The organism is Pseudomonas sp. FR229a, assembly GCF_030209115.1.
Taxonomy (GTDB): Bacteria; Pseudomonadota; Gammaproteobacteria; order Pseudomonadales; family Pseudomonadaceae; genus Aquipseudomonas; species Aquipseudomonas moraviensis_A.
In genome coordinates this window covers 1-112,775 of the sequence record NZ_JARVSP010000013.1, presented here as the reverse complement: position 1 = coordinate 112,775, position 112,775 = coordinate 1, and the positions used below count along the sequence as shown (strand labels likewise).

Annotated in this window: 103 protein-coding genes, 1 pseudogene and 1 riboswitch; of the genes and pseudogenes, 46 read left to right on the top strand and 58 right to left on the bottom strand. The window is 60.8% G+C overall.

All coding sequences use genetic code 11. The features are described 5' to 3' along the window. Positions 1 to 302 precede the first annotated feature (302 nt). From QRN33_RS12245 to QRN33_RS12230, 4 genes are all read left to right on the top strand, one after another. Positions 303 to 773 (top strand): hypothetical protein, encoded by a 471-nt coding sequence (locus tag QRN33_RS12245; RefSeq protein ID WP_039763128.1) that lies wholly within the window; start codon positions 303 to 305, stop codon positions 771 to 773. After that, a complete protein-coding gene (locus QRN33_RS12240) occupies positions 770 to 967 on the top strand; it encodes a hypothetical protein (protein ID WP_083352548.1) in 198 nt (65 codons plus the stop codon). Before QRN33_RS12245 ends, QRN33_RS12240 begins: the two co-directional genes overlap by 4 nt. A gap of 125 nt (positions 968 to 1,092) precedes the next feature. Then, positions 1,093 to 2,109 carry an ABC transporter substrate-binding protein gene (locus QRN33_RS12235; protein ID WP_064363489.1) on the top strand — a complete coding sequence of 339 codons (1,017 nt, stop codon included), beginning with the start codon at positions 1,093 to 1,095 and terminating at the stop codon, positions 2,107 to 2,109. A gap of 92 nt (positions 2,110 to 2,201) precedes the next feature. Beyond that, positions 2,202 to 2,642, top strand: coding sequence for a DUF3995 domain-containing protein (locus QRN33_RS12230; RefSeq protein WP_064363488.1), 441 nt, complete (start codon positions 2,202 to 2,204; stop codon positions 2,640 to 2,642). Positions 2,643 to 2,771: 129 nt separating this feature from the next. On the opposite strand, the gene QRN33_RS12225 is transcribed toward QRN33_RS12230, so the two are convergent. From QRN33_RS12225 to QRN33_RS12195, 7 genes are all read right to left on the bottom strand, one after another. Continuing rightward, positions 2,772 to 3,134 carry a Na+/H+ antiporter subunit G gene (locus QRN33_RS12225; RefSeq protein WP_064363487.1) on the bottom strand — a complete coding sequence of 121 codons (363 nt, stop codon included), beginning with the start codon at positions 3,132 to 3,134 and terminating at the stop codon, positions 2,772 to 2,774. After that, positions 3,131 to 3,409: a K+/H+ antiporter subunit F gene (locus QRN33_RS12220; protein WP_042606712.1), complete on the bottom strand. Its 279-nt coding sequence runs from the start codon at positions 3,407 to 3,409 to the stop codon at positions 3,131 to 3,133. Before QRN33_RS12220 ends, QRN33_RS12225 begins: the two co-directional genes overlap by 4 nt. Next, positions 3,406 to 3,894 carry a Na+/H+ antiporter subunit E gene (locus QRN33_RS12215; protein WP_285408750.1) on the bottom strand — a complete coding sequence of 163 codons (489 nt, stop codon included), beginning with the start codon at positions 3,892 to 3,894 and terminating at the stop codon, positions 3,406 to 3,408. The genes QRN33_RS12220 and QRN33_RS12215 overlap by 4 nt, the downstream gene beginning before the upstream one ends. Further along, positions 3,891 to 5,570, bottom strand: coding sequence for a monovalent cation/H+ antiporter subunit D (locus QRN33_RS12210; protein ID WP_285408749.1), 1,680 nt, complete (start codon positions 5,568 to 5,570; stop codon positions 3,891 to 3,893). The genes QRN33_RS12215 and QRN33_RS12210 overlap by 4 nt, the downstream gene beginning before the upstream one ends. Further along, on the bottom strand, positions 5,567 to 5,911 hold the full coding sequence (locus QRN33_RS12205; RefSeq protein WP_016775082.1) for a Na+/H+ antiporter subunit C: 345 nt from the start codon (positions 5,909 to 5,911) through the stop codon (positions 5,567 to 5,569). The genes QRN33_RS12210 and QRN33_RS12205 overlap by 4 nt, the downstream gene beginning before the upstream one ends. Then, entirely contained in the window at positions 5,911 to 8,829 is a 2,919-nt protein-coding gene (locus QRN33_RS12200; RefSeq protein ID WP_285408748.1) for a monovalent cation/H+ antiporter subunit A, read from the bottom strand. The genes QRN33_RS12205 and QRN33_RS12200 overlap by 1 nt, the downstream gene beginning before the upstream one ends. 246 nt (positions 8,830 to 9,075) lie before the next feature. Then, the gene (locus QRN33_RS12195) at positions 9,076 to 10,011 is read right to left on the bottom strand and encodes a DMT family transporter (RefSeq protein ID WP_285408747.1); all 936 of its coding nucleotides are present in this window, start codon (positions 10,009 to 10,011) and stop codon (positions 9,076 to 9,078) included. Positions 10,012 to 10,096: 85 nt separating this feature from the next. On the opposite strand from QRN33_RS12195, the gene QRN33_RS12190 reads away from it, so the two are divergent. Continuing rightward, positions 10,097 to 10,660 (top strand): helix-turn-helix domain-containing protein, encoded by a 564-nt coding sequence (locus QRN33_RS12190; RefSeq protein ID WP_065616148.1) that lies wholly within the window; start codon positions 10,097 to 10,099, stop codon positions 10,658 to 10,660. Then, positions 10,661 to 12,064 carry an FAD/NAD(P)-binding protein gene (locus QRN33_RS12185; protein WP_285408745.1) on the top strand — a complete coding sequence of 468 codons (1,404 nt, stop codon included), beginning with the start codon at positions 10,661 to 10,663 and terminating at the stop codon, positions 12,062 to 12,064. It begins immediately after the preceding gene. A gap of 199 nt (positions 12,065 to 12,263) precedes the next feature. On the opposite strand, the gene ppnN is transcribed toward QRN33_RS12185, so the two are convergent. Then, positions 12,264 to 13,637, bottom strand: coding sequence for a nucleotide 5'-monophosphate nucleosidase PpnN (gene ppnN, locus QRN33_RS12180; RefSeq protein WP_042606719.1), 1,374 nt, complete (start codon positions 13,635 to 13,637; stop codon positions 12,264 to 12,266). Positions 13,638 to 13,860: 223 nt separating this feature from the next. On the opposite strand from ppnN, the gene QRN33_RS12175 reads away from it, so the two are divergent. Further along, on the top strand, positions 13,861 to 14,388 hold the full coding sequence (locus QRN33_RS12175; RefSeq protein ID WP_252872975.1) for a DUF3087 domain-containing protein: 528 nt from the start codon (positions 13,861 to 13,863) through the stop codon (positions 14,386 to 14,388). Here QRN33_RS12175 and QRN33_RS12170 read toward each other — a convergent pair. Next, on the bottom strand, positions 14,385 to 14,771 hold the full coding sequence (locus QRN33_RS12170) for a DUF2784 domain-containing protein (RefSeq protein WP_042606721.1): 387 nt from the start codon (positions 14,769 to 14,771) through the stop codon (positions 14,385 to 14,387). The genes QRN33_RS12175 and QRN33_RS12170 overlap by 4 nt on opposite strands. Positions 14,772 to 14,901: 130 nt before the next feature. Between QRN33_RS12170 and QRN33_RS12165 the strand changes: the two genes are divergently transcribed. After that, a complete protein-coding gene (locus tag QRN33_RS12165; RefSeq protein ID WP_165839201.1) occupies positions 14,902 to 15,048 on the top strand; it encodes a hypothetical protein in 147 nt (48 codons plus the stop codon). A 44-nt stretch (positions 15,049 to 15,092) separates the two neighbouring features. On the opposite strand, the gene QRN33_RS12160 is transcribed toward QRN33_RS12165, so the two are convergent. After that, the gene (locus QRN33_RS12160) at positions 15,093 to 15,365 is read right to left on the bottom strand and encodes a hypothetical protein (RefSeq protein ID WP_042606722.1); all 273 of its coding nucleotides are present in this window, start codon (positions 15,363 to 15,365) and stop codon (positions 15,093 to 15,095) included. 406 nt (positions 15,366 to 15,771) lie between these two features. Here QRN33_RS12160 and QRN33_RS12155 point away from each other — a divergent pair, with 406 nt between their 5' ends. The 3 genes from QRN33_RS12155 to QRN33_RS12145 all read left to right on the top strand — a co-directional run bounded on the left by QRN33_RS12155 (position 15,772) and on the right by QRN33_RS12145 (position 18,099). Continuing rightward, positions 15,772 to 16,719: an ABC transporter substrate-binding protein gene (locus QRN33_RS12155; protein ID WP_123419350.1), complete on the top strand. Its 948-nt coding sequence runs from the start codon at positions 15,772 to 15,774 to the stop codon at positions 16,717 to 16,719. A gap of 133 nt (positions 16,720 to 16,852) precedes the next feature. After that, positions 16,853 to 17,752: a polysaccharide deacetylase family protein gene (locus tag QRN33_RS12150; protein ID WP_285408743.1), complete on the top strand. Its 900-nt coding sequence runs from the start codon at positions 16,853 to 16,855 to the stop codon at positions 17,750 to 17,752. Positions 17,753 to 17,856: 104 nt separating this feature from the next. Then, positions 17,857 to 18,099: a DUF1652 domain-containing protein gene (locus tag QRN33_RS12145; RefSeq protein ID WP_285408742.1), complete on the top strand. Its 243-nt coding sequence runs from the start codon at positions 17,857 to 17,859 to the stop codon at positions 18,097 to 18,099. A gap of 2 nt (positions 18,100 to 18,101) precedes the next feature. Here QRN33_RS12145 and QRN33_RS12140 read toward each other — a convergent pair whose 3' ends face one another. Then, complete coding sequence (locus QRN33_RS12140; RefSeq protein ID WP_042606726.1) at positions 18,102 to 18,464, bottom strand: NUDIX hydrolase; 363 nt, start codon at positions 18,462 to 18,464, stop codon at positions 18,102 to 18,104. 219 nt (positions 18,465 to 18,683) lie between these two features. Here QRN33_RS12140 and QRN33_RS12135 point away from each other — a divergent pair, with 219 nt between their 5' ends. Then, on the top strand, positions 18,684 to 18,881 hold the full coding sequence (locus tag QRN33_RS12135; RefSeq protein ID WP_065616154.1) for a DUF2188 domain-containing protein: 198 nt from the start codon (positions 18,684 to 18,686) through the stop codon (positions 18,879 to 18,881). Between the two features lie 61 nt (positions 18,882 to 18,942). Here QRN33_RS12135 and QRN33_RS12130 read toward each other — a convergent pair whose 3' ends face one another. Beyond that, on the bottom strand, positions 18,943 to 19,182 hold the full coding sequence (locus QRN33_RS12130) for a hypothetical protein (protein WP_042606728.1): 240 nt from the start codon (positions 19,180 to 19,182) through the stop codon (positions 18,943 to 18,945). Positions 19,183 to 19,366: 184 nt separating this feature from the next. On the opposite strand from QRN33_RS12130, the gene QRN33_RS12125 reads away from it, so the two are divergent. After that, positions 19,367 to 19,702 (top strand): hypothetical protein, encoded by a 336-nt coding sequence (locus QRN33_RS12125; RefSeq protein WP_064363476.1) that lies wholly within the window; start codon positions 19,367 to 19,369, stop codon positions 19,700 to 19,702. A 187-nt stretch (positions 19,703 to 19,889) separates the two neighbouring features. Beyond that, entirely contained in the window at positions 19,890 to 20,495 is a 606-nt protein-coding gene (locus QRN33_RS12120) for a DUF6338 family protein (protein ID WP_285408741.1), read from the top strand. A gap of 140 nt (positions 20,496 to 20,635) precedes the next feature. Here QRN33_RS12120 and QRN33_RS12115 read toward each other — a convergent pair whose 3' ends face one another. After that, entirely contained in the window at positions 20,636 to 21,535 is a 900-nt protein-coding gene (locus QRN33_RS12115) for a LysR family transcriptional regulator (protein ID WP_064363475.1), read from the bottom strand. Positions 21,536 to 21,654: 119 nt separating this feature from the next. On the opposite strand from QRN33_RS12115, the gene QRN33_RS12110 reads away from it, so the two are divergent. Together QRN33_RS12110 and QRN33_RS12105 are read left to right on the top strand one after the other, a co-directional pair. Beyond that, positions 21,655 to 23,022 (top strand): MFS transporter, encoded by a 1,368-nt coding sequence (locus tag QRN33_RS12110; RefSeq protein WP_285408739.1) that lies wholly within the window; start codon positions 21,655 to 21,657, stop codon positions 23,020 to 23,022. A gap of 30 nt (positions 23,023 to 23,052) precedes the next feature. Continuing rightward, on the top strand, positions 23,053 to 24,327 hold the full coding sequence (locus tag QRN33_RS12105) for a glucarate dehydratase family protein (protein ID WP_285408737.1): 1,275 nt from the start codon (positions 23,053 to 23,055) through the stop codon (positions 24,325 to 24,327). Positions 24,328 to 24,424: 97 nt separating this feature from the next. Here the strand turns inward: QRN33_RS12105 and QRN33_RS12100 are convergent, their stop codons facing one another. Beyond that, positions 24,425 to 25,309: a LysR substrate-binding domain-containing protein gene (locus QRN33_RS12100; protein WP_083352559.1), complete on the bottom strand. Its 885-nt coding sequence runs from the start codon at positions 25,307 to 25,309 to the stop codon at positions 24,425 to 24,427. 157 nt (positions 25,310 to 25,466) lie between these two features. Between QRN33_RS12100 and ydiJ the strand changes: the two genes are divergently transcribed. Beyond that, positions 25,467 to 28,493, top strand: a complete 3,027-nt coding sequence (ydiJ, locus tag QRN33_RS12095; protein ID WP_285408735.1) for a D-2-hydroxyglutarate dehydrogenase YdiJ — start codon at positions 25,467 to 25,469, stop codon at positions 28,491 to 28,493. Here the strand turns inward: ydiJ and QRN33_RS12090 are convergent. Beyond that, a complete protein-coding gene (locus tag QRN33_RS12090; RefSeq protein ID WP_083352561.1) occupies positions 28,426 to 29,112 on the bottom strand; it encodes a paraquat-inducible protein A in 687 nt (228 codons plus the stop codon). The two genes, ydiJ and QRN33_RS12090, sit on opposite strands and share 68 nt — an antisense overlap. Then, positions 29,109 to 29,705 carry a paraquat-inducible protein A gene (locus QRN33_RS12085; protein WP_042606737.1) on the bottom strand — a complete coding sequence of 199 codons (597 nt, stop codon included), beginning with the start codon at positions 29,703 to 29,705 and terminating at the stop codon, positions 29,109 to 29,111. Before QRN33_RS12085 ends, QRN33_RS12090 begins: the two co-directional genes overlap by 4 nt. 182 nt (positions 29,706 to 29,887) lie before the next feature. Here QRN33_RS12085 and QRN33_RS12080 point away from each other — a divergent pair, with 182 nt between their 5' ends. Further along, a complete protein-coding gene (locus QRN33_RS12080) occupies positions 29,888 to 31,057 on the top strand; it encodes an acetyltransferase domain-containing protein (RefSeq protein ID WP_285408732.1) in 1,170 nt (389 codons plus the stop codon). A gap of 656 nt (positions 31,058 to 31,713) precedes the next feature. On the opposite strand, the gene QRN33_RS12075 is transcribed toward QRN33_RS12080, so the two are convergent. Beyond that, positions 31,714 to 33,105 (bottom strand): aldehyde dehydrogenase family protein, encoded by a 1,392-nt coding sequence (locus QRN33_RS12075; RefSeq protein ID WP_285408730.1) that lies wholly within the window; start codon positions 33,103 to 33,105, stop codon positions 31,714 to 31,716. Positions 33,106 to 33,208: 103 nt separating this feature from the next. On the opposite strand from QRN33_RS12075, the gene ptrR reads away from it, so the two are divergent. The 4 genes from ptrR to QRN33_RS12055 are packed head-to-tail and all read left to right on the top strand — an operon-like array spanning position 33,209 to position 36,969. Next, entirely contained in the window at positions 33,209 to 34,096 is an 888-nt protein-coding gene (ptrR, locus tag QRN33_RS12070; protein WP_285408832.1) for a putrescine utilization regulator PtrR, read from the top strand. Positions 34,097 to 34,126: 30 nt separating this feature from the next. Beyond that, positions 34,127 to 34,948 (top strand): hypothetical protein, encoded by an 822-nt coding sequence (locus QRN33_RS12065; protein ID WP_285408728.1) that lies wholly within the window; start codon positions 34,127 to 34,129, stop codon positions 34,946 to 34,948. Beyond that, positions 34,945 to 35,595 carry a hypothetical protein gene (locus QRN33_RS12060; protein WP_285408727.1) on the top strand — a complete coding sequence of 217 codons (651 nt, stop codon included), beginning with the start codon at positions 34,945 to 34,947 and terminating at the stop codon, positions 35,593 to 35,595. The genes QRN33_RS12065 and QRN33_RS12060 overlap by 4 nt, the downstream gene beginning before the upstream one ends. Positions 35,596 to 35,646: 51 nt before the next feature. Beyond that, positions 35,647 to 36,969: a hypothetical protein gene (locus QRN33_RS12055; protein ID WP_285408726.1), complete on the top strand. Its 1,323-nt coding sequence runs from the start codon at positions 35,647 to 35,649 to the stop codon at positions 36,967 to 36,969. A gap of 163 nt (positions 36,970 to 37,132) precedes the next feature. Here the strand turns inward: QRN33_RS12055 and QRN33_RS12050 are convergent, their stop codons facing one another. The 3 genes from QRN33_RS12050 to QRN33_RS12040 all read right to left on the bottom strand — a co-directional run bounded on the left by QRN33_RS12050 (position 37,133) and on the right by QRN33_RS12040 (position 39,958). Next, a complete protein-coding gene (locus tag QRN33_RS12050; RefSeq protein ID WP_285408725.1) occupies positions 37,133 to 37,756 on the bottom strand; it encodes a glutathione S-transferase family protein in 624 nt (207 codons plus the stop codon). A 116-nt stretch (positions 37,757 to 37,872) separates the two neighbouring features. After that, positions 37,873 to 38,691, bottom strand: a complete 819-nt coding sequence (locus QRN33_RS12045) for an alpha/beta fold hydrolase (RefSeq protein WP_064363468.1) — start codon at positions 38,689 to 38,691, stop codon at positions 37,873 to 37,875. 223 nt (positions 38,692 to 38,914) lie between these two features. Beyond that, positions 38,915 to 39,958 (bottom strand): LLM class flavin-dependent oxidoreductase, encoded by a 1,044-nt coding sequence (locus tag QRN33_RS12040; protein ID WP_285408724.1) that lies wholly within the window; start codon positions 39,956 to 39,958, stop codon positions 38,915 to 38,917. A gap of 203 nt (positions 39,959 to 40,161) precedes the next feature. On the opposite strand from QRN33_RS12040, the pseudogene QRN33_RS26705 reads away from it, so the two are divergent. Together QRN33_RS26705 and QRN33_RS26700 are read left to right on the top strand one after the other, a co-directional pair. Further along, positions 40,162 to 41,202, top strand: a pseudogene (locus QRN33_RS26705) (cache domain-containing protein); the annotation flags it as partial. 138 nt (positions 41,203 to 41,340) lie between these two features. Further along, positions 41,341 to 42,108, top strand: a complete 768-nt coding sequence (locus QRN33_RS26700) for a methyl-accepting chemotaxis protein (protein WP_420220201.1) — start codon at positions 41,341 to 41,343, stop codon at positions 42,106 to 42,108. A gap of 138 nt (positions 42,109 to 42,246) precedes the next feature. On the opposite strand, the gene QRN33_RS12030 is transcribed toward QRN33_RS26700, so the two are convergent. Continuing rightward, entirely contained in the window at positions 42,247 to 42,732 is a 486-nt protein-coding gene (locus QRN33_RS12030; protein ID WP_042606747.1) for a flavin reductase family protein, read from the bottom strand. Positions 42,733 to 43,054: 322 nt separating this feature from the next. Between QRN33_RS12030 and QRN33_RS12025 the strand changes: the two genes are divergently transcribed. Next, positions 43,055 to 44,461 carry a purine-cytosine permease family protein gene (locus QRN33_RS12025; RefSeq protein ID WP_281924212.1) on the top strand — a complete coding sequence of 469 codons (1,407 nt, stop codon included), beginning with the start codon at positions 43,055 to 43,057 and terminating at the stop codon, positions 44,459 to 44,461. A gap of 249 nt (positions 44,462 to 44,710) precedes the next feature. After that, positions 44,711 to 45,811 (top strand): polyamine ABC transporter substrate-binding protein, encoded by a 1,101-nt coding sequence (locus QRN33_RS12020; protein WP_064363459.1) that lies wholly within the window; start codon positions 44,711 to 44,713, stop codon positions 45,809 to 45,811. 115 nt (positions 45,812 to 45,926) lie between these two features. Here the strand turns inward: QRN33_RS12020 and QRN33_RS12015 are convergent, their stop codons facing one another. The 3 genes from QRN33_RS12015 to QRN33_RS12005 all read right to left on the bottom strand — a co-directional run bounded on the left by QRN33_RS12015 (position 45,927) and on the right by QRN33_RS12005 (position 48,591). Next, the gene (locus QRN33_RS12015) at positions 45,927 to 46,901 is read right to left on the bottom strand and encodes a TerC family protein (protein WP_252872961.1); all 975 of its coding nucleotides are present in this window, start codon (positions 46,899 to 46,901) and stop codon (positions 45,927 to 45,929) included. 242 nt (positions 46,902 to 47,143) lie between these two features. Next, a complete protein-coding gene (locus QRN33_RS12010; RefSeq protein ID WP_064363457.1) occupies positions 47,144 to 47,608 on the bottom strand; it encodes a hypothetical protein in 465 nt (154 codons plus the stop codon). Positions 47,609 to 47,802: 194 nt separating this feature from the next. Continuing rightward, complete coding sequence (locus QRN33_RS12005; protein ID WP_285408718.1) at positions 47,803 to 48,591, bottom strand: AraC family transcriptional regulator; 789 nt, start codon at positions 48,589 to 48,591, stop codon at positions 47,803 to 47,805. A gap of 83 nt (positions 48,592 to 48,674) precedes the next feature. On the opposite strand from QRN33_RS12005, the gene QRN33_RS12000 reads away from it, so the two are divergent. After that, on the top strand, positions 48,675 to 49,673 hold the full coding sequence (locus QRN33_RS12000; RefSeq protein ID WP_042606753.1) for a bile acid:sodium symporter family protein: 999 nt from the start codon (positions 48,675 to 48,677) through the stop codon (positions 49,671 to 49,673). A 7-nt stretch (positions 49,674 to 49,680) separates the two neighbouring features. Here the strand turns inward: QRN33_RS12000 and QRN33_RS11995 are convergent, their stop codons facing one another. After that, the gene (locus QRN33_RS11995) at positions 49,681 to 50,283 is read right to left on the bottom strand and encodes a LuxR C-terminal-related transcriptional regulator (protein WP_285408717.1); all 603 of its coding nucleotides are present in this window, start codon (positions 50,281 to 50,283) and stop codon (positions 49,681 to 49,683) included. A gap of 114 nt (positions 50,284 to 50,397) precedes the next feature. On the opposite strand from QRN33_RS11995, the gene QRN33_RS11990 reads away from it, so the two are divergent. Further along, positions 50,398 to 52,026 (top strand): ATP-binding response regulator, encoded by a 1,629-nt coding sequence (locus QRN33_RS11990; protein WP_285408716.1) that lies wholly within the window; start codon positions 50,398 to 50,400, stop codon positions 52,024 to 52,026. 50 nt (positions 52,027 to 52,076) lie between these two features. Here the strand turns inward: QRN33_RS11990 and QRN33_RS11985 are convergent, their stop codons facing one another. From QRN33_RS11985 to QRN33_RS11975, 3 genes are all read right to left on the bottom strand, one after another. Further along, a complete protein-coding gene (locus QRN33_RS11985) occupies positions 52,077 to 52,685 on the bottom strand; it encodes a phage infection protein (protein WP_285408715.1) in 609 nt (202 codons plus the stop codon). A 254-nt stretch (positions 52,686 to 52,939) separates the two neighbouring features. Beyond that, positions 52,940 to 54,112 carry a cystathionine gamma-synthase gene (locus QRN33_RS11980; RefSeq protein WP_083352573.1) on the bottom strand — a complete coding sequence of 391 codons (1,173 nt, stop codon included), beginning with the start codon at positions 54,110 to 54,112 and terminating at the stop codon, positions 52,940 to 52,942. Further along, positions 54,109 to 55,485, bottom strand: coding sequence for a pyridoxal-phosphate dependent enzyme (locus tag QRN33_RS11975; RefSeq protein ID WP_285408714.1), 1,377 nt, complete (start codon positions 55,483 to 55,485; stop codon positions 54,109 to 54,111). Before QRN33_RS11975 ends, QRN33_RS11980 begins: the two co-directional genes overlap by 4 nt. A gap of 444 nt (positions 55,486 to 55,929) precedes the next feature. Here QRN33_RS11975 and metE point away from each other — a divergent pair, with 444 nt between their 5' ends. Together metE and QRN33_RS11965 are read left to right on the top strand one after the other, a co-directional pair. Continuing rightward, complete coding sequence (gene metE, locus QRN33_RS11970; RefSeq protein ID WP_285408713.1) at positions 55,930 to 58,218, top strand: 5-methyltetrahydropteroyltriglutamate--homocysteine S-methyltransferase; 2,289 nt, start codon at positions 55,930 to 55,932, stop codon at positions 58,216 to 58,218. A 185-nt stretch (positions 58,219 to 58,403) separates the two neighbouring features. After that, on the top strand, positions 58,404 to 58,955 hold the full coding sequence (locus tag QRN33_RS11965) for a GNAT family N-acetyltransferase (RefSeq protein WP_285408712.1): 552 nt from the start codon (positions 58,404 to 58,406) through the stop codon (positions 58,953 to 58,955). Here QRN33_RS11965 and QRN33_RS11960 read toward each other — a convergent pair. Genes QRN33_RS11960 through QRN33_RS11950 form a run of 3 tightly spaced genes read right to left on the bottom strand, consistent with a single transcriptional unit; the run spans position 58,894 to position 61,681 of the window. Beyond that, positions 58,894 to 59,658: an ABC transporter ATP-binding protein gene (locus QRN33_RS11960; RefSeq protein ID WP_285408711.1), complete on the bottom strand. Its 765-nt coding sequence runs from the start codon at positions 59,656 to 59,658 to the stop codon at positions 58,894 to 58,896. The two genes, QRN33_RS11965 and QRN33_RS11960, sit on opposite strands and share 62 nt — an antisense overlap. Continuing rightward, entirely contained in the window at positions 59,655 to 60,671 is a 1,017-nt protein-coding gene (locus tag QRN33_RS11955) for a FecCD family ABC transporter permease (RefSeq protein ID WP_227972491.1), read from the bottom strand. The genes QRN33_RS11960 and QRN33_RS11955 overlap by 4 nt, the downstream gene beginning before the upstream one ends. Continuing rightward, entirely contained in the window at positions 60,668 to 61,681 is a 1,014-nt protein-coding gene (locus tag QRN33_RS11950) for an ABC transporter substrate-binding protein (RefSeq protein ID WP_064363448.1), read from the bottom strand. Before QRN33_RS11950 ends, QRN33_RS11955 begins: the two co-directional genes overlap by 4 nt. A 139-nt stretch (positions 61,682 to 61,820) precedes the next feature. Further along, a riboswitch (cobalamin riboswitch) is annotated at positions 61,821 to 62,014 on the bottom strand. Between the two features lie 115 nt (positions 62,015 to 62,129). Here QRN33_RS11950 and QRN33_RS11945 point away from each other — a divergent pair. Both QRN33_RS11945 and map read left to right on the top strand, forming a co-directional pair. Beyond that, complete coding sequence (locus QRN33_RS11945; RefSeq protein WP_003225727.1) at positions 62,130 to 62,357, top strand: ParD-like family protein; 228 nt, start codon at positions 62,130 to 62,132, stop codon at positions 62,355 to 62,357. Then, entirely contained in the window at positions 62,354 to 63,145 is a 792-nt protein-coding gene (gene map / locus QRN33_RS11940) for a type I methionyl aminopeptidase (RefSeq protein ID WP_123419385.1), read from the top strand. The genes QRN33_RS11945 and map overlap by 4 nt, the downstream gene beginning before the upstream one ends. A gap of 200 nt (positions 63,146 to 63,345) precedes the next feature. Here map and QRN33_RS11935 read toward each other — a convergent pair whose 3' ends face one another. The 5 genes from QRN33_RS11935 to ribBA all read right to left on the bottom strand — a co-directional run bounded on the left by QRN33_RS11935 (position 63,346) and on the right by ribBA (position 68,693). Beyond that, a complete protein-coding gene (locus tag QRN33_RS11935; protein ID WP_064363446.1) occupies positions 63,346 to 64,500 on the bottom strand; it encodes an ABC transporter ATP-binding protein in 1,155 nt (384 codons plus the stop codon). A gap of 17 nt (positions 64,501 to 64,517) precedes the next feature. Next, positions 64,518 to 65,327, bottom strand: coding sequence for an ABC transporter permease (locus tag QRN33_RS11930; RefSeq protein ID WP_047301679.1), 810 nt, complete (start codon positions 65,325 to 65,327; stop codon positions 64,518 to 64,520). 6 nt (positions 65,328 to 65,333) lie between these two features. Beyond that, positions 65,334 to 66,239 (bottom strand): ABC transporter permease, encoded by a 906-nt coding sequence (locus QRN33_RS11925; protein ID WP_285408831.1) that lies wholly within the window; start codon positions 66,237 to 66,239, stop codon positions 65,334 to 65,336. Next, positions 66,236 to 67,261, bottom strand: a complete 1,026-nt coding sequence (locus tag QRN33_RS11920; RefSeq protein WP_016775018.1) for an ABC transporter substrate-binding protein — start codon at positions 67,259 to 67,261, stop codon at positions 66,236 to 66,238. The genes QRN33_RS11925 and QRN33_RS11920 overlap by 4 nt, the downstream gene beginning before the upstream one ends. A 322-nt stretch (positions 67,262 to 67,583) precedes the next feature. Continuing rightward, a complete protein-coding gene (gene ribBA / locus QRN33_RS11915; protein ID WP_016775017.1) occupies positions 67,584 to 68,693 on the bottom strand; it encodes a bifunctional 3,4-dihydroxy-2-butanone-4-phosphate synthase/GTP cyclohydrolase II in 1,110 nt (369 codons plus the stop codon). A 68-nt stretch (positions 68,694 to 68,761) separates the two neighbouring features. Between ribBA and QRN33_RS11910 the strand changes: the two genes are divergently transcribed. Then, positions 68,762 to 69,058, top strand: coding sequence for a DUF1330 domain-containing protein (locus QRN33_RS11910; RefSeq protein ID WP_285408710.1), 297 nt, complete (start codon positions 68,762 to 68,764; stop codon positions 69,056 to 69,058). A gap of 122 nt (positions 69,059 to 69,180) precedes the next feature. On the opposite strand, the gene QRN33_RS11905 is transcribed toward QRN33_RS11910, so the two are convergent. The 7 genes from QRN33_RS11905 to QRN33_RS11875 all read right to left on the bottom strand — a co-directional run bounded on the left by QRN33_RS11905 (position 69,181) and on the right by QRN33_RS11875 (position 74,524). Then, on the bottom strand, positions 69,181 to 69,744 hold the full coding sequence (locus QRN33_RS11905) for an NUDIX hydrolase (RefSeq protein ID WP_042606769.1): 564 nt from the start codon (positions 69,742 to 69,744) through the stop codon (positions 69,181 to 69,183). A gap of 1 nt (position 69,745) precedes the next feature. Further along, positions 69,746 to 70,510, bottom strand: a complete 765-nt coding sequence (locus tag QRN33_RS11900) for a GntR family transcriptional regulator (RefSeq protein ID WP_042606770.1) — start codon at positions 70,508 to 70,510, stop codon at positions 69,746 to 69,748. Positions 70,511 to 70,567: 57 nt separating this feature from the next. Beyond that, the gene (locus tag QRN33_RS11895) at positions 70,568 to 70,957 is read right to left on the bottom strand and encodes a carboxymuconolactone decarboxylase family protein (protein ID WP_024013190.1); all 390 of its coding nucleotides are present in this window, start codon (positions 70,955 to 70,957) and stop codon (positions 70,568 to 70,570) included. Between the two features lie 134 nt (positions 70,958 to 71,091). Then, a complete protein-coding gene (locus QRN33_RS11890; RefSeq protein WP_042606771.1) occupies positions 71,092 to 71,577 on the bottom strand; it encodes a flavin reductase family protein in 486 nt (161 codons plus the stop codon). A 12-nt stretch (positions 71,578 to 71,589) separates the two neighbouring features. Next, entirely contained in the window at positions 71,590 to 73,071 is a 1,482-nt protein-coding gene (locus QRN33_RS11885; protein ID WP_285408709.1) for an aldehyde dehydrogenase, read from the bottom strand. Continuing rightward, positions 73,068 to 73,901 carry an alpha/beta fold hydrolase gene (locus tag QRN33_RS11880; RefSeq protein ID WP_064363441.1) on the bottom strand — a complete coding sequence of 278 codons (834 nt, stop codon included), beginning with the start codon at positions 73,899 to 73,901 and terminating at the stop codon, positions 73,068 to 73,070. Before QRN33_RS11880 ends, QRN33_RS11885 begins: the two co-directional genes overlap by 4 nt. 32 nt (positions 73,902 to 73,933) lie before the next feature. Continuing rightward, positions 73,934 to 74,524, bottom strand: coding sequence for an amino acid synthesis family protein (locus QRN33_RS11875; protein ID WP_007968626.1), 591 nt, complete (start codon positions 74,522 to 74,524; stop codon positions 73,934 to 73,936). 436 nt (positions 74,525 to 74,960) lie between these two features. On the opposite strand from QRN33_RS11875, the gene QRN33_RS11870 reads away from it, so the two are divergent. Continuing rightward, positions 74,961 to 76,004 carry a WD40/YVTN/BNR-like repeat-containing protein gene (locus QRN33_RS11870; RefSeq protein WP_064363440.1) on the top strand — a complete coding sequence of 348 codons (1,044 nt, stop codon included), beginning with the start codon at positions 74,961 to 74,963 and terminating at the stop codon, positions 76,002 to 76,004. Next, complete coding sequence (locus QRN33_RS11865) at positions 76,001 to 78,385, top strand: efflux RND transporter permease subunit (RefSeq protein ID WP_042606775.1); 2,385 nt, start codon at positions 76,001 to 76,003, stop codon at positions 78,383 to 78,385. The genes QRN33_RS11870 and QRN33_RS11865 overlap by 4 nt, the downstream gene beginning before the upstream one ends. A 274-nt stretch (positions 78,386 to 78,659) precedes the next feature. Here QRN33_RS11865 and QRN33_RS11860 read toward each other — a convergent pair whose 3' ends face one another. Continuing rightward, positions 78,660 to 79,379, bottom strand: a complete 720-nt coding sequence (locus QRN33_RS11860; RefSeq protein ID WP_042606776.1) for a FadR/GntR family transcriptional regulator — start codon at positions 79,377 to 79,379, stop codon at positions 78,660 to 78,662. Positions 79,380 to 79,564: 185 nt separating this feature from the next. Next, on the bottom strand, positions 79,565 to 81,301 hold the full coding sequence (locus QRN33_RS11855; protein WP_042606777.1) for an IlvD/Edd family dehydratase: 1,737 nt from the start codon (positions 81,299 to 81,301) through the stop codon (positions 79,565 to 79,567). A gap of 192 nt (positions 81,302 to 81,493) precedes the next feature. Between QRN33_RS11855 and QRN33_RS11850 the strand changes: the two genes are divergently transcribed. From QRN33_RS11850 to QRN33_RS11815, 8 genes are all read left to right on the top strand, one after another. Then, complete coding sequence (locus QRN33_RS11850; protein ID WP_042606778.1) at positions 81,494 to 82,816, top strand: MFS transporter; 1,323 nt, start codon at positions 81,494 to 81,496, stop codon at positions 82,814 to 82,816. Between the two features lie 146 nt (positions 82,817 to 82,962). Next, positions 82,963 to 83,955 (top strand): AraD1 family protein, encoded by a 993-nt coding sequence (gene araD1 / locus QRN33_RS11845; protein ID WP_123419392.1) that lies wholly within the window; start codon positions 82,963 to 82,965, stop codon positions 83,953 to 83,955. A gap of 9 nt (positions 83,956 to 83,964) precedes the next feature. Continuing rightward, positions 83,965 to 85,545 (top strand): aldehyde dehydrogenase (NADP(+)), encoded by a 1,581-nt coding sequence (locus tag QRN33_RS11840; protein WP_285408708.1) that lies wholly within the window; start codon positions 83,965 to 83,967, stop codon positions 85,543 to 85,545. 122 nt (positions 85,546 to 85,667) lie between these two features. Continuing rightward, positions 85,668 to 86,024 (top strand): DUF5629 family protein, encoded by a 357-nt coding sequence (locus QRN33_RS11835; RefSeq protein WP_285408707.1) that lies wholly within the window; start codon positions 85,668 to 85,670, stop codon positions 86,022 to 86,024. After that, positions 86,011 to 87,186 (top strand): lactonase family protein, encoded by a 1,176-nt coding sequence (locus QRN33_RS11830; RefSeq protein WP_285408706.1) that lies wholly within the window; start codon positions 86,011 to 86,013, stop codon positions 87,184 to 87,186. Before QRN33_RS11835 ends, QRN33_RS11830 begins: the two co-directional genes overlap by 14 nt. Before the next feature lie 156 nt (positions 87,187 to 87,342). Continuing rightward, complete coding sequence (locus tag QRN33_RS11825) at positions 87,343 to 87,522, top strand: hypothetical protein (protein ID WP_016775003.1); 180 nt, start codon at positions 87,343 to 87,345, stop codon at positions 87,520 to 87,522. 257 nt (positions 87,523 to 87,779) lie between these two features. After that, positions 87,780 to 87,992 (top strand): hypothetical protein, encoded by a 213-nt coding sequence (locus QRN33_RS11820; RefSeq protein ID WP_042606783.1) that lies wholly within the window; start codon positions 87,780 to 87,782, stop codon positions 87,990 to 87,992. Beyond that, positions 87,989 to 88,246, top strand: coding sequence for a hypothetical protein (locus QRN33_RS11815; protein ID WP_016775000.1), 258 nt, complete (start codon positions 87,989 to 87,991; stop codon positions 88,244 to 88,246). The genes QRN33_RS11820 and QRN33_RS11815 overlap by 4 nt, the downstream gene beginning before the upstream one ends. 64 nt (positions 88,247 to 88,310) lie before the next feature. On the opposite strand, the gene QRN33_RS11810 is transcribed toward QRN33_RS11815, so the two are convergent. From QRN33_RS11810 to QRN33_RS11765, 10 genes are all read right to left on the bottom strand, one after another. Then, the gene (locus QRN33_RS11810) at positions 88,311 to 88,913 is read right to left on the bottom strand and encodes a glutathione S-transferase (protein WP_116658473.1); all 603 of its coding nucleotides are present in this window, start codon (positions 88,911 to 88,913) and stop codon (positions 88,311 to 88,313) included. Next, the gene (locus QRN33_RS11805; protein ID WP_285408705.1) at positions 88,910 to 92,551 is read right to left on the bottom strand and encodes an AAA family ATPase; all 3,642 of its coding nucleotides are present in this window, start codon (positions 92,549 to 92,551) and stop codon (positions 88,910 to 88,912) included. The genes QRN33_RS11810 and QRN33_RS11805 overlap by 4 nt, the downstream gene beginning before the upstream one ends. Continuing rightward, the gene (locus QRN33_RS11800; RefSeq protein WP_285408704.1) at positions 92,548 to 93,792 is read right to left on the bottom strand and encodes an exonuclease SbcCD subunit D C-terminal domain-containing protein; all 1,245 of its coding nucleotides are present in this window, start codon (positions 93,790 to 93,792) and stop codon (positions 92,548 to 92,550) included. The genes QRN33_RS11805 and QRN33_RS11800 overlap by 4 nt, the downstream gene beginning before the upstream one ends. A gap of 153 nt (positions 93,793 to 93,945) precedes the next feature. Beyond that, entirely contained in the window at positions 93,946 to 95,577 is a 1,632-nt protein-coding gene (locus QRN33_RS11795) for a BatD family protein (protein WP_285408703.1), read from the bottom strand. Continuing rightward, entirely contained in the window at positions 95,574 to 97,316 is a 1,743-nt protein-coding gene (locus tag QRN33_RS11790) for a tetratricopeptide repeat protein (RefSeq protein ID WP_281924256.1), read from the bottom strand. The genes QRN33_RS11795 and QRN33_RS11790 overlap by 4 nt, the downstream gene beginning before the upstream one ends. Continuing rightward, positions 97,313 to 98,392: a vWA domain-containing protein gene (locus QRN33_RS11785; RefSeq protein WP_285408702.1), complete on the bottom strand. Its 1,080-nt coding sequence runs from the start codon at positions 98,390 to 98,392 to the stop codon at positions 97,313 to 97,315. The genes QRN33_RS11790 and QRN33_RS11785 overlap by 4 nt, the downstream gene beginning before the upstream one ends. Continuing rightward, positions 98,385 to 98,882, bottom strand: coding sequence for a DUF4381 domain-containing protein (locus QRN33_RS11780; RefSeq protein ID WP_042606790.1), 498 nt, complete (start codon positions 98,880 to 98,882; stop codon positions 98,385 to 98,387). The genes QRN33_RS11785 and QRN33_RS11780 overlap by 8 nt, the downstream gene beginning before the upstream one ends. Beyond that, on the bottom strand, positions 98,879 to 99,823 hold the full coding sequence (locus QRN33_RS11775) for a DUF58 domain-containing protein (RefSeq protein WP_016774988.1): 945 nt from the start codon (positions 99,821 to 99,823) through the stop codon (positions 98,879 to 98,881). The genes QRN33_RS11780 and QRN33_RS11775 overlap by 4 nt, the downstream gene beginning before the upstream one ends. Positions 99,824 to 99,828: 5 nt before the next feature. Further along, entirely contained in the window at positions 99,829 to 100,788 is a 960-nt protein-coding gene (locus QRN33_RS11770) for an AAA family ATPase (protein WP_007913915.1), read from the bottom strand. A gap of 325 nt (positions 100,789 to 101,113) precedes the next feature. Next, complete coding sequence (locus tag QRN33_RS11765) at positions 101,114 to 101,467, bottom strand: hypothetical protein (RefSeq protein WP_016774987.1); 354 nt, start codon at positions 101,465 to 101,467, stop codon at positions 101,114 to 101,116. Positions 101,468 to 101,759: 292 nt separating this feature from the next. On the opposite strand from QRN33_RS11765, the gene QRN33_RS11760 reads away from it, so the two are divergent. Further along, positions 101,760 to 103,154, top strand: a complete 1,395-nt coding sequence (locus QRN33_RS11760; RefSeq protein WP_285408700.1) for a hypothetical protein — start codon at positions 101,760 to 101,762, stop codon at positions 103,152 to 103,154. A gap of 479 nt (positions 103,155 to 103,633) precedes the next feature. Next, positions 103,634 to 108,529: an NAD-glutamate dehydrogenase gene (locus tag QRN33_RS11755; protein ID WP_042606793.1), complete on the top strand. Its 4,896-nt coding sequence runs from the start codon at positions 103,634 to 103,636 to the stop codon at positions 108,527 to 108,529. A gap of 160 nt (positions 108,530 to 108,689) precedes the next feature. Here the strand turns inward: QRN33_RS11755 and QRN33_RS11750 are convergent, their stop codons facing one another. The 3 genes from QRN33_RS11750 to pdxR all read right to left on the bottom strand — a co-directional run bounded on the left by QRN33_RS11750 (position 108,690) and on the right by pdxR (position 111,954). Then, positions 108,690 to 109,091, bottom strand: coding sequence for a cupin domain-containing protein (locus tag QRN33_RS11750; protein WP_064363424.1), 402 nt, complete (start codon positions 109,089 to 109,091; stop codon positions 108,690 to 108,692). Positions 109,092 to 110,103: 1,012 nt separating this feature from the next. Next, entirely contained in the window at positions 110,104 to 110,397 is a 294-nt protein-coding gene (locus QRN33_RS11745) for a putative quinol monooxygenase (protein WP_042606795.1), read from the bottom strand. 123 nt (positions 110,398 to 110,520) lie between these two features. Continuing rightward, on the bottom strand, positions 110,521 to 111,954 hold the full coding sequence (pdxR, locus tag QRN33_RS11740; RefSeq protein ID WP_285408696.1) for a MocR-like pyridoxine biosynthesis transcription factor PdxR: 1,434 nt from the start codon (positions 111,952 to 111,954) through the stop codon (positions 110,521 to 110,523). 313 nt (positions 111,955 to 112,267) lie between these two features. On the opposite strand from pdxR, the gene QRN33_RS11735 reads away from it, so the two are divergent. Beyond that, positions 112,268 to 112,708 carry a carboxymuconolactone decarboxylase family protein gene (locus tag QRN33_RS11735; RefSeq protein WP_042606797.1) on the top strand — a complete coding sequence of 147 codons (441 nt, stop codon included), beginning with the start codon at positions 112,268 to 112,270 and terminating at the stop codon, positions 112,706 to 112,708. Positions 112,709 to 112,775: the final 67 nt, after the last annotated feature.

Here is a 112,775-nt window from a genome sequence, read left to right as displayed (position 1 = left end):
CGGGCTTATCTAAAGCAATTTTTCGCCAGCGATATGTCGGAAAAGTGCTTTTTTTCGTGAGAAATTTCCCTAAAGTTCGTAGTCAGATTTGCTCTAGTCGCACTTGAGGCTTTTTCCTTCAAGGTTTGGCGATTTCAGAGCGGGTTTCACTAATGACAATCCAGTAGTCTACGAACCTCGCGATTCAAGAGCGCTTTGCTCGCGTCGGGTTTTTGAGTGTCTTTGCAGTTTTCATCGGCCTGGCCGTTTCTTTGCCGTGGGCGTTTTTCGCTGCGCGGTTTTTCAAATGTGGGGATGTTTCTTTGGCAGTCAGTAACCTCGATATGCATGCTTTGTTCGTGCTGGGTGATTTGCGTGCAAAGCTGGTCAAGCAATTCCAATCACGTTTTGTTTACATCACCGAGCAAAACGCCGAAGGCATTTACATCGCCGAAATCGATACCGAAAGTGCGTTGGTAGTCGATGACAAACCGGGGCTCAAACTCAAGGTCGGTGACCATTTCATTGCATCGGTTCTGCCCAGCCGTGAAGGCGGCAAGATGGACATTCGTTTTCGCGACATCAAACTGACGGTCTACGGCCTGGGCGATTACGCGTTTGTCAGCACGGCCGACGGTCACGCGATCCTGTTCAAGGAAGGCCATAGCGTCGTCACCGTGTTTGCCGCCAATGAACAATTGCAGGAAGGCCTGACCAAAACCCTGAAAGCTGTCACCGCCAAAGCTGCCAAATGGCGCAAGGGCGAGCTGGTCACGTTCAAGGCCAGCGAGTGAGCCGCGCGCAATTCCATTCGCAAAACCTCGACAATGCACGTGCAGAAGCGCAGCGCCTGCTCGCTCGAAAAGCCGAACTGCAAGGTGCCTGGCTGAGTTGGGTGGCGTCGCAGATCTACGCATTGCAACCGGCGGCTTACGCCAGCATGGTCAGACGTGAGCTGCAAAGCCTGCAGGAAAAGTCTGAAATGTAATCTCGCGCGCAGCAGACCCCGGAAAAAGCAGGAACCTCGGCTACAGTCAGTTGACTGAGTCATTCAGAGGCTTGCGTTTCTGTCAGGCCAACTGCCATTGCTGTGAACAGCACGAGGTGCGATGCATGAACGGATTTCGACGGTTACTGGCTGCCAGCGTGGCCACCTTTGGTTTGCTGACGTCAGCGCAATCGCTGCAGGCTGCACAAGGGCCGATCCACTTTGCCGACCTGAACTGGGAAAGCGGCAGCCTGATCACCGAGGTGTTGCGGGTCATCGTCGAGAAAGGCTACGGCTTGCCGACCGATACCTTGCCGGGCACGACCATTACCCTTGAGACCGCGCTGGCCAACAACGACATTCAGGTGATCGGCGAAGAGTGGGCGGGGCGCAGTCCGGTCTGGGTCAAGGCTGAGGCAGAAGGCAAGGTCGTCGGCCTTGGCGATACCGTGAAAGGCGCCACTGAAGGCTGGTGGGTGCCGGAATACGTGATCAAGGGCGACCCGGCCAAAGGCATCAAGCCGCTGGCGCCGGATCTGCGCAGTGTCACGGATCTGAAGAAGTACAAGGATGTGTTCAAGGACCCGGAAAGCCCGGGCAAGGGTCGTTTCCTCAACAGCCCGATCGGCTGGACCTCGGAAGTGGTCAACAAGCAGAAGCTCACGGCGTATGGCTTGCAGGACGATTTCACCAACTTCCGCAGCGGCTCGGGTGCCGCGCTGGATGCCGAAATCAGCTCTTCGATTCGTCGCGGTAAACCGGTGTTGTTCTATTACTGGTCGCCTACGCCACTGCTTGGCAAATTCAAACTGGTGCAGCTGCAAGAGCCACCGTTCGATGCTGAAGCGTGGAAGACGCTGACCGACGCTGATAATCCCAATCCGAAACCGACCCGCTCGCTGGCATCGAAGCTGTCGATCGGCGTATCGACGCCATTCCAGAAACAGAATCCGCAAATTGCCGAGTTCTTCAGCAAGGTTGATTTCCCGATCGAGCCGTTGAACAAAGCGCTGGCGGATATGAGCGATAAACACACCGCGCCTCGTGAGGCGGCGGTGGCGTTCATGAAAGCGCATCCGGATGTGTGGCAAGCGTGGCTGCCCAAGGATGTGGCCGACAAGGTGACGGCTGATCTGAAATAACGCGAACAAAGTACCGCACCGCCGACCGGTCGTGCACCGGCAAAAAATCCGACTACGATGGTTTGTTCAAATCCCTTTGAAGGATTTCAACCATGACCTTTGTGTTGGCTCAATGGCTGGTGACGGTCTTCGCGGCAATCGGCCTGATGCACGTGTATTGGGCGTTGGGTGGGCAATGGGCGGCTGCGGTGGTGGTGCCGCAGGTGCCGGTGTCTGGCTTCGTCGCCACCGTGCGCCCAGCGTTCAAGCCTTCAGGCTGGCTGACTTTGTTAGTTGCCGCTGCGCTGTTGGTGATCGCGGCGCTGGTTTGCATGCGGGTCGGTTGGGGAGTGCCTGCGGTGCAGCACAAGGCACTGCAGTGGGTCATCAGCGCGATTGCGTTACTGATGTTTGCCCGAGCGATCGGTGATTCGAATCTGGTCGGTTTTTTCAAGGAAGTGAAGGATTCGCGATTCGCGCGGCTGGATACCTGGGTGTATTCGCCGTTGTGTGCGCTGCTGGGGGCGGGGTTGTTGGCGGTGGCCTGGGTCTGAGCTGATCCGGGATTTGCAACGACCCGACTGGCCTCTTCGCGAGCAGGCTTGCTCACACATGGCAACGCATCTCAAAAATGTAGGAGTGAGCCTGCTCGCGATGGCGGCGTCATAGCCACCGCCAAAATCTCAGCTTCCGCTCTCGGTCTGGCGGCTACTGACCTCAGCTGGCACATCATCCCCAGCCATGCGTTTGCGAAACAGCGCTGCCCGCGCCAGCAGCAACGTCGTCACCGGCACGGTGATCGCCAGGAGAACCGGAATCAGCCAGGCATGCACCACCGGCCCGGATTTCAGTGCTGAAAAGCAGATGATCGACGCCAGTGCCACACACCATGCCCCGATTGTCGAGGCTAGTGCTGGCGGGTGCATGCGCTGGAAGTAATCCTTCATGCGCAGCAACCCGGTCGCGCCCAGCAGGGTAAAAACGCCGCTCAGCACCAGCAGGACCGCCACCGGGATCTCGACCCATAGAGACAATTCGGCATTCATTCGATCACCTCGCCACGCAACAGGAATTTCGCCAGGGCAAACGAGCCGACAAAGCCGAACAGTGCGATCAGCAGCGCCGCTTCGAAGTAGGTATCACTGGCGTAACGGATACCCAGGGTCAGCATCATCAACATGGCGACGATGTACAGATAATCCAGCGCCAGGACCCGATCCTGAGCTGACGGGCCTTTGAACAACCGAACCAGGGTCAAAGCCATCGCCATACAGTACAGAAACAATGTCAGCAGGATCGCATTCGACAGTAATGGGCTCATTCGAAAATCTCCATCAACGGTCGCTCGTAAGTGCTCTTGAAGTGCTCGATGAATTGCACTTCATCGTCCAGATCCCAGACGTGCAACAAGAGAACGCTGCGATCCAGCGCCAATTCCGACCATACAGTGCCGGGCACCACGGTGCAGATCATCGCCAGTGCCGCCAAACCGTGGGCATCGCGCAGGTCCAGTGGCACTTTGATGAAGCATGATCGCGGTGGGCGGCGTCCGGCGTTGAGTACGCCCCAGGCGACGATCAGGTTGGACATGATCACGTCACGGCCGACCAGGAAGAACAGGCGCAGGATGGCCATGGGGTGACGGATGCGCGCGCGTTTAGGACGCAGCTTGCGCATCATCAGCGGCGCAGCGAACCCCAGAGCGGCGCCGAGCAGCAGGTTGCCCGGGCTGACCGACAGGTTCAGGGTCAGCCACAGAATCCACAGGGCCAGCGATAACCAGGGAGCCGGAAACAGTCGGTTCATTGCTGCACCTCGAGCATGTCGGCTCTGGCCTGCGGGCTCGGCACCGCGCGCGTGCCAAGGACGGCCAGCACATATTGCTGCGGATTGTTCAGCGCATCGGCCGTGGCCTGGGTGTAGCGCAGCAGCGGTTCAGCCTTGAAAGTCAAAGCGATGCTCAGCCCCAATAGCAGGAAAATCGGCGCGCATTCAAGTTTGCGCAGCAATGGCGATGGCCGTTCTTCCGGCGTCCAGAAGCGCTGGATACCGAGGCGCGAAAAGGCCATCAGGGAGGCCAGGCCGGTCAGGATCAGCAGGGCCAGCAATCCCCACGCGCCGGGAGACAGCGGCGCCTCGGTGCCAAGCCCCTGCGGGTTGAGCAATGCGCCGATCAGGCCGAGCTTGCCGATGAATCCGGACAGCGGTGGCATGCCGATGATCAACAGTGCGCAGGCAATGAAGCTCAAACCGAGAAACGCCATGGTCCACGGGATGACTTGGCCGACCACAGCTTTCTGCTCGTCGTCGAGGTTGATGCCCTTGGGCGGTTGCAGCGATTCCTGCGGACGCGGCAGCAGTTCGCTCTCGTCTTCCAGTGGGATTTCGTTGGCCGAGCGCGAGCGTTCGATCAGTTCAGCCAGCAGGAACAGTGCGCTCAGCGCCAGGGTCGAGCTGACCAGATAGAACAGCGCAGCGCCGATCAGGTTCGGCTGCGCGAAGCCGATTGCCGAGAGCAAAATGCCCGCCGACACCAGAATGCTCAGGCTGGCCATGCGCTCCAGACGCTGTGCGGCGAGGATCGCCAACCCTGCGCAAGCCATGGTCGCCATGCCGCCGTAGATCAGCCAGTCGCCGCCGAAGAAAGCCGAGGCGCCGGCCTGACCGGAAAAGAGGAGGGTCCACAGGCGCAGGAGGGTGTAGACGCCGACCTTGGTCATGATCGCGAACATCGCTGCCACCGGCGCGCTGGCCGAGGAGTAGGCCGGCACCAGCCAGAAATTCAGCGGCCACATGCCAGCCTTGGCCAGAAACGCTACCGCAAGAATCCCCGCCCCCGCATGCAGCAAACCACGATCGGCTTCCGGCACCAGCGGGATCTTCATCGCCAGATCGGCCATGTTCAGCGTGCCGGTCACCCCATAGATCAACGCCGCGCCGATGAGAAACAGCGACGAGGCCAGCAGGTTGATCGAGATGTAATGCAATCCTGATGACACCCGCGCGCGGCCGGATCCATGCAGCAACAGGCCGTAGGAGGCGGCGAGCAACACTTCGAAGAACACGAACAGGTTGAACAGGTCCGCCGTCAGGAAGGCGCCATACAGGCCCATCAGCTGAATCTGAAACAGTGCGTGGAAACTCGAGCCGGCGCCGTCCCAGCGGGCCATGGCGAAGAGCAGGGCACTGACGCCGATGATCCCGGTCAGCACCAGCATCAGTGCCGACAGGCGATCAACCACAAGGACGATACCGAACGGGGCCTGCCAATTGCCCGGCAGGTACACGCCGATGGAGCCGGGCACGCCAGTGGTCTGGGTCCATTGCAGCAGCATTACCGAAATGAACAGGCCGACGAGGCTGGAGAACAGATTGATTTTCGCCTTCAGCGGCCGGTGCTTCTCGCCCAGCATCAGCATGATCGCGGCGGTCAGCAGCGGCAGCAGGATCGGTGCGGCGATCAGGTGAGTCATTGCCATCATTCTTTAGGCTCCCGGCCGTCGACATGGTCGGTGCCGGTCAAGCCGCGCGAAGCGAGCAATACGACGAGAAACAGCGCGGTCATGGCGAAGCTGATGACGATCGCCGTCAGTACCAGCGCCTGGGGCAGCGGGTCGGTGTAGTGCAGCAGATCCTGGGTCACGCCGTCCTTGATCACCGGCTCTTTGCCGATGAACAGGCTGCCCATGCTGAAAATGAACAGGTTGACCGCGTACGACAGCAGGCACAGGCCCATGACCACCTGAAAGGTACGCGGCCGCAGGATCAGCCAGACCCCGGACGCGGCGAGAATGCCGATGGCGATTGCGATGACTTCTTCCATCAGACGGCTCCTTTGCTGGCGACGGACTTGGGCAGCAATGCTGTCTTGTGACCACGCACCGATTGGTGGGCGAGGGCGGTGAGGATCAGCAGCGTCGATCCGACCACTACGGCGTACACGCCGATGTCGAAGAACAGCGCGCTGGCGATATGGATATCGCCGAGCAACGGCACGCTGATGTGCCAGGTGTGGGTGGTCAGGAACGGATAGCCCACCAGCATCGCACCGAGACCGGTGGCGGTCGCGAACAGCAGCCCGGTGCCCATCCAGCGCAGTGGGCGCAGGCTCATCTGCGCCTCGACCCACTGGGTACCGGCAACCATGTATTGCAGAATGAAGGCGACCGACATCACCAGTCCGGCGACAAAACCGCCGCCCGGTTGATTGTGTCCACGCATGAACAGGTAGAACGACACCACCAGCGCGACAGGCAGCAGCAGACGGACCAGCACCGCCGGGACCATCATGAAGCCAAGTGCCGTGTCGCTGGCCGAGCGCGGGTTGACCAGATCGGTAACCACGTCCGATGCCAGCAGGCGCTGCTGCGCCGGCAACTGCAGGCTTTCCTTGGGCGGGCGGAAGCGGCGTAGCAGGGCGAATACGGTGAGCGCCACGGCGACCAGGACGGTGATCTCGCCGAGGGTGTCGAAGCCACGGAAGTCCACCAGCATCACGTTGACCACGTTGCTGCCGCCGCCCTCGGGCAGGGCGCGACTGAGGTAGAACGAGGAAATGTGGTTAGGCGTCTGTCGGGTGAGCATGGCGTAGGACAGCAGGGCCATGCCGGCACCGACGGCAACCGACAGCAGCAAGTCGCGCAGACGCCGAATCCGCGCCTTGCGCAGGCTGCCCGGCAATGGCGAAACTTCTTCGATACGTCGCGGCAACCAGCGCAGGCCAAGCAGAATCAACACCGTGGTTACCACTTCGACCGCCAGCTGCGTCAGCGCCAGATCCGGCGCCGAGAACCAGACAAAGGTCACGCAGGTCATCAAGCCACAGACGCTGACCATCGTCAGGGCGGCGAGACGGTGATACTTGGCTTGCCACGCGGCGCCAAGCGCACAGGCAATCGCCAGCAGCCACAGGGTCACGAAGACAATCGAACCGGGGATTTTCGGCCGGTCGCCCCAGCTCAGGCTGCTGTGCAGCATCGGGATCAGACCGGCGAAGACGGCGGCCAATACCATCAGAAAGAGCTGCATCTGCAAACGCTTGGTGCCGAGTCGACGCTCGACACGCCGGGCGATGCGCATCATTACGACCAGACTGCGCTCGAACAGCCGCTTGCCGTTGAAGCGGCCCACCAGCGGCGGGTACTTGAAGCGGCCGAGCTTGAACTGCTTGCGCAGCAGCAGATACAGGACGATGCCACCGGACATGGCGATCAGGCTCATGATCATCGGTGCGTTCAAGCCGTGCCAGATGGCGAGGCTGTATTCCGGCAACTCACCACCAACAACCGGCAGTGCCGCAGCGGCAAGCAATGGCCCGACAATCTGCGCCGGGAAAATCCCCACCAGCAGGCAGGTGAAGACCAGCAGCTCCACCGGCGCGCGCATCCAGCGCGGCGGTTCGTGCGGGGTGTGCGGCAGATCGGTAGCGGTGGGGCCGAAGAACACGTCGACGGTGAACCGCAGCGAATAGGCGACGCTGAACATGCCGGCGATGGTCGCGACGATCGGCAGACTGGTTTCGACCCAAGCGGTGGCGTTGATGAACACGGTTTCGGCGAAGAACATTTCTTTCGACAGGAAACCGTTGAGCAACGGCACGCCGGCCATCGAGGCACTGGCGACCATGGCCAGCGTCGCCGTATAGGGAATCAGTTTGATCAGACCACTGAGTTTGCGGATGTCCCGGGTGCCGCTTTCATGGTCGATGATGCCGGCGGCCATGAACAGCGAGGCTTTGAATGTGGCGTGATTGAGAATGTGAAAAACCGCGGCGACCGCGGCCAATGAACTGTTCAGCCCCAAGAGCAAAGTGATCAGGCCCAGATGGCTGATGGTCGAATAGGCCAGCAAACCTTTGAGATCGTTCTGGAACATCGCGCAGTACGCGCCGAGCAACAGCGTACAGGCGCCGGCACCGCTGACGATGTAGAACCATTCTTCACTGCCCGACAGCGACGGCCACAAACGTGCAAGGAGAAAAACCCCGGCCTTGACCATGGTCGCCGAGTGCAGATATGCCGAGACGGGAGTCGGTGCCGCCATCGCGTGGGGCAGCCAGAAATGAAACGGAAATTGCGCGCTTTTGCTTAGCGCGCCGATCAGAATGAGTGGCAAAAGAACGGGGTAGAGGGCATGTGCGCGAATCAGATCGCCGGCGGCCAGGACCTTGTCGAGGTCGTAGCTGCCGACGACATGGCCGAGAATCATGACCCCCGCCAGCAGGCATAACCCGCCGGCGCCGGTGACCATCAGTGCCATATAGGCACCGCGCCGCGCGTCGGCGCGGTGGTGCCAGTAGCCGATCAGCAAGAACGAGAAGAGGCTGGTCAGCTCCCAGAAAAACACGATCTGAATCAGGTTGCCAGAGATCACCAGACCGAGCATGGCACCCATGAATGCCAGAAAAAACGCGAAGAAACGCGGCACCGGATCGTCCGGCGACATGTAATAACGAGCATACAAAGAGACGAGTGTGCCGATGCCCAGCACCAGCATCGAAAACAGCCAGGCGAAGCCGTCCATGCGCAAAATGAAGTTCAGCCCCAGGCTGGGCAACCACATGAATTCTTCGCGGATGACGCCGCCGTGGGCGATTTGCGGGTACAGCATCGCGACCTGAACGGTGCCGATCAAGGCAACCAGGCCCGCCAGCAGCGATTCGGCATTACGCGCATTGTGCGGCAGCACAGCTGCCAGACAGCTGCCAATGAATGGCAGAAGCAGTAGAACTATCAGGGACATAGGCTTCTAATCTGCGGAAGTTTGTGAAGCATCATACGTGCCAGCTCCCCGATCACCAAACGCGAGGATGTCTCAGAATCCTACAAAGTAGTCTGGAATTTTGTGTTTAGCGTTGTTTCAGAGACGGATTTGATGCCGCAAAAGTCCTCACCGCGAGCAGCTCACTCCTACAATTTGCAACGCGTTCACCTGTAGGAGTGCGCCTGCTCGCGATAGCCATTTATCGTGCAAGGCAGATTCCCGATCTCAACCAAGCGTTTCCTGCTCCAGTTCATCCTGCGTTTGAACAACCTTACCCTTGGTCTTCAACTCACTGACAATCACCGCTGCAACAATCAACCCGGCCCCAACCAGCGCAATCGCCGGCAAACGCTCTCCGGCAATTCGTCCGACGATCCCGGCCCACACCGGTTCACCTGCGTAGATCAACGTTGCCCGAGTCGGTGAAACGCTCTTCTGCGCCCAGTTCATTGCCACCTGGATCGCCGCACTCGCCGCGCCCAGACCCAAAGCGGTTACCAGCAACAACCAGGAAAACTCCGGAATCACTTCACCGGTGGGGACTACCAGCAGGAACGACAACATCGCCGTGACCGCCAGTTGCACCACCGTCACCCGACGCACATCAACCTGCCCGGCGAAGGTGCTGATCAAAATGATTTCGGCAGCAATCGCCACGGCGCTGATCAATGTCGCAATTTCTCCGGGACTGAAGTTCAACGCCGCCCCCGAAGGGCCCGACAACAGCATCAGCCCGGTAAACGCCAACATGATCCCGATACTTGGCATCAGCCCCGGTCGCCGTCCCAACACCAGCCATTGCAGTAAGGGCACAAAAGGCACATACAGTGCGGTAATGAACGCCGACTGGCTGCTTGGAATCGTTTGCAACCCGACTGTCTGCAAGCCGTAACCGAGCATGATCGCCACGCCGATGAACGACCCCGCCTTGACCTCGAACACGGTCAACCCCCGCAAGTGACGCCAGGAAAACATCGCGACGATCGCCGCGGCCGCGGCGAAGCGCAGGCCGACGAAAAACATCGGGCCACTGACCGTCATGGCATGCTGCACAAGCAGAAACGTGCCGCCCCAGATCATGGTAATCAGCACCAGCACGCACTCGGCTTTGCTGAAGCGGGAGAAGCGGATGCGGGAAGAAGAATTGTTCGGCGACATCATGACCTTGCGCACTGTAAAAGAGAGGCCGCACAATGCCGCCAACGTTGCGCAGTATACTGCCCAACCCCACCGAGTGAGCAATATAGTGCACAAAGATTCGACTCAGCGAGCCTCCGTCCTGCAACACGTCAGCCAGAATGTCCGACGTCTGCGCCATGCTGCGGACATGAGCCAGGCCGCGCTGGCGGAAAAATCCGGGGTGAGCCGACGCATGTTGGTGGCGATCGAGGCCGGCGAGAAGAATGTCAGCCTGACCACGCTCGATCGCGTCGCCGAAGCGCTGGACGTGGCCTTCAGCGATCTGATTCAAGCCCCCGATGCGCGCGACCCGAGCCGGATCAACGAGGTTGCCTGGGCGGGCGCGATTACCGGCAGCAGGGCCGTGCTACTGTCCAAGGCCACCGCGACCCGCGAAGTCGAGCAATGGGAGTGGTGTCTGCAACCGGGCGAGGTCTACCCGTCGCAACCAGACGCCGATGGCTGGAGCGAGCAAATCTACGTATTCGAAGGCTGTTTGACGCTGATGCTCGGCGATCAGCCGCAGCACATCAATAAAGGAGAGTTTTTCATGTTCGCCAGCAATCAGCCGCATTCTTATCGCAACGATGGCGAAGTCGCAGCGTGGTTCGTGCGTAATGTGGTGATCTGAATGGAGCAGCCTGCGGACATCCTGATCATCGGCGGCGGGCTCAGCGGCACGATGCTGGCGGTGCAATTGTTACGTCAGCCTGGACAACGAAGAATTTTGATCGTCGAGTCGCGTACTGAACTGGGGCGGGGAGAGGCCTACAGCGCTGTCGAGTTGGGGCATACGCTTAACGGCAACGCGGCGCGGATGAGCGTCGACCCGGATAATCCTGACGATCTGACGCAGTGGTTGAGCGCGCATATTGCTGCTGGCGGCTGGCCGGAGTCGGCTGAGCAGGATGTGCCGGTCAGTGACCTGTTTCCACCTCGTGGGCTGTTCGGTGTCTACGTACAGCACCGGCTTGCAGAAGCCAGGGAAGTGGGTGCGCTGCAAGGTTCGACTGTCGAACACATCTTTGCCGAGGCCGTCGACCTGCAAGTTGATCCCGCTTCAGTGAAGCTCACCTTGAGCGATGGTCAGCTTTTGCAGGGTTCCCGCGCCGTCCTGGCCACCGGCATGTTCCCCGCCGCGCGCACGCCGCAGACGCAATCCACTGGACTCAATGCCGCCGCCCTCGATCCTTGGGATGTGGCGGCCATGCGCGATCTCGATCCGCAATCCACCGTACTGATCATCGGCTCCGGTCTGACCATGGTCGATGCCGTGGTGTCGCTGGAGCAAGCCGGGCATCGCGGGCCGATCGAGGTGTTTTCACGGCATGGGTTGCTGCCCCATGTTCGTCGGCAACCGCCAGCCTGGGTAGATTTTCTGGCGCAGGATCACAGCATCCGTACGCCGCGCCAGTTGCTGCGCGAACTGCGTCGGCACTGTCGCGATGCCATCGCCCAAGGCATCGATTGGCAGGCACCACTGGATACGGTTCGCGCGCATATTGGACGGCTCTGGAGTCAGGCGACTGACGTGCAGCGTCGACAATTCGTACGGCATGTACGGCCGTGGTGGGAGAGCCATCACCATCGCTCGCCGCCGCTGAGTGCCGAGTTGATCGAGCGGCTGAGTAAGGCAGGGCGCTTGCGCATTCATGCCGCTTCGTTCAAGGGGCTTGAGCCGGGCAGTGGCGATGCTGTGGCCATTCGCATCCGTCCTCGCGGTGAGACTGAAACACGCGTCGTGAGTGGTGCGGCGCTGATCAACTCCAGCGGCATCGAATACGACTGGCGGCGGGTTGCTCGGCCGTTGCCGCAGCAGTTGCTGGCGCGGGGACTGGTGCAGGCGGGGCCGTTGGCGCTGGGGATCGCCGCTGTGGACGGCGCAGTGCTGGATGCCGAAGGGCGCGTGAGTGCTCAGCTGTTTGCCATGGGCCCGCCGTTGCGCGGGATGTGGTGGGAGAGTACGGCGGTGACGGATGTCGCAGCGCAGGCTAAAGCGTTGGCTCAGCGGTTGGTGGATAGCCTGAGAGATTGATGCGTTCTTTCGGACTTCTTCGCGAGCAGGCTCGCTCCCACAGGGAGATTGAGGTTGTGAAAGCAATTTGCGCCACACCGCAGCCCCTGTAGGAGTGAGCCTGCTCGCGATAGCGGTGGTTCAGTCAATAAAAGCTGACTGATAGACCGCTATCGCGAGCAGGCTCACTCCTACATTCGTTGCGTGGTGCCTGAAGGTATTACGCAACCACCCGATAGCACGGCACATACGCCGCACCACCCGGCAACTTCATCCGGTGCTGGGCGACGAAGGCTTTTAGCAGTGCATCCAGCGGCTGCATGATCGCCGCATCACCACGAATCTGATACGGCCCGTGTTCTTCGATCAGGCGGATGCCCTTGTCCTTGACGTTGCCGGCGACGATGCCGGAAAACGCTCGACGCAAATTGGCCGCCAGTTCATGCGGTGGCTGGTCGCGGTGCAGTTTGAGATTGGCCATGTTTTCGTGAGTCGGATCGAACGGACGCTGGAAGCCCTCGTCGATCTTCAACAGCCAGTTGAAATGAAACGCATCGTTCCGCTCGCGGCGGAACTGCTTCACCGCTTTCAGTCCCTGGGTCATCTGCCGCGCCACTTCGGCCGGGTCATCGATGATGATCTCGTAATGCTGCTTCGCCGCTTCGCCGAGTGTTGCGACGACGAACGCATCCAGTTGCTCAAGATACGGCGCGGCATGCTTCGGCCCGGTGAGGATCACCGGGAATGGCAGACCTTCGTTGCCCGGGTGCATCAGGATACCGAGCAGGTAGAGGAACTCCTCGGCAGTACCGGCGCCGCCCGGGAAGATGATGATGCCATGTCCAACACGGACGAAGGCTTCCAGACGCTTTTCGATGTCCGGCAGGATCACCAGTTCATTGACGATCGGGTTTGGCGCTTCGGCAGCGATGATGCCCGGCTCGGTCAGGCCGAGGTAGCGACCGCCGTGAATGCGCTGTTTGGCATGGGCGATGGTTGCGCCCTTCATCGGGCCTTTCATTACGCCCGGGCCGCAACCGGTGCAGATGTCGAGGCTGCGCAGGCCCAGTTCGTGGCCGACTTTCTTGGTGTATTTGTACTCTTCGGTGTTGATCGAGTGGCCACCCCAGCACACCACGATTTTCGGCTCGACGCCCGGGCGCAGGGTGCGCGCGTTGCGCAGCAGGTGGAATACATAGTCACTGATGCCCTGGGAATTGCTCAGATCGATGCGCTGGCTGTCGAGTTCGTTCTCGGTGTAGACGATGTCGCGCAGGGCGCTGAAGAGCATCTCGCGGGTACTGGCGATCATCTCGCCGTCGACGAACGCGTCGGCCGGAGCGTTCAGCAGCTCCAGGCGCACGCCGCGATCCTGTTGGTGAATACGGATTTCGAAGTCTTTGTAGGCTTCGAGAATGGTCTTGGCATTGTCGACATGCGCGCCGGTGTTGAGGATGGCCAGGGCGCACTGGCGGAAGAGGGTGTAGGTGCTGCCGGATCCGGCTTCGCTCAGTTGTTGGACTTCACGTTGAGAAAGGGTTTCCAGACTGCCTTTCGGGCTGACCGAGGCATTGATTACGTGTCGTTGGGTCATGCAGTGATCCTTAAAACGATGCCATCCGTAACGCAGCGGCGGGCATCCGAATAGTGTGTATCCATGAATGAAGATGGCACGATCTGCGCTGTACCGCCATGTCCCCGTTGGACGCTGAAAAGATGAAAAGGAGCCCCAGCATAGCTAAAACCCGCTGCGATGCGATAATGCGCCGGCGAGTTTTTTCCGTTGCGCCTCTTGTCACTCAGGGAAGTCATTTTCGATGTTCGAGATTCAGCCGATGGACCCCGCTACCTTTCGCCAGCAGACCCGCCGCAGCACAGTCATCATCGCGGTGCTGTTCCTGCTGCTGGCGATGCTGTTTTCGTCCGTCGCGGTGGCAATGTTCGGTGAGCCCGACGGGGATAATCTGCGATTCAATGTTGGCGGCGTATTCGTGGCGTTTCTGCTGACGGCAGCGCTGTTGCGCGGGCGGTTCTGGCATCAGACCTGGATGGCGCCGGCGGTATACGGCTGGCGCCTCAAGCGCAACTTGATGAGCATCACCAATGTGATGCATCAGGTGACAGCGGCGGTGCAAAGCGATGATCCGACGGCGATGAAGGTGTTGCGTTTCTACCATTTGGGATTGCTGCAGATGCACGAGCTGGACGGCAACTCGAGCGATCACGGCCAATTGCGTGACGAAGTCGAACAGCATAAGGCGCGGATGCAGGCGCAGGGCCTTGATCCACACCAGCCACGCTTCGATCCGCAATGGCTGGAGACATTGAAACCGGCCTCGCGTTAAAACGGAATGCGCCGGGCGCGGCGCAGTTTCCACGAGCGCAGCAGTCGCGCGTAGACGATCAGGTTGATCGCCAGTACCACGCTGCCGAGCGCCAGTTGAATCTGCGGGGTCAGACCTGCCGGGTAGATGATCGGCCAGATGTAATGCTCGATGAAGCCGCCGGCGTATTCGGTCTGCCCGGCCGCGTGGCGCATCAGGTTTTCCCAGTAGGTCAGCGGGCAGGTCAGGTGCAACACCTCGACCGCCACGCCCCAGGCTGCCGCTGGCAGGTGCAGCCACATCAGCCGTGGCCAGCGCAGCACCAACAGCCCGCCGAGCAGGACGAAGAGGATGAAACTCAAGTGAAACAGCACCAGCCCGTCGGCGGCGATTCGGTACAGCATGGCGTCTTCCTGACGTGAAGATGAATGGCGCTATGGTACGCCGCGCGAGACAAAATTCCTTGGTGAATTCGGATCAGGAAAAGTGTTCTACCCTTTAACAATGATCAACTTGTTCAGAGGTGAGATGCACATGGCGAACGAGCAAACGCGTCCCGATGAAGATGAGCCGACAGAGGCCGAGATCGAGCGGCAGAAGAGAAGGGAGGAGAAAACCTGGAAGCATGATGACAGCCGCGAGCTGTCGGAGCGCGATCAGGAGCGTCCTCTGAAGCCTTGAACGACGCATACGAAGAGCCCCGCATCAGCGGGGCTCTTCGCGTTTCAGAGGTCTTCCAGCTGCGTGAAGTCCGGGTATGTCGCTCGATACCCCAACGTTCGATCGATCCACGCATTGAGCTCATTGACCATCACCGGCGGATGGCCGGGGTAACCCTCGAGGGTGCTGCGCAGGGTGCGTTCGATGTCGGGCACGCTGTGCAGGTTTCGGGTCTTGATGTAATGGCCGATAAAACAGTCGAGTTCCAGGCGTTCTGTCTTGGACAGATGGACACACTTCAGGCCGCTGACCTGTTTGATTGCAAAATCGTCGCTCACTTATTTCTCTGCAAGGCTTGAAAGTTGTTGATGGATTCCTGATCTCTTTGACTCTTTGGTCAACTGGTATACCAATCGGAAAGGCGGCGCGCATGCTATCCGCAGCGCGAGAAAATGTATGTATGACAGTCGAAATGTCAGACAGGCGGTTGATTCGCTCAAACGGCTGTTTTATCGAGGCTGTTTCGCGGTTGAAACACTTTTTGTAACGCTGAGGAATCAATGCAAGGCATGTTCGGATAACGCGCCGAATCGGTAGATATTTAGTCGATCCTTCGTTCAACTGCTCGCCCGCCAGTCTGCCTCGACGGTGCGCAATACCGTGATTACGTTATGCAAAATTAGAATTTAAAAATTAAATTCAAGAGCGTTATGGTCTATGCAAATCTCAATTGCAGGACTCGCCATGAAGCTGTCTCGTTTCCTACGCCGCTCGCTGACCATTGCCTTGTTGACCTCGCCATTGGCCTACGCCGCGGAGCCTTTAGTCCTGCACGTCGGCGATCAGAACTACTACAACATCCGTGCTTCGGTCGAAGCCTCAGGTGTGTTGAAAGACGCGCCTTACACAGTCGACTGGAAACACTTCCAGGCTGCCGCGCCGCTCGCTGAAGCGTTGCAAACCGGCTCGCTGGATCTGGGTTTTCTCGGCGATTCCGGTTTCCTTTTCCTTGCTGCCAAACAGGCACCAGTGAAACTGATTGGCGTATCGCGGCAGAACCCCGACACCATTGCCTTACTGGTGCCCAAGGATTCGCCGGTGAAAACCATCGCCGACCTCAAGGGAAAAAAAGTCGCTTACTGGCCCGGAGCCTGGAGCCAGCAACTGACCTTGCGCGCTCTGGAGCAGGGTGGTCTGCCGGAAAACTACGTCGACTTCGTCAAGCTGATGCCGATCGACGCGGCCGCCGCTTTGCCGCAGGGCAGCATCGACGCCTTTCCGGTGTGGGAACCGTATATCTCGCAACAGATCGTGTTCTCTGGCGCTCGGCCGATCCTGACGGCGAAAAACCTGATGCCAGGGCTGAGCGCCATCGCGGCTTCGACTCCCTCCATCGACAGCAAGCGTGCGGCGATTGCTGATTTTCTCGGACGATTGAAACAAGCGCGAGCCTGGGTTGATCACCATACCGACGAGTACGCTGACCTCTGGGCAAAAAAGGCCAACCTCGATCAGACGGTCTCGCGGCATTGGTTGCGCCAGGCGCACATGAGCGTCGGACCGGTGGATCAGCAGGCGGCAGCGGATCTGCAGAGCACGGCGGACTTCCTGTTCAAAGTCAAAGCACTGCCCGCACCTCTGGCGACGGCAGGCATCATCGACACTTCGTTTCAACAAGCCTTGACTCACTGAAAACCAGCATCGGAACCAAACCCTGTGTACCTTATCCAACCTGCGCTCGCTGGCAGCAGCGCAGGAAAGGACAAGGGCGAGGGAGTTTTGCCATTGGACAACACGACGGCTATCGCCGGACTCAGGGCGAAACATGACTTCCGGATGCAAACTTCTCTGTGCTGCGCTCGTCGCGTTCGGTCTGGCCGGCTGCATCGCCGCGCCGGTCGAAATGACCGCGCAAACCGAAACCCGTCTGCAGGCCCGGGCACCCGTACGTTTTCTCCTGACGTTCGATGATGGCCCCAGCGCTTCAGGTTTGTGGAATCCCACGGCCACGGTGCTCGACAGCCTCAAAAGCAACGCTGTGCAGGCAAACATCAAAGCCGTGTTTTTCGTGCAGACCCGGGCGCCTCGGGCAGGTGACAGCGAGATCGGTCGCAGCTTGATGCGTCGTGAACACGCTGAGGGGCATATTCTGGCCTTTCACACCGCGACTCACTGGCACACCAACCATCGCTCGCTTGATCCGCAAGAACTGGAGCAGTCGCTGACCGAGGGCAGCGCCGACATCGCAGCTATCACTGGAGCGCCGCCCAAGCTGTTGCGCCCGCCATTCTGGAACTATGACAAACGCACATTCACGGCCTACCAGAAGCACGGCTTGCAGGTTTTGCTCACGGATCTCAGCGCCAATGACGGCAAGGTCTGGGGCTTCAATGCCAGTCCCCGGCGTCGCGCGAATATGCTGCGGCAGTTGTCCGAAGTGCGCGAACGCATCGCCGTTGGGCAATTGCCGACGGTGGACGGTGTGATTCCCGTGGTGGTGACGTTCCATGATCTCAATCGCTACACGGCGCGTCACACCCGAGAATATCTGCAGATTCTGCTCGATAGCGCGGCGGCAACCGGCGTCAGACTGGCGGACAAGCCGTTCTACGACGATCAGGCCGCGCTGGAAAAAGCTGCGCTGGCGCGTACTGTCCAGCAAAGCGCTGAACCGGTGAATCTGCCCGGAATGTGGAACTGGATCTGGGATCACGACGCACATTGAGTGGCGTAAGTAATCTGTGATCGGCTTGGCATTTTCGGGCCGGGCAATGAACACTTCCTGCATCTAAGCTCGTTGGATCGATTCCGCCTGCGAGGCGTCCGTCCATGCTTGCCATTGCCGATATTTGTCGCATCGTCGAGTCAGGCTTCCCTAACTACAAATGTGATTGCGCGCCAACGGCGCAGGGGTTGTTGCGCATCGAGGTGTATGAGCCGGGCAGCGGGCGTGTTGAACTGTTGCTGGATGGCGTTTCTCCCGAACATCTGGTGACCATCCGGGACATTTCCAATTTCATCGCTGAGTTGCGCACTGAAATGAACGCGGGACGCCGGGCTTTCGCCGGCTGACTTTATAAACGCCGTTGAAAGGCCTGCACGATGCGCCGCGTGGCGTCGTTGGTTTCGAGATTGTGCACGGCATCGAGCGGAAACCAGATGCAATCGACGATTTCGTTCTGTGGGCGGACATCGTCGATGTTGACCACTGAGGCCTCGTAAACGTGATGCCGCGTGCTACCGGACCGCAGGTCCATCAAGTACAGCACTTCATCGGCATTCAGCCCGGTTTCTTCCTGCAACTCGCGCACGGCAGCGGCCGCGCGGGTTTCCCCGCGCTCGACCTTGCCGCCGGGCAATGACCACGGATGACGGGGTTTGCGCACGAGGAGGATGTGACGGTCCTGCTCGCAGATGACGGTAGCGCGTACTTTCATGGATGCCTTGCTGGTTGTTGTCATAAAACTGTAATTGAACTGCAATATTCGAGCCGTGCGCGGGTTTAAAGGTTCCCGTTTAATTGGGAACCTTCTGCATGGGGGAAAGTGCCGGCCTATTGACATTGAGGGGCGCGACATCCGGTTTACACCGCAGCGGGGACCCGGTGTAAGGTGAACACGTACACCGAAAACACCGTTGGCAAAAAGGAGGTGCTCATGAGCATTCCAATGCTGAACAAGCTGCACATGAACGGTTATGACGTGCTCAGTGTGAACAACGGCCCCTGGCGGGTCTGCACGCAGGGCGACCGATTGGCGTCATTCACCAGCAGGGAGGAGGCGATGGCCTATGCGGCGGCGCTTCCCGGCTATAAAAAACGCTCCAGGCCGGTGCAGAGTCACAAAGTCGGTTGACATGTAGTCATGAAGCCCCGGTTGCGACCGGGGCTTTTTTGTTGAAGCAGGCGCATCGGCGTCAGTGGATTTTGGATCGGCTGATGGTCCGGGCTTTTACCTCCTTGGCATAACCTTGCAATCTTTCCTCGTCGCTTTGCAGGATTTCGCAAGAGCGCAAAACGGTCTGGGCGTCTGCCTCGTTACCCGATTTGCGCAGCTGTTCAGCGATGCGCTTGAGGTCGACTGCCGACCATCTCAGGTCGGACGCCACGCTTTGCAGATCCCGTTGAAGTTCGTGTTCGTATTCATTGAGCCGCATGATCACCTCCAGAACATTCTCGGTAGAAAAGAGTAGTCGCATTTTTCCAGATGCAACCGGGTCATCTGACGCTCGGCTGAACCGATGTAAAAAATTGTCCGTTCGCCGATAACGGCGGGGTGCCACGATGGATGTGCACGCGGTTAAACGGTACATTCGCTTTTTTTCAGATCAGGTAAACAGCATGCGCGTATGGATCGGCACTTTGGCATTGGCCCTGTTGACGGGTTGCTCGTTACCAGCATCGTTGGTGCCGGGCGAGCCAAACCTCAGCAAGACCAGTGACAAGCCTCCCAGAGAATATGCGGCATGTTTGTTACCGTTGTGGCAGAAGGACGTCGCCAAGACTGCGCAGACGTCGATTTCCAACGGCTATCGAATTACCGCGCCGAGCATTATCACGGCGGATGAGATTCTCGATATCGTCAAGTACAAGGACGGCAGCAAAGTGTCCCTTTACCAAGGGCCGCCATGGGCCAAGTCCGGGTCGCTGCGCCAATCGGTGCGTGACTGCCTGTAGCCACGCATCTGATTCACAGCAAAGGCAGACACCGAATCCCCGGTGTCTGCCTTTTTTCCTGGATGGAGATCCGTTAATTGCCAGCAATGGCCTGTGACAGTTGTCCGCAAGGCGCTGCAGGATCGTGAACTAGGCTTCGAATGTCGGCCCGTGACGGGATCGGCATAACGAAAAGGAGCCTCGGATCATGGATGATCTGGTCAAGGAAATCATTCCGCTGTTGCAATACCTCATCCCCGGGTTTCTATCGACCTGGATCTTCTATTCACTCACCGTGTTCAAACGGCCAGATACATTTGGTCAGATCGTACAGGCGCTGATATTCACGTTTGTGATTCAGGGCGCGGTGTTGTCGGTGGGCAATCTCTGTCTGTGGATCGGCTCGAAGGGGTTTTCATTAGGGCGCTGGGATGATCGGGCGCAAACGCTCTGGGCATTTGTGTTTTCGCTGATGCTGGGATTGTTTGCCTGTTACCTGGCCACGAATGACAAATTGCATGGCTGGTTACGCCGGCGAAACGTCACGAAACAATCTTCTTATCCGAGTGAATGGTTCTGCGCTTTTGCCCAGTTCGACCGGTTCATAACCCTGCATTTACATGACGAGAGGCGCGTGTTTGGCTGGCCGGTCGAGTGGCCGTCCGAATCCAGTTGCGGGCAGTTCGTGATGCAGAATCCACGTTGGGTCAATGAGGATGGCAAGTCGACGCCTTTTGGTGCAGAAATTTTGCTGATAGATTCCGCGCAAGTTAAGTGGGTTGAATTCAGCCCGATATCAGAGGGTTCATCATGACGACCGCAAGAGCGCCGCGACCAATGCCAGAGAAATACGAACGCCTTTTCACAGGGCCTGACGGCAAACCGCTGGAGGAGCCGTTGATCAAGGCACCGAGCGCTCCACCTCCGCTCAAATACCGGTTGCCACGATAATTTTCAGCCCCAACCCTCCACCACCGCCCGGCGAATCGCCTCCAGCAACATCGCGAACGCCGGGTTGTCATTGTTCTCCCGCCAGATCAGATGCAGCTCGCTCTGCACCCCTTCGCCGAGATCGATCTCGCGAAACACCACATTCCTGAACACCACGCTGGTCGCGCAACGCGGTACCAGTGCCAGACCCATGCCGGCGTTGACCAGCGCCAGAATCGTCAGCGAAGACCCCAGCCATTGCACGTAATCCGGTGCCACCCGCGCTGAACGCAGCGTGCCGGTCAACAGTTCGTTGAACGGCGGATAAGCTTCATGGGAGTACATCAGGAACGGTTGTTTATCCAGATCAGCGACTGACACTTCAGCCGCGTTTGCCAGCCGATGCCCGCTCGGTACCGCGAGCACGAACGGCTCGCGCACCAGGCATTCGGTGGCATAGCCCGGTTCCTGCAATGGCGCTCGGGCGATGCCCAAGTCGATACGGCGAGCCCTCAACGCCTCGTGTTGCTGATAGGTGTTCATCTCTGCCAGATCGATCTTCACTTGGGGCTGCTTGAGTCGCGCTTCGGCGATCACCTTGGGTAGAAACTCATACACCGCGCTGCCGACGAACGCGATGTTCACCGTACCAATATCGCCCTCGGCAAACCGGCGTGCGGTGACCGCCGCTTGCTGTGCGCGCTCCAACAGATTCTGCGCTTCAACGAAAAACGCCCGGCCCGCAGCCGTCAGCGCAACGCTGCGGGTGCTGCGGGTGAACAGCTCGACGCCAAGGTGATGTTCGAGCAATTGAATCTGCCGACTCAACGGCGGCTGGGTCATGTTCAGGCGTTCGGCGGCGCGGCGAAAGTTGAGTTCCGTGGCGACCGTGGTGAAACAGCGCAGTTGGGTGAGTTCGAACATTGATCTAATCCGGGTATCAATCGAATGCCAGTTTAGATTAGACGGGATCAATGCGCGGCGTCCATGATCGGCTCATCGCTTCAAGCCATCCCTAAAAAAACAAGATCGGGAGTCGCCCCTTGAAAACCCTCCAGAGTCCGCCGGACATCACGGTGCTTGCCCGCGCCGCCGCCAAGGTCAAGCGTCATGTGCTGCCGCTGTTCGTAGTGATGTTCATCGTCAATTACATCGACCGGGTCAACATCGGTTTCGTGCGCAGCCATCTGGAGACCGATCTGGGCATCGGCGCGGCGGCTTATGGACTGGGTGCCGGTCTGTTTTTTATCGGTTACGCATTGTTCGAAGTGCCATCGAACATGTTGTTGCAGCGCTACGGCGCGCGGGTCTGGCTGACCCGGATCATGTTCACCTGGGGCGCTGCGGCCATGGCCATGGCATTTGTCCAGGGTGAAACCAGTTTCTATGTACTGCGCTTTATCCTTGGCGCGGCGGAGGCCGGGTTCTTCCCGGGCATCATTTACTACTTCACCCAGTGGCTGCCGGCGTCCGAGCGCGGCAAAACCATGGCGGTGTTTCTCAGCGGCTCGGCAATTGCCTCGGTGATTTCCGGCCCGGTCTCCGGTGCGCTGCTGCATATCAGCGGTTTGGGCATGCACGGCTGGCAGTGGATGTTTCTGATCGAAGGCGCGGCCTCGGTGGTGTTGTGCGCATTCGTCTGGTTCTGGCTGCAATCGCATCCGCGGCAAGCGAAATGGCTCAGCGAGGAAGAGCGAGACGCGCTGGTCGCGGCGATTGCCGAGGAACAGCGCGCCCGCGAAGCGGTACAAGTCGCCAAGCCGTCGATGTTCAAGCTGCTGGCCGACCGGCAGATCGCGCTGTTCTGCTTCATCTATTTCTCCATTGCCCTGACCATTTATGGCGCGACGTTCTGGCTGCCAAGCATGATCAAGAAGATGGGCAACCTCGGTGATTTCCAGGTCGGGCTGCTTAATTCGATTCCCTGGATTATTTCGATTGTCGCCATGTACGGCTTTGCAGCGATGGCCGGCAAGTGGAAATTCCAACAAGCCTGGGTCGCGCTGACCCTGGTGATCGCGGCCATCGGCATGTTCATGTCGACCACGGGCGGGCCGGTGTTTGCTTTCGTCGCCATCTGTTTCGCGGCCATCGGCTTCAAAGCGGCGTCGGCGCTGTTCTGGCCGATCCCGCAAAGCTATCTGGATGCACGCATCGCTGCGGCGGTGATCGCGCTGATCAACTCCATTGGCAACCTTGGCGGCTTTGTCGCGCCGACCGCATTCGGCATTCTCGAACAAACCACCGGCTCCATCGAAGGCGGCCTGTATGGCCTGGCAGCGACATCGCTGGTCGCCGCCGTGGTGATCTTCTTCGCCCGCACAGCGCCCGGCGCCAAAGGCCAAAACCCGGCAAAGCCAAGTGACGAAGCCGCCGTTGTGGCGCCGGTTCGTCCGGCTGCGAGCCACTGAATCGATTGTTGATCTGTCAGGAGCGTCATCTTGAAAATCACCCGTGTCAGCGTCACCCCGATTGCCTTCCGCGATCCGCCACTGCTCAACGTCAGTGGCATCCACGAACCTTTTGCCCTGCGCTCGATCATCGAGATCGAGAGTGACAACGGCTACATCGGCCTCGGCGAAAGCTACGGCGATGCCCCGGCGCTGGCGATCCAGCAACAATTGCAGAGTCAGTTGATCGGACTTGATCCGTTCAATCTCAATCAATTGCGCGCGATCGTGCAAGCCACCGTGGCGGCGAATAAACCCGCAAGCATCGCTGGCGCCGAACTGGCGCCCGGTTCCCACGCCAGTAAAGCGGTGAGTAATGCCTACTCGGCATTCGAAGTGGCGTTTCTCGATTTGCAGGCGCACTACCTCAATGTGCCGCTGGTGGACCTGCTCGGCGGGGCGATCCGCGAGGAAGTGCCGTTCAGCGCCTACCTGTTTTTCAAATACGCCGAACATATCGACTCGCCTTACAAGCCGGACAACTGGGGCGAGGCGCTGAACGAGCAGCAGATCGTCGCGCAGGCCGCGCGGATGATCGAGGCGTACGGATTCAAGAGCATCAAGCTCAAGGCTGGCACCTTGCCGCCGGAGCATGAAGTGGCGTGCATCAAGGCGCTGAAAAAAGCCTTTCCGGGATTTCCGCTGCGCATCGACCCAAACGGCAACTGGTCGCTGGAGACGGCGATTCGCATGGCCGAACTGCTCGGCGATGATCTGCAGTATTACGAAGACCCGACCCCTGGCCTTGATGGCATGGCCGAATTGCACAAGCGCACCGGTCTGCCCCTGGCGACCAATATGGTGGTCACCGATTTCGACGAGTTCCGCCGCAGCGTTGCGCAGAACAGCGTGCAGATTGTCCTTGCCGACCACCATTACTGGGGTGGTCTGCGTGATACGCAGACGCTGGCGAAAATGTGCGAGGTATTCGGCCTCGGCGTGTCGATGCATTCCAACTCGCACCTGGGCATCAGCCTGATGGCCATGGCGCACGTCGCGGCGGCGGTGCCGAATCTGGATTACGCCTGTGACACTCACTACCCGTGGCAGGAGCCGGACGAGGAAGTGATCAAGGGCGGCAAGCTACCGATCGTCGATGGCTGCGTGAAGATCACCAGGGCGCCCGGGCTGGGGCTGGAACTGGATCATGAGCAACTGGGCAAGCTGCATGATCAGTACCTGACCTGCGGGATTCGCCAGAGGGATGATGTGCGGCAGATGCAGCGGTACAAGGCGGATTGGCGGGCGGTCAAGCCCCGATTCTGAGGTGTCTGATTTGGCGCTATCGCGAGCAGGCTCACTCCTACAGTTTGAAATGCGCTCCCCTGTAGGAGTGAGCCTGCTCGCGATGGCGCCGGTGCTGTCAAAGCGTCTCCAGCAGCCAATCCCTGAACGCCTTCAACGAAGGCAGATTCTCATTGCGCGGCGGATACACCAGGTAATAGCTGCGCCGACTGGTAATTGGCTCGCCCAGTTGCAGCAATTCGCCCTTGAGCAATTCTTCCCCGACCAGAATTCGCGGCACCAGGCCCACGCCGATATTGGCGCGTACCGCCTGAATCAAGTGAGAGGTCATCTCAAAGCTCGGCCCGATCCTCATGCTGCGGTGCGGCAGTTGATGATGGCTGAACCATTCCGCCCACGCCTGGGCATTGCTGCTGACGTTGAGCAGCAACTGCCCGGCGATGTTCCCCTCGGCCTCGTCGCGTTCAGTTTCCGACAGCTGCGCGCTGGCAATCGCCACCAGTTCTTCGGTGTGCAAGGGCAGGGCAGTCAGGCCTGGCCACTCACCCCCGCCAACGCAGATGGCGGCGTCGATTTCGCTGGTGTCGAAGTCGATGGTCTCGATCCGCGAGTGCAGGTGCACGGTCATGCCCGGGTGCGCCGTGTAGAAATCCTTCAGCCGTGGCAGCAGCCATTTCGACCCGAAGGTCGGCAACGTCGCCAGGCGCAGGCTGTGAATGCCCGAACCAAACGCCATCGCCTGCAACGTCGCGCTGCGAATCTGCCCAAGGGCTTCGGCGAGCTCGCGCTGATACATGCGCCCGACATCGGTCAGTACCACCTGCCGGCCTTCGCGAGTGAACAGGCGCATGCCGAGCATCTTCTCGAGAATCTGTACCTGCCGGCTGACCGCGCTCTGCGTCAGTGACAGTTCATGGGCGGCGCGGGTGTAGCTCTCGTGGCGAGCGGCGGCCTCGAAAGCCAGCAGAAGCGACATGGACGGCGTGAGGGTGCGCGGATTCATTCGTAAAACTCATTGATAGCGGGCCGAATTTACGCTTGTTCCAAGGTTTGCCAGCAATGAACATGGGCGCAATCAGATGGCGGAGCCTGACGCAATCATTCGTTGCGCACAACTGTTCACCGCCACACAGCCCGATTTGACCGAGATGACCTGACCGATGATTGCCCAGCTGTCGCCCGCCAAAGCCCTGACCGGCGATTACCAACAATTCCTCGCGGCCCTGAAAGACAGCGGCTTTCGCGGTGAAATCAGCGCCGATTACGCCAGCCGCGTGGTGCTCGCTACCGATAACTCGATCTACCAGCGCCTGCCGCAAGCGGCGGTGTTTCCGCTGGATGCGGGCGATGTGGCGCGGGTAGCACGGCTGATCGCCGAGCCTGCGTACGAGAAAGTGGTAATCACCCCGCGTGGCGGCGGCACCGGCACCAACGGCCAGTCGCTGACGGACGGCATCGTCGTCGACCTGTCGCGGCACATGAACCGCATCCTGGAAATCAACGTCGAACAGCGCTGGGTGCGGGTGCAGGCCGGGGTGGTCAAGGATCAGCTCAACGCCGCGTTGAAATCCGCCGGGTTGTTTTTCGCTCCGGAATTGTCGACCTCGAACCGCGCCACGGTCGGCGGCATGATCAATACCGACGCCAGTGGCCAGGGCAGTTGCACCTACGGCAAGACCCGCGACCATGTGCTGGAACTTGAGATGATCCTGCGCGGCGGCGAGCGTTTGCACGGTCTGGCACTGACGGAGGATGAGCTTGAAAGGCAGTGCGCGCGCAATGACCGGGTCGGCGAAGTCCATCGTTGTGCACGGCAGATCATTGATGAGCAGGGCGAGCTGATCAAGGCACGCTTCCCCGATCTCAACCGTTGCCTGACCGGTTATGACCTGGCGCACCTGCGCGAGGCCGACGGGCGCTTCAATCTCAACAGCGTACTCTGTGGCGCGGAAGGCTCGCTGGGCTTTGTCGTCGAAGCGCGTCTCAACGTGCTGCCGATCCCCAAACATACGATGCTGGTCAATATCCGCTACGCCGGGTTCATGGATGCACTGCGCGATGCGCGGGCGTTGATGGCGCTCAAGCCGTTGTCGATTGAAACCGTCGATTCCAAGGTCTTGTTGCTGGCGATGCAGGACATCGTCTGGCACGGTGTTGCCGAGTATTTTCCCGAAAACGCTGAGCGCCCGACTTTGGGGATCAACCTTGTCGAGTTCTGCGGCGACGACCCCGAAGATTTGCAGCGTCGCGTCGAAGTGTTCGTCGAACACCTGAAAAATGATCGCACCGTGGAGCGCTTGGGCCACACGCTGGCGGTCGGTCAGGCAGCGGTGAACAAGGTCTACGGCATGCGCAAACGTGCGGTGGGCCTGCTCGGCAACGTCGCCGGTGAAGCCCGCCCGCAGCCCTTCGTCGAGGACACCGCCGTGCCGCCGCAGCACTTGGCCGAATACATCGCCGAACTGCGCGACCTGCTCGATAGCCATGGTTTGCAGTACGGCATGTTCGGCCATGTCGACGCCGGTGTGTTGCACGTGCGGCCGATCCTCGACATGAAAGACCCGCAGCAAGCGGCGCTGGTGCGCCCGGTGTCCGATGGTGTCGCGGCATTGACCCAGCGCTACGGCGGCCTGCTCTGGGGCGAACATGGCAAGGGCCTGCGTTCGGAGTACGCGCCGGCATTCTTTGGCGAACTGTATCCAGCGCTGCAAGCCTTGAAAGCAGCGTTCGACCCGTTCAACCAGTTCAACCCGGGCAAGATCGCCACGCCTGCCAACGGCGGCGCGGCGCTCCTGAAGATCGATGAAGTGACCCTGCGTGGCGAGCTGGATCGGCAGATCGACGAGAAGGTCTGGCAAAGCTACGGCGCGGCCATGCACTGCAACGGCAATGGCGCCTGCTACAACTTCGATCCCGATGACGCCATGTGCCCGTCGTGGAAAGCCACCCGCGAGCGTGCGCAGTCGCCCAAGGGCCGCGCTTCGCTGATTCGCGAATGGCTGCGGTTGCAGGGCGAGGCGGGTGTTGACGTGCTTTCGGATGCGATTCGCCAACCGGCGTTCTTCCGCACGCTGTGGCAGCGTTGGCGTAACAGTCGCGATCCGTCGGCGGACTTTTCCCATGAGGTGTATGACGCCATGGCCGGTTGCCTGGCCTGTAAATCCTGCGCGGGGCAATGCCCGGTCAAGGTCAACGTGCCGGAATTCCGCTCGCGCTTTCTTGAGCTGTATCACAGCCGTTACCTGCGTCCGGCGCGGGATTATCTGATTGCTTCGCTGGAATATACGATCCCGTACATGGCGCGAATTCCGGCGCTGTATAACGGTTTGATGGGCGCTGGCTGGGTGCGTGGCGCACTGGCGCGTATCGGCGGCATGGTCGACGTGCCGTTGCTCAGCCGTTTCGATTTCCACGCGGCGATGCGTCGTTGGCAGGTGCAGCCAGCGACGGTTGCGACACTGTCGACGCTCACGTCGGAGCAACGCGAACGCAGCGTGGTCATCGTGCAGGACGCCTTCACCCGCTACTTCGAAGCGCCGTTGTTGGCGGATCTGGTCGAGCTGATTTCGCGCCTGGGTTATCAGGTGTATCTGGCACCGTTCAGCGCCAACGGCAAACCGCTGCATGTGCAGGGCTTTCTTTCGGCGTTCAATCGGGCGGCGTTGCGCAACGCTGAGCAACTGCAGGCGCTGGCGCAGACTGGCGTGCCGCTGCTGGGGCTCGATCCGGCGATGACCCTGGTCTACCGTCAGGAGTACTTGAAAGTCCCGGGCCTGCAGGCCTGTCCGCAAGTGGCGCTGGTGCAGGAATGGTTGCTCGAAGTCATGCCGGAGCAGACGCCTCAGGCCCAGGCCAAAGCGTTTCGTCTGCTCGCCCATTGCACGGAGAAGACCAACGCGCCGGCCGCGACCCGGCAGTGGGAACAGGTTTTCGAACGTGCGGGTTTGCAGTTGGCGACGCAAGCCACCGGTTGCTGCGGCATGTCCGGCACCTACGGCCACGAGGCACGCAATCGCCAGACGTCGGCGTTGATTTACGAGCAGTCGTGGGCGCGTCAGGTGCAGGCGCCGGCGGAGCAGGGCGAGGCGTTGGCGACCGGCTATTCCTGCCGCAGCCAGGTCAAGCGCCAGTCGGATCGGGCGCTGCGCCATCCGTTGCAGGTGTTGCTGGAGGCTCTGCGTCGCTGATCGTGTCGCTGGTGTCCTGGTCCCAGATCAGGCGCGGGTCGAAACTCATCGCCGCGAGCATGGTGAACACCACGACCAGGCCGAAGAACAGGATGCCCGGTCGTGGCTCGATATCGCCCAGCGCCTGGAATTTCACCAGCGCCGCGACCAGCGCGACCACCAGCACGTCGAGCATCGACCAGTAACCGATCAGCTCGACGAAGCGATATAACTTCGAGCGTTCCCTGCGCGCCCAATCGCTGTTTCGCTGGACGGTGATCAGCAGCAGGGTCAGGGCGACGAATTTGATCCCCGGCACCGCGATGCTGGCGATGAAAATGATCAAGGCAATGTCCCACGCCCCGGCTTCCCAGAACTCCAGCACGCCGCTCATGATCGTGCTGTCGGCGCCGTTGCCGAGCATCACCGTGTTCATGACCGGCAGCAGATTGGCGGGAACATAAAAGGCCAGCGCGGCGAGCATGTACGCCCAGGTGCGCGCCAGCGAATTGGTCTTGCGCCGATGCAACGGCGCATCGCAGCGCGGGCACTCGTGTGGCTCGTCGGTCATATCGCAGGCCAGGCCACAGCTGTGGCACAGGCACAGGTTGAGTTCGCTGGCGGTCGGCGGACGCTTCATAAAATGTCCCACAGTTCGCGGATGTCCCGGCCGGCGATGCGGATCATCATCAGGCTCAGCACCGCCAGGGCGAACAGGCCGATCCCGGGCAGCACATCGAGCAGGCCGGCGAGTTTGAACACTGCGACCATCGCCCCCAGCAGACACACTTCAAGCATGCTCCACGGGCGCAGGGTTTCCAGCCAGCGCATGCACAGATTGAACCCCGGTGCCCGACGCAGGCCGAGGGCAAAACCCAGCACCCAGACCAGCAGCACCAGCTGAAAGGCCGGGGCGATGATGATCGCAATCGCCGCGACCATGGCGATAAACGTGATCGGTCCCTGGCTCAGCGCCAGCACCGAATCCCACAGCGTCGCGCTGTTTTTCATGCCTTTGAGGCTGATGCTCATCACCGGATAGAAATTGGCAAACAGCCACAGCATCGCCGCCGTGAACGTCAGCGCCAGACGCTGCTCGATGGTCAGGCCGTTGAAGCGCTGCAGCACGCCACCGCAGCGCACGCATAGGGTTTTCTGGTGCTTGGCTAGCACGACTTTTTCGTACACGCAATCACAGTGCTCGCAGATGATCAGGTGTTCGGTGTTGACCATGGACAACGCTCGAGGAAGGCCGCGACGGCAGGGCAGACCTGTTCACTATAGAAGGCCGGGGCCGATGGGCAACCTTGATCCTGAGATGTTTGGGTTTTGCTTTTTTGATGTTATAAGGTAACGCGAATTTGCGGGCGGCGGTGCGGCCGTCCGGTGTTATCCCTCTCGATTGCGAAAGATCCATGACCCCTGTGCTTCCCCGTTCTGCCCCATTGACGACTGGCCGGCTGCTCTCCATTGATGCGCTCCGAGGCCTGGTGATCCTGTTCATGCTGCTCGATCACGTCCGCGAAACCTTCCTGCTGCACCGCCAGGTGTCTGACCCGATGGACATCGCCAGCACCGAGCCGGCGCTGTTTTTCAGCCGCACGCTGGCGCATTTGTGTGCGCCGGTATTTGTCTTGCTGACCGGATTGTCGGCCTGGCTGTACGGTGAAAAATACGCCGGCAAAGCCGATGTCAGCGCGTTTCTGTTCAAGCGCGGATTATTTCTGGTGGCGCTGGAATTCACTCTCGTCAACTTCGCCTGGACGTTCCAGTTACCGCCCAGCGTGATCTACCTGCAAGTGATCTGGGCGATCGGCCTGAGCATGATCGCGCTGGCCCTGCTGGTCTGGTTGCCGCGCGCGGTGCTGCTGACGCTGAGCCTGGCGATCATCGCCGGGCACAACTTGCTTGATACGCTGCACTTCCCGGTGGAGTCGGCGCTGCATGTGCCTTGGGCGATTCTGCATGATCGAGGCTGGATCGAGATCAGCGACACCCTGCGCTTGCGTACCTCGTACCCGCTGCTGCCGTGGATCGGTGTGATCGGTCTGGGTTATGCGCTGGGCCCGTGGTTTGCCCGAGGTATGGATGCGGCGGTGCGTCAGCGTCGTTTGCTGCTTGCCGGAGTCGGTGGGTTGCTGGGGTTTGCGGCACTGCGCTTGATCAACGGCTACGGCGAGAAACCGTGGGCGGTCAGCGATTCGCTGGTGCAGACGCTGATGAGCTTTTTCAACATCACCAAGTACCCGCCGTCACTGCTGTTCATCGCATTGACCGTTAGCTCCGGCCTGTTGCTGCTGCTCGCCTTCGAGCGCGTGCAGAGTCGCCGCTGGATTGGCTGGCTGACCGTATTCGGCTCGGCGCCGATGTTTTTCTATCTGCTGCATCTGTACGTGTTGAAAGTGTTGTACCTGATTGGCGTGGCGCTGTTCGGCCTGAATCAGGGCAGCTATTTCGGCTTTTCAACGGTGGCGGCGGTGTGGCTGGCAGCGGTGGTTCTTGCCGTGGTGTTGTACCCGGCAGTGCGCTGGTTTTCGCAACTGAAAGCGCGGCGCCGGGACATCAGCTGGTTGAAATATCTGTAACTTGCGCGGACTTGTGGGAGCGAGCCTGCTCGCGAAGAGGGTGTGCCAGTCAATACTTTCGGCGACTGACAGAATGCTTTCGCGAGCAGGCTCGCTCCCACAATGGAAGGGTGTTGCGCCCCACATTACATACGCCGCCGTCCCCCTGTGGGAGCGAGCCTGCTCGCGAAGATGGTGTGCCAGTCAATACATTCGGCGACTGACAGAATGCTTTCGCGAGCAGGCTCGCTCCCACAGTGGAAGGGTGTTGCGCCCCGACTCACCTGCGCCGCCGTGCCCCTGTGGGAGCGAGCCTGCTCGCGAAGAGGGTGTGCCAGTCAATACTTTCGGCGACTGACAGACTGCTTTCGCGAGCAGGCTCGCTCCCACAATGGAAGGGTGTTGCGCCCCACATTACATACGCCGCCGTCCCCCTGTAGGAGTGAGCTTGCTCGCGAAGATGGTGTGCCAGTCAATACATTCGGCGACTGACAGAATGCTTTCGCGAGCAGGCTCGCTCCCACAGTGGAAGGGTGTTGCGCCCCGACTCACCTGCGCCGCCGTGCCCCTGTGGGAGCGAGCCTGCTCGCGAAGAGGGTGTGCCAGTCAATACTTTCGGCGACTGACAGAATGCTTTCGCGAGCAGGCTCGCTCCCACAATTGCTACCGTGATTGGCTTATTTGCGATCCAGCCACACGGTCTGCGCGTTGCAGAATTCCCGTACGCCAAAGTGCGACAGCTCACGACCGAAGCCGCTCTTCTTCACGCCGCCAAAGGTCACGCGCGGGTCGCTGGCGGAGTAGCCGTTGATGAACACGCCGCCGGTTTCCAGTTCGCTGGTCAGTTGCTGGGCCAGCGCTACGTTGGCGGTGTAGATCGTCGCGGTCAGGCCAAAATCGCTGTCGTTGGCCAGAGCCACGGCGTGCGCGCAATCGCGTGCGGTGATGATCGAGGCGACCGGGCCGAACAGTTCCTGTTTGAACGAAGTCATGCGGTCAGTGACATCAGCCAGTACCGTCGGCTCATAGTAATTGCCGGCGCCTTCGACCTTTCTGCCACCAAGCAACAGCGTCGCGCCTTCTTCAAGGGTGTCGCGCACTTGCTGATCGAGTTCGTCACGCAGATCGAAACGCGCCATCGGCCCGATGTAAGTGTCGGCGTTCAGCGGATCGCCCATTTTCAACTGGCGTGTAGCTTCGACGAACTTACGCGTGAATTCCTCGACCACTCCCTGTTCGATGATCAGGCGCTTGGCAGCCGCGCAGACCTGCCCGGAGTTCTGATATCGACCGACCACCGCCGCATGCACGGCTTCATCCAGATCGGCGTCATTAAGCACAATGAATGGATCGGAGCCGCCCAGTTCCAGTACGCACTTTTTCAACGCCGCACCGGCCTGAGCACCGATGGCCATGCCGGCGCGGACGCTGCCGGTCAGCGTCACGGCGGCGATGCGCGGATCGGCGATGGCGGTGGAAACGCCTTCCGGTGTGACGTTGAGCACTTCAAACACGCCGTCGGGGAAACCGGCGCGGACGAACGCATCGCGCAGCAGGTAAGCGCTGCCCATCACGTTCGGCGCATGCTTAAGCACGTAGGTGTTGCCGGCAAGCAGCGTAGGCACCGCGCCGCGCAGTACCTGCCAGATCGGGAAGTTCCACGGCATCACCGCCAGAATCGGCCCGAGCGGACGATACTCGATGCGCGCCTTGCCGCCTTCAACTTGTGTGGCCTCAGCATCGAGCATGGCCGGGCCGTGTTCGGCGTACCACTCGCAGAGCTTGGCGCATTTCTCGATTTCGCCACGGGCCTGAGTGATCGGCTTGCCCATTTCCTGGGTGATCATCGTCGCCATCGCTTCTGAGGTTTCACGCAGCGCGCCGGCCAGAGCGGTCAGCAGGCTTGAGCGATCCTGCAGCGGCTTGCGCTTCCACTTGCCGAAGCCGTAAGCGGCGCGGGTCAGTGCTGCATCGAGGACAGCGGCGGATTCAAACGCGTAGTGACCGATCTGCTCGCCGGTGGCGGGGTTGATCGAGAGGGCGTGGGTCTGGCTGGAAATCTGGCTCATGGCGTTGTCCTTCATGTTCGTCGGATGGGCCAAGAGTAGGGTGGTGTTTGTTTTCTGGAAACTGAATAATAAAGATCGTTTCTTTCACGATTGGAGAATGCCTGTGGATCTGGTGCAACTGGAAATCTTCAAGGCCGTGGCCGAGCACGGCAGCATCAGCGCCGCCGCCACCCAGATTCACCGCGTGCCGTCGAACCTGACCACGCGCATCAAACAGCTGGAGCAGGATCTCGGCGTCGATCTGTTCATCCGCGAGAAAAGCCGTCTGCGTTTGTCGCCGGCCGGGTGGAGTTTTCTCGAATACACGCGGCGCATTCTCGATCTGGTGCAGGAAGCCCGGGCCACGGTGGCGGGGGAGGAGCCCCAAGGCGCATTTCCTTTGGGCTCGCTGGAAAGTACTGCTGCAGTGCGCATTCCTGAACTGCTGGCGGCGTACAACCAGCAGCATCCGAAGGTCGACCTCGACCTCTCGACCGGGCCATCGGGGACGATGATCGACGGCGTGCTGTCCGGGCGTCTTGCCGCTGCATTTGTCGACGGCCCGGTACTGCATCCGGCCCTGGAAGGCGTGCCGGCGTTCGAGGAGGAAATGGTCATCATCGCGCCGCTCAATCATTCACCGGTCGAGCGTGCGGCGGACGTGAATGGCGAAAATATCTACGCTTTTCGTTCCAACTGTTCCTACCGTCACCATTTCGAAAAATGGTTCAGCACTGACGCTGCCGTACCGGGCAAGATCTTCGAAATGGAGTCCTACCACGGCATGCTCGCCTGCGTCAGCGCCGGTGCCGGCCTGGCGCTGATGCCGCGCAAAATGCTGCAAAGCATGCCCGGCAGCGCGACGGTCAGCGTCTGGCCGCTGACGGCGGATTTTCGCTATCTGACTACCTGGCTGGTGTGGCGTCGGGGCACGGTGTCGCGCAGTCTGAGCATGTTCGTGCGGTTGCTTGAGGAGCGTGGCGTGGTGAGTGCCGAGCCTGAAACAGCCTGAGCTGAAGCTGAACACGCATGAATAAATTTTGTGCTGGCGTTTGATAAGGCTAAAGGCCATCATTCGGCCCTGCTCAAACAGGGATGTCACACAATGCTGCATGCCTTCCATCAACGTAAAAGTCAGCTCTACAAACGTTACCTCGGCCACCGCGAAATTGGCGAAAAGCGGGTTTGTGAAGAAGATGAAATCACCGCACTGATCATGGGGCCGCTCGATTATATGCCTGCGAGTGCTGTCGAGCTGTTTTGGCGCGGTCTTGTGGAACGCCCGGGACACGGTGTCTCGCCGGCTTTTCCGTTTGGACCCGCCAGCTACGTCAAGATGCGCTTTTGGCCCAGGCGTGGAATCGAACCGGATCTGGTTGTCGAGCTGGAATGGCCCTCGGGTGAGCGACGCATTTTGTTGGTCGAATTCAAGTGGAACGCGCCACTGAGCGGCGAGTGTCAGTTACAACGTCAATGGCTGGAATACCTCACCGAAGCAGAGCGTAAAAACGCTTATCATCTTTTCATAGCGCCCGATATCAGTTCCGGCCTCAACGCCGTCAGTAGTCACGATGTGTGGAAGGGCCAGTTGATCCTGCACTCATGGTTCAGCGTCTTGAACAGCTTGCGCCATATCGGAACCGAATTTGCCGGGCTCCAGACGTGGATCAGGCAAACGACGGCCTTTCTCGACAAACTGGGTATCGTGCGATTTCAGGGTTTTCATGGTCTCGGCAATCCGCCGACAACCCTGCGAAGCCCTGTTTTTTGGCGACCAGTAGGCGGTTTCCATGAAATCGCAGCGCCTTCTTTCCCTGCGAACCCAATTACGCCACTTCACTGTTTCTGGAACCCGACACCATGAATTCTGTTTTAGATATCGGTCCTTCGATTACGCAGAGCATCCGTTTTATTTCAAAGGTCGGCGCCGAGTGCGACCACTTGGCCAAATTGATCCGCGAGGAAGTGAGCCGCCTGTTGCTGGCGCCGGAGATTGCTGATCGCTATCGCGCTGGTGGCCAATGGATCGAAGCATTCGCCAATGACGAGCAGGGCTGGCTATGCGCACAAATGGGATTTTCGCTTCCCGTAGTCATCAAGCCTAAACGCTCTGTTTGCGGCTATATCGTCGTGCAGATCAGTCTTTCGGAAGATGGAATTTGTGCCGACGATAATCACCAGCCTCTGGTGCATATCGGTTGGTGGGGGGCAGCGATTGATTTCGAAGAGTTCCTGATGACTTTTCCGATCGAGCTGGATACCGAATTCGAATTGGGCCTGGAGTCCGACCGCTTGTTCAGATGGAACCACTCACAGTACGACGATGAGTGGTGCTACAGCCTGTATTTGACCGATATCAACAGTCCTGCCGATGTGCAGGCGCTGATTGTCAATCCGCTGAAGGTGCTGCTTTCAGGTGGCGATGCGCATCGCGCGCTATCAGGTTCGCGCGCGGTGAGGTATGCACCTGTGGAAGGCAAACCCGGGCACTACCGCGTTCTGCCGCGTTAAATTCTCGTGATCATTTAGGCCGACATTCGAATTGAACCGCAAGGACAGCCCATGCATCGCACAGAGTATCTGGCAACAGCCAGCGTCAATGACTTCATCGATTGGCTCGCCAACAATCTTCATCACGAATCGCTGTTCGCCCATTCATATTTCGATCGCCATCGCAAAGAAACTGTAGCATTTGCGGGGCTGGAGGATGCATGCGGCAAGTATTACTGGAAGCATCGAGGCACCTTCGGGGTTCCCGCGGGTGACGATCTGGACAGCAGTCATGCTGCACTGAGTGCGTTACGTGGTGCATTGCGAATAGCGATCACCTCGGATGACGCCAGCGCCCCACTCGAGGCGAGTACTAAGGTGATGGCGTGGGGTGGGGTGCGTGCGGGGAATGTCCGATGGTTGACCGCGCAATCCACGCGTTTGACGCAGATACTGAAAACCACCGCAGCGGCGCTGGCCAGCGACGATCTTGCTCATCCGCTCTTGGCCAACCGGGGCCAACTGCGCTTCAACGCCGGAATGACCAAGATTTATTCTCTGCTGGTCGACGACTTCATCATTTATGACAGCCGGGTAGCCGCTGCACTGGGCTGGATAGTCGTCAAGTATTGTCAGTACCGGAACCTTTCAGCCGTACCCGGTGAGCTCGCGTTTCCCTGGGCGCCCGCCAAGGAGGGGAGTGACGCCAAAGCGCCGAAGAATCGTAATCCACGCACGGGCCGCTATCACTTTCCCCGCTTGATCGCCGGTGAGCATCACGCGGTCTGGAACCTGAGGGCGAGCTGGATTCTGGCGCAAGTCCTGACTCGGGTACCTGCCAGTGCCTTCAAACGCGATTCGGCAATACCCGGGCTACGTTGCCTCGAAGCGGCTTTATTCATGATCGGCTATGACTTGCCCGCCAACGGTGATATCCAGGACGCACAGTCTTTACTCCAGCCTCACGGCGCGGGTGAGTGGCTTGAGTGCTATACGGCGGCTCGAGGCAAACGATTCCATTATCGGATCGACGCGGACGGTATCCACCTGGAGGATGGTCGCCACTTCTCGGTCAATGTGATTAACGCGATGCTGAACAACTTGCAGCGCCGGTTCTCAACCGGGCAATTTCCATTGGCCAACAGCGCGACACAAGTCGGTGCCGGAAAAAGTCGGCAAGGCGTAGGCAGCGCGTACTTTGAAGCAACCGGACAAAAGGGTAATCCACCCGACACCAGTGCCCTGGCGGCGGTACTGCATGAACTGGGGGCGCTCGCTTATACCCCAGGCTCCCGCGAACCCTGGTCGATTGACTTCAGCGCGTTTGCCTCGCCCACGTCGATAGACATTTCTTCTCTATTTGCGCGTGAAGCCGAACTGGAACTAATGCTTTGAGCCATCCGCCGGAGGTAGTCTCGAGGTCAACAGCCTACAGCCTGGTGCTGGATTCTGGTGGACAGACCACTCATTAACTCATCTGTGCCGGCAATCTCATGCGCAAGGTCGGCCCGCTGAGTTCAGGGGCGGCGTGCATCATTCCATCTTTGAAACGGACACGTTACGGCGTGCCGTTGCGCCCGTACAAACGATAACCGTCGCGCTGATTCAAGCGATCGTAGTAGGCGCGCACCGCAGCCAGGTCCCCGTGATCGAGCGGAGTTTCGAACCACCGATTGACCGACAGCCCGATCGGAATATCCGCCAGGGAAAACTGCTCGCCACTGACGTAAGCGCCGGTCTTGTGCAGTTGGCGATCGAGGATTTGCATGTTCCGCGTCCAGTCCCGGCAGCCAGCGGCCAGGGCGTCGCGGTCCTGATAATCCGGCGACTTGCGCACCAGCGCCATCAGCGGGTACGACCATGAGCGATTCAGCTCCGAGGCCTGCCAGTCGATCCACTGATCGACCCGCGCCCGGGCGATCGGCTCGGCGGGATACAAATTCGCGCCGCCATGGCGCGTCGCCAGATACCGAATGATCGTGTTGGATTCCCACAGGGTGAAATCGCCGTCCTGAATCACCGGCACCATGGCGCAGGGGTTGAGCGCGAGAAACTCCGGAGTGTTCGGCGACTTGAAACCCGACCCCCAGTCTTCACGCTCGAACGGGATGTCCAGTTCGGCGCAGGTCCACAGGACTTTGCGCACATTGATCGATGAGGCTTTGCCGAGAATTCGCAGCATGGGATTTCCTTCTCCTGGTGTCGGACGCAGAAAAATACCATAGCGCAAAAGCCAAGGCCCGCAATGCGCGGGCCTTGGTGGATAAGCATTTACCGGCCGCTTGTGCCCAGCGGAAATCAGCGGTTCAGGAACGCCAGCAGATCCTCATTCAACGCCTGCGCATGGGTCACGGCAAACCCGTGCGGCGCACCTGCGTAGACCTTCAACTCAGCGTCCTTGATTTGCGCGGCGGCCTGCTTGCCGGTGATTTCGAACGGCACGATCTGGTCGCCATCGCCATGGATCACCAGAGTCGGCACGTCGATCTTGGCCATGTCCGGGCGGAAGTCGGTTTCCGAGAACGCGGTTACGCAGTCGACTGTGCCCTTGAGCGACGCCAGCAGCGCAATGTTCAGAGTTTGCGTGAGCACGCCGTCAGAGATTTTCTGGCCCTGATTGATGCCGTAAAACGGCGTGTTGAAGTCAGCGATGAACTGCGCGCGATCCTTCAGCAGGCCAGCCTTGATGCCGTCGAATACCGATTTGTCGACGCCGTCGGCGAAGTCGGCTTTCTTGCCGAACAGCGGCGTGACCGCTCCCAGCAATACCAGACCGGCAACGCGCTCGCTGCCATGCCGGGCGATGTAACGGCTGACGTCGCCGCCACCCATGGAAAAGCCGACCAGGGTCACGTCGCGCAGATCCAGATGGTTGATCAGGCCGGCGATGTCATCAGCGAAGGTGTCGTAGTCGTAGCCAGTCCACGGCTGATCCGAGCGACCGAAACCACGGCGGTCGAACGCGATAGTGCGGTAGCCGCGACTGCTCAGGTATTCCATCTGGTATTCCCACATGTCGGCATCCAGCGGCCAGCCGTGGCTGAACAGCACGGGCTTGCCGCTGCCCCAGTCCTTGTAATAGATCTCGGTGCCGTCTTGGGTCTTGAAGGTGCTCATGCAAACTCCTTGTGATCGTGTGTGGCAAGAATAGATGCCGAATGGGCAACGGCCACTATCCGCGCAAAATGCGAAAGTCACTTGTACGCAGGTGCTGGTTTGGCGGAAGGAAAGAGCAGTACGTTGCGCGGTGAGTATTTCAGCTCGACATTACAGAATTGAAAAAAAGGGCGAACTCCCGGCGGAGTCGCCCTTTTTTCAATGTTCGAATATCGACAGGCTTCTAGCGAAACGCCGGCACCACATGCCTGATAAACAACTCCAGCGATTTCTTCTTCTCTTCATGCGGCAGGCTGTTGTCACACCAGAAACTGAACTCATCCACGCCCAGTTCCTGGTAGTACTTGATCCGCGGAATGATCTCTTCCGGGGTGCCGATCATCGCGGTCTTGTGCAGGCTTTCCAGTTCAAACTCCGGACGCCCGGCAAATTTCTCCTCGGGGCTCGGGGCGAGGAAGCCGTTGACCGGGGTTTGCTTGTTGCCGAACCACGCGTCGAAGGTGCGGTAGAAACGTGAGATGGCTTTTGCGCCGACTTTCCAGCCGTCCGGTTCGTCGGCGGTGTGCACGTGGGTGTGGCGCAGCACCATCAGTTGTGGGCGCGGCACGTCAGGGTTGTTGTCCAGCGCGGTCTGGAATTTGTTTTTCAGGTCGAGGACTTCTTCGTCGCCTTTCATCAAAGGCGTGACCATGACGTTGCAACCATTGGCCACGGCGAAGTTGTGCGAGTCGGGGTCGCGGGCGGCGATCCACATGGGTGGGTTGGGCTTTTGTATCGGTTTCGGCACGCTGGTGGAGGTGGGGAATTTCCAGATGTCGCCGTCGTGGGCGTAGTCGCCTTGCCACAGGGCGCGGACCACCGGGACCATTTCGCGCAGGGCCTGGCCGCCGCTGGAGGCGGGCATGCCGCCGGCCATGCGGTCGAATTCAACCTGATAAGCACCACGGGCGAGGCCGACTTCCATGCGGCCGTTGCTGATCACGTCGAGCAGGGCGCATTCACCGGCGACGCGCAGTGGGTGCCAGAACGGCGCGATGATGGTGCCGGCGCCGAGGTGGATGGTCGTGGTTTTCGCTGCGAGGTAGGCCAGCAGCGGCATCGGGCTTGGGGAGATGGTGTATTCCATGGCGTGGTGTTCGCCGATCCACACGGTGCTGAAACCGCCGGCCTCGGCCATCAGGGTCAGTTCGGTCAGGTCTTCGAACAGTTGGCGGTGGCTGACGCTTTCGTCCCAGCGTTCCATGTGTACGAACAGGGAAAATTTCATGACGCTACCTCGAGTCTTTTGTAATTGGCCGGTCGTGTGCGGGCCTGTCGAACTGACGTGAACGCTGTGCGCTCGCGAGTCTTCTCACCATTCAAGCACGCCTTCAAGGACGGCTGTTCGGTTGATTGAATATTGGTATACCATAATACGGAATATCCGCAAAACATTTCTGACCGACACTTCGAACAAGGAAGGCGCAAGCAATGAACATAAAACAAAAACTGACTTTGGCGTTTGCGGTAATCGCCAGCCTGCCGGTGTTACTGGTGGCAGCGCTGATCATCCTCAATGTCCGCGAGGGCGCGCGCGACACCTTTACCGACAGCACCGGGCGCGAAGTGCGTCAGGTGGAAAACGCCATGCAGCTGTTTTTCGAGGGCATCAGCCAGAACGTTGCCTACCTGGCCGAGCATCCGCAACTGCAGAGCATCGACGCCAGCCTCAAACGCTACCTGAGCAGTGACGCCGCGCAAGTGCCAATGGGCCCGCAGGATAATCAGCTGTTCAAGCTGTTCGACGGTCTGGCCAAGGCGCATCCGGCTTACACCTACCTGTCACTCGGCACCGAGCAGGGCGGTTATCTGTTCTGGCCGGGCGATGCGCAACTGGCGAACTACGATCCGCGCACCCGCCCCTGGTACAAAACGGCGATGGCCAATCCCGGCAAAACGCTGCGCACCGAGGCCTATTACTGGGCGGCGGATGACGTGGTGCTGGTGAGCACCGTGCGCAGTTTCAACAACCAGTTGGGCAGCAATGCCGGCGTGGTCAACATCGACGTGTCGCTCAAGCAATTGACCGATCTGGTCAAGCAGATCCGCCTCGGTGAAAGCGGTTATCTGATGTTGATGGAAGCCAACAACACCGTGCTGGTCGACCCGAGCGATCCGACGCACAACTTCAAGAAACTCAGCGAGCTCGGCGACGGTTATCAGCAACTGGCCGAGGCGGGCAAAGGCCTGGTCGAGGTGCAATTGGCCGGCGAGGATTACATGGCGCTGGTCTGGCCTTCGCAGGCGTTGGGCTGGCGGTTTGTCGGCTTGGTGAAGGCGAGCGAAGTGATGGCAGGGGCGACTCGTTTGACCTGGCTGATCGGCGCTATCGCAGTGATCTGCGCGTTGCTGTTTGCGATGGTCGGCGCGTGGTTCGCCGGGCTGATGGTCAAGCCGATTCGTGGTGTCGCCAGCGGTCTCGAAGGCATTGCTCAAGGCGAGGGCGATCTGACGGCGCGACTGGAAGTGCGCGGGCAGGACGAAACCGCGCAACTGGCCGGCTGGTTCAACCAGTTTCTTGAGGCGATTCGTACGCTGATCCAGCGTATCGGCCAGGCGGCGGGACAGATTCACAGCAGCTCCGGCAGCGCCACCGAAGTCTCGGCGGAAATGGCCGACGTGGCTGCACGTCAGCGTGAGGCGGTGGACATGGTGTCGACCGCATTCCACGAAATGGTCGCCACGTCCAACGAGGTCGCGCGCTCCTGCAGTCAGGCCGCCGATTCGGCAGACAACGGTCAGCGTCAGGCACATACCGGGCAGCAACAGATCGACGCGGCGGTGAGCAATGTTGGGCGTTTGAGCCAGGAGATCGGCCACAGTGCCGAGTCGATGCAGCAACTGGAGCAGGACAGCAACGACATCCAGTCGATCCTCGGCACCATCCGCTCGATTGCCGAGCAGACCAATCTGCTCGCGCTCAACGCCGCCATCGAAGCCGCGCGCGCCGGAGAGCAGGGCAGGGGCTTCGCCGTGGTCGCCGATGAAGTTCGCGCGCTGGCCAAACGCACCTCGGATTCCACCGGTGAGATTGACGCACTGCTTGGCAATCTGGCGCGGCGCACCCACCAGATGGGCAAGCAGATGCACGCCAGCCTGGAGGTGTCACAGGAAACCGTGGTGTCGATCAACGAGGCGCGGGCGAGTTTTGAATTGATTCGCGAGTCGGTGGATGTGATTCGCGACATGAACACGCAGATCGCCACGGCGGCGGAGGAACAGCATCAGGTGGCGGAGGACATCAATCGGCACATCAGCCAGATTCATGGCGATGCGCAGTTGGTCGCAAGCCTTGCGGACTCGACTCGGCAGGATGCGCAGAACCTGACGGCGTTGTCGCAGACGTTGAATCAGTTGGTGAGCCGGTTCCGGACGTAATCAGCTACACCGAAACCCCTGTAGGAGTGAGCCTGCTCGCGATAGCGGAATATCAGCCAACATCTGCATCGACTGACACACTGCGATCGCGAGCAGGCTCACTCCTACAAGGGATTGGTGCGTTCTGCAGTTTCGGGATCACGCCACAACCGGCAACGCACCCATCTTGCCGTGGCAGTACACCAGCGGCCCGGCGACTTGCTCAGGGACGATCAGGTTCTTCACCGCGCCGACCATGATCGCGTGGTCGCCACCTTCGTACTCACGCCACAACTCGCACTCGATCACCGCCGTGGCATTGGCAAGGATCGGGTTGCCCAGTGCGCTCAACGTCCACTCGATGCCCTGCGCTTTGTCCTTGCCTTTGCGGGCGAAGGCATAGGCTTCGCTCTGCTGCACGCTGGACAGCAGGTGAATCGCAAAGCGTTTGTTCTTGATCAGCACCGGGTACGAGTCGGAACTGTAGTTGGGGCAGAACAACACCAGCGCCGGGTCCATCGACAGCGAGCTGAAGGCGCTGGCGGTCAGGCCGACGATCTGGCCGTCGTCGTCCAGGGTAGTGATGACGGTGACGCCGGACGGGAACGAGCCCATGACTTGTTTGTAAATGGCAGCATCGATCATTGGGTGGTCCTCGGGTGTGTGACACGGATTTTATGATTTGTAGGTCTGATGGTATACCGTAATACATATGTTGCAAGGGCTTTTATGGTGAACCGATAAACGTGCTGCTTTCGTCGGAAACTCAATGTTTACGGGGCTTTCAGCTAGCCGATGAGGGGCAGGATCAGCGAGGATATCGGATCAGAGAACGACAGAATCAGCGGATCAGGCTTGTGCAAAGCTTGGAATACCATAATATGGTCTGCATCTGAGGGGCGACCCAAGAGTCCTCCCGGTTTGGCTTCATACAAAGATAAAAACAGACAAACTCGAGTTCATGCATATGTCCCAGATGTCCCGGCAAGATCCGTTGATCGAGAATCATACGGTCGATTACGTCCCACTCGCGGAACGCCACGGGAAGGCCCGCGACCTGTTCACTCTGTGGTTCAGCACCAACATCGCGCCACTGCCCATCGTCACCGGCGCCATGGTGGTTCAGGTGTTCCATCTCAATCTGTGGTGGGGGCTGCTGGCGATTGCGCTGGGGCACATGATCGGCGGCGTGGTGATTGCGCTGGCGTCGGCCCAGGGCCCGCGCATGGGCATTCCGCAAATGGTCCAGAGTCGCGGCCAGTTCGGCCGATATGGCGCGCTGCTTATCGTGTTCTTTGCGGCGCTCATCTATATCGGGTTCTTCATTTCCAACATCGTGCTCGCCGGCAAATCCATCGTCGGCATCGCGCCGTCAGTGCCAGCCCCGCTGAGCATTCTGATCGGCGCGCTGGCCGCTACTGCGATCGGTGTGATCGGCTACAACTTCATCCACACGCTCAATCGCATTGGCACTTGGGTGATGGGCGGCGCGTTGCTCGCCGGGTTTATCTACATCTTCGCCCATGACCTGCCAGCGGACTTCCTGACCCGCGGCAGTTTCAATCTGTCCGGTTGGCTGGCGACGGTATCGCTGGGCATCATCTGGCAGATCAGTTTCTCGCCGTACGTCTCCGACTACTCGCGTTATCTGCCGGCGGACATCGGCATTGCCAAGCCATTTTGGGCGACGTATCTGGGCGCGACGCTGGGCACGATTCTGTCGTTCAGTTTTGGCGCGGTTGCGGTGCTGGCGACGCCGGAAGGCACTGAAGCGATGGCGGCGGTCAAGCAATCCACCGGCTGGCTGGGGCCGATTCTGATGGTGCTGTTCCTGCTCAATATCATCAGCCACAACGCGCTCAACTTGTATGGCGCGGTGCTGTCGATCATCACCTCGATCCAGACCTTCGCCAGCCAGTGGACGCCGAGCATCAAGGTGCGCGTGGTGCTGTCGAGCGTGATCCTCGGCGGATGCTGCGTGGTCGCCCTCGGCGCTTCGGCGGATTTCATTTCCCAGTTCATCGGGCTGATTCTGGCGCTGTTGCTGGTGCTGGTGCCGTGGGCGTCGATCAACCTGATCGACTTCTACCTGATCAAGCGCGGCAACTACGACATCACCTCGATCTTCCGCGCCGATGGCGGGATCTACGGGCGTTTCAACCTGCACGCGATCATTGCCTACTTCATCGGCATCATCGTGCAGCTGCCGTTTGCCAATACCTCGCTGTACGTCGGGCCATACGCCAATCTGGTGGAAGGTGCCGACCTGTCCTGGCTGGTCGGCCTGGTGGTAACGGTGCCGCTGTATTACTGCCTGGCAACGCGCGGTCAGGCGCAGCAGAGCAGGGCGGCCAGACTCGGCTATACCGACTGATCCCAACGGCAACACAGCAATGCCCGGCCCAGTGCCGGGCATTTTTGTTTGCGTATCTCGGCGGTCACGCAAATTGGCCATATCGATCCCCTTTTGGCCTGCCGCCTACTGTCATCGCGCTACGCTGTCAGCAAGAATCGAAACCATAACAACAGGCTCGACCTTTTTTGCCCTTGGCTTTCGTTAAAGCCACTGCCGTGTACAGAACATAAAAACCATCGATCTCACGCCGCATTCGGGGAAACAACCATGGTCACGATCAAACGCATTCTGGGCGCCACCGTGTGTGGCCTGACGCTGCTGGCCAGCGCCGTCCAGGCCGAGCAGCGCGAACTGCGGGTGTACAACTGGGCGGATTACATCCTGCCGTCAGTGCCCAAGGACTTCGCCGAGCAAAGCAAGATCAAAGTGACCTGGGACACCTTCGACACCAACGAATCACTGGAAGCCAAACTCCTCACCGGCAACTCCGGCTACGACCTGGTAGTGCCGTCCAATCAGTTCATCGAAACCCAGATCAAGGCGGGCGTGTTCCAGAAACTCGACAAGTCGAAACTGCCGAACTGGCAGCATCAGGATCCGGCCCTGCTCAAGTTGCTCGAGGCCAACGACCCCGGCAACCAGTACGGTGTGCCCTACATGTACGGCACCGTGCTGATCGGCTTCAACCCGGCCAAGGTCAAGGCTGCCCTTGGCGAGAATGCGCCGGTGGACAGTTGGGATCTGGTGTTCAAGCCCGAGAACATGGAAAAGCTCAAGGCCTGCGGCGTGGCGATGCTCGATTCGCCGTCGGAAATCCTGCCGCTGGCCCTGCATTACCTCGGCCTCGATCCGAACAGCCAGAACCCGGCGGACTATGAAAAGGCCAAGGCCTTGATGATGAAGATTCGCCCCTACGTGACCTACTTCAACTCGGCCAAGTACATGACCGACATCGCCAACGGCGACATCTGCGTGGCGATCGGTTATTCCGGCAGCTTCTACCAGTTCGGCAATCGCGCCAAAGAGGCGGGCAACGGCGTGGTGGTCGACTGGCGCTTGCCGAAGGAGGGCGCGCCGATCTGGTTCGACACGTTCGCCATTCCGAAGAGCGCGAAGAACGTCGCCGAGGCTCACGAATTCCTCAACCACTTGCTCGATCCGAAAGTGATCGCACCGATCAGCGATTTCCTCGGCTACCCGAATGCCAACAAGGACTCGATGCCGCTGGTCAACAAGGAGATCACCGACAACCCCAACCTGACTCCGACCCGCGAAGCGCTGAAAACCCTGTATGTGGTCCAGCCGTTGCCGCAGAAAATGGAGCGGGTGCGCACGCGGGTGTGGACCAGTATCAAGTCAGATAAATAAGACCATTCCCTGTAGGAGTGAGCCTGCTCGCGAAAGCGGTGTGTCAGTTGACGTAGATGTTGGCTGATACACCGCGATCGCGAGCAGGCTCACTCCTACAAGGGTTTTGTGTGGGTCATTCGGTGCTGCGTTCGCCCTCGCGGGTGGTCACCAGACTCAACAGCACCGACCCGAGAATCACCGAACCCACTACCGCCAGCGACCACTCCACCGGCATGTGAAACCACGGCATCAGCACCATCTTGCCGCCGATGAACACCAGCACGATCGCCAGCCCGTATTTGAGCAGGTGAAAACGGTCAGCCATGTCCGCCAGCAGGAAGTACAGCGCGCGCAGGCCCATGATCGCGAAGATGTTCGAGGTGAAGACGATGAACGGGTCAGTGGTGACGGCGAAGATCGCCGGGATGCTATCGACCGCGAACATCAGGTCGCTGGCCTCGATCAGCACCAGCACAAGGAACATCGGTGTAGCCCAGCGCACGCCGTTTTGCAGGATGAAAAACCGCTCGCCGTGGAAACCGCTGGTGATACGCATATGCCCGCGCACCCAGCGCAACAGCGGGTTGTTGTCGAGATCCGGTTGCTGGTCGGCGAACACCAGCATCTTGATCCCGGTGATGATCAGGAACACACCGAACGCATACAACAGCCATTCGAACTGCGACACCAGCCATACGCCGGCAAAGATCATTATCGCGCGCATGACAATCGCGCCGAGCACGCCATATAGCAGCACGCGCCGCTGCAATTCCGGGGGCACGGCGAAGTAGCTGAAGATCATCACGAAGACGAACATGTTGTCGATCGACAGCGACTGCTCGATCAAATAACCGGTGAGGAACTCCAGGGTTTTCTGCCGAGCGATTTCACCGCCAAATTCGCCGTGCAGGTACCACCAGAGCAAACCGGCGAAGCTCAGCGCCAGCAGGCACCAGGCAACCACCCAGGCCGACGCTTCACGCACCGAGACCCGATGCGCCTTGCGGCCGCCAAAGACAAACAAGTCCAGGGCCAGCATGGCCAGAACGAAGACGATGAAGGCGCCCCACATCCAGGGTTCGCCGATATTGATGTTCGTGGCAGGCATGGCACGCTCCCTGTCTCTTGTTTGAATTGAGTCAGACGGGGCCATGCTAGCGACGCAGTTATGGCAAAGAAAAATCGTTTATTTCTGAGGGTTGGTTCGAGAAAAACGAAGTGTCCTACCTCGGGGCACTTTGGCATTTCATTGGAGCATTCCTGCATGGGAAGTACCGCCGATTGGCGAATCCAGCCTCCAGCGATACCGCATCACAGAATTCAAGCTGATACCGAGGGAATATATATGGATCACAGCTCTCCCGTTGCCAGGAGAAATATATCTGCAGCGACCGTGTAGGGTGTTGACTCATAAACAATGTCGAACTTGAGAGTTGCTTTGACTGATTTTCGGCTGTCATCTACATCGTAAGTAACACTACCTCCCTTGATGCTCACTCCGTCAACCATAAAAACAACTGAATGCTTGCCGGGACCATAATCCTCGAGTTTATACGTGCCGCTTTTAAGTTCCCGTGGAGTAATTAATGTCAGCTGGTAGAAGTTCTGCAAGGTTTGATGGCGCCCAATGATGCTGCGCGAGTCTCCTGTGAAGGAGGCGTACCAGGTATGTGTCGCTTCAAACTTTTCAATGGGCGGAAAAGGTTTTGAGAACTTTACGTCGAAGCGCTCGTCCGCGGCGATTTTGTGCGCCAGATCCTGTGGCTTGTTTTCGCTGTTGATTCCAAGTTTTATGTTCCTGATTATGTCGGTCATGATCAATCTCCGGATAAAAATGCGTTCCGCTTTTTAGGCAAACCGACTTTTCCGCCGGTTGGGAGATTCAATTTACGCTTCGGTTTGTGTGCCAACTACTGACAGACCTGACAGGTGCAAAATTTTGAGGAATATGGTAGCGACGTGTCGGGCGATGAGTTCCCTCGTATACAAACAGGCCATTGGCGCATGCCTCAACGGAAAAACTCCCCCGGCGTCTCACCAAATTGCTGACGAAATGCGGCAATGAACGCCGATGTCGAGTCGTATCCGCAGGCCAGCGCGACATCGGTCACACGCTCACCTTTCTCCAGCGGGGTCAGCGCCCCGAGCAGGCGCAGACGCTGGCGCCAGGCGCGGAAGGTCAGGCCGGTGTCGCGCAGAAACAGCCGCGTCAGGGTCTTTTCGGTGACGCCGAATTTGCCGCTCCAGTGGCTCAGCGTGGTCTGCTGTTCCGGATGTTGCTCCAGGCTCTGGTAGATCTGCTTCAAGCGCGGGTCTTGTGGCAGCGGCAGCATCAGGTCGATGGTTGGCGCATCGGCCAGCTGATCGAGGATGACCTGGGCGAGGCGTCCGTCAGGGCCGCTCTCGTCATACTCCACCGCAACCTGACTGAAGGCGCGGATCAACTCCCTGAGCAGATCGCTGACGCCCAGCACATGGCAATGTTCGGCCGCCCAACCGGTGACGCTGCTGTCGATATACAGGCTGCGCATTTCCGTGTGCGGTGCGCTGAACACCCGGTGCGGTACGCCCGCCGGTATCCACACCGCACGCTCCGGCGGTGCGACGAAACGGCCGGCGCTGGTCTGCACTTCGAGCACGCCCTGAATCGCATAGGACAACTGCACCCACGGATGGCTATGACGGCGGGTGAGGGCGCGGTTGGGCAGTGATTCGGTGCGTCCATACACAGGACGCGGCAGGCTGGGCAACCCGGGAACACTGCGGCGAACGCTCTTGGTATGTCCTTTGGGCGGCATCTTGCGGCTCTTCGGCGTTAGTCGGTAATTGCCAGTCACGTTAGAGTCGTCGGCACGCACTGGCAACCCCCCGGATGAATCTCATGACGCGCCCACGTTTTCTGCCCGATAACTTCACCCTCACTCTGATCGGCGTTGTCCTGCTGGCCAGCTTCCTGCCCGCCAGCGGCCAGGTCGCGGTCGGCTTCGGCTGGCTGACCAACATCGCTATTGCCCTGCTGTTTTTCCTGCACGGCGCCAAGCTGTCGCGCGAATCGATCATTGCCGGCGCCGGCCACTGGCGTTTGCATCTGCTGGTGTTTGGCCTGACTTTCGTGCTGTTCCCGATTCTCGGCCTAGCGCTCAAACCGCTGTTGTCACCGCTGATCGGCGATCAGCTGTACATGGGCATGCTCTACCTTTGCGCGTTGCCAGCCACGGTGCAGTCGGCCATCGCGTTCACTTCGCTGGCGCGAGGCAATATTCCGGCGGCGATCTGCAGCGCGGCGGCGTCCAGCCTGTTCGGGATTTTTCTTACGCCGCTGCTGGTGACTTTGCTGCTCAACGTCCACGGCGACGGCGGCTCGACCCTCGATGCGATCGTGAAAATCAGCGTGCAGTTGCTGCTGCCATTTATCGCCGGGCAGATCGCCCGCCGCTGGATCGGCGCGTGGGTAGGGCGCAACAAGAACTGGCTGAAATTCGTTGATCAGGGCTCGATTCTGCTGGTGGTCTACGGCGCGTTCAGCGAAGCGGTCAATGAAGGCATCTGGCAGCAGATTCCATTGTTCGAGCTGCTCGGCCTGGTGGTGGTCTGCTGCATCCTGCTCGCCCTGGTTCTATTGGCCTCGACCCTGCTTGGCAAAGCCTTCGGCTTCAATCAGGAAGACCGCATCACCATTCTGTTCTGCGGCTCGAAAAAGAGCCTGGCCACCGGCGTGCCGATGGCGCAGGTGTTGTTCGCCGGCAGCACCATCGGCGTGCTGATTCTGCCGCTGATGCTGTTCCATCAGATTCAACTGATGGTCTGCGCGGTATTGGCCCAGCGCTATGCCAAGCGGCCGGAGTCGGTGCCTGATCTGATGGCGCAGGTCGACCCGTAAAAACCCTTCACAGCCCCGAATACTTGACCGCCGCCGCGGCCCGCGTCGGCACATCCAGCGTGCGCAACAACGACGACACATGGATGCGCACCGTGAACGGCGAAATATCCAGTTCACGGGCGATTTCCTTGTTGGTCTTGCCTTGCGCGATCAACCGCAGCACGTCCTGCTGACGCGGCGTCAGCGTCGTAGAGGTTTCCAGCGGCAGCAAGCCGGACGGCGCTGACTTCACCAGCACCTCGCCATCACGGATCGCCAGAATCGCCTGGCCGATTTCATCCGGCGCGATGTTCTTGCCGATAAAGCCGTCAATGCCCGCCGCCATGACTTCACTGATCAACGCCTGGTCGTCGACCATCGAAACTACGATCAGCGTGGTGCGCGGCAATCGTCTTCGCAAGTCGGCGAGCTGGGTGATGCAGGTCAACCCGGGAAAACGCAGATCGAGCATCAGCGTGTCCGGCTCGTCGCCCTGTGGCAGCAGCTCGAGCACAGCGTCGAAGTCGCCGGCCTCGCAGATATTCGCTGCGGGCAGCACGCGCTGTACGGTGCGCAGCATCGCCTCGCGAAACAGTGGATGATCGTCGGCTATGATGATCCGGCATGTCATGACGTGACCCTCCCTGGGTCAGGCGTGATTCAAGGCCTGCACCTTAGCACTGGACGCGAAGGTTGCCTGTAGGCTGCTTCCGAAACTGACGATTGCTGCACAAGGACGTTTACCATGAAGTTCGAGAAAAATACCGAACTCGACCAGGCCAACCTGCGCATCATCATCGCCGCCATCGCGGTGGTTTACATGGTTGTGCTGGGTTTTCTGCCGGGCCAGCGCTTCGATACCTACCTGCCGGTCATCACTTACATTGTCCTGTTTCTGCTCGCCTCGATTGTGTTCCGCCAAGCCATTGCGCGCTGGCCGGGGCATTATCCGGCGCGACGGATTTTCGCCATGGTCCACGATTACACCGGCACCTGTTTTGGTCTGGTGATTGGCGGCGAGGCGGCGCTGCCTCTGTACGCGGTGATGGTCTGGGTCAATCTCGGCAACGGCATGCGCTACGGCTCGCGTTATCTGGCGATTGCCACCGGCCTGGCGCTCGTAGCGCTGCTGGTGGTCTATCGCTTGACGCCGTACTGGCAGGCGCAACCGTTCATGGTGTTGATGCTGCTGATCACCAGCACGGTGATTCCGTTTTACGCGCACTTGCTGTTGGAGCGTACGCGCAAGGCGTCGGAAGAAGCGGTGGCGGCGAATCTGGAGAAATCGCGCTTCCTCGCGCAGGCCAGTCACGATTTGCGTCAGCCGATTCATTCCATTGGCTTGTTCACTGCCTGTCTTCGCGAGTCGCATTTGGGCGACGACGAGCGACGGCTGGTCGACAACATCGACCGCTCGCTGCTTAACGTCTCGCAGTTATTCCGTTCGATTCTTGATCTTTATACGCTGGATAACGGCCGGGTCGAGGCGAAATGGCAAACGCTGAACCTCGGCGAATGGCTCGCGGACATCGTCCGCCAACATCAGGAAGCGGCGCGTTGGGCGGGTGTCGAGCTGCGTTTGCGACCCTGTCACCACTGGGTCAGAACCGACCCGGCGCTGCTGGCGACCATGGTGCAGAACGTGCTCTCCAACTGTTTCAAATACGGCGCGCAACGGCCGGTGCTGATCGGCGTCCGGAAGCGTGGGGCAGGGCTGGCCATCGTCATCCATGACCGCGGCAACGGCATTGCCGAAGAGCATCTGCCGAAGGTTTTCGAAGAGTTCTATCGAGTGCGACAAGTGCGCGATAAAGACGTCGAGGGGGTCGGACTGGGTCTGGCGATCGTCAAGCGTCTAGGTGAGTTGATCGATGTGCAGGTTGCGCTGCGTTCGCGGGTAGGGCGTGGCACAGCAGTAACCCTCGCCGGTTTATCGTTCGCAGCGGCGCCAACGTCACCGGTCATACGCGATGAAGCGCGGCAGGTGGGTTTGTTGACGGGGCTGAAAGTGTGTCTGGTGGAGGATGATCGCAACGTGCTGTTGGCGACGTCGGCGTTGCTCGAGCGCTGGGGCTGCGTGGTGCAGGCCGAGTGGTCGGCTGAGGAGCTGGTCACCGACTGCGACATCATCGTCGCCGACTATGACCTCGGCACCCACGCCACTGGCATCGAGTGCATCGATGAGGTGCGCCGGCAACGCGGCTGGGCAGTGCCAGCGATGATCATCACCGGTCACGACATCGAAAAGATTCAGGCAGCCTTGCACGATCGGCAGATCGCCATTCTGTCGAAACCGGTGCGCCCGGCCGAGTTGCGCGCGACATTACGCGCCCTGCGTGATCGACAAGGCGAAGCGGTCGAAAAGACGCTGTAGAGGCTGATGTAAACGGGCGGCTCGGGAGCCCGCCCGTTTCTTCGGGGCGTTTATTGCGGACTGTTGAATTGGTCGGAATAGCTGCCGGTCATCAGCGCCGATGCTACGCGATCAGAGCCGACTCCGACCCGAGAATAGGCCACACGGTTGACGCCGGTGCGATCTCCGCCATCCGCTGCCAGCGCGCCGGCACCGACCTTATCGGCGCCATCGGCAGCTACTGCCCCGGCCCCGACCTTGTCAGCGCCATCGGAAGCTACTGCCCCGGCACCGACCTTATCGGCGCCATCGGAAGCCACTGCGCCGGCACCGACCTTATCGGCGCCATCGGAAGCCATTGCTCCGGCACCGACCTTATCAGCGCCGTCGGAGGCCACCGCGCCGGCGCCGACACGGTCGGCACCGTCGGACGCCACCGCACCTGCCCCGACGTTATCGGCGCCATCGGAAGCCACTGCTCCAGCACCGACCTTATCAGCGCCGTCGGACGCCACCGCACCTGCACCGACCTTATCGGCGCCATCGGCAGCTACCGCCCCGGCACCAACATGATCAGCCCCATCCGAAGCCAACGCCTGCGGTTGCGCCGCCCACGCACTCGGCACTGCGACACCGGCCGCTACCGCAAGAAGCACGCCTGACAACAACTTGTATTTCATGGTTTTCTCCACGACCCAGCAGCCAGAAAGCGATGAGATGTCGTCCGTTGCGTATGCCCGGCGGTGTGACTCATTGGCTTGGGTTTTACCTGGTTGGCGAAAGGCACGGGCACACCGAACGGCGTGCGGGTGTCGAGGTAATTTTGATCGAGCCGATTGAGTATAGGATCGGCCTCGGGAACTGCCACGGCGGGCAGATCGACGGACAAAAAAGACGAAGCCCGCATTGCGCGGGCTTCGTTGTGCGTGGCTTCTTATATGCTCGCCAGTGCCTGTGCCAGGTCGGCGCGCAGGTCTTCAACGTCTTCAACCCCGACCGACAACCGCACCAGTCCATCGCCAATCCCCAGCTTCGCGCGGGTCTCCGGCGGAATCGTCGCGTGGGTCATGATCGCCGGATGCTCGATCAGGCTTTCCACGCCACCGAGGCTTTCGGCCAACGCAAAGATCTTCACGTTTTCCAAAAACCGCCGTGCACCGGCCAGGTCGCTGTTCAGGTCGACGGAAATCATTCCGCCAAAACCGCGCATCTGCCGCTTGGCCAGTTCATGCTGCGGATGCGACGTCAGGCCCGGATAGTAGACGCGCTTGACCTGCGGTTGCTGCTCGAGCCACTGCGCCAGATCCAGTGCGTTGCTGCAATGGCGCTCCATGCGCAGCGCCAGGGTTTTCACCCCGCGCAAGGTCAGGAACGCATCGAACGGCCCGGAAATCGCGCCGACGGCGTTCTGCAGAAAACCGAGTTTTTCCGCCAGCTCGGCGTTCTGCCCGACCACGGCAATGCCGCCGATCACGTCGGAGTGGCCGTTGAGGTATTTGGTGGTCGAGTGCAGCACGATGTCGAAACCCAACTCCAGCGGACGCTGGATGTACGGGCTGGCAAAGGTGTTGTCGGCGACGCAGATGATCCCGCGAGCGCGGCAGATGCGCGCGATTGCGGCCAGGTCCGACAGGCTTAGCAGCGGGTTGGTCGGGGTTTCGACCATAACCATGCGCGTGTCGTCCTGCAGCGAGGCTTCGAACGCCGACAGGTCGGCCAGATCGACGAAGCTGAAACGATGCCCGGCGCTGCGCTGGCGAACCTTGTCGAACAGGCGGAACGTGCCACCGTAAAGATCATTGCCGGAAACGATGTGCGAGCCGGCATCGAGCAATTCCAGCACCGTGGAAATCGCCGCCAGCCCTGAGGCGAAGGCGAATGCGCGGGTGCCGCCTTCGAGGTCGGCGACACAGCGTTCCAGGGCGAAGCGCGTCGGGTTGTGTGAGCGGCCGTAATCGAAACCCTTGTGCACGCCGGGGCTGTCTTGCAGGTAAGTGGAGTTGGCATAGATCGGCGGCATCAGCGCGCCGGTGGTCGGGTCCGGCTCCTGCCCGGCGTGGATCACCCGGGTGGCGAAGCCTTGGGATTTATCGTCGTGCTGACTCATGCAAGGGATCTCCGTAATTGGTTGAGCATGTCGGTGCGGGTGATCAGGCCATGGAAGCCGGAGGCGTCGGCGATGATCGCAACGAGGCCACGGCTGAGCACCGCTTCCAGCTCGGCCAGGGTCGCGGCCGGCGCAAGGGTTTGCAGTTTGTCGGTCATCACGCTGGACACCGACTGGCTGAAGCGCGCGGCGTCTTCGTGCACGCCGAGAAGGATGTCGGACTCATCGATCACGCCCACCAGATGCTTGCCTTCGACCAGCACCGGCAGTTGCGAAACATCCGCCAGACGCATGCGCTGGAACGCGGTGAGCAGGGTATCGTCAGGGCCGACGCTGATCACCCGGCCGTCCTCGAAACGCCGGGCGATCAAGTCGCGCAAATCGCCGTAGCCCTTGCGTTGCAACAGGCCTTGATCGGTCATCCACTGGTCGTTGTAGACCTTCGACAGGTAACGCGTGCCGGTGTCGCAGACAAAACTGACCACGCGTTTCGGCTCGGTCTGTTCACGGCAATAACGCAGCGCGGCGGCGAACAGGGTGCCGGTCGAAGAGCCACCGAGAATGCCTTCGGCCTTGAGCAACTGGCGGGCGTGATCGAAGCTTTCTTCGTCGCTGATCGAGTAGGCGTGGCGCACGCTGGACAAGTCGGTGATCGATGGAATGAAGTCTTCGCCGATGCCCTCGACCGCCCACGAGCCGGGGGTCGGCAGGCTGCCGTCGCGGCTGTATTGGGCCATCACCGAACCGACCGGATCCGCCAACACCATTTCCAGATTCGGCTGCACACGTTTGAAGAAACGACTCAACCCGGTCAGCGTCCCGGCCGAACCGACACCGACGACGATGGCGTCCAGATCATGTTCGGTCTGCGCCCAGATCTCCGGCGCGGTGCTGCATTCATGGGCCAGCGGATTGGCGGGATTATTGAACTGGTCGGCAAAAAACGCCCCGGGAATATCCTTGGCCAAACGCGCGGCGACGTCCTGGTAATACTCGGGATGACCCTTGCCGACGTCGGAGCGGGTGATGTGCACTTCGGCGCCCATGGCCTTCAAGTGCAGGACTTTCTCGGTGGACATCTTGTCCGGCACCACCAGCACCACACGATAGCCTTTGGCACGGCCGACCAGCGCCAGACCGAGACCGGTGTTGCCGGCGGTGGCCTCGACAATCGTGCCGCCCGGTTGCAGGCGGCCGTCACGTTCAGCGGCGTCAATCATCGCCAGACCGATGCGGTCCTTGATCGAGCCGCCGGGATTCTGCGATTCGAGTTTGAGAAACAGCGTGCACGGTCCGGTATCAAAACGGGTGACCTGAACCAGCGGAGTATTGCCTATCAGCCCAAGCACGGCAGGGCGTGATTCCTTCGACATTTCTTCACCTCTTTATGGTGTTGATCGCGTTCCGATCGCGGGGAAAAGACTCGCGTGCAACTTAGGCGCAGACATCTTCCCTCGCAACCTTTAATCCTTGAGAAAGCCAGCCATTTGGATCTAACGATAGAACGAATTTGCCAAGCTGCCGGAACAGTTCGAACGTGGTTACAGCGAGGCGTCATCCAGTATTCAAAGGGCGTCTTCGCCGCGACAAAAGCTTGATCTGGACGTCGCAGTTATGATGGTTCCCACGCTCTGCGTGGGAATGCAGCCGGGGACGCTCTGCGTCCCTACGGTCCAAAGATCGCAGCCTTCGGCGGCTCCTACAGGGGGCTCTATGCATGAGTAGAACTTGTGATGATCTAGAATAAATTGAGTTTGTTTCATCAAGCCTCGTTCCCGACAATGGCCGCCATCGAATAAGCACCTGGAGTTGTTCTCATGGCACTGGCCCATTCCCTTGGATTTCCGCGCATCGGTCGCGACCGCGAACTGAAGAAAGCGCAAGAGGCGTTCTGGAAAGGAGAACTGAACGAGGCGGGCCTGCGTGACGTCGGGCGTGACCTGCGCAAAGCCCATTGGGACCTGCAGAAAAACGCCGGCATCGACTTGCTGCCGGTCGGCGATTTCGCCTGGTACGACCAGGTGCTGACCCACTCGCTGATGTTCGGCGTGATCCCCGAGCGCTTCCGCCCGCACGATGGCAAAGCCACCCTGCAAACCCTGTTCAGCATGGCTCGCGGTGTCAGCAACGCTTGCTGCGGCGGCGCTCATGCCCAGGAGATGACCAAGTGGTTCGACACCAACTATCACTACCTCGTCCCGGAATTCAGCGCCGACCAGCAATTCCAGCTGGGTTGGGAGCAGCTGTTTGAAGAAACCGAAGAAGCCCGCGCGCTGGGGCACAACGTCAAACCGGTGATCATTGGCCCGCTGACCTATCTGTGGCTGGGCAAAACCAAAGGCACCGATTTCGACAAGCTTGAGTTGCTCGATCGCCTGCTGCCGCTGTACGGGCAGATCTTTGCGCGGCTGGCGGCACTGGGCGTGGAATGGGTGCAGATCGATGAGCCGATTCTAGTGCTCGATCTGCCCCAGGACTGGAAGAATGCCTTCGAGCGCGCCTACAACCAGATCCAGCGCGATCCGCTGAAAAAACTGCTCGCCACCTACTTCGGTGGTCTGGAAGAAAACCTCGGTCTGGCAGCGAACCTGCCGGTCGATGGCCTGCACATTGATCTGGTGCGCGCGCCGGATCAGTACCCGACCATTCTGGATCGTCTGCCGGCCTATAAAGTGCTGTCTCTCGGTGTGGTCAATGGTCGTAACGTCTGGCGCTGCGATCTGCAGAACGCGCTGGCGACACTGCGGCATGCCCATGAGCGTCTGGGTGATCGTTTGTGGGTGGCGCCGTCCTGCTCGTTGCTGCACAGCCCGGTGGACCTGAGTCGTGAAGACCAGCTCGATGCCGAACTGAAAAGCTGGCTGGCGTTTGCCGTGCAGAAGTGCGAAGAGGTCGCCGTGCTCGCCCAGGCTGTCAGCGAGCCGGAAGCGCCGCAGGTGCTGCGCGCGTTGGCGCAGAGCCGTGCGGTGCAGACCAGTCGCGCCGCCTCGCCGCGCATTCACAAACCGGCGGTGCAGGCACGGGTAGCGGCGATCACGGCCGGCGATGCGCAACGGCAATCGCCGTTTGCCCAGCGCATTGCCAAACAGCGGCGCAAGCTTGATCTGCCGCTGTTCCCGACCACCACCATTGGTTCGTTTCCGCAAACGGCGGCGATTCGTCTGGCGCGTCAGGCCTACAAGCAGGGCAAGCTCAGCGCGGCGGATTACACCGACGCCATGCACAGCGAAATCCGTCACGCGGTGGAGATTCAGGAGCGCCTCGGGCTGGATGTGCTGGTGCACGGTGAAGCCGAGCGTAACGACATGGTCGAGTATTTCGCCGAACAACTCGATGGCTACGCTTTTACCCGCTTCGGCTGGGTGCAGAGCTACGGTTCGCGTTGCGTGAAACCGGCGGTGATTTTCGGCGACCTGAGCCGCCCGCGAGCAATGACGGTCGAGTGGATCCGCTACGCCCAGAGTCTGACCGACAAAGTCATGAAAGGCATGCTGACCGGTCCGGTGACCATGCTCATGTGGTCGTTCCCGCGCGAGGACGTCAGCCGCGAAGTGCAGGCGCGACAACTGGCGCTGGCGATCCGTGACGAGGTGAATGATCTGGAAGCCGCCGGAATCAACATCGTGCAGATCGACGAAGCCGCGTTCCGTGAGGGCTTGCCGTTGCGCCGGGCGCAGTGGCCGGCGTATCTGCACTGGGCGAGCGAAGCGTTCCGCCTGTGCGCCTCCGGGGTGCGCGACGAGACGCAGATCCATACGCACATGTGCTACAGCGAGTTCAACGATGTGATCGAGTCGATCGCGGCGATGGACGCCGATGTCATCACCATCGAAACCTCTCGGTCGGACATGGAACTGCTTGAGGCATTTGAAGCATTCGCCTACCCGAACGACATCGGCCCGGGCGTCTACGACATTCACTCGCCACGGATTCCCGATGTGGCGGAGATGGTCGGGCTGCTGCGCAAAGCTGCCCGGCGCATTCCGGCTGAGCGCCTGTGGGTCAACCCGGATTGCGGCTTGAAAACCCGTGCCTGGCCAGAAACCGAAGCGGCGTTGGTGCACATGGTCACGGCCGCGCGGCAGCTGCGCAAAGAGTGGGCATAGTAGCCAACGCAGTCCCCTGTAGGAGTGAGCCTGCTCGCGATAGCGGAGTGTCATTCAACACATAAGCGACTGACCCACCGCTATCGCGAGCAGGCTCACTCCTACAGGGGGGTGTGATTCCGGATGGCACGGCAGGCTCGCAATTGTTACCGTGACCCACCGCAACCCAGGTACCTCCCGCACCCATGGACCCGCAGCCAGTCATTCTAGCCGCCTCTGAAGCCGACATCCCGGCCATCCTCGATTTTACCCTCAAGGCCCGCGCCGAGCTGTTTCCCAAACTCAGCGCCTCCGGCACGCCTCACGATCTGGCGCGTTTCGCCGAGGTTTATCTGCATGGCGCAGGCTGCTTTCTGATCGCTCGTCAGGAAGGGCAGATCGTCGCCTCGATCGGCTATCTGCCGTATGACCGACGCTTCCCGCAACTGGTGTATCCCGGCCTGAAAGTGGTGGAAGTCGTGCGCCTGTTCGTCCTGCCTTCGCAGCGCCGATCAGGACTCGCTGGTGCGCTGTATCGGGCGTTGAAGGAACACGCGCTAGCCAACGGCGTGGAGCTGATCTACCTGCACACCCATCCGTTTCTGCCGGGCGCCATCGAGTTCTGGCAGCGCCAGGGTTTCGCCATTGTTCAGGTCGACAAGGACCCGGTCTGGCAGACCACGCACATGCAATCGTTCATGAGTGAAACCGCAATATCTGCGCGCCATCGAACGGATCCGTCAGGTAGTGCGCCCTGACCCCGAAGGTCGTCTGTAAGCGCTCCGGCGTCAGCACGTGCAGCGGTTCGCCGAGCGCCACCAGCCGCCCGCATTCCAGCACCGCCAGGCGATCGCATTTAAGCGCCTGATTGAGATCGTGCAGGGCGATCAGCGTAGTCACCGGCAGAGTGCGCACCACTTGCAGAATGCTCAATTGATGCTGGATGTCGAGGTGGTTGGCCGGCTCGTCGAGCAGCAGAATCTGCGGGCGCTGCGCCAAGGCGCGGGCGATGTGCACGCGCTGGCGTTCACCGCCGGAGAGGCTGCGCCATAGGCGGTCGCGCAGGTGCACGGCGTCAACGTCGACCAGCGCTTGCTCGACAATGGCGGCATCGGCCGGCGACCACGGTTGCAGCGCCGACAACCATGGCGTGCGCCCCAGCGCGACGGCGTCGAACACGCGAATGCCATCATCGGTATCGGCCTGCTGTTCAACCACCGCGAGCGTTTGCGCGATGCTGCGCCGGGACAACTTGCAAAGCGCCTGGCCGTCGAGCTGCACTTGGCCTGTGCTCGGTTCACGCAGGCCGGCGAGCAGTTTCAGCAAAGTGGATTTGCCGGAGCCGTTCGGGCCAACGATACCGAGGGTTTCACCACGCTGAACATCGAGACTGACACCGTTGAGCAACTCGGCACCACGCACCTTGAAGCCCAAACCAGCACAACTCAGAACCGGGTTCATCGCGCCGATCTCCGACCCACCAGAATCAGCGCGAACACCGGTGCGCCCACCAGCGCGGTGATCACGCCGACCGGAATCACCTGACCCTTGATCAGGGTGCGCGACAGCACATCGGCGGCAATCAGAAACACCGCACCGCCCAGCGCACTGGCCGGCAGCAGACGCGCATGACCGGTGCCGAGCAACAACCGCGCGGCGTGGGGAATCACCAGACCGACAAAACCGATCGAGCCGACAATCGACACCATCACCGCCGTCACCAGCGCGGCGCAGCCAATCAATAGAATCTGCACACGTCGCACTGGAATGCCGAGAGACGCCGCCGAATCCGCGCCAAAGGTGAACGCATCCAGCGCCCGGCGATGCCACAGACAAACGACCAACCCCAACACAGCCACCGGCACTGCCAGCCACACCGACGGCCAGCGCACACCACCGAGATTGCCCAGCAGCCAGAACATGATGCCGCGCGCTTGTTCCGAGCTGGCCGAGCGGGTGATCAGAAAAGCGGTGAGGGCGTTGAACAGCTGCGAGCCGGCAATCCCGGCAAGAATGATCTGCCCGGTGCCGCTGGCCGAGCCGCTGACCCGCGCCAACAGAATCACCAGCACGAACGCGGTCACCGCACCGGCGAAGGCACCGGCCGACAGCGAGATCGCTCCGGCGCCGACGCCGAGCAGGGCGACCATCACCGCGCCGGTCGAGGCACCTGCGGAAATCCCCAGCAGATACGGATCGGCCAACGGATTGCGCAGCAGCGATTGCAGGATCACCCCGCATGTCGCCAGGCCGGCACCACAGGCCGCCGCGACCAGCGCGCGGGTCAGGCGATAGTTCCAGACGATGCCTTCGTCGATCGGGTCGAGCACATAACCGGCGCCCCACAGCTTGTTCGCCAGCACTTGCAGCACCACGCTCGGCTCGATAGAGGTCTCACCAATGGCCACACCGCCGATCAGCGCGACCGACAGCGTCAACAGAACCAGCAGGGCACGGATCACGCGACTGCTCATTGTGACAGGTCGTAGCCGTTGATGGCTGTGGCCAGTTGTGCGAGGCCATCGAAGGTGCGCAGGCTGGCCTGCATGGCCATGGCGTCGAGGATGATGATGCGGTTGTGCTTGACCGCGTCCATGTTGCGCGTCACCGGATCACTGCGCAGGAAGGCGAGCTTCTTCTGGTAGTCGTCAGCCGGGAAACGCCGGCGATCCATGCGCGCGATGACCAGAAACGTCGGGTTGGCCTTGGCGATGGTTTCCCAGCCGACGGTCGGCCATTCTTCATCCGACTCGACGATGTTGCGCACGCCGAGGGTGCTGAGCATGAAATCGGGCACACCTTTGTGCCCGGCCACGAACGGCTCGATGTCCATCTCGGCGCTGGAGAACCACACCAGAGCGCTGACGTCTTTGCGCTGCTGGTTTTTCGCGGTGGCGATCGATTGTGCGAGGCTGGCTTTGAGCTGCTCATTGAGCTGTTCGCCACGCGCCTGCACGTCGAAAATCGCCGCCAGTTGGCTCACGCCTTTGTAGATGCTGTCGATGCGAAACGGCGCCAGCCGCGTGCCGTCCGCACCGACGAGGTTGTCCTTGGCTTCGCAATCGGAGGGCAGCAGGTAGGTCGGAATCTTCAGCTCGTGAAACTGCTCGCGGGTGCCGACCGCGCCTTGCGGGCCGACCATCCATTCCAGCTCGACGGCGACCAGTTCCGGGCGTTTGCCGATCACCGCTTCGAAACTCGGCTCGTTATCGGCGAGGCGCTCGATCCTGTCGTTCTGCGCTTTGTATGTGCCCAGCACGTCGTTGAACCACAGCGAAGTGCCGACAACCTTGTCGCCCAGGCCCAAGGCATAGAGCATTTCGGTGCCGGCCTGGCCGATGGTCACCGTGCGTGCGGGCGCGTGCTGGAAAGTAAGGCTGCTGCCGCAGTTTTCCACGGTCAGCGGATAGGCAGTCGGCGCCGCTTGCGCCAGGGCGCAGAGGCTCAGAGAGGTGAGCAAAGTGGCAACGCGGGGCAGCAGCATGGGGCAGTCTCCAGGGGAACCGTACGGGAGCGGGCGGGTACGGTCTGGAAACACACCTCGGGCGCGGTCTTGGAACAGCGCAAGGCCGGCATGGTGAAAAAGCGCACGGCACGATGTCCTTCCCGGACACCCCGCCGGTTAGTCAGTCACTGTGCCGGCAGGTCTCCTGACTGATGCGTCATCGCCATGCTCCGGCCTTCCCGGGGATTACCCAGTGGCAGTCGAGGAGCAAGCTCGGCACCTACAGTTGCGGGGGCAGTTCCGATTGATGCTGTGCAAGCATTTCGGATTCCCTATTAATTCCGTGTGGAAACCGGCGCGGGCATGGTAGTCGATCAGGCCGGTGAAGGGGAGCCGAATCTGCCGTGTTTCCATGCCGGAGCGTTTGCAATCCGTGGCAATGTTTGGCTAGTATACGAACCATATACATATCGTAGTGGATTCATATATGGGCATCGTAAAGATTTCAGAGGACATGCACGAAAATCTGCGCATCTCCAGCAACGCACTCAGCCGCTCGATCAACGCGCAGGCCGAGCACTGGATGCGCATCGGCATGCTCGCCGAGCTGCACCCCAACCTCGACCACAGCGCCATTTGCCGCCTGCTGATCCGCGCCGAACAGAATGGCGGACTGGATCTGCACCAACTGACACAGGAAGCCGTCAGCGCATGAGAAACCAGATCAGGATCAACACACCCGCCGACATCGAAAAATCCCGCGCCGCCGGCAAACTGGCTGCCGAAGTGCTGGCGATGCTGGTGCCGCATGTGAAGGCCGGCGTGACCACCGATGAGCTCGACCGGTTGTGCAACGACTACATCGTCAATGTGCAGAAAGCCGTGCCGGCCAATGTCGGTTATCACGGTTTCCCGAAAACCGTCTGTGCATCGGTCAACGATGTGGTGTGTCACGGGATTCCGTCGGGCACGCCGTTGAAGGACGGCGACATCGTCAACCTCGACATCGCCGTGATCAAGGACGGCTGGTTCGGTGATACCAGCCGCATGTACGTGGTGGGTGAGGCGACCGCCGAAGCGCAGCACCTGATCAAGACCACCTACGAGGCCATGTGCGCAGGCATTCGCGCAGTCAAACCAGGCGCGACGCTGGGCGATATCGGCCATGCGATCCAGCGCCTGGCGGAGGCGGAGGGCTTCAGCGTGGTCCGCGAGTACTGCGGTCACGGCATCGGCAAGATCTATCACGATGAGCCGCAGATCCTGCATTACGGTTTTCCCGGTCAGGGTCTGAAGCTCAAGGCCGGGATGATCTTCACCGTGGAACCGATGCTCAATGCCGGCAAGCGCCATGTGAAGAACATGCCGGACGGCTGGACCGTGCTGACCAAGGACGGCTCGTTGTCGGCGCAGTGGGAGCATATGGTCGCGGTGACGGAGACCGGATTCGAAGTGCTGACGGCGTGGCCGGATGAGATTGAAGGGTACCGGGCCATTGGCTGAGACCGCGTCGCCTGCTTGCCCTCACCCAGCCCTCTCCCAGAGGGAGAGGGGACTGACCGAGGTGTTGTTGCGAGATACGCCGAGGTGCGATACCGAGTCGATCTTGCATTTGAACAGCATGAAGATCGGCTCCCTTTCCCCCTCGCCCCCCTGGAGGAGAGGGCTGGGGTGAGGGGGGAGATCCAACTGACCCAGCGCAATCAGTGGGCACCTGCGGCCTTGTTCAAATCGCTCTCGGTCCACTCGGTATAAACGCACGCATCCGCCGTAGCCCAGCGCACTCGCACCGGATCCCCGGCCTTGAGTGGCATGCCTGCTGCCGACAGGGCTTTCACCGTCATCGACGTCCCGCCCGCAGTCACCACGCTGCAGGTCTGGCTCTCACCGAGAAACAGCACCTCCACAACGTTCGCCGAAACCTCATTCCAACCCGCCGCCAGCGGCTCATCCAGCGCTTGCTGCGTGCTCAGCGCCAAGGCCTTTTCCGGCCGCACCATCAGCAGCACATCCTGATCGGTGTGCAAGCCCGCCGTCAGCCGAATCGACAACGACTGCCCCTCGAAACTTGCCGCTGCATTGCCTTGCGCCTTGAGCTTGAGGAAGTTCGAGTTACCCAGAAACGACGCGACAAACGCATTCGGCGGATTCTGATAGAGGTCATAACCACTGCCCAGACCGACGATCTTGCCGTGGCTGAAAATCGCGATGCGTTGCGACAGACGCATGGCTTCTTCCTGGTCGTGGGTCACGTAGACGATGGTGATGCCCAGGCGGCGGTGCAGCTGGCGCAGTTCATCCTGCAAATCCTCGCGCAGCTTCTTGTCCAGCGCGCCCAGTGGTTCGTCCATCAGCAGAATGCGCGGCTCGTAAACCAGCGCCCGGGCGATGGCGACACGTTGTTGCTGACCGCCGGACAGTTGCGAAGGGCGGCGATGGGCGAACTGTTCGAGCTGCACCAGTTTCAACATTGCATCGACGCGTTTTTCGCGCTCGGCCGCTGCCAGTTTGCGAATCGCCAATGGGAAGGCGATGTTGTCGCGCACCGACAGGTGCGGGAACAGCGAATAGCGCTGGAAGACCATGCCGATGTCGCGTTTGTGCGGCGGCACGTTGACCAGCGACTGGCCATTGACGAGGATCTCGCCGCTGCTCGGTGTTTCAAAGCCGGCGAGCATCGACAGCGTCGTGCTTTTTCCCGAGCCGCTGGAGCCGAGGAAGGTGAGGAATTCACCGTCCTTGATGTCCAGCGAGATATTGTCGACGGCCGCAAAATCGCCGTAGTGCTTGTTCAGGTTGCGCAGGCTGACCAGGGGTTTGTCGTTCTGCTGGGATGCGTCTTTGATCACGGCACTCATGTCGTACTCCTGGGCGCTCAGGCGCTGATTTGGTTGCGCCGGCGCAGGGCGGCGGCGATCACCATGACCAAAACAGACAAGCCGATCAGCAGCGTCGAAGCGACGGCGATCACCGGGGTCAGGTCCTGGCGCAGGGTGGTCCACATTTTCACGGGAAGGGTTTGCAGGGTGGGACTGGCCATCATTACGCTGAGCACCACTTCGTCCCACGAAACGAGAAAGGCGAAGAGAGCGCCGGCGACCATGCCCGGACGGATCGCCGGGAATGTCACCTTGAACACCGCCTGCAAGCGCGAGGCACCGCAGATCACGGCGGCGTCTTCAATCGACTGATCGAACAGCTTCAGCGAGTTGATGATCGAGATGATGGTGAACGGCAGCGCAACGATCACATGGCTGACGACGAAAGCGAACATCGTCCCGGTGTAGCCGAGCTTGAGAAACAGCGCGTACACCGCCACGGCAATGATCACCAGCGGCACGATCATCGGCAGGGTGAACAGGCCGTACAACATCTCGCGTCCGGGAAAGCGTCCACGCACCAGCGCAAACGCCGTCGGTAATCCGAGTGCCACAGCACAAATGGTGGTCAGCACGGCAACCTTGAGACTGGCGGCAGCGGCGTTCATCCAGTCGGGATTGGAGAAGAACTGGCCGTACCATTTCAGCGTCCAGCCCGGCGGCGGGAACACCAGCCACTGCGAGGAGCCGAACGACAGCAGCACGATGAACACGATCGGCAACAGCAGGAACAGACCGATCAGCCCGGTGGTTGCATACAAGCCGAAGCGCATGCGCCGGCTCATGGCATTGGGAGTCAGGAGCATGTCGGCTTACCTCGCGTTACTGGCGCCAACCGGAGATTCCGGCTGAAGCTTCAGGTAGAAGTAGAACAGCACCAGGGTGATTGCGATCAGCAACGCAGCGCCGGCACTGGCCAGGCCCCAGTTGAGGAAAGACTGCACCTGCTGAATGATGAACTCCGGCAGCATCATGTTCTGCGCCCCGCCAAGCAGCGCCGGGGTGACGTAGTAACCGAGCGACATCACGAACACCATCAGACCGCCCGAGGCCAGACCCGGCCGACACAGCGGCAGGAACACCCGGAAGAAGTTGGTCCACGGACTCGCGCCGCAGATCGAACCGGCCTGCAGGATCATCGGGTCGATGGCCTGCATGGTCGCCTGCAACGGCAGCACGATGAACGGAATCATGATGTAGCTCATGCCGATCACCACGCCGGTCAGGTTGTGCACCATTTCCAGCGGCTGATCGATGATGCCCATGGCCATCAGCGCCTTGTTGATCACCCCCGAGGCTTGCAACAGCACCAGCCACGAATAGGTGCGGGCGAGCAGGCTGGTCCACATCGACAGCAGCACGATGTTGAGGATCCAGCGCCCCCAGCCACGTGGCACCAGGGTGATCGCCCAGGCCAGCGGAAAGCCCAGCAGCAGGCTGAACAGCGTCACCAGCCCGGCCACCGAAAAGGTATTGAGCAGCACCCGCGCATAGGCCGAGTTGGCGAACAGTTGTTCGTAGTTGCCAAGGCCAGGCACCGGTTCCAGCACCCCGCGCAGCAGCAAACCAATCAGCGGCGCGAGGAAGAACAGGCCGAGAAACAACAGCGCCGGGACGAGGTTGCCAGCGCCGCGCCAGCGTTGTTTGAAGGCCGAGCCGGTAGCGCCCGTGGCGCTCCCGGTGGCAGTGGGACGGGGCGCAGTGGCCGCGATTTTCATTTGACCAGCCATTCGTTCCACCGTGTCGCGATAGCCGGACCGTTCTTGGCCCAGTATGCGAAATCAAGGGTGATCTGATCCTTGGCGTAAGCCGTCGGCAGGTTGGGCGCCAGCGTCGAATCCAGACGCTCCACACTGTCGAGGTTGACCGGGGCGTAGGCGGTCAGATTAGAGAAATCGGCTTGGCCCTTGGCGCTGCTGGCGTTGGCGAGGAATTTCATCGCCGCGTCCTTGTTCTTCGAGCCTTTGGGGATGACCAGAATGTCGGCCATGACCAGGTTCTGTTTCCAGCTCACGCCAACCGGTGCGCCGTCTTCCTGCAAAGCGTGGACGCGACCGTTCCAGAACTGGCCCATGCTCGCTTCACCAGACGCCAGCAGTTGCTGCGACTGCGCGCCGCCGCCCCACCAGACGATGTCCTTCTTGATGGTGTCGAGTTTCTTGAAAGCGCGATCCAGGTCCAGCGGGTAGAGCTTGTCAGCCGCGACGCCATCGGCCAGCAGCGCCAGTTCGAGCACGCCGGGGCTTGGCCATTTGTACAGGGCGCGTTTGCCCGGGTAGGTCTTGGTGTCGAACAGCGCGCTCCAGTCCTGCGGCTTGTTGGCGCCGAGCTTGCCCTCGTTGTAGCCGAGGACGAAGGAGAAGAAGAACGAACCAACGCCGTGATCGCTGACGAAGCGCGGGTCGATCCTGTCGCGCTGGATCACTTTGAAATCGAGGGGTTCGAGCAGGCCTTCGGCAGCGGCGCGCAGGGCGAAATCGGCTTCGACATCGACCACGTCCCACTGCACGTTGCCGCTTTCGACCATGGCCTTGAGTTTGCCGTAGTCGGTCGGCCCGTCCTGCACGACGGTGATGCCGCTGGCCTTGCTGAACGGATCGGCCCAGGCCTGTTTCTGCGCATCCTGGGTGCTACCGCCCCAACTGACAAAATTCACGCTTTCGGCAGCCATTGCAGCTTGGCCGGTAACGCTGAGCAGTCCCGCGAAAAAGATCGCGGTTGCAGCTTTGTTCAACACCATGTTCACGCCCTCATTGTTGTGTTTTTGAGCGGGCCTTGCGTTGTTGCCCGCCTGTCGGGAGCAGTAGCTGGACGGTTTTTCAGGTCGCCCGGTCTATGGAATATCATATTATGGTATTCCAAGCTTTGTGCAAGCACTTTGCCTTACCGGTTATCTGGCAGCTGTCCTTTTTTGTGGTTCGAAGAAATGGATCTGAAATGCAAACCCCTTGTAGGAGTGAGCCTGCTCGCGATAGCGGTGTGTCAGTCAACATCATTGCTGAATGTCACACCGCTATCGCGAGCAGGCTCACTCCTACATTTGGATTCGTGCTCGACGAAAGTTATTCGGTGAAAGGGATGCTCTCAACCACCTCAAGGTCATACCCGGTCAACCCCGCATACTTCAGCGGTGGCCCGAGGTGCCGCAGCTTGCCAACCCCCAGATTCTGCAGAATCTGCGCCCCGGTCCCGACTTCGGAATAGATCCGCGACTGCGAGCGGCTGAACTGCCTCGGCGGCTGGGTCAGTTGCGGCACGCGCTCCAGCAACGCCTGCGACGATTCATGGTTGGCCAGCACCACCACAACCCCATGACCTTCCGCCGCGACCCGTTGCAGCGCCGCCCACAGCGTCCAGTTCGTCGGCCCGCTGTACTCGGCACCGACCAGATCGCGCAGCGGATCGATCACGTGCACGCGCACCAGCGTCGGCTCTTCGCGACGCAAGTCGCCCATGACCATCGCCATGTGCACGCCGCCTTCAATGCGGTCTTCGAAGGTGATCAAACGGAACGTGCCATGCACCGTCGGCAGCTCACGTTCGCCGATGCGTTCGATGGTGTGCTCGGTGCTCAGGCGGTAGTGGATCAGGTCGGCGATGGTGCCGATCTTGATCCCGTGCTTGCGTGCGAACTGCTCCAGATCCGGGCGGCGGGCCATGGTGCCGTCGTCGTTCATCACTTCGACGATCACCGAGGCCGGGGTGAAACCGGCGAGGCGCGCCAGATCGCAGCCGGCCTCGGTATGCCCGGCGCGGGTCAGCACGCCACCTTCCTTGGCGCGCAACGGGAAGATGTGACCGGGCTGCACCAGGTCTTCGGCGCGGGCATTCGGCGCGACGGCGGCGGCAACGGTGCAGGCACGATCCGCCGCGGAGATGCCGGTGGTCACGCCAACCGCCGCTTCGATCGACACGGTAAACGCCGTGCTGAACACGCTGCCGTTAGCGGGTACCATTTGCTCCAGGCCCAGACGCTGGCAATGTTCGTCGGTGAGGGTCAGGCAGATCAGCCCGCGCGCTTCGCGAGCCATGAAACTGATTGCCTCCGGCGTGCAGCGATCGGCGGCCAGCAGCAGGTCGCCTTCGTTCTCGCGGTCTTCGTCATCGACCAGCAGGACCATTTTGCCGAGGCGATAATCTTCGATGATTTCTTCGATGCTGTTGAAGGCCATGCTGGACTCTCAGGGTTCGTTGGAAATATATTGGTATACCATAATACAAAATCAACAAAGAGGTCACTATGAAGGCGTACTGGATTGCACACGTGGATATAGCCGATGCCGAGCACTACAGCCATTACACCCAGCGCACCCCGCAGGCGATTGCCGCATTCGGCGGGAAGTTTGTCGCCAGAGGCGGGCGCAGCGAAGCGCTGGAAGGCCGGCAGACGCCGCAGCGCACGGTGATCATCGAGTTCGAGAGCTACGAGCAGGCCGTGGCCTGCTACCGCTCGGCGGCGTATCAGGAAGCGAAAAGTTACCGCGAGGAATGGGCGAGGGCGGAGATCATCATCGTCGAAGGCGTCGCCCCAGTTTAGGCAACACCGCCAAACCCCTGTAGGAGTGAGCCTGCTCGCGATAGCGGTGTATCAGTCAGCAATTCTCTAGCTGATACACCGCTATCGCGAGCAGGCTCACTCCTACAGAAAGCGAAGCGTTGTCAGCGCATGAAATGAATCTTGCCGCTGTCATCATTGCCCATGTAAATCCCGTACACCCCGGCCTGGCGCTCTTCGATATAGCGCTCGAGAATCTGCCGGATTGCGGGGTAGTAGATCTGCTCCCACGGAATGTCTTCAGGGGCGAAGAACTTGTAATCCATGGTTTCCGGCCCGTACTGCCCGGTGATCTCCAGGGCAATGGCGCGGAAGATGATGTACACCTCGCTGATCTTCGGCACGCTGAAGATCGAGTACGGCGAGACGATTTCCGCGCGCACGCCGCTTTCTTCCCAGACTTCACGCAGCGCCGCCTGCTCGGTGGTCTCAAAGCTTTCCATGAAACCGGCGGGCAGGGTCCAGGTGCCCGGGCGCGGCGGGATCGCCCGTTGGCACAAGAGGTATTTGCCGTCCTGCTCGATGATGCAGCCGGCAATGATCTTCGGATTGACGTAGTGGATATAGCCGCAGCCGCGGCACATCAGGCGCTCGTGCGTATCGCCCGGCGGCGTCTGCTGACCGAGGTCAGGGCCACCGCATTTCGGGCAAAAGCTCGGGCTGAACATGTCATTGACCTATGCGCGGTTCTTTCAGCGCGATCGGCAGGGTGATCGCCGGGGTGCCCTTGACGGCGACGCCGGTTTCTTCCTGCTTGCGCTTGAGGTAATCGAGGGCCACGGCAGCGGCCGCGCGGACGTGATCGACACAGGCCTGATGCGCCGCCAGCGGATCACCGCTCTTGATCGCCTCGACCATTTTTTCCATCTCGTGGTTACTCGCGCCGCGGCGGTTTTCCTGGGACACCGAGGTCGCGCGCAGGTAGCTGATGCGCGCCTGCAACTGGCGCAACTGGGTGGCAGCGACATGGTTGCCCGAGCCTTCCAGCAGCACGTCGTAGAAGCCCTGCACCGAGTCGATCACCTGTTGCAACTCGCCGTCCTTCAACGCCTTGCGGTTGTCATCGAGGGCCTTTTCCAGGGCCTTGATGTCCTTGGCTTTGGCGCGCAGGGTGAACAACTGCACGATCAGACCTTCGAGCACGCAACGCAATTCGTAGATATCGACGGCATCGGCGAGGGTGATGATCGCCACACGCGGGCCTTTGGCGTCGGCGAATTCCACCAGGCCTTCGGACTCAAGGTGACGCAGGGCTTCGCGCACCGAAGTGCGGCTGACACCGAGGCGATCACACAGGTCGCGTTCGACCAGGCGATCACCTGGCATGAGCTGGAAATTCATGATCGCGCTACGCAGTTTGTCCAGCACGATTTCGCGCAGGGTAACGGGGTTGCGATTGACCTTGAAGCTGTCGTCGAGTGGCTGGCGTTTCATGGGGTCCGCTCTTGAGCTTGGCTGTCCATCCCAGACGGGCATCAAAACAGCCGAGGGTTAACTGGAGGCCTCGGCGTCGGCTTCGGCAAAGGCTTCACGGGCCAGCCGGAAACTGTCCACGGCCGCCGGAACGCCGCAATAAATGCCGACCTGAAGCAGAATTTCGCGTATTTGCTCACGACTCAGGCCGTTACGCAAGGCACCACGCACATGCAGCTTGAGTTCGTGCGGGCGGTTGAGCGCCGAGATCATCGCCAGGTTGATCATGCTGCGCTCCTTGAGCGACAGACCTTCGCGACCCCAGACATGGCCCCAGCAGTATTCGGTGACCATTTCCTGCAGCGGACGGGTGAAATCGTCGGCGTTCTCTATCGAACGTTGCACGTAAGCTTCGCCCAATACCTGCGTACGGATCTGCAGGCCTTTTTCGTACTTTTCGTTACTCATTATTCCTCCAGTCACCACAAAACCCTGGTGTAGGAGCTGCCGAAGGCTGCGATCTTTTGATCTTGCTTTTAAACATCAAAGTCAAAAGATCGCAGCCTTCGGCAGCTCCTACACAGGGGATTTGTGTGAATCCGTCAGGTCAAGGTAGGCAACGCGCCGAGCTTGCCCTTGTGGTAAATCATCGGTGTCACCGGTTGCTCGGGCAGGATCAGGTTCTTCACCGCGCCGACGATGATTGCGTGATCACCACCGTCGTACTCACGCCACAACTCGCACTCGATGATTGCCGTCGCCTTGGCCAGGATCGGGTTACCCAAATCGCTCAAATGCCACTCGATGCCCTTGGCCTTTTCCTTGCCCTTGCCGGCGAACGCGTAGGCTTCGGCGGTCTGTTCGGCGGAGAGCAAGTGGATAGCGAATTTCTTGCTGTCGCGCAGCACCGGGTAAGTGTCGGAGGCGTAGTTGGGGCAGAACAGCACCAGCGCCGGGTCGATCGACAGCGCGCTGAACGCGCTGGCGGTAATGCCGACGATGCCGCCATCCGGGTCGAGGGTGGTGACCACCGTGACGCCGGACGGGAACGAGCTCATGACGTCTTTGTAAATGCCGGGTTCGATCATTTCGCAGGACTCCTAGCGCATCACAAACGGATCAGGCATTGGCGCCTGGGAGAGGTTGATCCACACCGTTTTCAGTTCGGTGTAGGCCAGCACCGAGTCGATGCCGCTTTCGCGTCCATAGCCACTGTTCTTGAAACCGCCGATCGGCGCCATCGCCGACACTGCGCGGTAAGTGTTGACCCAGATAATTCCTGAGCGCACATCGCGCGCCAGCCGGTGGGCGCGGCCCAGGTCACGGGTCCAGATGCCGGCGGCGAGGCCGAACTGCGAGTCGTTGGCGATCGCCAGCGCTTCGGCTTCGTCTTTGAAACGAATCACCGACGCCACCGGGCCGAACACTTCTTCCTGCATGATCTTCATCGAATTACGGTCGCATTCGAACAGCGTCGGCTCATAGAACCAGCCTTCGCCGAGATCCGCCGGACGCTTGCCGCCGGTGCGCAAACGCGCGCCTTCGGCAATCGCATCGGCGACCAGCCCTTCGACCACCGCCAGTTGCTGCGCGGTGGCCATCGGGCCCATCTCGCTATGGTCTTCCTGCGGGTTGCCGATGCGGATGCGCTGGGCGCGTTCGACCAGACGATTGACGAATTCGTCGTAGATTTCGTCCTGCACCAGCAAACGCGAACCGGACACGCAGCTCTGCCCGGACGCCGCGTAAATCCCGGCAATCGCGCCGTTGATCGCACTGTCGAGATCGGCGTCGGCAAAAATGATATTCGGCGACTTGCCGCCCAGTTCCAGCGACAGCTTGGCGAAGTTTTCGGCGCTGCTGCGCACCACATGCCGTGCCGTGGCCGCGCCGCCCGTGAAGGCAATCTTGCGGATCAGCGGATGGCGGGTGAGGGCGGCGCCGGTGCTAGGGCCGTAACCGGTGACGACGTTGACCACGCCGGGCGGAATCCCGGCTTCGAGGGCCAGACGCGCCAGCTCGAGAATGGTTGCCGAGGCGTGTTCGGACGGCTTGATCACAATGGTGTTGCCGGCGGCGAGGGCCGGGGCCAGTTTGATCGCGGTCAGGTACAGCGGGCTGTTCCACGGAATGATTGCGGCGACCACACCCATGGCTTCGTGCACGGTGTAGGCAAACAGGTCGGGCTTGTCCAGCGGCAGGGTGCCGCCCTCAAGCTTGTCGGCCAGGCCTGCGGTGTAGTGGAAGAACTCCGGCAGGTAGGTGACCTGGCCACGGGTTTCGCGGATCAGCTTGCCGTTGTCGCGGCTTTCCAGCTGCGCCAGGTGTTCCTTGTTTTCTGCGATCAGGTCGCCGAGGCGACGCAGCAACTTGCCCCGCGCGGTGGCAGTGAGGCCACGCCACGCCGGGCTGTCGAAAGCGGTCTGCGCCGCTTGCACGGCGCGTTCGACGTCCGCTTCATCGGCGTCGGGCAGTTCCGCCCAGGCCTGCGCGGAGGCCGGGTTGAGGCTTTCGAAGGTCTTGCCGGAGAGGGCGTCGACCCAATCTCCGCCGATGCACATCTGGAAGCGTGCGAGTGTCATGCAACGATCCCCTTTATATGGTTTTGTCGGGAGTGTGCGAATTGAAGGAATTCCAGCAGCATCTGGTTGACCAGACGCGGCGACTCTACCGGCATCATATGCCGTTGCTCGGGCAGCACGGCAACCTTCGCGCCGGGGATGCGTCGGGCCAGTTGCTCGGCCATTTCCGGGGTCGAGCCGGGGTCGAGTTCGCCGGTGGCGATCAGCGTCGGCGCCTGAATGCTGCTCAGGTCGTCGGCGCGGTACATGTCCTGGGTGGCGAACAATTCGTAGGTGGTCAGGTAACCCTGCGGATCGTTGTTGGCCAGTGTCTGACGCAACGCGGCGATCTGCGCCGGGTTGGCTGCCTGATATTCACGGCTGAACCAGCGTGACAGCGCGGCTTCGGCATTGGCGTCCGGGCCATGCTCGGCGGCCTGCGCCGTGCGGGCAATAACGCCGGCACGCTGTTCTTCGCTGCGGTTGAACACGCTGTTCAATACCACCAGGCTTTGCAGGCGCTCCGGGTAATGCAGGGCAAAGGCCCGCGCGACCAGGCCGCCCATGGAGAAACCGATCACCGCGGCCTGGGGCAGATTCAGGTGCTCGAGCAGCTCGAGCAGTTGATCAGCGTAACCAAGCAGGTCGGTGCCGCTGGCCGGGCGCGGGCTGGCGCCGTGGCCGAGCATGTCGTAGGCGATCACCTGGTACTGGCTGGCGAGGCCGACAATCTGCCCGCCCCACATTTCTTTATTCAGGCCCACGCCGTGGATCAAGACCACGGGCTGGCCTTGGCCGGTCGCCAGGTAACTGGTGCCAGCCGGGGTGAGTTCAGCGGTGAGCCGAATCATGGAGCGCTCCTGCAATGCCTTTCTTGTTGTGATTACTGGGCTTTTTCGGCGGCCAGTTCTTCCAGATCGATGTAGCGGTTGCCGATTCGCGGGTGCAGGCGGCCACCGTCGGCGCAACCCAGCACCACGACGATTTCGTCGGCACGCGGCGCGTCTTCGATCTGCATTTCCAGGGTGATGTAGTGCGAACGCAGGCCTTCGTCGTCCTTGTGCATCATCGGGATCTGAATCGACGTGCCCGGACCGCCGCGCTTGTTGGTGAAGCTCAGGTAGCTCTTGGCTTTCACTGCTTCGCGGTAGTGGTTGCCGAAGCGCAGGGTGTGGATCACCGCCGACGCGTGCTCGATCTCGCCGTCAGCGCCGACCACCGCCGCTTTGCCGTAGGCCTCGATCTTCTCGGCACCGCCGATGATGCCGACCAGACGCTCGACCATCATGGCGCCGAGGTCGGAGCAGTTGGCGCGGATCTGCGGCTTGAGGTCTTCGACAAAACCGTTGCCCACCCAAGGGTTCTTCATCACCACGGCAAGGCCGACCATGGTCACCGGCTTGTCAGTAGCCTTGCCGCCTTCGATGAAGGTTTCTTCGACATAGCTGACGATCTTGCGAATTTCGAAACTCATGAGCTGCTCCGTTGGGGGATTGAGAGTGTCTGTGCGTCTGATGGTATACCATAATACCGATCCTGCAAGTCCCCCTGACGAGATTTGCCTCATCACCCCGGCGAATGGTCATGTATTCAAATTCCCAGCCCCCACGATCCCTTGTAGGAGTGAGCCTGCTCGCGATAGGGGACTGTCAGCCAATGATTTGCTGACTGAAACACCGCCATCGCGAGCAGGCTCACTCCTACACGGGAAATCAGCGGCGATGCGGTTAACAAAAGATAACGTGGCGCCGATTGTCAGACATTTGCAAAGCCCGATAGGATGAGCCAGCTTCCGAAGGGGCTCTGGATTGCGGGTTTCAGGAGGATGCTTCTGAACTGCCAGTAGTCGAGCACCCTTGCGGCGCCCTTGAAGGCCCGATGGCCCAACAATAATAAATAGGGGAAGGTCTATGAGTCGTTGCCGCCCGCCGGCGTTACGCAACACCGCGTTGCTGGTCACAGCTCTCTCGCTGCTTGGCTTTGCCACGTTATCGGCGCCTGTGATTGCCGCCGAGGCCCCGGCCGACGTGGTCTATGCCACCGAATCGGCCAAGGCCGCAAAGAGCCTGATTCTCGATGTTGTCCACGCCGGCGCGCGCCTGGTCGCGGTCGGTGATCGCGGGCACATCGTCTATTCCGATGACCAGGGCAAGACCTGGACCCAGGCCAAGGTGCCGACTCGCCAGTTGCTTACCGCCGTGTATTTCGTCGACGACAAAAACGGCTGGGCGGTCGGCCACGACGCACAGATCCTCGCCAGCGCAGACGGCGGTCTGACCTGGACCAAGCAATTCGAAGACCTTGCACGGGAATCGCCGCTGCTCGACGTCTGGTTCAAGGACGCCAGCAGCGGCTTTGCTGTGGGCGCCTATGGCACGCTGCTGGAAACCACCGATGGCGGCAAACACTGGGAAGACGTCAGTGATCGCCTCGACAACGAAGACCAGTTCCACCTCAACGCCATCGCCTCTGTGAAAGACGCCGGGCTGTTCATCGTTGGTGAGTCCGGCAGCATGTTCCGCTCCGCCGATGACGGCCAGACCTGGGAAAAACTCGAAGGCCCGTACGAAGGTTCATTGTTCGGCGTGATCGGCACAGCGCAGCCGCAGACCCTGCTGGCGTACGGCTTGCGCGGCAACCTCTATCGCTCCACCGATTTCGGCAGCAACTGGGAGCAGGTCGAACTCAAAGCCGCCCGCGGTGCGCTGGAGTTTGGTCTGTCCGGCGGCACGCTGCTGGAAGACGGCTCGATCGTCATCGTCGGCAACGGCGGTTCGGTGATCAGCAGCAGTGACAATGGCGAAACCTTCAGCGTGTTCAACCGCCCGGATCGCATTTCGCTGTCGTCGGTCACCGCCGCCGGCAACGGCAACCTGATTCTGACCGGGCAGGGTGGTTTGCACATCACCCAGCCAAACGGTGCCGAGACCAATAACAAGAAGGCGGGGCTATGACTTCCTTGATCACTCCTCAGCAGGAAAAGGCGACGGTTCTCGAGCGCCTGATCTTCAACAACCGCCCGGCCGTGATCCTGATCTGCCTGGTGGTGAGCATTTTCCTGTTCTGGCAGGCGACGCTGATCCGGCCGTCGACCAGTTTCGAAAAAATGATCCCGCTGCAGCATCCCTTCATCGAAAAGATGATGGAGCACCGCAACGATCTGGCGAACCTCGGTAACACGGTGCGTATTTCGGTGGAAGCCACCGACGGCGACATCTTCTCCAAGGAGTACATGGAGACCCTGCGCCAGATCAACGACGAGGTGTTCTACATTTCCGGCGTCGACCGTTCCGGGCTGAAGTCGCTGTGGAGCCCGAGCGTGCGCTGGACCGAAGTGACCGAAGAGGGTTTCGCCGGCGGTGAAGTGATTCCGCAGAGCTACAACGGCTCCCAGGACAGCCTCGACCTGCTGCGTAACAATGTGCTCAAGTCCGGTCAGGTCGGGCGTCTGGTGGCCAACGATTTCAAGTCGAGCATCGTCGACATCCCGCTGCTGGAGGCCTACCCGGACCCGCAGGATCAGGGCAAGCTGCTGGCGCTGGACTATCGCCAGTTCTCCCATGAGCTCGAAGACAAGATCCGCAACAAGTTCGAAGCGCAGAACCCCAACATCAAGATCCATATCGTCGGTTTCGCCAAGAAGGTCGGCGACCTGATCGACGGTCTGGTGATGGTGGTGCTGTTCTTCGGTGTCGCCTTCGTCATCACCCTGATTTTGCTGTTGTGGTTCACCAACTGCCTGCGCAGCACCATCGCCGTGTTGAGTACGACGCTGGTGGCGGTGGTCTGGCAGCTCGGGTTGATGCACTTCTTCGGCTTCGGGCTCGACCCGTATTCGATGCTGGTGCCGTTCCTGATTTTCGCCATCGGCATTTCCCACGGCGTGCAGAAAATCAACGGTATCGCCCTGCAGTCCAGCGAGGCCGATAACGCCCTGACCGCTGCGCGGCGCACCTTCCGGCAGTTGTTCCTGCCGGGGATGATCGCAATTCTCGCCGATGCGGTGGGCTTCATCACCCTGCTGATCATCGACATCGGCGTGATCCGTGAACTGGCCATCGGCGCGTCCATCGGCGTTGCGGTGATCGTGTTCACCAACCTGATCCTGCTGCCGGTGGCGATTTCCTATGTCGGCATCAGCAAGCGTGCGATTGCCAAGAGCAAGAAGGACGCCAACCGCGAACATCCGTTCTGGCGCCTGCTGTCGAACTTCGCCAGCCCCAAAGTCGCGCCGATCTCGGTTGCCCTGGCGCTGATCGCCTTCGGTGGCGGCCTCTGGTACAGCCAGAACCTGAAAATCGGCGACCTCGACCAGGGTGCGCCGGAACTGCGTCCGGACTCGCGCTACAACAAGGACAACAACTTCATCATCAGCAATTACTCCACCAGCTCTGACGTACTGGTGGTGATGGTCAAGACCAAGGCCGAAGGCTGCTCGCGCTACGAAGCCATGGCGCCGATCGATCAGTTGATGTGGAAGATGCAGAACACCGAGGGCGTGCAGTCGGCGATCTCGCTGGTGACCGTGTCCAAGCAGATGATCAAGGGCATGAACGAGGGCAACCTGAAATGGGAAACCCTGTCGCGCAACCCGGACGTGCTGAACAACTCGATCGCCCGCGCCGACGGCCTGTACAACAACAGTTGCTCGCTGGCGCCGGTGCTGGTGTTCCTCAACGACCACAAGGCCGAAACCCTCGACCGCGCTGTGCAAGCGGTGCAGGAGTTCGCCAAGGAAAACAACAAGGACGGCCTGGAATTCATCCTCGCCGCCGGTAACGCCGGGATCGAAGCCGCCACCAACGAAGTCATCAAGCAGGCTGAGCTGACCATCCTGATTCTGGTGTACATCTGCGTTGCGGTGATGTGCATGATCACCTTCCGCTCATGGGCGGCGACCTTGTGCATCGTCTTGCCGCTGGTGCTGACCTCGGTGCTCGGCAACGCGCTGATGGCGTTCATGGGCATCGGCGTGAAAGTCGCGACGCTGCCAGTGGTCGCGCTGGGCGTGGGGATCGGCGTGGACTACGGCATCTACATCTACAGCCGCCTGGAAAGTTTCCTGCGTGCCGGGTTGCCGTTGCAGGAAGCTTATTACCAGACACTGAAATCTACCGGTAAAGCCGTGCTGTTCACCGGTTTGTGCCTGGCGATCGGCGTGTGCACCTGGATCTTCTCGGCGATCAAGTTCCAGGCCGACATGGGCCTGATGCTGACCTTCATGCTGCTGTGGAACATGTTCGGCGCACTGTGGCTGCTGCCAGCGTTGGCGAAGTTCCTGATCAAGCCGGAGAAACTGGCGGGGCAGAAGGGCAATTCGCTGTTTGCCCATTGATCTGAAAGGCTGAAATGACAAAGCCGCAACCTTGAGGGTTGCGGCTTTTTTGTGGACGAAGATCAAGGTCAAGATCAAGAGCCCCTCACCCTAGCCCTCTCCCGGAGGGAGAGGGGACTGATTGGGGGATATTAGAGATTTACGCCGACCTGAGCGCCCTGCTGTGAATCCATAATCGACTCGGTTTTTCAGGTCGATGTATAACGAAGCACAACCCGGTCGGTCCCCTCTCCCCTTGGGAGAGGGCTAGGGTGAGGGCAAGCGGTCTCAAGCCTTAAGAGAGCTCAGCGCCAAGCACCACACTCAACGCACTGCGCGCATCATCCAGCTGCACCAGCGTCGCATGCCGGGCCCCGAGCGCATCGCGGTTCTCGATGGCGGTCAGAATCGCCTTGTGCCTCGGCAACGCCAATTCATGCAGATTCGGCCGCTGATTGGAATGCTTCAACGCCTCGGCAATCGCCACTGCCAACATGTTGCACAGGTTCGCCAGCAGGTCATTGTGCGTCGCATCGGCGATGCGGCTGTGGAAGTCCAGATCCGGCTGCAACAGCGCTTCCGGGGTCGGAGCGGCTTCCATGCGTTGGTAGGCTTCGTTGATCGCGGCGATGTCGGCATCCGTCGCATGCTGGGCGGCGAGGGCGGCGGCGGCCGGTTCGATGATGCTGCGCACGCTGGTCAGCACGTTGAAGAATTCATTCTGCGGGCTGCTTTGCATCAACCAGTGCAGCACGTCCGGGTCGAGCATGTGCCACTCGCGACGGGCCTTGACCACCGTGCCCACCCGTGGCCTGGAATACACCAGCCCCTTGGCCACCAGCACCCGCGTGGCTTCGCGCAACACCGGCCGACTGACCGCGTACTCCTCGCAGAGCAGGGCTTCGGCGGGCAGTTTGTCGTCGGGCAAAAAGCGTCCGGAGACGATCTGCATGCCCAGTTCCTGGACGATGCGCGAGTGCATGCTTTTGCGGTCGGAAGGTTTGCGGTAATCCATGGGGAGTGGCGCGATCCTGAGCGATGGAGATGCCGCGCATCATAGCAGGCGTGCGGCATTCTTGAGGCTGATGCATAGCAAATGTAGGAGTGAGCCTGCTCGCGATTGCGGTGTGTCAGTCACCAGAGTTGTCAACTGACAGATTGCCATCGCGAGCAGGCTCACTCCTACAGGGAGTGGCTGTGTTAATGGGAGTGGCGCGGTACCTCGGCCCCTCGGCAACCCACCAGGAAGTCAAAGTCGCAACCCTGATCCGCCTGCAGCACGTGGTCGATGTACAGCTGACGATAACCACCCACCAGCAATTGCTGCGGCGCTTGCAGATCCGCCATGCGCGCCGCCAGTTCAGCGTCGGGAATGTCCAGGTGCAAACGGCCGCTGGCGCAATCGAGTTCGATCCAGTCGCCTTCCTGCACCGCCGCCAAAGGCCCGCCCGCTGCGGCTTCAGGTGCAACGTGCAAAACCACCGTGCCGTACGCCGTGCCGCTCATACGGGCATCAGAAATCCGCACCATGTCGGTCACGCCTTGCGCCAACAGCTTGGCCGGCAAGCCCATGTTGCCGACTTCGGCCATGCCCGGATAACCCTTTGGTCCGCAGTTCTTCATCACCAGAATCGAATCCTTATCGACGTCCAGCTCTGGATCGTTGATCCGCGCCTTGTACATGTCGAAGTTCTCGAACACCACGGCGCGCCCGCGATGCTGCATCAGTTCAGCGCTAGCGGCGGACGGCTTGAGCACCGCACCCAGCGGCGCCAGATTGCCGCGCAACACGCAGATGCCACCGTCAGCGCGAATCGGATTGTCGAGGGTGCGGATCACCTCGTCCTCGCCATAGATCGGCGCGTCCCTGGTGTTCTCGCCGATGGATTTGCCGTTGACCGTCAAGGCATTCGGGTTAGGGATCAGATTGGCTTCACCGAGGCGACGCAGCACCGCTGGCAAACCACCGGCGTAGTAGAACTCTTCCATTAGGAAACGCCCGGACGGTTGCAGGTCGACGATAGTCGGCATGCCGCGACCGATGCGGGTCCAGTCGTCCAGATCCAGCTCGACGCCAATGCGCCCGGCAATGGCTTTCAAGTGGATCACGGCGTTGGTCGAACCGCCGATGGCAGCGTTGACGCGAATGGCGTTTTCGAAGGCTTCCTTGGTCAGGATCTTCGACAGTTTCAAGTCTTCGCGAACCATCTCCACCGCGCGCATGCCAGACATGTGGGCCAATACATAACGCCGCGCATCCACCGCCGGAATCGCGGCGTTGTGCGGAAGGGAAGTGCCCAGTGCTTCAGCCATGCAGGCCATGGTCGACGCGGTGCCCATGGTGTTGCAGGTGCCCGCCGAACGCGACATGCCGCCTTCGGCTGCGAGGAAATCGTCGATGGTGATGGTGCCGGCCTTGACCTGTTCGCTGAGCTGCCACACGACAGTGCCGGAGCCGATGTCCTTGCCCTTGTGCTTACCGTTGAGCATCGGCCCGCCGGTGACGACGATGGCCGGTACGTCGCAACTGGCCGCGCCCATCAACAGTGCCGGGGTGGTTTTGTCGCAACCGGTGAGCAGCACGACGCCGTCGATCGGGTTGCCGCGAATCGCTTCTTCAACGTCCATGCTCGCCAGGTTGCGGGTAAGCATGGCGGTCGGGCGCAGGTTCGATTCGCCGTTGGAGAACACCGGGAATTCCACCGGAAAACCACCGGCCTCGATCACCCCGCGTTTGACGTGCTCCGCGATCTGGCGGAAGTGCGCGTTGCACGGAGTCAGTTCCGACCAGGTGTTGCAGATGCCGATGATCGGCTTGCCGTGGAACTGATGGTCGGCGATGCCCTGATTCTTCATCCAGCTGCGGTACATGAAGCCGTTCTTGTCGGCCGTGCCAAACCATTGGGCGGAGCGCAGGGTGGGTTTCTTATCAGACATGATCGTTTCTCTTATTGTAAGACTATTGTTTGCGAGCTGACGCTTAATCTAAGCGCAAAATCGGCGCTTTGGAAGTGTTGTTGGGTAATTAGTATTACTATATAGTCGTTTTCGACGGAGGGAAGGCCCTGGCTGTTTTGGCGAGAGGCGTCCCCCGAGGTTCTATAAAAACAACAATCGGAGACCGATCTCATGAGCCAGGAACTGCGGCTTGTCCGGCGCATCACACTGAAACTGATTCCCTTCCTGATCCTGCTGTACCTGATCGCCTATGTGGATCGCTCCGCCGTCGGCTTTGCCAAGCTGCACATGGGCGCCGACATCGGCATCGGCGATGCGGCCTATGGCCTGGGCGCCGGGCTGTTCTTCATTGGTTACTTCCTTCTCGAGATTCCCAGCAACCTGATGCTCGAACGCTTCGGCGCGCGGCGCTGGTTTGCGCGGATCATGATCACCTGGGGCGCGATCACCATCGGCATGGCCTTCGTGCAAGGGCCGCACAGCTTCTATGTGATGCGCTTTCTGCTCGGCGCGGCCGAAGCGGGCTTCTTCCCCGGCGTGCTGTACTACATCACCCAGTGGTTCCCGGTGCGCCATCGCGGCAAGATCCTCGGCCTGTTCATCCTGTCGCAACCAATCGCGATGATGATCACCGGTCCCGTGTCCGGTGGCTTGCTGGGCATGGACGGCATCCTTGGTCTGCACGGCTGGCAGTGGCTGTTCATCGTCATCGGCACCCCGGCGATCCTGCTGACCTGGCCGGTGCTGCGCTGGCTGCCGGACGGTCCGCAGCAAGTGAAATGGATGGATCAGGCGGAAAAAGACTGGCTGACCGGCGAACTGAAAAAGGATCTGCAGGAGTACGGCCAGACCCGTCACGGCAATCCTCTGCACGCGCTGAAAGACAAACGCGTGTTGCTGCTGGCGCTGTTTTATCTGCCAGTGACCCTGAGCATTTATGGCCTCGGCCTGTGGCTGCCGACGCTGATCAAACAATTCGGCGGCAGCGATCTGGTCACCGGTTTCGTTTCTTCGGTGCCGTACATTTTCGGGATCATCGGGCTGCTGATCATTCCGCGCAGTTCCGACCGCCTGAACGATCGCTACGGTCACTTGGCGGTGCTCTATGTACTCGGTGCACTGGGCCTGTTCCTCAGCGCCTGGCTGTCGATGCCCGTGGCGCAACTGGCGGCGCTGTGTCTGGTGGCGTTCGCGCTGTTCTCGTGCACAGCCGTTTTCTGGACTCTGCCCGGGCGCTTCTTCGCCGGTGCCAGTGCCGCGGCGGGGATTGCCCTGATCAACTCGGTCGGCAACCTCGGCGGTTACATCGGGCCGTTCGTGATCGGCGCATTGAAGGAATACACCGGCAATCTGGCTTCGGGGCTGTACTTCCTTTCGGGCGTGATGGTGTTCGGGCTGATTCTGACGGGCATCGTCTATCGCGTTCTGGAACGCAAGCATGTGCTGCCCGTCGACCAGTTCGCTGCGAGTGCCCGTGGTGCGACCCGCACGTGACGGGCTGGCACCACCCCCTGTAGGAGTGAGCCTGCTCGCGATGGCGGTGTATCAGCGAAAAAATTTCCCAACTGACACACCGCTATCGCGAGCAGGCTCACTCCTACAACGGGGCTGCGGTGTTTCGAATAACACAGGAGAAAATCATGCATCTGGTTCAATTCGAATTATCCAACGGCGAGCGTCGGGTCGGCGTGGTCGACAACGGTCAGGTCCGCGAAGTCCAGGACGCGCGCAGTGTCCGTGATCTGGCCCTGGCCGCGATCGAGGCCGGTGGCTCGCTTGAGCAGCAAGTGCAGACCCTCGGCCTTGGCGCAAGTCACGACTACGCGCAGTTGCTCAAAGACCTGCGCATCCTGCCGCCACTGGATCACCCGGACCCGGCGCACATGCTGGTCAGCGGTACCGGCCTGACTCACCTGGGCAGCGCTTCGGCCCGCGACAAGATGCACCAGCAGGCCGGCGACGAAGCGGCAATGACCGACACCATGCGCATTTTCAAGTGGGGCGTGGAGGGCGGCAAACCGGCGGCGGGGCAGGCCGGTGTGCAACCGGAGTGGTTCTACAAGGGCGACGGCAGCATCGTCGTGCGTCCGGGGCAGCCGTTCCCGCTGCCGCCGTTTGCCGAAGACGCCGGTGAAGAGCCGGAGATGGCCGGCCTGTACATCATCGGCAACGACGGCAAGCCGTATCGCCTCGGTTTCGCGGTGGGCAACGAGTTCTCCGACCACGTCATGGAACGCAAGAATTACCTCTACCTCGCGCACTCGAAATTGCGCAGTTGCAGTTATGGCCCGGAACTTCGCACCGGTGAATTGCCTCAACACCTTGCCGGCACCAGCCGAATCCTGCGTGACGGCGAAGTGCTCTGGCAAAACGAGTTCCTCAGCGGCGAGGCCAACATGTGCCACAGCCTGGCGAACCTCGAATACCACCACTTCAAATACAGTCAGTTCCTGCGTCCGGGCGACGTGCACATTCACTTTTTCGGCACTGCGACTTTGTCCTTTGCCGACGGCATCCGTACCCAGCCGGGCGACACGTTCGAGATCAGCCAGGCCGACTTCGGCGCGCCGCTGGTCAACGGTATCGCACCGGTCCAGGCGGCTTTTGAACCGGACAGCATCGGCACCCTTTAAGGAGATCCCATGACTCAGATTCTCGGTCACAACTACATCGGCGGTCAGCGCAGCGCCGCCGGCAGCGTCAAACTGCACTCGGTCGACGCCAGCACTGGCGAGGCCCTGCCGCACGATTTCATTCAGGCCACGGCGGAAGAAGTCGACGCCGCTGCCAAAGCCGCCGCTGCGGCCTACCCGACGTATCGCAGCCTCAGCGCCGAACGCCGCGCGCAGTTCCTTGATGCGGTCGCCGATGAGCTCGACGCCCTTGGCGATGATTTCGTCGCCGTGGTCTGCCGTGAAACCGCGTTGCCGGCCGGACGCATTCAGGGCGAGCGCGGTCGCACCAGCGGCCAGATGCGTTTGTTCGCCAAAGTCCTGCGTCGCGGTGACTTCTACGGCGCGCGCATCGATCTGGCATTGCCCGATCGTCAGCCGCTGCCACGTCCGGATCTGCGCCAATACCGCATCGGCCTCGGCCCGGTCGCGGTGTTCGGCGCGAGCAACTTCCCGCTGGCGTTCTCCACCGCTGGCGGCGACACGGCAGCGGCACTGGCCGCCGGTTGCCCGGTGGTGTTCAAGGCCCACAGCGGCCACATGGCCACCGCTGAACTGGTCGCCGACGCGATCATTCGTGCAGCGGAAAAAACCGGCATGCCCGCCGGCGTGTTCAACATGATCTACGGTGGCGGCGTCGGCGAATGGCTGGTCAAGCATCCGGCGATTCAGGCCGTTGGTTTCACTGGCTCGCTGAAGGGCGGTCGCGCCTTGTGCGACATGGCCGCTGCACGTCCGCAACCGATCCCGGTGTTTGCCGAGATGTCGAGCATCAACCCGGTGATCGTGCTGCCACAGGCGCTGGCCACGCGTTCGGAAACCGTTGCGCGAGACCTCACCGCTTCGGTGGTGCAGGGCTGTGGTCAGTTCTGTACCAACCCGGGTCTGGTGATCGGTATCCGCTCGCCGCAGTTCAGCGCGTTTGTCCAACAAGTCGCTGCTGCAATCGGCGATCAACCGGCGCAAACCATGCTCAATGCCGGCACCCTCGGCAGCTATGGCAAAGGTCTGGAAAAACTCCTGGCGCACAGCGGCATCGAGCATCTGGCCGGTAATCCGCAGCAGGGCAATCAGGCGCAGCCGCAATTGTTCAAAGCCGATGTCAGTCTGTTGATCGACGGTGACGAAGTGCTGCAGGAAGAAGTGTTCGGTCCGACCACGGTCATCGTTGAAGTGGCCGATCAGGCCCAACTCAGCGCGGCGCTGCATGGCCTGCACGGTCAACTGACCGCGACGATCATCGGCGAACCGTCCGACTTCGAGCAGTTCGCCGAGCTGACGCCGCTGCTGGAGCAAAAGGTCGGGCGCATCCTGCTCAACGGTTATCCGACCGGTGTGGAAGTGTGCGATTCGATGGTGCACGGCGGGCCATACCCGGCGACGTCCGATGTGCGCGGCACGTCGGTGGGTACGCTGGCGATCGATCGCTTCCTGCGCCCGGTGTGCTTCCAGAACTACCCGGACAGCTTGCTGCCCGAGCCACTGAAAAACGCCAACCCGCTGCGTATCCAGCGCCTGGTGGATGGCAAGCCATCGCGTGAGGCGATCTAAAGCCAACCACAACCCCTGTAGGAGTGAGCCTGCTCGCGATTGCGGTCTTAAATTCAGCATCTCTGCTGGAGACCCACCGCTATCGCGAGCAGGCTCACTCCTACAAGGGGACTGTTTCGACAATGAGCTATCATTGGCCCTTTCCCCCCAAAGAAAGACTGTTTGCCATGACTGCCCAAACCCTTCTCAACGCCCTCGAACACTGCGGTATGGTCGAAATCGATGGCCTGCACGCCTTCGAATTCGCCCTCGACGAGGACGATAACCTGCACATCGAATGCATCGATGGCCGTGAAGCCAAGCACTGGGAATTCACCCCGGCGCAGGTCGCGGCGGCGACGTTCGATGAGACGCTGCAGAGCTGGCTGATCGTCGGATTCGCCAGCGACACCAAGACCACGGGCGAGCATCGCCTGGTGTGTCTCGGCGACGTAGTCAGCAGCAGCGACGACGAGGATGACGATAATGAAAATGCGTAACTTCTGGCCCCTGCTGATGGCCGGCAGCGTCGGCGCGATGGGCCTGTCCAGCGCCAGCGCCGAGACCTTGCAGCTGCTGGTCGGCTCCTACACCGCCGGTTCCAGCCAGGGCATCTACCGCATGCAGTTCGACAGCGCCACCGGCCAGATCGATGCCAAGCCGCTGCAAGTGGTCAAGACTGAAAACCCATCGTGGCTGACACTCTCGAAAGACCAGAAACGCCTGTTCGTGGTCAACGAAAACGGCCCCGGCCAGACCGATCCGGTCGGTCGTGTCAGCAGCTATGCCATCGACCCGAAAACCCATGCGCTGAGCCTGATCAATCAAGTGCAGAGCCTGGGCAACGAGCCGACCCATTCCAGCCTCAGTGCTGATGCCAAGCATCTGTTCGTCAGCAACTACTCGGTGATGGAAGATCCGGGCGGCACCCTGGCGGTGTTGCCGGTCGATGCCGACGGTCAACTGAAACCGGTGGTGCAGATGAGCGGCCACCCGGCCAGTCGGGTCAACCCTGAGCGCCAGGCTTCCAACCACGTGCACTCGACCGTGTCTTCGCCGGACGGTCGCTACGTGTTCTCCAATGACTTGGGCGCGGACAAGGTTTTCATCTATCAATACGATCCGAAGACCAACCCGCACCTGCCGCTGACTCCGGCGAAAACCGCTTCGGTAGCCTTGCCGGCCGGCAGTGGCCCGCGTCATCTGCTGTTCAGCGCCGACGGCAAACACGCCTGGCTGACCATGGAGATGAGCGCGCAGGTTGCGGTGTTCGATTACAACGATGGCGTCCTGACCCAGACGCAACTCGTCGATCTCGCCGCGGGCCAGCCAACCTCGGACAAGGCGGGCGCGGCGCTGCATGCTTCAGCTGATGGCAAGTTTCTCTACGTGAGCAACCGTGGCACGGCCAATCAACTGTTGGTGTTCAGCATCGACCCGGCGAGCGGCCAGCTCAAAGAGCTGCAAAAACGCTCGGTCGAGGGTGATCACCCGCGCGAGTTTGCCCTTGATCCGAGCGGTAAATTCGTCTTGATCGCCAACCAGAAGAGCAACCAGATTGTCGTCGTCGAACGCGATGCCAAGACCGGTCTGCTCGGCAAAACCGTGCAAAAACTGCCGATCGACGCGCCAAGCGATCTGAAATTTATAGTGCGACAATAAGCCACAGGCCCCGGTCTGCGGGGCCTGCATCGTTGTATTAATTGCACTGATAACGGCTAATGCTACAAAAGATTTCAAGGGAACAACCCTCGAGCGTTACGTTTGTTTCACAGCCCGACCGGGCAAAACATGCAAACGAACACGAGGGTTACCGCCATGAACTTCAATCTCTTCTCCGTTATCGCCGCTTCCGCCATTTCTGCCACCGTGGTATTGCCAGCCGGTGCCAACGTCGAAATCGCCAGCAAAAAATCCCACACCCAGAGCTACACCCAGAAATACCTGCAACAAAGCGCCAACTTCTACGCCGCGCTGGATCACAAAACCCAAGCCTGAAATTCCCGTCTCCTTGTAGGAGCTGCCGAAGGCTGCGATCTCTTGATCTTGTCTTTCAAAAGCAAAATCAAAAGATCGCAGCCTTCGACAGCTCCTACGCGCGTACGCGTTCTCCACTCATAGGTTTTCTCTCGCCGGCAAATAGAGCGGCTAAATAATCAACGAAGCTGATGTTTACTATGGCAAACCCTGAGTGGTTGCCTCGGCTTTTTTGATTGATTCTGTGGCCATCGAAACCTTTGCCCACGGAGAACACCATGGCCAGCGCAATCCTCACTTCCGCCAAACGCGGCGCCTATCTGGCCATCGGTCTGTACCTGGCCGTGGTGCTGTTCGTCAGCATCGGCGCGCAGATGGAACACAGCTTCGAAGCCCCGATCGACGTCGCCCACCCTGGCATCCAGTTCGAACTGCGTTCGCAAAGCGCGATGGTCGACAGGGCCGAACTCGCAGGAGTCGGCGGCGCATGAAAGGCTACAGACTCTGGGTCATCGCCAGTCTGGCATTGATGACCAACGGCGCCTCACTGCTGGGGTTCGGCCAGGGCTCGGTGGGCGGATTGGCCCGGGCCATAGAGGCCAACCACAACATCGCGCACAACATCGAACGCGCCAACACGCTGGGGCTGATGGCCGGCAATCCACCGGTCAAGGTCGCAGTGGATTTTCTCGGACCGTTTGAAGTGGATTGCATGGCACTGGGCATGTGCCAAGCACTGGCGTAGGCAACGCGGACCATTGTGGCGAGGGAGCAAGCTCCCTCGCCACAGGTGTGTGTGAGGCCGAGATTCAGCTCGACTTCTTCATGATTGAAGTGAACAGTTCGGATTCGAGGAAACGCTGCAACCAGGCTTGCAAACGAACGTACGGGGTCTGTGCAAACCACTCGCGATCAACATGAGCGAACTGCCGGACGAAGGGCAGCAGGGCGATGTCGGCGAGGCTTTGATGATCGGCCAGCAAATATTCGCGGCCTTCGAGCAGCTCATCCAGCTTTTGCAGAAACAATCCACCTTCAGCCCGATAAGCTTCCATCGGCTGCTCAGGGTAACGCTCGGCGTACTTGTAGCGGTTCAGAGCTGTTTTGAAAATCTGATCATTGCCCTCAATCAGCTTTTCCATCCACAGCGCCGCGAATGAATCTCCGGCCAGCAACCAATCATCCGGATCATTCTGCGCCAACGCCCAGCGCATGATCTGCAGGCTCTCATCAATCACCACGCCATCGGCATCCAGCACCGGCACCGTGCCCTTGGGCGAGAGCGCGAGCATCTGCGCCGGCTTGTCCTTGAGACTGACCTCAACAATCTCCACCGGTACGTCCGCATAACACAGCGCCATCCGCGCCCGCATTGCGTAAGGGCAGCGGCGGAACGAATACAGCGTGTTCATTTCACCTCCAGCGTGCTCAAACCATTGCCCTGGCGCCGCACCTGAATCTGCACCGGGATGCGTTCGTGCATTTCCTGCACATGGGAAATCACCGCCACCTTGCGCCCTTGCGCCTGCAGTCCATCCAGTGCATCCATGGCCAGTTGCAGCGATTCCGGATCGAGGCTGCCGAAACCTTCGTCAATAAACAGCGATTCGATTTTCAGCGTGCTCGACGCCATCGACGCCAGACCGAGCGCCAACGCCAGTGAGACGAGGAACGTCTCGCCGCCGGACAACGAATGTACCGAGCGCAGTTCGTCGCCCATTTCCGTGTCCATCACCAGCAGGCCGAGCATGCTGCCGCCGCGTTTGAGCCGATAGCGTTTGACCAGTTGGCGCAGTTGCGCGTTGGCGTGATGCACCAGCAGGTCGAGGTTGTAGGCCTGGGCGATCTTGCGGAAGGTGTCGCCGGTGGCCGAGCCGATCAACGCACTGAGCCGCGCCCAGCGTTGATACTCGGCATAAGCCTCGGCGATCTGCCGGGCCAGCGCCTGATTGGCGTTCTGCCGGCGCTGGTCTTCAACCTGTTCGGCGCGCAACTCGGCGCACTGCTGCTCACTGACGGCGAACTGTTTTTGCAATTCAGCGAGGGCGCTATCGAGCTGTTCGGCGTCAAGATTGCCGTCTTGCCGGGCCTGATGATCGAGCAGACGCTGATCGCGCTCCTGCAACAAGACCTGGGCTTGTTCGATAGCTTTTTCGTTGTGCTGAAGAGTCTGGCGCAGTTCGGCGACCTGCGCGTCATCGAAGCGCAGCAAGTCTTCGAGGCCGCCGTCATCCAGTTCCGGATGGTTGGCGCGCCAATCGGCGATCTTGGCGGTGAGTGCCAGATCTTCAGCTTGCAGTGCTTGCAGGCGATCCTGCTGCGCCTTGAGCTCAGCGGCGATTTGCACCAGCTGCGTGCGTACGGTCTGCAGTTCCTCAGCCGTGCTGGTCTCGGCAATACGCGCCTGTTCCACCGCGTGTTCCAACTGCTGCTGCCAATGCTCGGCGCTGCTGTGCTCGCCAATCAGTAGCGCGAGTTTTTCCTGACAGCTTTGCTGCTGCTCGGTCAACGCCGTGAATTGCTCCTCGACGCTGTGCAGTTGCTGAGTGCGCAACTGCTGGCGATCCTGTTCTTTCTCGAGGATTTGCTGGCGTTGCTGCTGTTCGCTCAGTTCTTCCTTTTGCTGCTCGAGCTGGGCCAGACGCTCGGCGATCTGCCGATCCAGTTGCAGGAACGTCGCGGCCGGCTCAAGGCGCAGTGCTTCGAGGGTGTCAGGCGGCAGCAGCGGGCCGAACGCGTTGAGTTCCTCCTCAAGGCGCTGACGGTCGCTGTTGAGCTCATGTTGCTGATGGCTCAGCTGTTGCGCCGCTTGCTGATGGGCGACCTCGGCCTGACGCAATTGCTGCGACAGGCGCGCGGCGTCCTGCTGCAAGGTGAGCAGGGCGCTCTGGCGTTGTTCGTCTTGCGTGATGCTTAGGTTCAACTGCTCGTTCTGGCGGCTGAGCCAGGCGTCGCGTTTGTCGGCGTCCTGATTGAACAGTTGCGCGGCCAGCGGATGCGCGTCGAGGCTTGGGGCCAGGGCTTGTTGCTGCGCAGCCAGTTGTTCCTGTTGCTGGAGCAATTCTTTCTGTTGCGCGATCACGCCACCGACTTCGCCGCGCAGCTCGATCAGTTTTTCCTTGAGCTGATCGACCACTTGCTGGGCATTGGCCTGTTCGCTTTCATCGTGGCGCCCGAGGCTTTGCAGCAGCGCTTCGGGCTGATGATAGGGATGCTCGTTGCTGCCGCAGACCGGGCAGGGCTGATCGTCCTGCAACTGCGCGCGCAACTCTTCGACACTGGCACTGCGCGCCAGCCGCTGACGCTCGAGCAGTTCGCGAGTGACATTGAGGGTCTGCTCGGCGACGGTCAGTTCGGCCTTGGTTTTCACCCCGTCCTGGGTCAAACGCTCGCGTTGTTGCTGGGCGTCGAGCTGACGTTGTTGCAACTCGGCGCTGCGCTTGTCGAGATCCTGTTGAGACGCCCACAGGCGCGACAGGTCTTCGATCGCGCGCAGCTGTTTGCGGTTGTCCTGCAGCAAAGTGCCGAGCAGGCCGATCTGTTCGGCCACCGCATCGGGCTCGGCGCCGGCCTCTTTGAACAACACTTCCAGTTGCTGTTTGTGCGTAGCCAGTTGTTCAGCGCTGTGCGCGGCGTGCTGTTCAAGGGACGCCAATTCGCTCTGGCCCTTGTTCAAGCGGTTGCCGATCAGCATCAGCTGTTGCAGGCGATCGCGATAAGCGCTCCAGGCATCGCTCAACGGCGCCAGATGCACACTCTGCTCAAGCTCGCTGGCGATGTGTTGCAGACGCTCGGCGACCTCAGCCTGTTTTTCCTGCAAGGCCTGAATCGCGCTCTGGCCATCCTTGAACGCTTGCTCGGCCGCTTGCCGGGCTTCGGCGCTGCTGGCAGTGTCCTTGATCAGACGGGCGAGGGTGCTTTGCTCTTCAAACGCCTGACGCAGCAACGGCGCGTTTTCGCTCTGGCGTTGTTGCGCTTCGCTCAGGGCGACTTTTGCTGCGTCGAGGTTTTGCGCCAGTTGCGTCTGGCGTTCCCCGAGGGCCGCATGTTCTTGCGTGTGCGCGGCAATCTGCGCCGCCAGTGGTGTCAGCAGCGCATCGAGCTCGGCCTTGCGCGCAAATTGATGACGCTGCGGGCCAAGCTGCTCCAGACGCGTCAGTTTCACCCGCTCGCCAGCCAGCGCCTGCCATTGCTGCTGCGCGGTTTGCAGTTGTTCGTTGGCCGCTTGCTGCGCTTCCTGCAACAGACGCAAATCCTTCAGCCAACCGTGTTGTTGCTCAAGCTGTTTGAGCTGCGCCTGTTGCGCTTTCATTTGTTGCTGCGCGGTGTTGAAACGCCCGTCGAGTTCGGCGCGCGCTTCAGGTGCCAGTGGCGTGACCCCCGTGGCCTGATCCTGCAGCAGCTTGTGCGCTTCGCGGGCTTCTTTGGTCTTGTCGAAAGCGCGACGACCGAGGCGAGTGTAGAGCGCGGTGTCGGTGAGTTTTTCCAGCAGCTCACTGCGGTCGTTGTCGTCGGCCTTGAGGAACGCGCTGAATTCGCTCTGCGCCAGCAACACAGCGCGGGTGAACTGTTCGAAATTCAGGCCCAGCGCGGCTTCCAGCTGGGTTTTGTATTCACCTTTCTGGCTGGCGAGCAACTGATCCTGATCGATATCACGCAGGCTCTGCCGGCTCGCTTGCAACTTGCCGCCAGCCTTCTCGCGAGCGCGGTTGGCTTCCCAACGTGCGCGATAGCGGCGGCCATCGACGCCGACAAAATCCACTTCGGCATAGCCTTCGCCGGTGCCACGACGCAGCAAGGTGCGCGGGTCGCCAGTGGCGATCTCGCCGTCGGCATCCGGGACTTTGGCATCGCGGCCGGTGTTGTTCAGGCGCGGCACGGCGCCGAACAGTGCCAGGCACAAAGCGTCGAGGAGGGTACTTTTGCCGGCGCCGGTCGGGCCGGTGATCGCGAACAGACCGGCGCTGGCCAGCGGCTCAGCAGTGAAATCGATCTCGAACGGCCCGGCCAGCGAGGCGAGGTTCTTCAAACGAATGGCGAGGATCTTCATGGCTGCTCGCCCTCCAGTTGCACGTCTTGCAGCAACTCGGCGAAGTCCTTGAGCGTCTGGTCGTCGACCTCGCTGCCGTAGTTGTCGAGCCAGGCGCGGCTGAACAATTCCTGCGGGGTGAGCTGGTCGAGTTCGATCAGTGTGCTGCCGTCATCGCTGCCATCGGCGCCACGATTGCCGGCGTATTCAGCGGCGATGCGTACCAGACGTACGGCTTTGCCTTGCAGCGCAGTTTCCACCTGATGGCGCAGATCCGGCTGCGGCTCATCCAGGCGTACGCGCACTTCGAGCCATGGCTGGCGCTGGGTTTCGGCGAGCAGATCGACGTTCGGCAGGTCAGCCAGTTGCAGCAGAATCTCGGCCAGCGGCGCCGGGCCGATGCGCTGCAGATTGACCGAGCGCGGGATCAGTTTCGGCTCGACGCTGACCAGGGTTTCACCGTCGAGGACGACATCGAGAATCTGATGCTGATAACCGATCTCCGAGAACGACAGCGGAATCGGCGAGCCGCTGTAGCGGATGCGCTCCTCGCCGTTGACCTTCTGCGGCTTGTGCAAATGGCCGAGGGCGACGTAACTGATGCTTTCGCCGAACAGGCTGGCGGGCAGCGCTTCGGCATTGCCGATGATCAGGCTGCGCTCGGAATCCTCCGATACCGAACCGCCGGCCATGTGCGCGTGGCTGATAGCGATCAGCGCCTGCCCGGGCTGACGCTTGGCATTCGCCGCCGCAACCAGCCACTCATGCACCTGACCGATGCCGCGCAAATAGTTGTCGCCCAGATGCGCACCAGTGACTTCCGCCGGACGCAGAAACGGTAGCGCCAGACACCACGCGGCGATTTCGCCCTGGGCATTCGGCAGCGGCAGCAACAGGCGCTCGGCATCGAGCTGGCCGTCATCCAGCCACAGCACCCGGCCCAACGCGTGGGTGCGCAAACGCCGCATCAACGGCGCCGGCAATTCGATCCGCGAGCCGGAATCATGGTTGCCGGCGATCATCACGATGGTCAGCAGCGGCTGCTGTTCGTGAGCGCTGACGATGAAGTCGTAAAGGCGTTCCTGAGCTTTGACCGGCGGATTGACCGTATCGAAGATGTCCCCGGCGATCAGCAGCACATCCGGCTGCGCCAGTTGCAACTGACGCAGCAGCCATTCGAGAAAACACGCGTGCTCGAAATCGCGCTCCTGGCCGTGCAGGTTTTGCCCAAGGTGCCAGTCGGAGGTGTGGAACAGACGCAAGGTGGACTCCGCAACGTTAAATGAGGTGATGGCCGCAAAAGAACGGGGCGGCTTGAGAAAGGTGAGTTTACTGGCAAGATCAAAAGATCGCAGCCTTCGGCAGCTCCTGCACAGAATCCGTAGGAGCTGCCGAAGGCTGCGATCTTTGGCGTTTTACTTGGGATAAAGCGGCGGCAAGCCACTCTCGCCTACCGGATCCTGCACTCGCTCCGCCGCCGGAATAGTACGGATCGCCCGCCACAAATCCTCGCCCTGCCAATGCTGTCCGGTCTCGCTGTACAGCGCGCCGTTCAACCCGTCCAACGCATCCGACAACGGCACGAACCGCGCGGCCATGTCCGCCAGTGTCTCCGGTTGTTGCCGCGCCCAGGCATCCAGTGCCTGGCGGGTGGCGTGCGGGTCGTTGGCCTGGCTGGCGCGTTTGATGTCGTCGAGCAGGGTGCGCGGGCTCGGGCCGGTCTGGGCGGCGCGGTGGACTGCCGGTTGCCAGCGGGCGCGCCACCAGAGGCCGAAGCCGAGCAGGGTGGTGCAGGCGAGGATCAGGGTGCTGAGCTTCCACCACCATAGGGTGTCGTTGTCGGCTGCGCTGGGTTGCAGGGTGCCGGCCGGGCTGTCGATTTGCAGGCTGGGGTTGTTCGCCACTTGCAGGGTGCGCGCGGGCAGGCTGCTGTGTTCGAGGTGGTCTTCGAAAGTGTTCCACCAGACCACGTCGACGGTTGGCAGGTCGATCGCGCCGCTGCGGCTTGGTACCAGGGCTTCGCGTTCTTCGCGGCTGCCGATGATGCCGCGGTCGCTGCTCTGGTTGCTCAGCACCGGTTGATCGGGATAGCGGCGCAGGCCGTTGACGTCGGTGGCGGGCAGGGCGGGCAGCTGCGAGCTGGCGAGGCCTTCGACTTTCAGGGTCAGGCTGCGGGTCAGGGAATCGCCGACCTGGGTGTGATCCGGTTCCGGGCTCCAGCTTTCGCTGAGGCTGAGACTGCGTGCCGGCAACCATGGTGCGTCGACCGGGTAGGTCAGCGGTTTCGGTTTGACCGTCAACGGGATCGACGCAGAGCTGACGCGCATCAGTTTGCCGGGCTTCGGTCCCGAGGCGTCTGCTGATGGCGCGGTATCGACCAATGTGGCGCTGAAGGTCTGCGGGGCGATCGTCAGCAGGCCGCTGTGTTGCGGGTAGATCGCGTAGCGCATCTCGATCACGCCGTGGCGCAGGCCGTTGATGTCTTTCTCGTAGGTGCGGGTGTCGCCAAGTTGTTCAATGCGCGCATCGGCGATTTGCAGCGGGCTCAGGCTGCTGTCGTCGTACAGCGAAACCGAGTGATAGATGCGCAGGGTCAGGATGGCCTGGGCCTGTACATAGACGCTGGTCTGATCGAGGCTGGCTTCGATGAACACCGGATCGAGGCTGTTCTTGTCTTCGCGGTGATCGCTGGCAAACACCTGCACGGTGATCGGCTGGCTTTGCGCTTCGCCCAGTTGCAGCGGCGGAATAGTCACGCTGCCGTTCTCTTTCGGCAGCAGGGTGATGATCCAGCGCGTGGTCGCACGGGTGTCGCCGTTGAGCGTGTTGAGCTGGTTGACCTGACGCGTGCCGCGCACTTCGAACAGCGCTTCCAGCGCCGACAGGTCCGGCTTGCCGAACTGGGTGACGTCATCAGTTTCGAGGGTGAGCTCGACCGTCTCGCCGGAGTTCAGGCGACTGCGATCCACGCTGGCGGTCAGCTCGGCCGCCTGAGCGGTAAACGTGCTGATCAGCAGGGGCAGCAAGAGAGCGGTGGTGCGGGTCATCGAATGTTTTCCTGATCCTGATCCTGATGTTGTTGCTGTTCGTACCAGAATTTGCGCCTGAGCAGTTCGCCCGGGTCGTCCGGGATCTTGCCTAGCCATTGCTCGAGCGCCTGACGCTGTTCGCCTTCGAGATTGTTCTCGCTCGGGCGCAGGGTCGGCACCGTGTCGGTTTCCTCTTCCTCGTTGCTGCCGGGTATTTCGTTGGGGCCTGGCAGTGGCGGGGCGGTCGGAGGTGGTTCGCTTGCGGACTCGGCCGGTTGCGCCTCGCTCTGGGTTTCGCTGGTCACCGCCGGAGGGGGCGCGGTGGTCGGCGAGGGCTCGTCGCCGGGCAGACTTTGTTGGTTCGGCTGGTTATCCGGTTCGGTCGGCGGCGGGGCGTTTTTCTGCTTCAGCAGGTTTTCCACCAACGCCTTGTTGGTCTGCGCCGGACGCAGATCCGCTTGCAGCTCCAGCGCCTGTTCGTAGGCGTCGATTGCTGCTTCCAGCTCACCGCTTTTTGCCAGGGCGTTGCCACGATTGTAGTGGGCGCGGGCATCGCTGCCCTCGGCGAAGCGCTGAGCGGCGCCACTGTAGTCGCCGGCCTCGTACAACGCCACCCCTTGCCACTGATGATCATCGAAATGCTGCGCGGCCTCGGCCGGGCGCTTCTGCTTGAGCAGGTGCAAACCCTGCTGGTCAGGGCGCAGCCACAAGTCTTCGAAGTCGAAAGCGTAGCTCGGTTGCGGCAGGCACCACAGCAGCGGCAGGCAGAACAGCCAGCCGCGACGCCCGGCACAGGCCGCCAGCAACAGCAGCGGCAACAGCAGCCAGTAACCCTGATCGGCCCAGGTGTCGAGGCGCACGGTCTGGCCATCGTCACGCAGGCTGCGCGGGCCGTTGAGCAGGCCAAGGGCGCCGAGATCAGCCTCGTCGAGTCGCGCCGGGTGATACTCGCCGCCCACGCTGTTGAGGAAAGTCGCCAGGCCCGGGCTGTCGAGTTGCGGCACGCGGATCGCGCCTTGTTCGTCCTTGAGGAAACTGCCGTCCTCCTGGGCAATCGGCGCACCTTCGGCGGTGCCGATCCCGAGCATCAGCAGTTGCGTCGACTCGCCATTGAGCGCACGGCGAATACCGCGCCGTTCCTCTTCATTGAGCGACGAACCGATCAACAGAATCCGTCCCTCACCCAGCGCCCCCTGCTTGAGCAAGGCCAGTGCCTTGCCCACCGCAAGATCGGCGCGGTGACCGCTCTGCGGCATCAGCGAGGGCTTGAGTGCATCGAGCAGATTACGGCTGGTCGCCAGATCATCCGACAGCGGCACCAGCGTGTGCGCGCTGCCGGCATAAACCACGATGGCAGTCTGCGCATCGCTGCGCGCCTGCAACAGGTCGAACAGCTTGCGCCGCGCCTGCTCCAGACGTGTTGGCGGCGAGTCGGTGGCGAGCATCTCTGGCGTCAGTTCGAGCACCACCACCAGCGGATCGGCGGGTTTCTGGCTGGTCTGTTCGACGCGCTCCCAGCTCGGCCCGAGCAACGCCAGAATGGTCAGCAGCCAGGCCACGCCGAGAGCGATCCACGGCAATTTGCTCTGGCGCCCGCTGCCACCACTGAGCAGGGCCGCGTGAAACGCTGGTGGCAGAATCATCTGCCAGCGACCGGCGCGCTTCTGCCGGTGCCAGAGTTGCCAGAGCAGCCAGCCGAGCAACGGCAACAGCAACAGCCACCAAGGGCGGAACCAGTGCGGCCAGAGCGCGATCATCGGCGCCTCCGCAGACGCAAACGTTGCAGGCGCTCACGCCAGTCCGGCAACGGACTTTGCAAATACAGTTGCTTGTTGAACAGGCGTTGCAGCGGGTTGTCCGGCCACAATTCGCGAACCACCAGCAACAGGCTCAACCACAGCGCCAACGCCAGCGGCCAGTGATACAAGGCCTGCGCCGGGCGTGCCTGAGTCGGTTGCTGGGTCACCGGCTCGAGCTGATCGAGGGTGTCCTTGATCGCTTGCAGCTCTTTGCCGTCGTGGGCGCGGAAGTACTGGCCGCCGGTGACTTCGGCAATGGCCTTGAGCGCCGGTTCATCCAGGTCAAGGCTCGGATTGACCCCGAGCAGCCCCGTCGAGCCGCTGTCCTCGGGATTGGCGCCGATGCCGATCGGATAGATTCTGACGCCTTCGCTGGCGGCCAGTTTAGCAGCAGTCAGCGGATTGATTTCGCCGCCATTGTTAGCGCCGTCGGTGACCAGAATCAGCACGCGACTTTGCGCCGGACGCAGACGCAGGCGTTTCAAGGCCAGGCCGATGGCATCGCCGATCGCGGTGTTCTTGCCGGCGATACCGATCCGCGCCTCGTCGAGCCACACCCGCACGGTGCGCCGGTCAAAGGTCAGCGGCGCTTGCAGGTAGGCCTGACTGCCAAACAGGATCAGACCGACGCGGTCGCCATCGCGGCTTTCAAGGAAATCGCCGAGCAAATGCTGCACCAGCGACAGGCGACTGACTTCTTCGTCCTGCCACTGCATGTCGGGGAAATCCATCGAGCCGGAGACGTCCACTGCCACCAGCAGATCACGGCCACTGGCGGCAATCGGCAGCGGTTCGCCGAGCCATTGCGGGCGGGCGGCGGCGATCAGCAGGATCAGCCACAGCAAGATAAACGGCGCCTGCTGCCGCCATGCCGGCAAGTTGGCGCGGGCACGGCGGCGGGCGAGGCCTTCGAGGTCGGCGAGGAAACTGACTTTCAGCGCCGGCTCGCCGCTGTCGGCCACCGGCAGGACCAGACGCATCAACCACGGCAGCGGCAACAGCACGAAGATCCACGGCCAGGCGAACTCAAACATGTTTGCGAATCCACGTGTCGACTGCCTGAGTCAGGCCGGCGATGGCTTTGTCATCGAGTTTGCATTCCGGTTTGTACGCGCCTTCGACCAGCACCATCCAGCGCGTCAGGCCGGCAGCGGGGCAGCGGTTGTCGAGGAAGGCCAGCCATTTGCGCCCGTTGAGGGTGTGGCTCTGGCTGTACGGATAGTGGTTGCGGCACAGACGCTTGAGCAGGCCGTTGAGTTGTTGCAGCCAGGCGCCGGCCGGGGCGCCGTCGTAGGGCTTGGGCATTTGCGCCAATTCGGCGAGGGCGGCGATGCGCACTGGGTCCAGCGGTTGCTCGGCACGCACCACCGGGCGTTTCTTCATCGGAATGAAACGGCGCAGCTTCCACACGGCGAAACCCAGCAGCGGCAACAGCAGAAGCAGCAGCCACCAGCCCGGCGCCGGCGGCCAGAAGGCAATCGGCGGCGGTGAGATCAGCGGTTGCAGTTGCTCGAGGCCGTTCATCGACCTTTCCCCGGACGCTGCGGGTTCAAGAACTCGCGCATCTGCTCGACCATTTCGCTCTGCGTACTCAACGGCATCAGCAACACCCGCAGCTTTTGCGCGAGCAATTCCCAGCGAGCGATGCGCGCTTCGGCCTGGGCGCGGTAGGTCTGGCGCAGGTCGAAATTCAGCGTGTCGATTTCCAGCTGTGCGCCACGTTCGGCGAACCTCAGCAGGCCGGCGGCGGGCAGGGCGTGATCGAGTGGATCGGACAGCGGCAACATCAGCAGATCGCAATGCCGCGCCAGCAGGCTCAGTTGCTGCTCGGCGCTGTCGGACAACGCGCGCTCATCACAAATGACGATGGCCAGACTGCCCGGCCGCAGCACTTCCCGTGCGCGGCGCAGGGCCACACCGAAGGCATCGCGATCCGGCTCGCGTTCGCTGTGCAGCGATTGATTGACCTTGACCAGGCGATTGAGCAATTGCAGCAGGCTCTGCTTGCTGCGCCGCGGCTTGATTTCGTAGTGCTCGTTGTCGCCGAACACCAGCCCGCCGACGCGATCGTTGTGCCCCAGCGCGGCCCAGCCAATCAACGCCGCGACTTGTGCCGCCAGCACCGACTTGAACATCAGCCCCGAACCGAAAAACAGCCGCGTGCTCTGCTCGACCATGATGAAAATCGGCCGCTCGCGTTCTTCATGGAACAGCTTGGTGTGCGGCTCCTGGGTGCGCGCGGTGACGCGCCAGTCGATGGTGCGCACATCGTCGCCGGCCTGATACACCCGCACCTGATCGAAGTCGACGCCACGGCCACGGAATTTCGAGTGATGCAGGCCGATCAGCGGGCTGCGCTGACTCGGCGTGGAAAACAGTTGCACCTCGCGCACGCGGTGACGCATCTCGATCAGCTCGGCGAGGCTGATGCGGATACCGGGTTCGGAGGGCAGGGCGGCGTTCATGGGGGTCAAGCGACGGCGACGACGTCGAGAATCCGCTGCACCACGCGGTCCTGATCGATGCCAGCGGCTTCGGCTTCAAACGACAGAATGATGCGGTGGCGCAACACGTCGAACAGCACGGCCTGAATGTCTTCCGGGCTGACGAAGTCGCGCCCGGCCAGCCAGGCGTGGGCACGGGCGCAGCGATCCAGCGCGATCGAACCGCGCGGACTGGCGCCATAGGCGATCCACTCGGCCATTTCCGGGTCGAACTTGGCCGGGTTGCGCGTGGCCATGACCAGTTGCACCAGGTATTCCTCCACGGCGTCGGCCATGTACAAACCGAGGATTTCCTTGCGCGCGGCGAAGATCGCCTGCTGGCTGACCCGACGCTCGGGCTTGGTCTCACCGTTCAACGCCTCGCCACGGGCCTGCTGGAGGATGCGGCGTTCGACGGCGGCGTCGGGGAAGCCGATCTTGACGTGCATGAGGAAACGATCGAGCTGGGCTTCCGGCAGCGGGTAGGTACCTTCCTGTTCGATCGGGTTCTGCGTCGCCATCACCAGGAACAGCGGCGACAGTTCATACGTGCTGCGCCCGACGCTGACCTGACGCTCGGCCATCGCTTCGAGCAGGGCCGATTGCACCTTGGCCGGCGCGCGGTTGATTTCGTCGGCCAGCACCAGGTTGTGGAAGATCGGCCCTTGCTGGAACACGAAGCTGCCGGTTTCCGGGCGATAGATCTCGGTGCCGGTGATGTCGGCCGGCAGCAGGTCGGGGGTGAACTGAATACGATGGAACTGGGCTTCGATGCCCTCGGCGAGTTCTTTGATGGCTTTGGTCTTGGCCAGACCGGGAGCGCCCTCGACCAGCATGTGGCCGTCGGCGAGCAGGGCGATGAGCAAGCGCTCGATGAGTTTTTCCTGGCCGAGAATCTGCGTTGAAAGAAAGGTTCGCAGCGCTAGCAGCGCTTCACGATGTTCCATCGGTGACTGTTCCTGGAAAAGGAGTGGCCGGGGCGTTCGGATAACGCCGGGGCTGGGGGCGTTACTTTAATCCATCGCGGGGGGCGGCGACTAACGGCATTTTGTGCAAAACAGCAAAAGATCGCGGCTTTTGGCAGCTTCCCGGTTGGAATACGATCACCTGCAGGAGCTGCCGAAGGCTGCGATCTTTTGATCTTCCGTCAGCCGGAAATTTATCGGGCGGCAGTTCTGGCCCCTTCGCGAGCAGGCTCGCTCCCACAGGGTCTGATGTGCGCATTCCAATGTGGGAGCGAGCCTGCTCGCGAAGGGGCCGGCCCGGACACCATCAAACCTCGCTGATGAATGTCCCTGTCCCATCGAGAATATTCTTCAAAGTCTCGACAACCTCATCCATATCCACCATATCCGGGTTAAAGCTGATCTCCAGCACGTCGTCCCCATTCAACGCATCGGCATCCGCCGCAGCGATCTCAATCTTCAGCAGTTTCGAAGTCAGCGTGACCTTGACCCCGTCCAGCGTCGAAGGCTCTCCGTCCAGGGTGATCTCCAGCTCATCCTCATCCGGATAACGGCTCATCAGGAACATCTCACCCTTGTCGCTGTGGCAGCACAGCATGGCCATGTTGTCTTCTTCGTCGTCGCACGGGTTGACGATCAGTAGGGCGGTGGTCATTTGCATGGGGAAAATCCTGGGCAGTGGCGGCGTTAAACCTGTTCGAAGGCGCGATTTTGCCAGTCTCTACTCATTCGCGCTGCCTGCATTGGCAAAAAGTGGCAAAGCAGGACATTTCCGTCGCCCACTTCCGAGTAGCGAGAAGGGGAAATCCGACGTCAGCGTAAGGCAATTACCGGATGCGCAAAATCCGGCCGTAATTGCGATTTTTCGCTTGTGATAGCCACCTTTTTATCGGTAGTTTCGCCGCTCTTGCGCAATGGAGTGCGTTACCCAAACCCCAAAAAGGACCTTTGCCATGACCCAATATTTTGAACGCGCCGAAGAAATCCGCCATCTGTCCGATGAGCAGATCGAGGCGATCTACAAGCGCTATCTGGAAGGCGAGAAAACTGCACAACTGATGGAGGAGTTCCAGATTCCTTCTACGGTGCGCAGTCTGCTCAGGGTTCTGCCACCGATTGTCAGTGCAGAACTCACCTGCCCCTATTGCGAATTGCCGATGTGGGTGCGCCGACACGCCAGAGGCACGCCGCTTTCGCTGCGCAGTACCTTCAAATGCGTACGCTGTGAACACCAGCACAGCGTGACCGCCGCCAATAGCCGCCACACCACGTGCAACTGCAAGGAATGCTTCAAGTTGCGCCAGCAGCAACTGGCGGCCCGGGCCGCGCGGGACCGTTTGGAACTGGAGGCGCGATATTCCGCGCGAAAACCTGCAGTGCCTTACGCCAATCTGGGGTTTGTGCAGAAGTTGACGTTGCTCGCCTTGCTGGATGACGGCTATGGCGCCAACGTTGAATGGATTGCGCCGCTGAATGCGCCATCCAGAGAGGAACTGCTCACCCAGACTTATGAGGCCCGAGAAGAGTTGCTCAAAAGCCTGCATGAAGCCGGGGTGCTGGCGGTTTCCACCGATTCCGACATCAACGCATTTGATCGCAGCGAGGGCTGCAGCATTCGCGAGTACAGCGCGGTGCGTTGGCTGCCCAACGTCACGCTCGACGGCGCCGCGCGCAGTACTCGAGAGAACCTGTACCTGATGCTGTATCAGGAGTTGTCAGGCAGCGTACAAGCTGCCTGGAAAAGCGAAATCTATTCGCTGGTTTTCAGTCTGGCCCGCGAAGAATCCATTCAATACATCCGTGTGTTGGCCCATGAAGTGGACTTCGCCTTCACGGCTGAAGCCCGCGCCGAGGAGGTGGTCGGGCAGTTGCTGCAGGACTTTTCGGTCAGCCAGCTCTATTACTTCGCCCGGCTGGCAGTGAGAAACGCCGCGCATTTCTATGCCACCGGCAATTCCAAAGGGCGCAGTCACGCCTCCAACACCATTCCACGCAACATGCTGGGCACGGCGCAGGACGCGCTGGCGCGCAACTGGCGCAAGAATGCCCATCGCGATGCGCGGGTACCGCAAACGGCCTTGCAGCGATTGCTTTACGACGTCGTGCTCAAGGACAGCGGCGCCGGGTTTTCCAAATCGCCGGGCATGTACTGGCGCGACGAACTGGTCCCGCAATTCTTCAGCGCCGTAGCGTTCGACAGCGACTTGCTCAGCCATCTGCGCCTGTTCTGTCGCGAATGTGATTCGAGCAACATCGACGCCAGCATGGACAAGCAGATCCTGCAAACGATGTGCTACGACTGCGCCACGGTGAGCAAATTCAGAGCCTTTGAGGAGCTGCCGGACTGATCCGCGTCATCCGCTGGCGCTGAACCGGATGCCACGCTCAGGGTCGATAAAAGGGCCTTGGGCGTTTTCGTTTCCGGATATGTAACGTTCCTTGCGACCGTACTGGCACGAAAGTCCCGTGAAACCGGGGTTTCGAACCTGCGTTTCAGTCCACGCCTGCTAGTGTTGAAGCAGGCGAAACCCTGCATTTACGTGCCAATGACCGAATATGTCGCAGCACCGCAAGCAGACACATTGTCGCACCCATTAAGCTGCGCAACGGATGAGCACCCGTAAAGGCATTGCTGGCGGCGCTGGCAGTCGCTTTTGCAGATGCTCATTCATGGAAGGTGAATGTGACCTGAGTGTCCCGTCCAGCTTCACCCACCTGTCTCCCTGTTTCCTCTGCCCGAGAATCAGGAGCAGGGCGACACGAGGCCCGAAAGGGCTGTTGCACGCGACGCTTTCCATCAATAACAAGCTTAAGCGGAGTACCACAGATGGCGTTCTTCACCGCAGCCAGCAAAGCCGACTTCCAGCACCAACTGCAAGCGGCACTGGCGCAGCACATCAGTGAACAGGCACTGCCACAAGTGGCGCTGTTCGCTGAACAATTCTTCGGCATCATTTCCCTGGACGAGCTGACTCAACGTCGCCTCTCCGACCTCGCTGGCTGTACTCTCTCTGCGTGGCGCCTGCTTGAGCGCTTCGATCACGCGCAACCGCAAGTGCGTGTCTACAACCCCGATTACGAACGCCACGGCTGGCAGTCGACCCACACCGCGGTCGAAGTGCTGCACCACGACCTGCCATTTCTGGTCGACTCGGTGCGCACCGAGCTGAACCGTCGCGGCTACAGCATTCACACCTTGCAGACCACCGTGCTCAGCGTACGTCGTGGCAGCAAGGGCGAATTGCTGGAAATCCTGCCAAAAGGCAGCACCGGCGAAGGCGTACTGCACGAATCGCTGATGTATCTGGAAATCGACCGTTGCGCCAACGCGGCCGAGCTCAATGTGCTGAGCAAAGAGCTTGAGCAGGTGCTCGGTGAAGTGCGCGTCGCCGTTGCTGACTTCGAGCCGATGAAAGCCAAGGTGCAGGACATCCTCACCCGTCTCGACAACAGCGCTTATCCGGTTGATGCCGACGAGAAGAACGAAGTCAAAAGCTTCCTGGAATGGCTGGTGGGCAACCACTTCACCTTCCTCGGCTACGAAGAGTTCGTGGTCACCGATCAGGCCGATGGCGGCCACATCGAGTACGACCAGAACTCCTTCCTCGGCCTGACCAAACTGCTGCGCACCGGCCTGACCTACGAAGACCTGCGCATCGAAGACTACGCCGTGGCCTACCTGCGCGAACCGACCCTGCTGTCGTTCGCCAAGGCCGCGCACCCGAGCCGTGTGCACCGTCCGGCCTACCCGGACTACGTGTCGATCCGTGAAATCGACGCCGACGGCAAAGTCATCAAGGAACACCGCTTCATGGGCCTGTACACCTCTTCGGTGTACGGCGAGAGCGTGCGGGTCATCCCGTTCATCCGCCGCAAGGTCGAAGAAATCGAGCGCCGCTCGGGCTTCCAGTCCAAGGCTCACCTGGGCAAGGAACTGGCGCAGGTGCTCGAAGTGCTGCCGCGTGACGACCTGTTCCAGACCCCGGTCGACGAACTGTTCACCACCGTGATGTCGATCGTGCAGATCCAGGAACGCAACAAGATCCGCGTGTTCCTGCGCAAAGACCCGTACGGTCGCTTCTGCTACTGCCTGGCCTATGTGCCGCGCGACATCTATTCCACCGAAGTCCGCCAGAAGATCCAGCAAGTGCTGATGGAGCGCTTGAAAGCCTCCGACTGCGAATTCTGGACCTTCTTCTCCGAGTCGGTTCTGGCCCGCGTGCAGCTGATTCTGCGCGTCGATCCGAAGAACCGCCTCGACATCGACCCGGTGCTGCTGGAAAAAGAAGTGGTTCAGGCCTGCCGCAGCTGGCAGGACGACTATGCCGCACTGACCGTCGAAAGCTTCGGGGAAGCCCATGGCACCAACGTGCTGGCCGACTTCCCGAAAGGCTTCCCGGCCGGTTACCGCGAGCGCTTCGCGGCGCATTCGGCCGTGGTCGACATGCAGCACCTGCTGAGCCTCAACGAAAAGAATCCGTTGGTGATGAGCTTCTACCAGCCGCTGGGCCAGGTCTCCGGCCAGCGCGAGCTGCATTGCAAGCTGTATCACGCCGACACGCCGCTGGCGCTGTCCGACGTCCTGCCGATTCTGGAAAACCTCGGCCTGCGCGTACTGGGTGAATTCCCGTATCGCCTGCGCCACACCAACGGCCGCGAATTCTGGATTCACGATTTCGCCTTTACCGCCGCCGAAGGTCTGGACCTCGACATCCAGCAACTCAACGACACCCTGCAGGACGCGTTCGTGCACATCGTGCGTGGCGATGCCGAGAACGATGCGTTCAACCGTCTGGTGCTGACCGCCGGTCTGCCATGGCGCGACGTTGCGCTGCTGCGTGCCTACGCCCGTTACCTGAAGCAGATTCGTCTGGGCTTCGACCTGGGTTACATCGCCAGCACGTTGAACAACCACACCGACATCGCTCGCGAACTGACCCGGTTGTTCAAGACCCGTTTCTATCTGGCGCGCAAACTCGGCAGCGATGATCTGGAAGACAAGCAGCTGCGTCTGGAACAAGCGATTCTGACCGCACTGGACGATGTTCAGGTGCTCAACGAAGACCGCATCCTGCGTCGTTACCTCGACCTGATCAAAGCCACCCTGCGCACCAACTTCTACCAGACGGATGCCAACGGCCAGAACAAGTCGTACTTCAGCTTCAAGTTCAACCCGCATGCGATCCCTGAACTGCCGAAGCCAGTGCCGAAGTTTGAAATCTTCGTCTACTCGCCACGCGTCGAAGGCGTGCACCTGCGCTTCGGCAACGTCGCTCGCGGCGGTCTGCGCTGGTCCGATCGTGAAGAAGACTTCCGTACCGAAGTGCTCGGCCTGGTAAAAGCCCAGCAAGTGAAGAACTCGGTCATCGTGCCAGTTGGCGCGAAGGGCGGCTTCCTGCCGCGTCGCCTGCCACTGGGCGGCAGCCGTGACGAGATCGCGGCCGAGGGCATCGCCTGCTACCGCATCTTCATTTCCGGCCTGCTGGACATCACCGACAACCTGAAGGACGGCGCACTGGTGCCGCCGGTCAATGTCGTGCGTCATGACGACGATGACCCGTACCTGGTGGTCGCGGCGGACAAGGGCACTGCGACCTTCTCCGATATCGCCAACGGCATCGCCATCGACTACGGCTTCTGGCTGGGTGACGCGTTTGCGTCCGGTGGTTCAGCCGGTTACGACCACAAGAAAATGGGCATCACCGCCAAGGGCGCGTGGGTCGGCGTACAGCGCCACTTCCGCGAGCGCGGCATCAATGTTCAGGAAGACAGCATCACCGTGGTTGGCGTCGGCGACATGGCCGGCGACGTGTTCGGTAACGGCCTGTTGATGTCCGACAAGCTGCAACTGGTCGCTGCGTTCAACCACATGCACATCTTCATCGACCCGAACCCGAACCCGGCGACCAGCTTCGTCGAGCGTCAGCGTCTGTTCGACCTGCCGCGTTCGGCCTGGACCGACTACGACACCAGCATCATGTCCGAAGGTGGCGGTATCTTCTCGCGCAGCGCTAAGAGCATCGCGATCTCGCCGCAGATGAAAGAACGCTTCGACATCCAGGCTGACAAGCTGACCCCGACCGAACTGCTCAATGCCTTGCTCAAGGCACCGGTGGATCTGTTGTGGAACGGCGGTATCGGCACTTACGTCAAGGCCAGCACCGAAAGCCACGCCGATGTCGGCGACAAGGCTAACGACGCGCTGCGCGTGAACGGCAACGAGCTGCGCTGCAAAGTCGTGGGCGAGGGCGGTAACCTCGGCATGACCCAACTGGGTCGTGTGGAATTCGGTCTCAATGGCGGCGGTTCCAACACCGACTTCATTGACAACGCCGGTGGCGTGGACTGCTCCGACCACGAAGTGAACATCAAGATCCTGCTGAACGAAGTGGTTCAGGCCGGTGACATGACCGACAAGCAACGCAATCAGTTGCTGGCGAGCATGACCGACGAAGTCGGCAATCTGGTGCTGGGCAACAACTACAAGCAGACTCAGGCCCTGTCCCTGGCGGCGCGCCGTGCCTACGCGCGCATCGCTGAGTACAAGCGTCTGATGAGCGATCTGGAAGGCCGTGGCAAGCTGGATCGCGCCATCGAGTTCCTGCCGACCGAAGAGCAACTGACCGAGCGCGTCGCGGAGGGCCACGGCCTGACTCGTCCTGAGCTGTCGGTGCTGATTTCCTACAGCAAGATCGACTTGAAAGAGCAGCTGCTCGGTTCGCTGGTGCCGGACGACGACTACCTGACCCGCGACATGGAAACGGCGTTCCCGCCGACCCTGGTCAGCAAGTTCTCCGAAGCCATGCGTCGTCACCGTCTGAAGCGCGAGATCGTCAGCACCCAGATCGCCAACGATCTGGTCAACCACATGGGCATCACCTTCGTGCAACGACTCAAAGAGTCGACCGGCATGAGCCCGGCGAACGTGGCGGGCGCTTACGTGATCGTGCGTGACATCTTCCACCTCCCGCACTGGTTCCGTCAGATCGAAGCGCTGGACTACCAGGTTTCCGCTGACGTGCAGCTGGAGCTGATGGACGAGTTGATGCGTCTGGGGCGCCGTGCCACCCGCTGGTTCCTGCGTGCCCGTCGCAACGAGCAGAACGCTGCCCGTGACGTCGCGCATTTCGGTCCGCACCTGAAAGAACTGGGCCTGAAACTCGACGAACTGCTCAGCGGCGAAATCCGCGAGAACTGGCAGTCGCGCTATCAGGCCTACGTCGAAGCCGGTGTGCCGGAACTGCTGGCGCGTATGGTTGCGGGCACTTCGCACCTGTACACGCTGCTGCCGATCATCGAAGCGGCCGACGTCACCGGGCAGAACCCGGCCGAAGTGGCCAAGGCCTACTTCGCCGTCGGCTCTGCGCTGGACATCACCTGGTACCTGCAACAGATCAGCGCTCTGCCGGTAGAAAACAACTGGCAGGCCCTGGCCCGTGAAGCGTTCCGTGATGACGTCGACTGGCAGCAACGGGCGATCACCATCTCCGTCCTGCAACAGGGCGACGGCTCCCAGGACGTGGAAGCACGCCTGGCACTGTGGATGGCCCAGCACGAAAGCATGATCGAGCGCTGGCGCGCCATGCTGGTGGAAATCCGCGCGGCTAGCGGCACGGACTACGCCATGTACGCAGTGGCCAACCGTGAACTGCTGGATCTGGCGTTGAGCGGGCAAGCGATCGTGCCTGCTGCCACCGCGAATGCCGAGCTTGAACTGGCGTAAGTAGTGGCTGAATGAAAAAGCCCCGCTCTCGAAAGAGGCGGGGCTTTTTCTTGTCCGTCATTCAGAACGCATCGGCGCAGCGGAAGGCGAAAGCAGGCTCACTCCTGCAACGCTGCTACCTGTACATCCTCCTGCTGATGGATGGCTGATCACCCGGCCATCAGTTTTCCAACGGGATAAGCACCTGCTCATCCGGCGCCAGCACCATGAACACCAGCAACTTGGCAGGCTTGGTCGAGCTGGCGTTTTTCGACACCAGATGCTCGGAGCCGGCCGGCTCGTACCAGAACTGGCCCTTCTTGTAGGTGATCGCCTGTTCGCCCTTCACTTGGGAAATTATTTCGCCGTCCAGCACGTAGGCCATCGCGGTGCCTTCGTGTTTATGGGCGATCGAGGATTGCCCGGGTTTGTAGTCGACTTCGATCATCATGGCTTTCTTGCCGGGGGCGTTTTTCAGCAGTTGTTCCTGCAGGACGGTGATTTTCTCGGACGGATCGTGGGCCATCGCCGATGCGGACAGGGTGAAAGCGAGGGCAGCGGCGAAGAAGGGCAGGGCTTTCATGGCGGTTTACCTGTGAGGGTTGAGGTGTGATCACAGTAGGCCGCAAAGGGGCAGGTTCAAACGGCCAATATTCGGGAAGATCAGGTGACCAATCCAGGCAAGACGAGAAACCGTGGCGAGGGAGCAAGCTCCCTCCCACAGGTGTGTGGAGGATGATGGAAAAGCTGTTGCCCCTGCGGGCCGGGTCAAACGGCCAATGCGGGAAGATCAGGTGACCCATTCAGGCAAGGCGAGAAACCGTGGCGAGGGAGCTTGCTCCCGCTGGGGTGCGCAGCGCCCCCAAAACCTGCAATCCGATTGCTTCAGGAGAATCACTTTGGCCGGTTTGACGACTGCTGCGCAGCCGAGCGGGAGCAAGCTCCCTCGCCACAGGTGTGTGCTGGATGATGGGAAAGCTGTTGCCCCTGCGGGCTGGTGCAAACGGCCAATGCGGGAAGATCAGGTGACCCATTCAGGCAAGGCGAGAAACCGTGGCGAGGGAGCTTGCTCCCGCTGGGGTGCGCAGCGCCCCCAAAACCTGCAATCCAATTCCTTCAGGAGAATCACTTTGGCCGGCTTGACGACTGCTGCGCAGCCGAGCGGGAGCAAGCTCTCTCGCCACAGGTGTGTGCTAGACGATGGGAAAGCTGTTGCCCCTGCGGGCTGGTGCAAACGGCCAATGCGGGAAGATCAGGTGACCCATCCAGGCAAGGCGAGTAACTGTGGCGAGGGAGCTTGCTCCCGCTGGGGTGCGCAGCGCCCCCAAAACCTGCGATCCGATTCCTTCAGGAGAATCACTTTGCCCGGTTTGACGACTGCTGCGCAGCCGAGCGGGAGCAAGCTCCCTCGCCACAGTTGTGTGTTGGATGTTGGGGAAGCTGTTGCCCCCTGCGGGCCGGTGCAAACGGCCAATGCGGGAAGATCAGGTGACCAATCTTTGTCAAAAGCAAAGATCGCAGCCTTCGGCAGCTCCTACAGGGGAACGCATTCCAGAGTAGGAGCTGCCGAAGGCTGCGATCTTTTGATCTAGCTTTTAAACGATTGGGAAGCTGTTGAAATCGACGCTATTGGCCAGGCGGCTATCGATCAGGTCGATAAACCCCTGCGCCTCGGGGCGGTTGAAATGCGCCTGCATCGCCGCTTCCGACTGCCAGCGCGCACTGACCGTCCAGCGGTGGCTGTCCTCGGGGCAGCGATCGACCAGGTAGGAATCGCAGCCCGGGGTTTCGCGCAGGGTGTCGACGATCTTTTGCAATTGCTTGCCGAGCTCTTCCGAGCGGCCCGCAGCAGCCTTTACCTGAACCGTGTTGATCACTTCGCTGGACATTGCTCACACTCCTGAATCAGGCCGGACGAATCCTGCTCATTGAGGGATAACGCCTGTGCAGAATAGGCCTGCAACCGTGAATCACCAATAACCAATCGGCAGTAAAAGCCTTATACCAAGGGCTCATGACAGCTGTTCGAGGATGTCACGCAGGCGATCGAGGGCTGTGTCGATATCAAGGGTTTCGATGGCGCCGAAGCCGAAGTACAAGCCTTCCTTCGCCGGCTGCTGGTAGTAGAAGCCACTGATCGCATACAGGCCGACTTCGACCTTTTTCGCCAGCTCAATGACCAGCGGTAAATCGATCGGCACCTTGCAGAACACCGCCATGTGAAACCCGGCACTGGCCGGCACGGCTTGCAGCCATGGCGCGAGATCGGTTGCCATGCGCTCGAGAATCCGTTCGCGCCGTTGCGCATAGATCGTGTGGCAGCGGCGAATGTGCTTGAGCAGGCAGCCCTCGGCGATGAACTTGGCCAGCGCCCATTGCGGCAGGGTCGAGGCGTGCAGATCGGTCAACTGTTTGGCACGAATCACCGCCTCGATGATCGACGGCGGCAGGATCGCGTAGCCCAGGCGCAACTCCGGCAGCAAGGTTTTCGAGAAGGTGCCGACGTAGGCGACGATGCCGCGCTGATCGAGGTTGTACAGCGAATCGGTGGGCCGGCCTTCGTAGCGGAATTCACTGTCGTAGTCGTCCTCGATGATGATCGCGCCCAGTTCATGAGCGCGGGTGAGCAGGGCCTCGCGGCGCGCCTGACTCATTGCCATGCCCAGCGGAAACTGGTGCGACGGCGTTACATAAATCAGCCTTGTGCCGTCGGGAATGTGCTCGACCTGAATGCCCTCGGCATCCACCGGCACCCCGACCACCTCGGCGCCGTGCGTGCCGAACAGCAAGCGCGCGGGCGGATAACCGGGATCCTCCATCGCCACCAGACTGCCGGGACGGGTCATTACGCGGGCAATCAGGTCCAGCGCCTGTTGTGCGCCGTTGCATACGACGATGTCCTCGTCCTGACAATTGATGCCACGGGAAAACGCGATGTGCCGGGCGATCGCATTGCGCAGCGCGGGCAAGCCTTCGGCGACGCTATAGAAACCTTTCGACTGCGCCATCTGCCGCATCGCATGGGCGACGCAGCGGCGCCAGTCATCCTGCGGGAACTGGCCTTTGCTGGTGGCGCCGCCGATGAAGTCGTAGCGCAGCGAACCTTCCAGCGTCGGATGACGCAGGAACACCGGCAGATTGCGCCAGCTCTCGATCACCTCGGCACTGGCCAGCTCGGTGTGGCTCTGCTTGCGCTGCACCTGGGCGGGGCGGGCGTTGACGTAGGTGCCTTTGCCGATCACCCCGGTGAGGAAGTTTTCGTAGGTCAGCTGCGCATAGGTGTCGGAAATGGTCTTGCGCGAGATGCCCAACTGCTCGGCCAGCAGGCGGCTGGGCGGCAACTGCGTACCCGCCGCCAAGCGCCCGGATTCAATCGCCGCGCGCAACTGCTGATACAACTGACCGGCAAGATCCTTGCGGCCGTTGATCACGACATGAAGTTCCATACCGACGAGGCTCCCGGAGGTGAATGAAGTGTTGGTCAGATTAGCGTTGTTGGGCTTTTGGCAGTAGTTGCGTGGAGTAAAAACCGCAAATTGGCGCATGTCCCTTGTAGGAGTGAGCCTGCTCGCGATGGCGGTGGATCAGCCACCATCAATGTTGAATGACAGATCGCTATCGCGAGCAGGCTCACTCCTACAGGGAAATGTGTGTGGCCGTGGTTCGGTGGTGTCCTCATTAATCGTCAAATTGGGTCTGTCATGCGGTCATGCCAGCCCTTACCGTGAACTCATCATTCCGCCTGCCGAGAGCCGCGCCATGTCCCTGCGTCTGGATTACTACAACGCGTCGCCCAAGGCGATGAAAGCGATGATTGCCATGGAGGCGCTGACCAGCAACCTGAGTATCGAAGCACCGCTGCTGCAACTGATCCGAATCCGCGCCTCGCAGCTCAACGGCTGTGCGTTCTGCACCGACATGCACTCGGTGGACGCGCGGCGAGCCGGGGAGAGCGACCGGCGCCTGTATGCGATCGCTGTGTGGCGCGACAGCAACTTCTTCAACCCCCGCGAACGGGCCGCGTTGGCCTGGGCCGAGGCGGTGACGCTGTTGTCCGAAAGCCACGTGCCCGATGACGTCTACCAGCAGGCGCGCGAGCAGTTCGATGAAGGTCAGCTGGTGGACCTGACGGTTGCCGTCAGCACCATCAACAGCTGGAATCGCCTCGCCGTCAGCTTCCGCCAGACCCCGAGTGACTGATCATCACACACCGGCAATCTCAGCCCACACAGAGATTGATCACCACACAACCCTGTGGCGAGGGAGC

What these genes read in the sequence shown, in the direction of transcription:
- QRN33_RS12205 (WP_016775082.1), bottom strand. Translation starts at nt 5,911, where the DNA reads ATGGAAGAAGTCATCGCAATCGCCATCGGCATTCTCGCCGCGTCCGGG.
- QRN33_RS12010 (WP_064363457.1), bottom strand. Translation starts at nt 47,608, where the DNA reads ATGACCGACATAATCAGGAACATAAAACTTGGAATCAACAGCGAAAAC.
- QRN33_RS11840 (WP_285408708.1), top strand. Translation starts at nt 83,965, where the DNA reads ATGACTCAGATTCTCGGTCACAACTACATCGGCGGTCAGCGCAGCGCC.
- QRN33_RS12235 (WP_064363489.1), top strand. Translation starts at nt 1,093, where the DNA reads ATGAACGGATTTCGACGGTTACTGGCTGCCAGCGTGGCCACCTTTGGT.
- QRN33_RS12200 (WP_285408748.1), bottom strand. Translation starts at nt 8,829, where the DNA reads ATGTCCCTGATAGTTCTACTGCTTCTGCCATTCATTGGCAGCTGTCTG.
- QRN33_RS11885 (WP_285408709.1), bottom strand. Translation starts at nt 73,071, where the DNA reads ATGACACTCGCACGCTTCCAGATGTGCATCGGCGGAGATTGGGTCGAC.
- QRN33_RS11995 (WP_285408717.1), bottom strand. Translation starts at nt 50,283, where the DNA reads ATGACATGCCGGATCATCATAGCCGACGATCATCCACTGTTTCGCGAG.
- QRN33_RS12100 (WP_083352559.1), bottom strand. Translation starts at nt 25,309, where the DNA reads ATGAATCCGCGCACCCTCACGCCGTCCATGTCGCTTCTGCTGGCTTTC.
- QRN33_RS12060 (WP_285408727.1), top strand. Translation starts at nt 34,945, where the DNA reads ATGAATTCTGTTTTAGATATCGGTCCTTCGATTACGCAGAGCATCCGT.
- QRN33_RS11755 (WP_042606793.1), top strand. Translation starts at nt 103,634, where the DNA reads ATGGCGTTCTTCACCGCAGCCAGCAAAGCCGACTTCCAGCACCAACTG.
- QRN33_RS11925 (WP_285408831.1), bottom strand. Translation starts at nt 66,239, where the DNA reads ATGAAAATCGCGGCCACTGCGCCCCGTCCCACTGCCACCGGGAGCGCC.
- QRN33_RS11820 (WP_042606783.1), top strand. Translation starts at nt 87,780, where the DNA reads ATGGCCAGCGCAATCCTCACTTCCGCCAAACGCGGCGCCTATCTGGCC.
- QRN33_RS12185 (WP_285408745.1), top strand. Translation starts at nt 10,661, where the DNA reads ATGGAGCAGCCTGCGGACATCCTGATCATCGGCGGCGGGCTCAGCGGC.
- QRN33_RS12155 (WP_123419350.1), top strand. Translation starts at nt 15,772, where the DNA reads ATGAAGCTGTCTCGTTTCCTACGCCGCTCGCTGACCATTGCCTTGTTG.
- QRN33_RS11905 (WP_042606769.1), bottom strand. Translation starts at nt 69,744, where the DNA reads ATGTTCAGCCCGAGCTTTTGCCCGAAATGCGGTGGCCCTGACCTCGGT.
- QRN33_RS11990 (WP_285408716.1), top strand. Translation starts at nt 50,398, where the DNA reads ATGAAGTTCGAGAAAAATACCGAACTCGACCAGGCCAACCTGCGCATC.
- QRN33_RS12170 (WP_042606721.1), bottom strand. Translation starts at nt 14,771, where the DNA reads ATGCTGTACCGAATCGCCGCCGACGGGCTGGTGCTGTTTCACTTGAGT.
- QRN33_RS11920 (WP_016775018.1), bottom strand. Translation starts at nt 67,261, where the DNA reads ATGGTGTTGAACAAAGCTGCAACCGCGATCTTTTTCGCGGGACTGCTC.
- QRN33_RS11850 (WP_042606778.1), top strand. Translation starts at nt 81,494, where the DNA reads ATGAGCCAGGAACTGCGGCTTGTCCGGCGCATCACACTGAAACTGATT.
- QRN33_RS11910 (WP_285408710.1), top strand. Translation starts at nt 68,762, where the DNA reads ATGAAGGCGTACTGGATTGCACACGTGGATATAGCCGATGCCGAGCAC.
- ribBA (WP_016775017.1), bottom strand. Translation starts at nt 68,693, where the DNA reads ATGGCCTTCAACAGCATCGAAGAAATCATCGAAGATTATCGCCTCGGC.
- QRN33_RS11810 (WP_116658473.1), bottom strand. Translation starts at nt 88,913, where the DNA reads ATGAACACGCTGTATTCGTTCCGCCGCTGCCCTTACGCAATGCGGGCG.
- QRN33_RS11750 (WP_064363424.1), bottom strand. Translation starts at nt 109,091, where the DNA reads ATGAAAGCCCTGCCCTTCTTCGCCGCTGCCCTCGCTTTCACCCTGTCC.
- ppnN (WP_042606719.1), bottom strand. Translation starts at nt 13,637, where the DNA reads ATGACCCAACGACACGTAATCAATGCCTCGGTCAGCCCGAAAGGCAGT.
- QRN33_RS11900 (WP_042606770.1), bottom strand. Translation starts at nt 70,510, where the DNA reads ATGAAACGCCAGCCACTCGACGACAGCTTCAAGGTCAATCGCAACCCC.
- QRN33_RS12040 (WP_285408724.1), bottom strand. Translation starts at nt 39,958, where the DNA reads ATGAAATTTTCCCTGTTCGTACACATGGAACGCTGGGACGAAAGCGTC.
- QRN33_RS12125 (WP_064363476.1), top strand. Translation starts at nt 19,367, where the DNA reads ATGCGCGTATGGATCGGCACTTTGGCATTGGCCCTGTTGACGGGTTGC.
- QRN33_RS11815 (WP_016775000.1), top strand. Translation starts at nt 87,989, where the DNA reads ATGAAAGGCTACAGACTCTGGGTCATCGCCAGTCTGGCATTGATGACC.
- QRN33_RS11760 (WP_285408700.1), top strand. Translation starts at nt 101,760, where the DNA reads ATGACCCAATATTTTGAACGCGCCGAAGAAATCCGCCATCTGTCCGAT.
- QRN33_RS12195 (WP_285408747.1), bottom strand. Translation starts at nt 10,011, where the DNA reads ATGATGTCGCCGAACAATTCTTCTTCCCGCATCCGCTTCTCCCGCTTC.
- QRN33_RS11870 (WP_064363440.1), top strand. Translation starts at nt 74,961, where the DNA reads ATGAGTCGTTGCCGCCCGCCGGCGTTACGCAACACCGCGTTGCTGGTC.
- QRN33_RS11960 (WP_285408711.1), bottom strand. Translation starts at nt 59,658, where the DNA reads ATGAACCCGGTTCTGAGTTGTGCTGGTTTGGGCTTCAAGGTGCGTGGT.
- QRN33_RS12015 (WP_252872961.1), bottom strand. Translation starts at nt 46,901, where the DNA reads ATGCCTGCCACGAACATCAATATCGGCGAACCCTGGATGTGGGGCGCC.
- map (WP_123419385.1), top strand. Translation starts at nt 62,354, where the DNA reads ATGAGAAACCAGATCAGGATCAACACACCCGCCGACATCGAAAAATCC.
- pdxR (WP_285408696.1), bottom strand. Translation starts at nt 111,954, where the DNA reads ATGGAACTTCATGTCGTGATCAACGGCCGCAAGGATCTTGCCGGTCAG.
- araD1 (WP_123419392.1), top strand. Translation starts at nt 82,963, where the DNA reads ATGCATCTGGTTCAATTCGAATTATCCAACGGCGAGCGTCGGGTCGGC.
- QRN33_RS12025 (WP_281924212.1), top strand. Translation starts at nt 43,055, where the DNA reads ATGTCCCAGATGTCCCGGCAAGATCCGTTGATCGAGAATCATACGGTC.
- QRN33_RS12140 (WP_042606726.1), bottom strand. Translation starts at nt 18,464, where the DNA reads ATGAAAGTACGCGCTACCGTCATCTGCGAGCAGGACCGTCACATCCTC.
- QRN33_RS11930 (WP_047301679.1), bottom strand. Translation starts at nt 65,327, where the DNA reads ATGCTCCTGACTCCCAATGCCATGAGCCGGCGCATGCGCTTCGGCTTG.
- QRN33_RS11890 (WP_042606771.1), bottom strand. Translation starts at nt 71,577, where the DNA reads ATGATCGAACCCGGCATTTACAAAGACGTCATGAGCTCGTTCCCGTCC.
- QRN33_RS11795 (WP_285408703.1), bottom strand. Translation starts at nt 95,577, where the DNA reads ATGACCCGCACCACCGCTCTCTTGCTGCCCCTGCTGATCAGCACGTTT.
- QRN33_RS12135 (WP_065616154.1), top strand. Translation starts at nt 18,684, where the DNA reads ATGAGCATTCCAATGCTGAACAAGCTGCACATGAACGGTTATGACGTG.
- QRN33_RS11805 (WP_285408705.1), bottom strand. Translation starts at nt 92,551, where the DNA reads ATGAAGATCCTCGCCATTCGTTTGAAGAACCTCGCCTCGCTGGCCGGG.
- QRN33_RS11825 (WP_016775003.1), top strand. Translation starts at nt 87,343, where the DNA reads ATGAACTTCAATCTCTTCTCCGTTATCGCCGCTTCCGCCATTTCTGCC.
- QRN33_RS26700 (WP_420220201.1), top strand. Translation starts at nt 41,341, where the DNA reads ATGGCCGACGTGGCTGCACGTCAGCGTGAGGCGGTGGACATGGTGTCG.
- QRN33_RS12215 (WP_285408750.1), bottom strand. Translation starts at nt 3,894, where the DNA reads ATGAACCGACTGTTTCCGGCTCCCTGGTTATCGCTGGCCCTGTGGATT.
- QRN33_RS11780 (WP_042606790.1), bottom strand. Translation starts at nt 98,882, where the DNA reads ATGAACGGCCTCGAGCAACTGCAACCGCTGATCTCACCGCCGCCGATT.
- QRN33_RS12000 (WP_042606753.1), top strand. Translation starts at nt 48,675, where the DNA reads ATGACGCGCCCACGTTTTCTGCCCGATAACTTCACCCTCACTCTGATC.
- QRN33_RS11895 (WP_024013190.1), bottom strand. Translation starts at nt 70,957, where the DNA reads ATGAGTAACGAAAAGTACGAAAAAGGCCTGCAGATCCGTACGCAGGTA.
- QRN33_RS11860 (WP_042606776.1), bottom strand. Translation starts at nt 79,379, where the DNA reads ATGGATTACCGCAAACCTTCCGACCGCAAAAGCATGCACTCGCGCATC.
- QRN33_RS11975 (WP_285408714.1), bottom strand. Translation starts at nt 55,485, where the DNA reads ATGTCGAAGGAATCACGCCCTGCCGTGCTTGGGCTGATAGGCAATACT.
- QRN33_RS12145 (WP_285408742.1), top strand. Translation starts at nt 17,857, where the DNA reads ATGCTTGCCATTGCCGATATTTGTCGCATCGTCGAGTCAGGCTTCCCT.
- QRN33_RS11835 (WP_285408707.1), top strand. Translation starts at nt 85,668, where the DNA reads ATGAGCTATCATTGGCCCTTTCCCCCCAAAGAAAGACTGTTTGCCATG.
- QRN33_RS11980 (WP_083352573.1), bottom strand. Translation starts at nt 54,112, where the DNA reads ATGAGTCAGCACGACGATAAATCCCAAGGCTTCGCCACCCGGGTGATC.
- QRN33_RS11830 (WP_285408706.1), top strand. Translation starts at nt 86,011, where the DNA reads ATGAAAATGCGTAACTTCTGGCCCCTGCTGATGGCCGGCAGCGTCGGC.
- ydiJ (WP_285408735.1), top strand. Translation starts at nt 25,467, where the DNA reads ATGATTGCCCAGCTGTCGCCCGCCAAAGCCCTGACCGGCGATTACCAA.
- QRN33_RS11965 (WP_285408712.1), top strand. Translation starts at nt 58,404, where the DNA reads ATGGACCCGCAGCCAGTCATTCTAGCCGCCTCTGAAGCCGACATCCCG.
- QRN33_RS11765 (WP_016774987.1), bottom strand. Translation starts at nt 101,467, where the DNA reads ATGCAAATGACCACCGCCCTACTGATCGTCAACCCGTGCGACGACGAA.
- QRN33_RS11880 (WP_064363441.1), bottom strand. Translation starts at nt 73,901, where the DNA reads ATGATTCGGCTCACCGCTGAACTCACCCCGGCTGGCACCAGTTACCTG.
- QRN33_RS11875 (WP_007968626.1), bottom strand. Translation starts at nt 74,524, where the DNA reads ATGAGTTTCGAAATTCGCAAGATCGTCAGCTATGTCGAAGAAACCTTC.
- QRN33_RS12075 (WP_285408730.1), bottom strand. Translation starts at nt 33,105, where the DNA reads ATGAGCCAGATTTCCAGCCAGACCCACGCCCTCTCGATCAACCCCGCC.
- QRN33_RS12210 (WP_285408749.1), bottom strand. Translation starts at nt 5,570, where the DNA reads ATGATGGCAATGACTCACCTGATCGCCGCACCGATCCTGCTGCCGCTG.
- QRN33_RS11950 (WP_064363448.1), bottom strand. Translation starts at nt 61,681, where the DNA reads ATGCTGCTGCCCCGCGTTGCCACTTTGCTCACCTCTCTGAGCCTCTGC.
- QRN33_RS12175 (WP_252872975.1), top strand. Translation starts at nt 13,861, where the DNA reads ATGTTCGAGATTCAGCCGATGGACCCCGCTACCTTTCGCCAGCAGACC.
- QRN33_RS12165 (WP_165839201.1), top strand. Translation starts at nt 14,902, where the DNA reads ATGGCGAACGAGCAAACGCGTCCCGATGAAGATGAGCCGACAGAGGCC.
- QRN33_RS12225 (WP_064363487.1), bottom strand. Translation starts at nt 3,134, where the DNA reads ATGAATGCCGAATTGTCTCTATGGGTCGAGATCCCGGTGGCGGTCCTG.
- QRN33_RS12230 (WP_064363488.1), top strand. Translation starts at nt 2,202, where the DNA reads ATGACCTTTGTGTTGGCTCAATGGCTGGTGACGGTCTTCGCGGCAATC.
- QRN33_RS12090 (WP_083352561.1), bottom strand. Translation starts at nt 29,112, where the DNA reads ATGAAGCGTCCGCCGACCGCCAGCGAACTCAACCTGTGCCTGTGCCAC.
- QRN33_RS12085 (WP_042606737.1), bottom strand. Translation starts at nt 29,705, where the DNA reads ATGGTCAACACCGAACACCTGATCATCTGCGAGCACTGTGATTGCGTG.
- QRN33_RS11945 (WP_003225727.1), top strand. Translation starts at nt 62,130, where the DNA reads ATGGGCATCGTAAAGATTTCAGAGGACATGCACGAAAATCTGCGCATC.
- QRN33_RS12020 (WP_064363459.1), top strand. Translation starts at nt 44,711, where the DNA reads ATGGTCACGATCAAACGCATTCTGGGCGCCACCGTGTGTGGCCTGACG.
- QRN33_RS12115 (WP_064363475.1), bottom strand. Translation starts at nt 21,535, where the DNA reads ATGTTCGAACTCACCCAACTGCGCTGTTTCACCACGGTCGCCACGGAA.
- QRN33_RS12120 (WP_285408741.1), top strand. Translation starts at nt 19,890, where the DNA reads ATGGATGATCTGGTCAAGGAAATCATTCCGCTGTTGCAATACCTCATC.
- QRN33_RS11770 (WP_007913915.1), bottom strand. Translation starts at nt 100,788, where the DNA reads ATGGAACATCGTGAAGCGCTGCTAGCGCTGCGAACCTTTCTTTCAACG.
- QRN33_RS11855 (WP_042606777.1), bottom strand. Translation starts at nt 81,301, where the DNA reads ATGTCTGATAAGAAACCCACCCTGCGCTCCGCCCAATGGTTTGGCACG.
- QRN33_RS12080 (WP_285408732.1), top strand. Translation starts at nt 29,888, where the DNA reads ATGACCCCTGTGCTTCCCCGTTCTGCCCCATTGACGACTGGCCGGCTG.
- QRN33_RS12005 (WP_285408718.1), bottom strand. Translation starts at nt 48,591, where the DNA reads ATGCCGCCCAAAGGACATACCAAGAGCGTTCGCCGCAGTGTTCCCGGG.
- QRN33_RS11790 (WP_281924256.1), bottom strand. Translation starts at nt 97,316, where the DNA reads ATGATCGCGCTCTGGCCGCACTGGTTCCGCCCTTGGTGGCTGTTGCTG.
- QRN33_RS11985 (WP_285408715.1), bottom strand. Translation starts at nt 52,685, where the DNA reads ATGAAATACAAGTTGTTGTCAGGCGTGCTTCTTGCGGTAGCGGCCGGT.
- metE (WP_285408713.1), top strand. Translation starts at nt 55,930, where the DNA reads ATGGCACTGGCCCATTCCCTTGGATTTCCGCGCATCGGTCGCGACCGC.
- QRN33_RS12030 (WP_042606747.1), bottom strand. Translation starts at nt 42,732, where the DNA reads ATGATCGATGCTGCCATTTACAAACAAGTCATGGGCTCGTTCCCGTCC.
- QRN33_RS12055 (WP_285408726.1), top strand. Translation starts at nt 35,647, where the DNA reads ATGCATCGCACAGAGTATCTGGCAACAGCCAGCGTCAATGACTTCATC.
- QRN33_RS11745 (WP_042606795.1), bottom strand. Translation starts at nt 110,397, where the DNA reads ATGTCCAGCGAAGTGATCAACACGGTTCAGGTAAAGGCTGCTGCGGGC.
- QRN33_RS11735 (WP_042606797.1), top strand. Translation starts at nt 112,268, where the DNA reads ATGTCCCTGCGTCTGGATTACTACAACGCGTCGCCCAAGGCGATGAAA.
- QRN33_RS11785 (WP_285408702.1), bottom strand. Translation starts at nt 98,392, where the DNA reads ATGTTTGAGTTCGCCTGGCCGTGGATCTTCGTGCTGTTGCCGCTGCCG.
- QRN33_RS11955 (WP_227972491.1), bottom strand. Translation starts at nt 60,671, where the DNA reads ATGAGCAGTCGCGTGATCCGTGCCCTGCTGGTTCTGTTGACGCTGTCG.
- QRN33_RS12045 (WP_064363468.1), bottom strand. Translation starts at nt 38,691, where the DNA reads ATGAGCACCTTCAAGACCCAAGACGGCACCGAGATCTATTACAAGGAC.
- QRN33_RS11775 (WP_016774988.1), bottom strand. Translation starts at nt 99,823, where the DNA reads ATGAACGCCGCCCTGCCCTCCGAACCCGGTATCCGCATCAGCCTCGCC.
- QRN33_RS12150 (WP_285408743.1), top strand. Translation starts at nt 16,853, where the DNA reads ATGACTTCCGGATGCAAACTTCTCTGTGCTGCGCTCGTCGCGTTCGGT.
- QRN33_RS12220 (WP_042606712.1), bottom strand. Translation starts at nt 3,409, where the DNA reads ATGAGCCCATTACTGTCGAATGCGATCCTGCTGACATTGTTTCTGTAC.
- QRN33_RS12130 (WP_042606728.1), bottom strand. Translation starts at nt 19,182, where the DNA reads ATGCGGCTCAATGAATACGAACACGAACTTCAACGGGATCTGCAAAGC.
- QRN33_RS11865 (WP_042606775.1), top strand. Translation starts at nt 76,001, where the DNA reads ATGACTTCCTTGATCACTCCTCAGCAGGAAAAGGCGACGGTTCTCGAG.
- QRN33_RS12050 (WP_285408725.1), bottom strand. Translation starts at nt 37,756, where the DNA reads ATGCTGCGAATTCTCGGCAAAGCCTCATCGATCAATGTGCGCAAAGTC.
- QRN33_RS11935 (WP_064363446.1), bottom strand. Translation starts at nt 64,500, where the DNA reads ATGAGTGCCGTGATCAAAGACGCATCCCAGCAGAACGACAAACCCCTG.